At 38.7% G+C, this 115,343-nt stretch carries 109 protein-coding genes and 1 other annotated feature (1 of these 110 cut by a window edge); of the genes, 30 read left to right on the forward strand and 79 right to left on the reverse strand.

The features are described from left to right. From CEQ21_RS08500 to CEQ21_RS08530, 7 genes are all read right to left on the reverse strand, one after another. Positions 1-663: the start of an arabinosylfuranosidase ArfA gene (locus tag CEQ21_RS08500; RefSeq protein WP_185764241.1), read on the reverse strand. 846 nt of this gene lie to the left of the window's left edge; only the first 663 of its 1,509 coding nucleotides appear in the window; the start codon lies at positions 661-663; its stop codon lies beyond the left edge, outside the window. A gap of 42 nt (positions 664-705) precedes the next feature. Further along, complete coding sequence (locus tag CEQ21_RS08505) at positions 706-975, reverse strand: DUF6171 family protein (RefSeq protein WP_185764242.1); 270 nt, start codon at positions 973-975, stop codon at positions 706-708. Positions 976-984: 9 nt separating this feature from the next. Continuing rightward, positions 985-2,475 carry an alpha-N-arabinofuranosidase gene (locus CEQ21_RS08510; RefSeq protein WP_185764243.1) on the reverse strand — a complete coding sequence of 497 codons (1,491 nt, stop codon included), beginning with the start codon at positions 2,473-2,475 and terminating at the stop codon, positions 985-987. A 171-nt stretch (positions 2,476-2,646) separates the two neighbouring features. After that, a complete protein-coding gene (araA, locus tag CEQ21_RS08515) occupies positions 2,647-4,137 on the reverse strand; it encodes an L-arabinose isomerase (RefSeq protein WP_185764244.1) in 1,491 nt (496 codons plus the stop codon). Between the two features lie 21 nt (positions 4,138-4,158). Beyond that, complete coding sequence (araD, locus tag CEQ21_RS08520; RefSeq protein ID WP_185764245.1) at positions 4,159-4,884, reverse strand: L-ribulose-5-phosphate 4-epimerase; 726 nt, start codon at positions 4,882-4,884, stop codon at positions 4,159-4,161. Then, positions 4,868-6,571, reverse strand: a complete 1,704-nt coding sequence (gene araB / locus CEQ21_RS08525) for a ribulokinase (RefSeq protein WP_185764246.1) — start codon at positions 6,569-6,571, stop codon at positions 4,868-4,870. The genes araD and araB overlap by 17 nt, the downstream gene beginning before the upstream one ends. A gap of 267 nt (positions 6,572-6,838) precedes the next feature. Continuing rightward, positions 6,839-9,079, reverse strand: a complete 2,241-nt coding sequence (locus CEQ21_RS08530) for a glycoside hydrolase family 127 protein (RefSeq protein WP_185764247.1) — start codon at positions 9,077-9,079, stop codon at positions 6,839-6,841. Between the two features lie 363 nt (positions 9,080-9,442). Here CEQ21_RS08530 and CEQ21_RS08535 point away from each other — a divergent pair, with 363 nt between their 5' ends. Beyond that, positions 9,443-10,558, forward strand: a complete 1,116-nt coding sequence (locus CEQ21_RS08535; protein WP_328593469.1) for a GntR family transcriptional regulator — start codon at positions 9,443-9,445, stop codon at positions 10,556-10,558. A 43-nt stretch (positions 10,559-10,601) separates the two neighbouring features. On the opposite strand, the gene CEQ21_RS08540 is transcribed toward CEQ21_RS08535, so the two are convergent. After that, complete coding sequence (locus CEQ21_RS08540) at positions 10,602-11,879, reverse strand: glycoside hydrolase family 27 protein (RefSeq protein ID WP_185764249.1); 1,278 nt, start codon at positions 11,877-11,879, stop codon at positions 10,602-10,604. Between the two features lie 111 nt (positions 11,880-11,990). Continuing rightward, complete coding sequence (locus CEQ21_RS08545) at positions 11,991-12,872, reverse strand: helix-turn-helix domain-containing protein (protein WP_185764250.1); 882 nt, start codon at positions 12,870-12,872, stop codon at positions 11,991-11,993. A gap of 233 nt (positions 12,873-13,105) precedes the next feature. Between CEQ21_RS08545 and CEQ21_RS08550 the strand changes: the two genes are divergently transcribed. Continuing rightward, entirely contained in the window at positions 13,106-13,960 is an 855-nt protein-coding gene (locus tag CEQ21_RS08550; RefSeq protein WP_235907226.1) for an STAS domain-containing protein, read from the forward strand. Between the two features lie 54 nt (positions 13,961-14,014). On the opposite strand, the gene isdG is transcribed toward CEQ21_RS08550, so the two are convergent. The 12 genes from isdG to CEQ21_RS08610 all read right to left on the reverse strand — a co-directional run bounded on the left by isdG (position 14,015) and on the right by CEQ21_RS08610 (position 26,280). After that, positions 14,015-14,347, reverse strand: a complete 333-nt coding sequence (gene isdG / locus CEQ21_RS08555) for a heme oxygenase (RefSeq protein ID WP_144452107.1) — start codon at positions 14,345-14,347, stop codon at positions 14,015-14,017. 13 nt (positions 14,348-14,360) lie between these two features. Next, entirely contained in the window at positions 14,361-15,134 is a 774-nt protein-coding gene (locus tag CEQ21_RS08560; RefSeq protein WP_185764251.1) for an ABC transporter ATP-binding protein, read from the reverse strand. Continuing rightward, complete coding sequence (locus tag CEQ21_RS08565) at positions 15,134-16,132, reverse strand: FecCD family ABC transporter permease (protein ID WP_419181584.1); 999 nt, start codon at positions 16,130-16,132, stop codon at positions 15,134-15,136. The genes CEQ21_RS08560 and CEQ21_RS08565 overlap by 1 nt, the downstream gene beginning before the upstream one ends. Positions 16,133-16,134: 2 nt before the next feature. Continuing rightward, entirely contained in the window at positions 16,135-17,085 is a 951-nt protein-coding gene (locus CEQ21_RS08570; protein WP_235907227.1) for an ABC transporter substrate-binding protein, read from the reverse strand. An 8-nt stretch (positions 17,086-17,093) separates the two neighbouring features. Continuing rightward, positions 17,094-17,849 carry a class B sortase gene (gene srtB, locus CEQ21_RS08575; RefSeq protein WP_185764252.1) on the reverse strand — a complete coding sequence of 252 codons (756 nt, stop codon included), beginning with the start codon at positions 17,847-17,849 and terminating at the stop codon, positions 17,094-17,096. A gap of 15 nt (positions 17,850-17,864) precedes the next feature. Next, a complete protein-coding gene (locus tag CEQ21_RS08580; protein WP_185764253.1) occupies positions 17,865-18,632 on the reverse strand; it encodes an ABC transporter ATP-binding protein in 768 nt (255 codons plus the stop codon). Continuing rightward, positions 18,622-19,605: a FecCD family ABC transporter permease gene (locus tag CEQ21_RS08585; protein ID WP_185764254.1), complete on the reverse strand. Its 984-nt coding sequence runs from the start codon at positions 19,603-19,605 to the stop codon at positions 18,622-18,624. Before CEQ21_RS08585 ends, CEQ21_RS08580 begins: the two co-directional genes overlap by 11 nt. A 17-nt stretch (positions 19,606-19,622) precedes the next feature. Beyond that, entirely contained in the window at positions 19,623-20,504 is an 882-nt protein-coding gene (gene isdE, locus CEQ21_RS08590) for a heme ABC transporter substrate-binding protein IsdE (RefSeq protein WP_185764255.1), read from the reverse strand. A 104-nt stretch (positions 20,505-20,608) separates the two neighbouring features. Beyond that, a complete protein-coding gene (locus CEQ21_RS08595) occupies positions 20,609-24,184 on the reverse strand; it encodes an NEAT domain-containing protein (protein WP_185764256.1) in 3,576 nt (1,191 codons plus the stop codon). Between the two features lie 87 nt (positions 24,185-24,271). Then, the gene (locus CEQ21_RS08600) at positions 24,272-24,730 is read right to left on the reverse strand and encodes an NEAT domain-containing protein (RefSeq protein ID WP_185764257.1); all 459 of its coding nucleotides are present in this window, start codon (positions 24,728-24,730) and stop codon (positions 24,272-24,274) included. 56 nt (positions 24,731-24,786) lie between these two features. Beyond that, on the reverse strand, positions 24,787-25,443 hold the full coding sequence (gene isdC, locus CEQ21_RS08605; RefSeq protein WP_185764258.1) for a heme uptake protein IsdC: 657 nt from the start codon (positions 25,441-25,443) through the stop codon (positions 24,787-24,789). Positions 25,444-25,680: 237 nt separating this feature from the next. Beyond that, complete coding sequence (locus tag CEQ21_RS08610) at positions 25,681-26,280, reverse strand: thioredoxin fold domain-containing protein (RefSeq protein WP_185764259.1); 600 nt, start codon at positions 26,278-26,280, stop codon at positions 25,681-25,683. 177 nt (positions 26,281-26,457) lie between these two features. Here CEQ21_RS08610 and pepT point away from each other — a divergent pair, with 177 nt between their 5' ends. The 3 genes from pepT (at position 26,458) to rpe (ending at position 29,207) form a co-directional block, all read left to right on the forward strand. After that, positions 26,458-27,687 (forward strand): peptidase T, encoded by a 1,230-nt coding sequence (pepT, locus tag CEQ21_RS08615; protein ID WP_185764260.1) that lies wholly within the window; start codon positions 26,458-26,460, stop codon positions 27,685-27,687. Between the two features lie 182 nt (positions 27,688-27,869). Beyond that, positions 27,870-28,340 (forward strand): hypothetical protein, encoded by a 471-nt coding sequence (locus tag CEQ21_RS08620; RefSeq protein ID WP_185764261.1) that lies wholly within the window; start codon positions 27,870-27,872, stop codon positions 28,338-28,340. Positions 28,341-28,559: 219 nt separating this feature from the next. Beyond that, complete coding sequence (rpe, locus tag CEQ21_RS08625) at positions 28,560-29,207, forward strand: ribulose-phosphate 3-epimerase (protein WP_185764262.1); 648 nt, start codon at positions 28,560-28,562, stop codon at positions 29,205-29,207. Between the two features lie 40 nt (positions 29,208-29,247). On the opposite strand, the gene CEQ21_RS08630 is transcribed toward rpe, so the two are convergent. The 6 genes from CEQ21_RS08630 to CEQ21_RS08655 all read right to left on the reverse strand — a co-directional run bounded on the left by CEQ21_RS08630 (position 29,248) and on the right by CEQ21_RS08655 (position 34,781). Continuing rightward, positions 29,248-30,399, reverse strand: a complete 1,152-nt coding sequence (locus CEQ21_RS08630; protein WP_185764263.1) for a M20 family metallopeptidase — start codon at positions 30,397-30,399, stop codon at positions 29,248-29,250. An 885-nt stretch (positions 30,400-31,284) separates the two neighbouring features. Continuing rightward, positions 31,285-31,986 (reverse strand): GntR family transcriptional regulator, encoded by a 702-nt coding sequence (locus tag CEQ21_RS08635; RefSeq protein WP_185764264.1) that lies wholly within the window; start codon positions 31,984-31,986, stop codon positions 31,285-31,287. Between the two features lie 76 nt (positions 31,987-32,062). Further along, positions 32,063-33,472: a glycoside hydrolase family 1 protein gene (locus CEQ21_RS08640; RefSeq protein ID WP_185764265.1), complete on the reverse strand. Its 1,410-nt coding sequence runs from the start codon at positions 33,470-33,472 to the stop codon at positions 32,063-32,065. A gap of 250 nt (positions 33,473-33,722) precedes the next feature. Continuing rightward, complete coding sequence (locus tag CEQ21_RS08645) at positions 33,723-33,998, reverse strand: YqhV family protein (protein ID WP_185764266.1); 276 nt, start codon at positions 33,996-33,998, stop codon at positions 33,723-33,725. A gap of 92 nt (positions 33,999-34,090) precedes the next feature. Further along, positions 34,091-34,300 carry a heavy-metal-associated domain-containing protein gene (locus CEQ21_RS08650; protein WP_185764267.1) on the reverse strand — a complete coding sequence of 70 codons (210 nt, stop codon included), beginning with the start codon at positions 34,298-34,300 and terminating at the stop codon, positions 34,091-34,093. Between the two features lie 364 nt (positions 34,301-34,664). Beyond that, the gene (locus CEQ21_RS08655) at positions 34,665-34,781 is read right to left on the reverse strand and encodes a DUF4023 family protein (RefSeq protein ID WP_185764268.1); all 117 of its coding nucleotides are present in this window, start codon (positions 34,779-34,781) and stop codon (positions 34,665-34,667) included. A gap of 290 nt (positions 34,782-35,071) precedes the next feature. Here CEQ21_RS08655 and CEQ21_RS08660 point away from each other — a divergent pair, with 290 nt between their 5' ends. After that, positions 35,072-36,565: a peptide MFS transporter gene (locus CEQ21_RS08660; RefSeq protein ID WP_185764269.1), complete on the forward strand. Its 1,494-nt coding sequence runs from the start codon at positions 35,072-35,074 to the stop codon at positions 36,563-36,565. Between the two features lie 46 nt (positions 36,566-36,611). Here CEQ21_RS08660 and CEQ21_RS08665 read toward each other — a convergent pair whose 3' ends face one another. The 12 genes from CEQ21_RS08665 to nagA all read right to left on the reverse strand — a co-directional run bounded on the left by CEQ21_RS08665 (position 36,612) and on the right by nagA (position 49,181). Then, positions 36,612-38,321, reverse strand: coding sequence for an adenine deaminase C-terminal domain-containing protein (locus CEQ21_RS08665; protein WP_185767202.1), 1,710 nt, complete (start codon positions 38,319-38,321; stop codon positions 36,612-36,614). A 12-nt stretch (positions 38,322-38,333) separates the two neighbouring features. After that, on the reverse strand, positions 38,334-39,395 hold the full coding sequence (locus CEQ21_RS08670; protein WP_185764270.1) for an ABC transporter ATP-binding protein: 1,062 nt from the start codon (positions 39,393-39,395) through the stop codon (positions 38,334-38,336). A 16-nt stretch (positions 39,396-39,411) separates the two neighbouring features. Next, positions 39,412-40,200: an ABC transporter permease gene (locus CEQ21_RS08675; RefSeq protein WP_127735698.1), complete on the reverse strand. Its 789-nt coding sequence runs from the start codon at positions 40,198-40,200 to the stop codon at positions 39,412-39,414. A 6-nt stretch (positions 40,201-40,206) separates the two neighbouring features. Beyond that, a complete protein-coding gene (locus tag CEQ21_RS08680; protein WP_185764271.1) occupies positions 40,207-41,028 on the reverse strand; it encodes an ABC transporter permease in 822 nt (273 codons plus the stop codon). Positions 41,029-41,051: 23 nt separating this feature from the next. Further along, entirely contained in the window at positions 41,052-41,981 is a 930-nt protein-coding gene (locus CEQ21_RS08685) for a nucleoside hydrolase (RefSeq protein WP_185764272.1), read from the reverse strand. Positions 41,982-41,999: 18 nt separating this feature from the next. Continuing rightward, a complete protein-coding gene (locus CEQ21_RS08690; protein ID WP_185764273.1) occupies positions 42,000-43,043 on the reverse strand; it encodes an ABC transporter substrate-binding protein in 1,044 nt (347 codons plus the stop codon). A 221-nt stretch (positions 43,044-43,264) separates the two neighbouring features. Continuing rightward, positions 43,265-43,603, reverse strand: coding sequence for a DUF2294 domain-containing protein (locus CEQ21_RS08695; RefSeq protein ID WP_127735710.1), 339 nt, complete (start codon positions 43,601-43,603; stop codon positions 43,265-43,267). 448 nt (positions 43,604-44,051) lie between these two features. After that, positions 44,052-45,509, reverse strand: a complete 1,458-nt coding sequence (gene nagE, locus CEQ21_RS08700) for an N-acetylglucosamine-specific PTS transporter subunit IIBC (RefSeq protein WP_185764274.1) — start codon at positions 45,507-45,509, stop codon at positions 44,052-44,054. A 76-nt stretch (positions 45,510-45,585) separates the two neighbouring features. Continuing rightward, positions 45,586-46,506 (reverse strand): N-acetylmuramic acid 6-phosphate etherase, encoded by a 921-nt coding sequence (murQ, locus tag CEQ21_RS08705; RefSeq protein WP_185764275.1) that lies wholly within the window; start codon positions 46,504-46,506, stop codon positions 45,586-45,588. 4 nt (positions 46,507-46,510) lie between these two features. After that, positions 46,511-47,227 (reverse strand): GntR family transcriptional regulator, encoded by a 717-nt coding sequence (locus tag CEQ21_RS08710; RefSeq protein WP_185764276.1) that lies wholly within the window; start codon positions 47,225-47,227, stop codon positions 46,511-46,513. Continuing rightward, positions 47,224-47,976 (reverse strand): glucosamine-6-phosphate deaminase, encoded by a 753-nt coding sequence (nagB, locus tag CEQ21_RS08715; protein ID WP_185764277.1) that lies wholly within the window; start codon positions 47,974-47,976, stop codon positions 47,224-47,226. The genes CEQ21_RS08710 and nagB overlap by 4 nt, the downstream gene beginning before the upstream one ends. Next, positions 47,976-49,181 (reverse strand): N-acetylglucosamine-6-phosphate deacetylase, encoded by a 1,206-nt coding sequence (nagA, locus tag CEQ21_RS08720; RefSeq protein WP_185764278.1) that lies wholly within the window; start codon positions 49,179-49,181, stop codon positions 47,976-47,978. The genes nagB and nagA overlap by 1 nt, the downstream gene beginning before the upstream one ends. A 352-nt stretch (positions 49,182-49,533) precedes the next feature. On the opposite strand from nagA, the gene CEQ21_RS08725 reads away from it, so the two are divergent. Further along, complete coding sequence (locus CEQ21_RS08725) at positions 49,534-51,081, forward strand: glycosyltransferase family 2 protein (RefSeq protein ID WP_185764279.1); 1,548 nt, start codon at positions 49,534-49,536, stop codon at positions 51,079-51,081. Between the two features lie 376 nt (positions 51,082-51,457). On the opposite strand, the gene CEQ21_RS08730 is transcribed toward CEQ21_RS08725, so the two are convergent. The 5 genes from CEQ21_RS08730 to CEQ21_RS08750 all read right to left on the reverse strand — a co-directional run bounded on the left by CEQ21_RS08730 (position 51,458) and on the right by CEQ21_RS08750 (position 56,535). Next, on the reverse strand, positions 51,458-52,759 hold the full coding sequence (locus CEQ21_RS08730; protein ID WP_185764280.1) for an alpha-glucosidase/alpha-galactosidase: 1,302 nt from the start codon (positions 52,757-52,759) through the stop codon (positions 51,458-51,460). Positions 52,760-52,773: 14 nt separating this feature from the next. After that, positions 52,774-53,358 (reverse strand): YesL family protein, encoded by a 585-nt coding sequence (locus CEQ21_RS08735; protein ID WP_185764281.1) that lies wholly within the window; start codon positions 53,356-53,358, stop codon positions 52,774-52,776. Positions 53,359-53,420: 62 nt separating this feature from the next. Beyond that, entirely contained in the window at positions 53,421-54,308 is an 888-nt protein-coding gene (locus CEQ21_RS08740; protein WP_185764282.1) for a carbohydrate ABC transporter permease, read from the reverse strand. Beyond that, positions 54,295-55,167: a carbohydrate ABC transporter permease gene (locus CEQ21_RS08745; RefSeq protein ID WP_185764283.1), complete on the reverse strand. Its 873-nt coding sequence runs from the start codon at positions 55,165-55,167 to the stop codon at positions 54,295-54,297. The genes CEQ21_RS08740 and CEQ21_RS08745 overlap by 14 nt, the downstream gene beginning before the upstream one ends. A 63-nt stretch (positions 55,168-55,230) precedes the next feature. After that, positions 55,231-56,535, reverse strand: a complete 1,305-nt coding sequence (locus CEQ21_RS08750; RefSeq protein ID WP_185764284.1) for an ABC transporter substrate-binding protein — start codon at positions 56,533-56,535, stop codon at positions 55,231-55,233. 470 nt (positions 56,536-57,005) lie between these two features. Between CEQ21_RS08750 and gntK the strand changes: the two genes are divergently transcribed. After that, entirely contained in the window at positions 57,006-58,550 is a 1,545-nt protein-coding gene (gene gntK, locus CEQ21_RS08755) for a gluconokinase (protein ID WP_185764285.1), read from the forward strand. 38 nt (positions 58,551-58,588) lie between these two features. On the opposite strand, the gene gnd is transcribed toward gntK, so the two are convergent. After that, positions 58,589-59,485 carry a phosphogluconate dehydrogenase (NAD(+)-dependent, decarboxylating) gene (gnd, locus tag CEQ21_RS08760; RefSeq protein ID WP_185764286.1) on the reverse strand — a complete coding sequence of 299 codons (897 nt, stop codon included), beginning with the start codon at positions 59,483-59,485 and terminating at the stop codon, positions 58,589-58,591. Positions 59,486-59,635: 150 nt separating this feature from the next. On the opposite strand from gnd, the gene CEQ21_RS08765 reads away from it, so the two are divergent. Next, the gene (locus CEQ21_RS08765; protein WP_185764287.1) at positions 59,636-60,481 is read left to right on the forward strand and encodes a MurR/RpiR family transcriptional regulator; all 846 of its coding nucleotides are present in this window, start codon (positions 59,636-59,638) and stop codon (positions 60,479-60,481) included. A gap of 54 nt (positions 60,482-60,535) precedes the next feature. Here CEQ21_RS08765 and CEQ21_RS08770 read toward each other — a convergent pair whose 3' ends face one another. Continuing rightward, the gene (locus CEQ21_RS08770; RefSeq protein ID WP_185764288.1) at positions 60,536-61,867 is read right to left on the reverse strand and encodes a GntT/GntP/DsdX family permease; all 1,332 of its coding nucleotides are present in this window, start codon (positions 61,865-61,867) and stop codon (positions 60,536-60,538) included. 239 nt (positions 61,868-62,106) lie between these two features. On the opposite strand from CEQ21_RS08770, the gene CEQ21_RS08775 reads away from it, so the two are divergent. The 4 genes from CEQ21_RS08775 to CEQ21_RS08790 all read left to right on the forward strand — a co-directional run bounded on the left by CEQ21_RS08775 (position 62,107) and on the right by CEQ21_RS08790 (position 66,438). Continuing rightward, the gene (locus CEQ21_RS08775; protein ID WP_185764289.1) at positions 62,107-62,961 is read left to right on the forward strand and encodes a manganese catalase family protein; all 855 of its coding nucleotides are present in this window, start codon (positions 62,107-62,109) and stop codon (positions 62,959-62,961) included. A 517-nt stretch (positions 62,962-63,478) separates the two neighbouring features. Continuing rightward, a complete protein-coding gene (locus tag CEQ21_RS08780; protein WP_185764290.1) occupies positions 63,479-63,931 on the forward strand; it encodes a MarR family winged helix-turn-helix transcriptional regulator in 453 nt (150 codons plus the stop codon). Continuing rightward, positions 63,928-64,578 carry an HlyD family secretion protein gene (locus CEQ21_RS08785; protein WP_127735762.1) on the forward strand — a complete coding sequence of 217 codons (651 nt, stop codon included), beginning with the start codon at positions 63,928-63,930 and terminating at the stop codon, positions 64,576-64,578. The genes CEQ21_RS08780 and CEQ21_RS08785 overlap by 4 nt, the downstream gene beginning before the upstream one ends. A gap of 9 nt (positions 64,579-64,587) precedes the next feature. Further along, positions 64,588-66,438 carry a DHA2 family efflux MFS transporter permease subunit gene (locus CEQ21_RS08790; protein WP_185764291.1) on the forward strand — a complete coding sequence of 617 codons (1,851 nt, stop codon included), beginning with the start codon at positions 64,588-64,590 and terminating at the stop codon, positions 66,436-66,438. A gap of 46 nt (positions 66,439-66,484) precedes the next feature. Here CEQ21_RS08790 and fabI (CEQ21_RS08795) read toward each other — a convergent pair whose 3' ends face one another. Next, positions 66,485-67,264 carry an enoyl-ACP reductase FabI gene (gene fabI / locus CEQ21_RS08795; RefSeq protein ID WP_185764292.1) on the reverse strand — a complete coding sequence of 260 codons (780 nt, stop codon included), beginning with the start codon at positions 67,262-67,264 and terminating at the stop codon, positions 66,485-66,487. A gap of 280 nt (positions 67,265-67,544) precedes the next feature. On the opposite strand from fabI (CEQ21_RS08795), the gene CEQ21_RS08800 reads away from it, so the two are divergent. The 4 genes from CEQ21_RS08800 (at position 67,545) to CEQ21_RS08815 (ending at position 70,834) form a co-directional block, all read left to right on the forward strand. Further along, positions 67,545-67,748, forward strand: coding sequence for a hypothetical protein (locus CEQ21_RS08800; protein WP_185764293.1), 204 nt, complete (start codon positions 67,545-67,547; stop codon positions 67,746-67,748). Positions 67,749-67,769: 21 nt separating this feature from the next. Continuing rightward, positions 67,770-68,066 (forward strand): spore coat protein, encoded by a 297-nt coding sequence (locus tag CEQ21_RS08805; RefSeq protein WP_185764294.1) that lies wholly within the window; start codon positions 67,770-67,772, stop codon positions 68,064-68,066. A gap of 604 nt (positions 68,067-68,670) precedes the next feature. Then, entirely contained in the window at positions 68,671-70,119 is a 1,449-nt protein-coding gene (locus CEQ21_RS08810) for an amino acid ABC transporter substrate-binding protein/permease (protein ID WP_419181611.1), read from the forward strand. Further along, complete coding sequence (locus tag CEQ21_RS08815; protein WP_185764296.1) at positions 70,106-70,834, forward strand: amino acid ABC transporter ATP-binding protein; 729 nt, start codon at positions 70,106-70,108, stop codon at positions 70,832-70,834. Before CEQ21_RS08810 ends, CEQ21_RS08815 begins: the two co-directional genes overlap by 14 nt. 41 nt (positions 70,835-70,875) lie before the next feature. On the opposite strand, the gene CEQ21_RS08820 is transcribed toward CEQ21_RS08815, so the two are convergent. Beyond that, positions 70,876-71,634 (reverse strand): SDR family oxidoreductase, encoded by a 759-nt coding sequence (locus CEQ21_RS08820; protein ID WP_185764297.1) that lies wholly within the window; start codon positions 71,632-71,634, stop codon positions 70,876-70,878. A 189-nt stretch (positions 71,635-71,823) separates the two neighbouring features. Between CEQ21_RS08820 and CEQ21_RS08825 the strand changes: the two genes are divergently transcribed. Together CEQ21_RS08825 and CEQ21_RS08830 are read left to right on the forward strand one after the other, a co-directional pair. Then, positions 71,824-72,435 (forward strand): TetR/AcrR family transcriptional regulator, encoded by a 612-nt coding sequence (locus CEQ21_RS08825; protein ID WP_185764298.1) that lies wholly within the window; start codon positions 71,824-71,826, stop codon positions 72,433-72,435. Between the two features lie 213 nt (positions 72,436-72,648). Continuing rightward, positions 72,649-73,170, forward strand: coding sequence for a DoxX family membrane protein (locus tag CEQ21_RS08830; RefSeq protein WP_185764299.1), 522 nt, complete (start codon positions 72,649-72,651; stop codon positions 73,168-73,170). A gap of 50 nt (positions 73,171-73,220) precedes the next feature. On the opposite strand, the gene nrdG is transcribed toward CEQ21_RS08830, so the two are convergent. Beyond that, positions 73,221-73,706, reverse strand: coding sequence for an anaerobic ribonucleoside-triphosphate reductase activating protein (gene nrdG / locus CEQ21_RS08835; RefSeq protein ID WP_185764300.1), 486 nt, complete (start codon positions 73,704-73,706; stop codon positions 73,221-73,223). Next, a complete protein-coding gene (locus CEQ21_RS08840) occupies positions 73,703-75,547 on the reverse strand; it encodes an anaerobic ribonucleoside triphosphate reductase (protein ID WP_185764301.1) in 1,845 nt (614 codons plus the stop codon). Before CEQ21_RS08840 ends, nrdG begins: the two co-directional genes overlap by 4 nt. A 201-nt stretch (positions 75,548-75,748) precedes the next feature. On the opposite strand from CEQ21_RS08840, the gene CEQ21_RS08845 reads away from it, so the two are divergent. The 3 genes from CEQ21_RS08845 to CEQ21_RS08855 all read left to right on the forward strand — a co-directional run bounded on the left by CEQ21_RS08845 (position 75,749) and on the right by CEQ21_RS08855 (position 77,942). Then, positions 75,749-76,471: an alpha/beta hydrolase gene (locus CEQ21_RS08845; protein ID WP_185764302.1), complete on the forward strand. Its 723-nt coding sequence runs from the start codon at positions 75,749-75,751 to the stop codon at positions 76,469-76,471. Between the two features lie 167 nt (positions 76,472-76,638). Then, positions 76,639-77,151 carry a 2'-5' RNA ligase family protein gene (locus tag CEQ21_RS08850; RefSeq protein WP_127735800.1) on the forward strand — a complete coding sequence of 171 codons (513 nt, stop codon included), beginning with the start codon at positions 76,639-76,641 and terminating at the stop codon, positions 77,149-77,151. Between the two features lie 116 nt (positions 77,152-77,267). Then, positions 77,268-77,942 carry a DUF421 domain-containing protein gene (locus CEQ21_RS08855; RefSeq protein WP_185764303.1) on the forward strand — a complete coding sequence of 225 codons (675 nt, stop codon included), beginning with the start codon at positions 77,268-77,270 and terminating at the stop codon, positions 77,940-77,942. A gap of 2 nt (positions 77,943-77,944) precedes the next feature. On the opposite strand, the gene CEQ21_RS08860 is transcribed toward CEQ21_RS08855, so the two are convergent. Beyond that, positions 77,945-78,196 (reverse strand): hypothetical protein, encoded by a 252-nt coding sequence (locus CEQ21_RS08860; RefSeq protein WP_185764304.1) that lies wholly within the window; start codon positions 78,194-78,196, stop codon positions 77,945-77,947. Positions 78,197-78,353: 157 nt separating this feature from the next. On the opposite strand from CEQ21_RS08860, the gene CEQ21_RS08865 reads away from it, so the two are divergent. Further along, positions 78,354-80,663, forward strand: coding sequence for a UvrD-helicase domain-containing protein (locus tag CEQ21_RS08865; protein WP_185764305.1), 2,310 nt, complete (start codon positions 78,354-78,356; stop codon positions 80,661-80,663). 35 nt (positions 80,664-80,698) lie between these two features. Here CEQ21_RS08865 and CEQ21_RS08870 read toward each other — a convergent pair whose 3' ends face one another. From CEQ21_RS08870 to CEQ21_RS08900, 7 genes are all read right to left on the reverse strand, one after another. Continuing rightward, a complete protein-coding gene (locus CEQ21_RS08870; RefSeq protein WP_127736704.1) occupies positions 80,699-80,953 on the reverse strand; it encodes a sporulation-specific transcription regulator SpoVIF in 255 nt (84 codons plus the stop codon). A gap of 142 nt (positions 80,954-81,095) precedes the next feature. Continuing rightward, a complete protein-coding gene (locus CEQ21_RS08875) occupies positions 81,096-81,221 on the reverse strand; it encodes a YjcZ family sporulation protein (RefSeq protein WP_144452048.1) in 126 nt (41 codons plus the stop codon). Positions 81,222-81,348: 127 nt separating this feature from the next. Further along, complete coding sequence (spoVAE, locus tag CEQ21_RS08880) at positions 81,349-81,705, reverse strand: stage V sporulation protein AE (protein WP_185764306.1); 357 nt, start codon at positions 81,703-81,705, stop codon at positions 81,349-81,351. 17 nt (positions 81,706-81,722) lie between these two features. Beyond that, on the reverse strand, positions 81,723-82,736 hold the full coding sequence (gene spoVAD / locus CEQ21_RS08885) for a stage V sporulation protein AD (RefSeq protein ID WP_185764307.1): 1,014 nt from the start codon (positions 82,734-82,736) through the stop codon (positions 81,723-81,725). Then, positions 82,737-83,210 (reverse strand): stage V sporulation protein AC, encoded by a 474-nt coding sequence (gene spoVAC, locus CEQ21_RS08890; protein ID WP_185764308.1) that lies wholly within the window; start codon positions 83,208-83,210, stop codon positions 82,737-82,739. A 13-nt stretch (positions 83,211-83,223) separates the two neighbouring features. Next, entirely contained in the window at positions 83,224-83,700 is a 477-nt protein-coding gene (locus CEQ21_RS08895) for a sporulation protein (protein WP_185764309.1), read from the reverse strand. Positions 83,701-84,073: 373 nt separating this feature from the next. Further along, entirely contained in the window at positions 84,074-84,433 is a 360-nt protein-coding gene (locus CEQ21_RS08900; protein WP_185764310.1) for a DUF1360 domain-containing protein, read from the reverse strand. A 212-nt stretch (positions 84,434-84,645) separates the two neighbouring features. Between CEQ21_RS08900 and CEQ21_RS08905 the strand changes: the two genes are divergently transcribed. Further along, on the forward strand, positions 84,646-85,143 hold the full coding sequence (locus tag CEQ21_RS08905) for a CotY/CotZ family spore coat protein (RefSeq protein WP_185764311.1): 498 nt from the start codon (positions 84,646-84,648) through the stop codon (positions 85,141-85,143). A 268-nt stretch (positions 85,144-85,411) separates the two neighbouring features. Here CEQ21_RS08905 and CEQ21_RS08910 read toward each other — a convergent pair whose 3' ends face one another. The 4 genes from CEQ21_RS08910 to mgtE all read right to left on the reverse strand — a co-directional run bounded on the left by CEQ21_RS08910 (position 85,412) and on the right by mgtE (position 90,283). Then, the gene (locus CEQ21_RS08910) at positions 85,412-85,936 is read right to left on the reverse strand and encodes a CotO family spore coat protein (protein WP_185764312.1); all 525 of its coding nucleotides are present in this window, start codon (positions 85,934-85,936) and stop codon (positions 85,412-85,414) included. Between the two features lie 203 nt (positions 85,937-86,139). Further along, positions 86,140-86,913 carry an enoyl-ACP reductase FabI gene (gene fabI / locus CEQ21_RS08915; protein WP_185764313.1) on the reverse strand — a complete coding sequence of 258 codons (774 nt, stop codon included), beginning with the start codon at positions 86,911-86,913 and terminating at the stop codon, positions 86,140-86,142. Between the two features lie 120 nt (positions 86,914-87,033). Continuing rightward, the gene (locus tag CEQ21_RS08920) at positions 87,034-88,881 is read right to left on the reverse strand and encodes a monovalent cation:proton antiporter family protein (RefSeq protein WP_185764314.1); all 1,848 of its coding nucleotides are present in this window, start codon (positions 88,879-88,881) and stop codon (positions 87,034-87,036) included. Positions 88,882-88,924: 43 nt separating this feature from the next. Further along, complete coding sequence (gene mgtE / locus CEQ21_RS08925) at positions 88,925-90,283, reverse strand: magnesium transporter (protein WP_185767203.1); 1,359 nt, start codon at positions 90,281-90,283, stop codon at positions 88,925-88,927. A 252-nt stretch (positions 90,284-90,535) separates the two neighbouring features. On the opposite strand from mgtE, the gene prpE reads away from it, so the two are divergent. Beyond that, positions 90,536-91,273: a bis(5'-nucleosyl)-tetraphosphatase PrpE gene (prpE, locus tag CEQ21_RS08930; protein WP_185764315.1), complete on the forward strand. Its 738-nt coding sequence runs from the start codon at positions 90,536-90,538 to the stop codon at positions 91,271-91,273. 40 nt (positions 91,274-91,313) lie between these two features. On the opposite strand, the gene CEQ21_RS08935 is transcribed toward prpE, so the two are convergent. From CEQ21_RS08935 to CEQ21_RS08950, 4 genes are read right to left on the reverse strand one after another with little or no spacing between them, the layout of a single operon-like run. Further along, positions 91,314-92,171, reverse strand: a complete 858-nt coding sequence (locus CEQ21_RS08935) for an RluA family pseudouridine synthase (RefSeq protein WP_185767204.1) — start codon at positions 92,169-92,171, stop codon at positions 91,314-91,316. 51 nt (positions 92,172-92,222) lie between these two features. Then, complete coding sequence (locus CEQ21_RS08940; protein ID WP_144452039.1) at positions 92,223-93,017, reverse strand: NAD kinase; 795 nt, start codon at positions 93,015-93,017, stop codon at positions 92,223-92,225. A 32-nt stretch (positions 93,018-93,049) separates the two neighbouring features. After that, positions 93,050-93,682: a GTP diphosphokinase gene (locus tag CEQ21_RS08945; RefSeq protein WP_328593470.1), complete on the reverse strand. Its 633-nt coding sequence runs from the start codon at positions 93,680-93,682 to the stop codon at positions 93,050-93,052. A 56-nt stretch (positions 93,683-93,738) separates the two neighbouring features. Beyond that, entirely contained in the window at positions 93,739-94,107 is a 369-nt protein-coding gene (locus CEQ21_RS08950) for a UPF0738 family protein (protein WP_185764317.1), read from the reverse strand. Between the two features lie 144 nt (positions 94,108-94,251). On the opposite strand from CEQ21_RS08950, the gene CEQ21_RS08955 reads away from it, so the two are divergent. The 4 genes from CEQ21_RS08955 (at position 94,252) to CEQ21_RS08970 (ending at position 97,050) form a co-directional block, all read left to right on the forward strand. After that, entirely contained in the window at positions 94,252-94,842 is a 591-nt protein-coding gene (locus CEQ21_RS08955; protein ID WP_185764318.1) for a CYTH domain-containing protein, read from the forward strand. Between the two features lie 29 nt (positions 94,843-94,871). After that, positions 94,872-95,531: a lytic transglycosylase domain-containing protein gene (locus CEQ21_RS08960; RefSeq protein ID WP_185764319.1), complete on the forward strand. Its 660-nt coding sequence runs from the start codon at positions 94,872-94,874 to the stop codon at positions 95,529-95,531. Positions 95,532-95,771: 240 nt separating this feature from the next. After that, a complete protein-coding gene (locus CEQ21_RS08965; RefSeq protein WP_185764320.1) occupies positions 95,772-96,155 on the forward strand; it encodes a globin domain-containing protein in 384 nt (127 codons plus the stop codon). Between the two features lie 19 nt (positions 96,156-96,174). Beyond that, complete coding sequence (locus CEQ21_RS08970) at positions 96,175-97,050, forward strand: ClpXP adapter SpxH family protein (protein WP_185764321.1); 876 nt, start codon at positions 96,175-96,177, stop codon at positions 97,048-97,050. Between the two features lie 524 nt (positions 97,051-97,574). Here CEQ21_RS08970 and pepF read toward each other — a convergent pair. The 12 genes from pepF to CEQ21_RS09030 all read right to left on the reverse strand — a co-directional run bounded on the left by pepF (position 97,575) and on the right by CEQ21_RS09030 (position 111,967). After that, positions 97,575-99,392 carry an oligoendopeptidase F gene (gene pepF / locus CEQ21_RS08975; RefSeq protein WP_185764322.1) on the reverse strand — a complete coding sequence of 606 codons (1,818 nt, stop codon included), beginning with the start codon at positions 99,390-99,392 and terminating at the stop codon, positions 97,575-97,577. 156 nt (positions 99,393-99,548) lie between these two features. Further along, positions 99,549-100,718: a competence protein CoiA gene (locus CEQ21_RS08980; RefSeq protein WP_185764323.1), complete on the reverse strand. Its 1,170-nt coding sequence runs from the start codon at positions 100,716-100,718 to the stop codon at positions 99,549-99,551. Positions 100,719-100,762: 44 nt separating this feature from the next. Next, complete coding sequence (cls, locus tag CEQ21_RS08985) at positions 100,763-102,280, reverse strand: cardiolipin synthase (protein WP_185764324.1); 1,518 nt, start codon at positions 102,278-102,280, stop codon at positions 100,763-100,765. 182 nt (positions 102,281-102,462) lie between these two features. Continuing rightward, entirely contained in the window at positions 102,463-103,122 is a 660-nt protein-coding gene (mecA, locus tag CEQ21_RS08990) for an adaptor protein MecA (RefSeq protein ID WP_185764325.1), read from the reverse strand. A gap of 436 nt (positions 103,123-103,558) precedes the next feature. Next, entirely contained in the window at positions 103,559-103,954 is a 396-nt protein-coding gene (gene spxA, locus CEQ21_RS08995; RefSeq protein ID WP_127735876.1) for a transcriptional regulator SpxA, read from the reverse strand. Between the two features lie 501 nt (positions 103,955-104,455). Further along, the gene (locus CEQ21_RS09000) at positions 104,456-105,031 is read right to left on the reverse strand and encodes a GNAT family N-acetyltransferase (protein ID WP_185764326.1); all 576 of its coding nucleotides are present in this window, start codon (positions 105,029-105,031) and stop codon (positions 104,456-104,458) included. Between the two features lie 27 nt (positions 105,032-105,058). Next, on the reverse strand, positions 105,059-106,249 hold the full coding sequence (locus CEQ21_RS09005) for a putative glycoside hydrolase (protein ID WP_185767205.1): 1,191 nt from the start codon (positions 106,247-106,249) through the stop codon (positions 105,059-105,061). Positions 106,250-106,381: 132 nt separating this feature from the next. Further along, positions 106,382-107,317, reverse strand: coding sequence for an ABC transporter ATP-binding protein (locus tag CEQ21_RS09010; protein WP_185764327.1), 936 nt, complete (start codon positions 107,315-107,317; stop codon positions 106,382-106,384). Between the two features lies 1 nt (position 107,318). Beyond that, positions 107,319-108,386 carry an ABC transporter ATP-binding protein gene (locus CEQ21_RS09015; RefSeq protein WP_213087340.1) on the reverse strand — a complete coding sequence of 356 codons (1,068 nt, stop codon included), beginning with the start codon at positions 108,384-108,386 and terminating at the stop codon, positions 107,319-107,321. A gap of 12 nt (positions 108,387-108,398) precedes the next feature. Continuing rightward, a complete protein-coding gene (locus CEQ21_RS09020; protein WP_185764329.1) occupies positions 108,399-109,316 on the reverse strand; it encodes an ABC transporter permease in 918 nt (305 codons plus the stop codon). Positions 109,317-109,318: 2 nt separating this feature from the next. Next, positions 109,319-110,254: an ABC transporter permease gene (locus CEQ21_RS09025; protein WP_127735893.1), complete on the reverse strand. Its 936-nt coding sequence runs from the start codon at positions 110,252-110,254 to the stop codon at positions 109,319-109,321. Between the two features lie 96 nt (positions 110,255-110,350). Continuing rightward, positions 110,351-111,967 carry a peptide ABC transporter substrate-binding protein gene (locus CEQ21_RS09030; protein WP_185764330.1) on the reverse strand — a complete coding sequence of 539 codons (1,617 nt, stop codon included), beginning with the start codon at positions 111,965-111,967 and terminating at the stop codon, positions 110,351-110,353. A 546-nt stretch (positions 111,968-112,513) separates the two neighbouring features. Beyond that, positions 112,514-112,735, forward strand: a binding site (T-box leader). 114 nt (positions 112,736-112,849) lie between these two features. Here CEQ21_RS09030 and trpS point away from each other — a divergent pair. Further along, positions 112,850-113,839, forward strand: a complete 990-nt coding sequence (gene trpS, locus CEQ21_RS09035; RefSeq protein ID WP_185764331.1) for a tryptophan--tRNA ligase — start codon at positions 112,850-112,852, stop codon at positions 113,837-113,839. Between the two features lie 523 nt (positions 113,840-114,362). Here trpS and CEQ21_RS09040 read toward each other — a convergent pair. Further along, positions 114,363-115,112: a YjbA family protein gene (locus CEQ21_RS09040; RefSeq protein WP_185764332.1), complete on the reverse strand. Its 750-nt coding sequence runs from the start codon at positions 115,110-115,112 to the stop codon at positions 114,363-114,365. Positions 115,113-115,343: the final 231 nt, after the last annotated feature.

Below are 115,343 nucleotides of genomic sequence, written 5' to 3' on the forward strand. Positions count from 1 at the left end.
CGGCATATTGCGATGCGAGCTTCCACACGCTACCAGCTCAATCGATGGATCAACCCACTTCATCACTTTGGCAGCTTCTTGGGCAATGCGTCCATACTCTGCTGCAGTCTTATGGCCGATTTGCCAAGGTCCATCCATTTCATTTCCTAAGCACCACGTTTTAATATTGTAAGGTTCCTTTACCCCGTGCGCAGCTCGAAGATCACTGTAATAGGAGCCACCTGGATGATTGCAGTACTCAACGAGATTTCTCGCTGCATCAATTCCCCTTGTGCCAAGGTTAACTGCCATGTTTACATCTGCTCCTACCAGCTTTGCCCACTTCATGAATTCATTCGTACCTACTTCATTTGTCTCTGTCGTTCTCCAAGCCAGATCCAATCTGCGCGGGCGGCTTTCAACAGGACCGACACCATCCTCCCAGTTATAGCCGGACACAAAGTTTCCGCCTGGATAGCGGACAAGAGGTACTTGCAGTTCTCTCACTAGATTGATAACGTCCTTCCTGAAACCGTTCTCATCTGCATCCGGATGATTCGGTTCAAAAACACCTCCATATACGGCCCTTCCGAGATGCTCAATAAATGAGCCATAAATTCGATTATCGATTTCTCCTACTTTGAAGTCCTTTTCCAGAATCATCTTTGCTTTATTCGCTGTCATATGCTCTACTTCCTTTCGTCTAGAAAGATTTTATTAAGAAGTTTATACAACTTTATTCCATTTTCGATTTCCGATGTTTGGACAAGCTTTCCCTTTAAACTTGGCTCTATAGCGGATAATACAACCGCTATAGGCACATGTTGTTCCATATTGCAAGGAATCACAAGAGGAGCAAATACCAAGCCTCTCCTGATAGATGGAGTCACACACTAGCTTTTCAGGCGTTTCTGCTGCTTCTTCAAGCAGTTCCTCAATGACTTCCTCTGAAACTATCACACTTTCAACGCAGCCCTTGCATATATTTTTACCCATAGTCTCACCTTAATCTTCTGTAATTGCCAATGTGACAACAGACATTGGCGGAATGCTGACAGACAGCACACTTCCGTTAACTTCTACATCTTCAAACGCAACAGGCTTCACTGTTTCTGGTGCTTCAAAGCTGTTGTGGGCATTCATCACATCTGCTTTTATAATTGTGCCAGACACTTTAGCAGCATTGCTTAATCCACGTAAATCGAGCTCAAAAGTGTTTCCGTTAACATGGTCAATATTACAAAAACTCACATGGATGTTGCCATTTCCATCCTTCGATGCTGTTACACTAACTTGCGGAAGAGTTTCTCCATTATATTCATACGTCCCGATTTGCGTATCCACACTCAACAGCTCTGCATCCTGATGGACTTTGTACATATCAAAAACATGATATGTCGGTGTTAGAATCATGTCTTCTCCTTCCGTTAAAATCATTGCCTGCAGAACATTCACCGTTTGAGCGATATTTGTCATTTGGACACGATCACAGTGCTGATGGAAAATATTAAAATGCAATGCTGCAACAATTGCATCGCGAATTGTATTTTGCTGATACAGGAAGCCCGGATTAGTACCTGGTTCAACATCAAACCATGTGCCCCACTCATCAATGATCATGCCGACTCGTTTATCCGGATCATATCTATCCATGATGTTGCCATGCTTTGAAATCAATTCATCCATGTGAATCGCTTTCTTCATTGTGATGAACCATTCATCCTCAGGGAAGTTCAGTGCAGAACCTTTGCCAGTCCAGAAATCGCCTGGGATCGTGTAATAATGAAGGCTTAGTCCATCCATAAGATGGCCTGCATTTTCCATTAATACTTCCGTCCAATTATAATCATCAACATTAGCACCGCCAGCAATCTTGTAAATCTTGTTATCCCCATAATTTCTTACGTATGTTTGATAACGGCGATAAAGGTCTGCATAATATTCTGGTCGCATATTGCCGCCGCAGCCCCAGTTTTCATTGCCAACACCAAAATAAGTAAGCTTCCATGGTTCATCTTTGCCATTTTCACGACGCCAATTAGCCATTGGTGACTCTCCTTCAAACGTCATGTATTCTACCCATTCTGACATTTCTTGGACAGTGCCGCTCCCCACATTTCCGCAAATATACGGTTCCGTGCCTAACAGCTCACATAGCAGCATAAACTCATGTGTACCGAAATGATTATTTTCGACAACGCCGCCCCAATGTGTATTTACCATCCTTTTTCTGTCTTCTCTTGGGCCAATCCCATCCTTCCAATGATATTCGTCAGCAAAGCAGCCACCTGGCCATCTCAAGACAGGGATATTTATTTTTTTCAGTGCCGCTAATACGTCATTTCTGATTCCTTTTGTATTTGGAATTGGCGACTCCTCCCCAACCCATATTCCTTCATATATACATCTGCCTAAATGCTCAGCAAAATGTCCATATATATTTTTATTAATTTTGCCCTTTTTTACGTCAGTGTTGATGATTACCTTATTTGCCATCTACTTTTTCCTCCTTTTATTCAAAAGCTATGTATGGAATAATCGTATGCGATAAAACGGCTGAAGTCAGAGCCTCCATTGTTCTAAAAATCTAGAATTGTAATGGAAGTTCTGACTTATCATGCTGTTTAACTGATTCCAAAAAGAATCTACTAACTTTTTTATTGCTTGTTATTTCAAGCGGTAGAACATATCGTTCCATTTCAACTCATTTTGGAATGCAATAGAGTTTGTGTCATTGTTTATGACAACAAGCTCGATGTCCACCAATTCTGCAAAGTCGCGCAGCTGCTCTGTTGAAACAACATAAGAGAAGCATGTATGATGGGCTCCGCCTGCTTGAATCCAATTTTCAACCGCTTGGCTTAAGGAAGGCTGTGTTTTCCACAACACTCTTGCAACTGGCAGATTTGGCATTTCTTCTTCTGGCTGTAGTGCATCCACTTCATTAACGAGAAGACGGAAACGGTGGCCAAGGTCAATAATAGAAGCATTTAACGCCAAACCGCCTCTTCCATCAAATACGATACGTGCAGGATCCTCCTTGCCGCCAATACCAAGCGGATGAACCTCAATTTTCGGTTTTGTTGCCGAAATTGTTGGGCACACTTCAAGCATATGTGAGCCAAGAACCATTTCATTTTCCGGATCAAAATGGTACGTGTAATCCTCCATAAAGGAAGTTCCTTCATTACCAGCAACAATTTTCATTAGACGAACGAGCGCAGCTGTTTTCCAGTCTCCTTCACCTGCAAAGCCATAGCCTTGCTCCATCAGTCTTTGCACAGCTAACCCTGGAAGCTGTTTTATACCATGAAGGTCTTCAAATGTTGTTGTAAATGCAGTATAATTGCCTTCTTCAAGGAATGCCTTCATTCCTAATTCGATTTTTGCTTGTTCACGGATAGACTCTCTGATTGGCCCTTCCTCTAAACCTGCTGGGACAATATCGTACTTCTCTTCATACTCAGTCAACAACGCAGAAAGGTCCTCATCACTTACTTCATTTATCTTAGCTACAAGATCTCCGACTCCATACCCGTTCACTGTCCAGCCTAATTTAATTTGGGCTTCAATCTTGTCGCCCTCTGTAACAGCTACTTGGCGCATATTATCTCCAAATCTAGCAACCTTTAATACTTTACTTTCTGAGAATGCCGCTGCTGTTCTCATCCAGCTTCCAATCCGTCCGCGAATTTCGTCATTCTCCCAATGGCCAACGATGACCTTTCTGTTCAATTTCAATCTGCTTCCAATGAAGCCATGCTCTCTGTCACCATGTGCAGATTGGTTAAGGTTCATGAAGTCCATGTCAATTGACTCCCAAGGAATATCTCGATTGTATTGAGTCGCGAAATGCAATAAAGGTTTTTGTAATGCTGATAAGCCTGCAATCCACATTTTTGATGGAGAGAATGTGTGCATCCACGTTATAATACCTGCACATGACTCATTTGCATTTGCCTCTAACGCAAGTCTTCTTATAGAATCTGCATCCTTAACAACTGCTTTAAACCTTAGTTTATAGCTTAAAGAAGAAGATGCGTCCAACGCGTTGACCATTGTTTTTGAATGCTCCTCCACCTGCTTCAATACATCTTCTCCGTATAAAAGCTGGCTTCCAGTAACAAACCAAAATTCGTACTCTCTTGTCTTTAACATATTAATTCCTCCTGGCAATAATTAGTTTGAAGTTTCTTGTTTTGTTTCAGCTTTGTTTTGTCCGTAATATGCATTTGCACCATGTTTTCTTAAGTAATGCTTATCAAGCAAATATTGGTCGATCCACTCAACACTTGGATTTAACTGCAGCGTGTGGAGCGCCATTTTAGCAACCTCCTCAAGCACAACAGCATTATGAACGGCATTGTCCGCATCTTTTCCCCAGCAAAACGGCGCATGGCCTGTCACTAAAATTCCCGGCAGCGCTTTTGGATCAATCCCCTCGTTACGAACTGTTTCGATGATGACATTGCCAGTTTCCAGCTCATACGCTCTGTTTACTTCATCCTCTGTCAGCTTTCGCGTACATGGAACCTCACCGTAAAAATAATCTGCATGTGTTGTTCCTAATGCTGGTATTCTTCTTCCAGCCTGCGCCCAGCTTGTTGCCCACGGAGAATGCGTATGTACAATTCCTCCAATTTCGGGAAACGCCCGGTATAAGGCAAGATGTGTTGCTGTATCTGAGGAAGGATTCAAATCACCTTCTACTATATTTCCATCAAGGTCTGTCACGACAAGGTCCTCAACCTTCAACTTGTCATAAGGAACGCCGCTTGGCTTAATGACAACAAGCCTGCTTTCTCTGTCAATTCCGCTTACATTCCCCCAAGTAAAAGTGACTAGATTATGCTGTGGCAGCATCAGGTTTGCCTCTAGCACTTCCTGCTTAAGCTTCTCTAGCATAGTTATCCTCCTTACTTGATAAAACAGATTCTTTTTTAATTTGCTTAATTGTTTTCATGACATTATTTTCGCCACGTCCGAAGTAATCATAAAGACGAGCATACTCATCAAAGAGCTTTCCATAAACGCTTACATTAGTTTCGATTGGCTGATAAATATGATCTTTAATTCTGCCCATATCTTTAGCAGCTTCATTAATATGATCATATCCGCCTCTACTCTTACCTGCTGCTACAGCACCAAACATGGCACTTCCAAGTGCTGGCGTTTGTGAGGAAGCAGAAATCTTAATATCCATGTTCAGCACATCGGAATAAATTTGCATCATCAGTGCATTCTTTTCAGCAATGCCTCCTGCTGCATACACTTCATTAACAGGCACACCGCTCGCTCGGAATGTTTCAACAATCATTTTTGTGCCATAGGCAGTTGCTTCAATAAGTGCACGATAAATTTCCTCTGGTTTTGTTAAAAGGGTTGCGCCAAGCAGAACACCAGTCAAGTCAACATCAACAAGTGTTGATCTGTTTCCGTTCCACCAATCAAGTGCAAGCAGTCCGCTTTCGCCAACATTCAGCTTACTTGCTTTTTCTGTCAGCAGCTGATGAATATTTACCCCTTTATCTTTCGCTTCCTGCTGGTAGCCTTCTGGAACACAATTCTCTGTAAACCACTCAAAATGATCTCCAACACAAGACTGACCTGCTTCATATCCTAGGTATCCTGGTATTACACCATCTTCAACGACACCGCACATACCTGGCACAATTTCTTCAGTTTCACCAAGCAGGATGTGACATGTAGAAGTTCCCATAATCATAAGCAGCTTGCCTGCTTCTGTTATCCCAACTGCTGGTACGGCAACATGTGCATCGACATTAGCGACAGCAACTGCTGTGCCAGCCTTTAAGCCTGTTAGTTTTGCGGCTTTTTCCGTAATTTCTCCTGCCTTTGATCCGATTGAATAGATATCTGTGGACAGCTTTTCTTCTACTACATTTTCAAGCCTCGGATCGAGCGCTTTAAAGAATTCCTTGCTTGGATAGCCATCCTGCTTATGCCAAATTGCCTTATAGCCTGCTGTACAGCTGTTTCGAGTGATTGTTCCCGTCAATTCGGAAATAACCCAGTCTGTTGCTTCAAGCACTTGATCTGCTGCCTCGTAAATATCTGGTGCTTCATTTAAGATTTGCCATATTTTCGGTATTGCCCATTCAGAAGATATTTTGCCGCCATAACGCTGCAAAAATGCCTCTCCGCGCTGTGCAGCAATTTCATTCAAGCGGTTTGCTTCATCCTGTGCCGCATGATGCTTCCATAATTTCACGTAGCTATGCGGATTTTGCTTAAACTCTGGCAGGAAACAAAGCGGAATGCCGTTTTTGTCTATTGGCAGGACCGTACAAGCAGTAAAATCTATGCCAACTCCAATAACATCTTCGTTAGAAACATTTGCTTTCTGCAAAACTTCCGGAATCGTAAGCTGCAAAACTTCTAAATAATCTGCTGGATGCTGAAGCGCCCAGTCATGCTCCAGTTTTGTTGTCCCATCAGGCAGAAATTCGTCCATCACACCATGTGTGTATTCTTTAACAGCAGTTGCCACCTCTCTGCCTGTACCTACCTCAACAAGAACTGCTCTTCCTGATTGCGTTCCATAATCTACACCTATTGAATACTTTGCCATGTAATATACTCCCCTCTGATAAAGTATGCGTTTTCAAAAATAATAATCGGAATGTTGATTACTCTACTTCTTCATTCACATCACTTATTAGTATTTTTATACGTACAAGCATCAGCTTATTCTGTCATATACCGATTCCGAATTCATCCTTACAACCAAAATAACTTCATCAACTTGTACGTATAACCTTAATGCCATTCTAACATCTCTGGAGATTATTTCAATCTCTTTTTTTCATTTTTTTAAAATTTTATACTTGTATGTTTTTTAACCCATTACTGTCCGCAGCTCAAACACTTTAGGAACCCTTTTCTCTGCATGCGCACGGAAGGTAATACGTGTGTTACCTTCTGTTACAGCACTTTCAGGAAGCGTATATTTAATATAAACAAACTGATTCATTTCTTCCCATTCCTGTTTACCCTCCCGAAGTACCGTATCATTTGCAAGTACATCAAAGCCTTGCATACTTTCCCATTCCTTTTTCGTATAAGCTACTATTAAACTATTTTGTTGGTCTTGCAACACCTTAAGAGCAAAGCTGAAGTGTCCGTTTGGCCATGTGTCTCGATACTTTCGATTCGACACTGTCCCAATCCCGACATGTTCTCCTGTAAATTGATGATCTCTTTCCGGCTGCATTTCTCCCGGCTGAACGAAGTCAATGCTTCTTGCTTCAAGCTCCTGCTCCTTTTGAATGGCTTCCTTATAAGATTTCTCTGCTTCAGCCCACTCAGCTTTCGTAAAAACATCCCAATATACTGTCGCACTTCTATCATGAAGTAAGTAAAACGGTTTTAATTCCACATCTCTTGGATTTCCGATTCCTTCGAGCGTAAAAGCCTCTTCACTTATCTTGCTGATATGCTGCAACGGACTATTATCTGCTACTAGCACTGGTGTAAACAACAGGTCCTTCGTCTTTTGGGCATCGCTTATCTCTCCCAAATCACCAGCTAGAACAATTGGTCCGTACAAAAACGCAACCCTATTTGGATTATCAAGGATTGCTTCCTTACGAAGTGTCATCGGGATATCAATCTCCAGCACATCTCCATCTTTCCAAACCCTAGCTATTTCTATCAAACTAGCTGGTTTGGTTTCATGCTGATAATCCTCACCGTTTACCGAAATGGACATTCCTTTTTCTGCCCAGTACGGGTGCCTTAACGTCAAAGTAAAAGCCTTGTCTGCAGAGGATGATATTTCTATCCTGATACTGCCATTTTTCGGGTATGCTGTCTTTTGCTCAACAACAACTCCCATCTCCTTCCACTCAAGTCGTGAAGGAATGTATTGATTGATATAAAGCTTGCTGTCATCATGAAAATAAATGGCATTTCCATGGCTGGCATGGTTTTCCATGCCTGAGCCTACACAGCATGTAAAGCTGTCAAACTTTGAGTTGTACTTTTTATGGCCACCCATGTCGAGGGAAACGAAATAACAAACACTGCCATCACCTGGATGCTGGGATGCGAGTATGTGGTTATAAAGCGCCCTTTCATAGTAATCTCCCTCCTCAGCAGTCGGTTTCCATCTGAAAAGATGCTTTGTCAGTTTCAACATATTATACGAATTACATGTTTCACATGTATTTTCACCTAATCTTTCATTCTGCTTGCCAGCCTCACCAAAATGCTCATTAAGAGAATTTCCGCCTATCACATAGGAATGCTCATGAACAACCGTATTCCAAAAGTACTCGGATATCTCCTTATATGTTTCTTTGCCGGAAATCTCATACTGCCTTGCCGCAGCAACAACTTTCGGTATTTGTGTGTTGGCATGCTTACCTGCCAGTGCATCCTTTTTGGCTGCTAATGGATCAAGAACCTCTTTATGATAAAACCTTTCTGAAAGCGCAAAAAAGTGCCTATCACCTGTATGTACAGCTAAATCTGCAAGCACCTCAGCCATTCCCCCGAACTCACACTTCAGCAACTCATCCATTTGTTCCTCAGAAAGGTCCTTTACCATATCCTCAAGCCACAGCCCAAGCTTTGTTTCAACCGCAAGAGCCTGCTCATTACCTGTGTACAAATAAGCATCCCTTAAGCCTGCAAACACTTTATGCATTGTATATAAAGGCACCCAGCCTCCATTCAAATCGAAGCCTTGGGAATAAATTTCGCCTTCCTTTACTTCCTGAAAAATCGCCTTACCTCTTGGAATTCCTGAGATTAATCCCGTTCCGTCTGCTTCTTGACATTGCGCCAGCTCCGCGACAATATAAGCCGTCCTGTCTATGAATCTGCTGTCACCAGTTGCTGCAGCCATTTGTGAACATGCAGATAAATAGTGACCTAAAGTATGTCCGGAAATACCTTGCTCCTCCCAGCCATTATAGTTGCTCGCTTTTGGTTCTAACCCGGCATATTCTCTATATCTCGCCAATAGCTTATTTGGTTCGAGCTGAAGAAGATACTCCATGTTCAGTTCCATTGCATGCTTAAAGGGACCATCTGTGATTCTTACTTGCTTTAAATCAAAAGCTTTAACTGCCATCAGATTCACTTTCCTCTCTATACTAGTAATAAAATGAAAGTACTTATTTTGAAATTGTATGGTTGTATTTATGTAAGCGTATTCTATATTAAAAAGTCTATGATAGTTGTTCGTACATGTCAATAAATATCCTTATACAAATCTAGACATCTTTTAAGTTTCTCATAAAAGTTTTGTCAAATTTCTTATGTTTTTCAACAAGAAAACTGACTCTATTCCCTTTACAGCAACTCTTTTGTACGAACTGCTAATTCAAAAAAAATTTTATGATAGTCTTTTCCTGCTTTTTTTGGTACGATAGCTTTATATCTATTTTTGTACGTATAAGTTAAGGATATGGAAACACAAGAAAGTGGTGATAGTGTGGCACAAAAAACAAAATACAACATGGTTAAGGAACAAATTACTGAATGGATTACAACTGGCCAAGTAAAACCCGGGGAGAAAATTCATTCTGAAAATGAGCTTGTCAAAATGTTTGGAGTAAGCCGCCATACCATTCGCCAGGCAATAGGAGATTTGGTTCACGAAGGCTGGCTTTACAGGGAGCAAGGTGCCGGCACATTCTGCTCAGACAGAAAAGCGGAAACTGGGTTGGGCTCTGCTGGTCAAGCAGGCAAGCGCACAAAAAATATTGGTGTTATTACCACTTATATATCTGATTACATCTTTCCTTCCATCATTAAAGGCATAGAATCCTATTTATCAACAAAAGGCTATTCATTGACCTTCGCTTGTACAGACAATGACATTGCCAAAGAGAAACAGTGCTTACAGACAATGCTCGCTAGCAATATTGACGGGCTTATCGTCGAGCCGACAAAAAGCAGTAACTTTAATCCTAATATCAATTACTATTTAGAATTAGAGCAAAATAAAATTCCATACTTAATGATCAACCAATACTACTCACAGCTCGCTCCTCCATACATTATGGTTAATGATGAAAAGGGCGGTTATATTGCTACAGAGCATTTAATTAAGCTTGGCCATAAGCGGATTATTGGCCTTTTCAAAACAGATGATTTACAAGGTGTTAACCGCATGAAGGGCTTTATACAAGCATTCAAGGATCATGCTGTTCCCTTCTTTCAGGATATGATTATTAACTTCACAACAGAAGATCAAGACAAATCGCTAGAAGCATTGCAGGAAATTCTTCACAAAGAAGACAGACCGACTGCAATCGTCTGCTATAATGATCAGCTCGCCATAAAAGCAATAAGCATTCTACGGACGATGGGATTATCTATACCAAATGATATTTCGATCTTAGGCTTTGATGATTCCTTTTTAACAGAGGCTTCAGAAGTCAAGCTGACCTCCATCACTCATCCTAAAATGAAAATGGGTGAGGAAGCGGCGAAATGGATTGTTGCCGCAGTCGAAAAGAAAAGCAAGCCAGCTCCCTCAATTGTCTATGAACCAGAAATTGTAGTTAGAGAGTCCACTGCTTCTGTGGCTGTCACGAAGCAGTAACTAATAAAGAAAAGGCTGAACCAATGAGTGGTTCAGCTTTTTTTTATGTTATTTTATAAAGCTTGCTGCTGTGTGGAGCAAGCTTTGCTTTAACAGTATCCTTTATATGGACGGATTCCTTTTCCCATACATCGTTAGCTGTCATTATTTTTGTCAGTCCGATGTCTTGCAACTGCACTTCTACATCGCATTCAGCTTCTCCTATATTAAATAATGCTACATAGACAGCTTTATTAGGTCCTTTGGCTGTCCAAGCCACTTTATCGCCATCTCTAAATATTAGTCTGCTATCTGTGCCAGTTTGGTTTAATTCAAGGATATCTTCGTTTGTTAGTAATGATAGTGTCCAGCTGTCATTGTCCCGCAGCTCTCCGCCAAACATAAGGGGCGAGCGAAACACGGACCATAATGTCATCATTGTCACCTGTTCTTCCTTTGTGAACCTTGTCCACCGATCTGCACCGCCTCCATCAACAGAGCGAATGCCAATATGTCCTAATGGCAGCATATCACAATCAGGCCAATATCCTGGACCCGAAAGCCCACTCCATTTCTCACATCTCTCAAACATATCGTATAAAAGCTGCCACTGATCCCAATAATCGTCTGTCATTCGCCACATATTTGCATTATCCTGCAAAACATCAGCAAACTCAAGCGGTGCAGGACCTGGAGACAGACTTAACACCATGTCTCTTCCACACTTATCGATTGCCTTTCTTATCAGCTTAATTTCGTCAACATGTGTAGTATAAAGCTTTGATGCTGCAATATCATCAACCTTTATGTAGTCAACACCCCATTCGGCATACAGCTTAAATAAAGAATCATAATACGCCTCAGCACCAGATACACTTGCATCTACCCCATACATATCTGTATTCCATGGACAGATTGAATTTGCATGAGCAATGTCGCGGGCAGTATGGTCAGAGTCTAAGATGCCTGTATTTTGATGGACTGCTTGCCTCGGAATTCCCCTCATAATATGGATACCGAACTTCAATCCAAGGCTATGGACATAATCAGAAAGCGGTTTAAAACCTTTTCCTTCCGCTGAAGAAGGAAATCTGTTTACTGCAGGAATAAGCCGCGAATACTCATCCATCTCCAGTTCTACAAAAGGTCGATACTGAGAGGAATTGGCGCCAGGCTCATACCATTGGATATCCACAACAATATATTGCCATCCAAAATCCTTTAAATGCTTTGCCATATATTCAGCGTTCCCTTTGACTTCCTCTTCTGTTACTGATGCGCCATAACAATCCCAGCTATTCCATCCTAATGGAGGAGTCTGGGCAAACCGATGATGATTCATTTAACTTCACACCTTTCACGACAGATAGTCATTCTATAGGCTAATCTTAAATGAAACAAAGCATTGGCATCTACGATAACTTTTTGCTCATTTATGTAATATATTGCTGTTTTAATCCAATTTCAATTGATGTAAATAGGCATGCTCTGTCGCTAAGCGGAATTCACCAGGTGAAATTCCAATCCATTGATGGAAAACCTTGATAAAGTAACTTCCTGTCGAGTAGCCCAGTTCTTGCGCAATTGCCTCCATTGTCATATCAGAATCTCGCAACAGCCTTATTGCCTCCTCCATCCTTACCTTTGTTAAATACTCAATCGGAGTGTACCCGGTTGTTTTTTTGTATAATCTTGTAAAGTAATATTTTGAGAGATTAACTTTAGCTGCTATCTCTTCAAGACTTTGCAGTGATTGATATGTTGCCTCGATGTACGAAGCTGCTTCGGCAATGGAATCAGGCCATGAGAGTTTTTCTTTTTTTGCTGAAACATGATGCCTGAACAATTCCATAACAAACTCATAAACAATGGCAGAAGCTCTAAACCCGTCAGTTATATGATTTTTCGCTGCACTAGCAAAAACACTTTTTAATAATCGGATTGGCGAACTGTCTTCTGGCATCGCAAAGACCTGACCAAGACTAGTTACTGCATGGCGCCATTCCGCTTCAATATTTGTCGGCCGAAACATGATAAATAGAACCTCCCAATCAGTATTGCCTTCTAAAAAGTAATAACGGTGGTTGCTTGGTATCTCCACCATAAAGCCTGTTCCTTTCTCTAATTTATGAAGTGTTCCATCCACTTCTATATAACCGCAGCCTGAGAGCGTATATTGAAATAAATATAGTGGTCCATCCTTGCGAGTTAAGCCGTTCCAATGGTACGACTCCTTTGAAATGACTTGGTTCCCTACTGCAAAAAGCTGGTAGAACGATTGATTCAATGTATCTAGAAATCGAAAACCATAGACTTCTTGTTTGTTATTTGTCATATGTGCTCCTTCACAAGTTATGTAAGCGCTTAAATATTTTAGCAGCGCCGTTTCCTTTGTTAGGCTTTTTTTCTATAATCATACAACATTACCACCTCTTCGGCTACACTTTTTAAAGCGTTTACAAAAGTGATAGCAGATGAGGAACTTCGACACTTACTGCCTCTATTCTAGAGGAGTATAATAAAGAAATACTATGACGAAGAAAAAATTAAAAATTGGAGTTGATACTTTTGAAAGACGAATTAATGTATATTGGCAATAAAGTTATAAAAAGCCAGCAAATTTTGGCTGTTAATATGAATGATCTACTACAGCAATTTTTTCAAGGAGAAAATATGGAAGGCTTTGAAAGAATTGGTGAAGAAAAATTTACTCACTGGAGTGCCAAACTGTTTACTATCATGGGTGAAGCATTAAAGAATAATGAAAAGAAACAAACGAATGAGCTGGACAACTGGGCAAGAGAAGCTGGAGGCAGCTTCGTAAAAAACTATGTACCACTTTCAGCAGCATTACGGTCGCTTACTATTTATCGAAATATTATCTGGAATGTGTTCACTGTTGAGTTGGAGGAAAAATCCTTTGCAGCCATAACAATGCTTGATGTTGGAAAAATAATCGATCCTTTGCTTGATGAAATCAGTGTTATTATTGGTAAAGTTTACGAGGAAAACAGCAGCCGATTAATGAAAATTGCCTATTCTGCTTTAGAGGAATTATCTGTTCCTGTTGTACCCGTCGCAAAAGAAACGGCGATTATTCCGCTTATCGGTCAAATTGATACAGATCGCTCCCAGCTTATATTGGAAGTGGCGTTAGAGGAATCTGCCCGATTAAAGGTCGAATATTTAATATTGGATATCTCTGGTGTCCCTATCGTCGATACTATGGTAGCCGATAATTTATTCAAGGTCGTTCAAGCTCTTGACCTGATTGGTGTCAAATCGATTATATCCGGAATTCGGCCGGAAATTGCCCAAACTATTATTACGTTAGGAATCGATTTCAGCAAGGTAACAACATGTGCCAACTTACATACAGCGCTTGCCAGCATTGGATTGAGAAGAGTGTCAGAGCCCTCTTAATCAATAGAAAAGGCATCCTGAATGGATGCCTTTTCTATTACTTTCACTCTAAGATTAGCTGCCGGCAACCTCTTTAATAATCGGTTTTCTTTGCACCTTCACTTCATATTTTGTTGTTTTGTTTTCGATAATGAATTCTGGAACGCCGCCTCTGTGTGCGTGTGATTCTTTAAACTCCTCACTTCCTACCCATCCTAGAAAGCCTTCTTTATTTTCCCATCTTGTGACAATAGTTATTTCCTCATAATCTGTTGTTCCAGCAGTCAGCAATACTTCTAATCCAATAAAACCTGCTTTTTCTTCGATTTTTCCAATTCTATTAAATCTCTCAATGAATCCTTCCGCAAATCCTTCTTTAACTTTAACAGTGTTAGTTACAATATACATTTTGTTTCCTCCTCTAATTTTCATATTTTGGGATAATGATTGGATAATTGTTCTCAAACTTAATCAATGCATCAATTTCATATACTTCTTTCAGTAACTGCGCAGTCAAAATTGCTTGAGGCTTTCCTGTTTGATATATTTCGCCACGCTTCATTACAATAAGATTGTCACTGTATGCGCCTGCATATTGAAGCTCATGAAGCACCATAATGACGGTAATCTGATAGGTTTTATTGATTCTAGAAAGAATTTTCATTAGTTCTAGCTGATGTGTAATGTCTAAGAAAGTAGTTGGTTCATCAAGCAATAAAACAGTCGTTTTTTGGGCTAATGCCATAGCAATTCTTGCTCTTTGCAATTCGCCGCCTGACAAATGGCCCACCATTCGATCTGCCATATGCTCTAACCCAGTTTCTGTTATTGCCCACGCAATAATCTCTTTATCTTCTTCAGATGCAGCACCTGTAAGCCGTTGAAAAGGCACCCTTCCATAGCCGACGAGTTCCTTCACTGTAATGCTTGGCAGCACCTCTTTTGCTTGCGGAAGCATCGCTATTTTTTGGGAATACTCTTTTCTTTTATATTTATGAATAGGCTGATTGTCTAATGTCACCAAGCCATTATCAGCTTTTAACAGACGTGCAAACAATTTCAAGAGGGTAGATTTCCCCGATCCATTTGGTCCAACAATTGCGGTCATTTTCCCCTCTGGAAATTCAATGTTAATATCATCAAGCTGGAATCTTCCTTGACTGAATCGCAATTCCTCTGATTTTAACACTGCCATTACACCATCCTCCTTCTACGCAGCAGAATGATAAAGAAAGGACCACCAAGGGCTGCCAGCAAAATACCGACAGGCAATTCAATTGGATCGAATAGACTGCGTGCTGCCGTATCTGCAATGACAACGAGTGCAGCACCGCCAATAATCGAAAAAGGCAGCAAAAATCGATAATCCTCTCCGATCAGAAGACGGATGATATGCGGGACAACGAGTCCGACAAATCCAATTAAACCTGCAACACTGACTGCTATACCTGCTAAAAAAGAGGCTAGCAGTATAATCAGCATGCGAATCAGTTCAACATTTTGTCCAAGTAGCTTAGCAGAGTCATCTCCTAGTATCAGAATATTGACAGGTTTAATCGCAAGTAAGCTTAACAGCAGCATAATAATGGTATATGGCAAAATAATTTCGACATGATACCAGCTTCTTCCATTAAGTCCGCCTGACAACCAGCCAATTACGGATTGTACTCTGTCGCTGTACAGCACCATTACTCCATTCATAATGGCACCTAGCACAGCATTCATCGCAACACCTGCCAGGATGATTTTCACTGGTGATGCCCCTTTATCCCATGCGAACAAATAAATCAATACTGTTGTTAGAAATGCACCGATAAAAGCAATAAATGGCAATAAATAGCTGTATTGAGGGAAAATAACCATTGTAACGATAGCGAATAATCCTCCGCCAGAGGAGACACCGATAATACCTGGATCCGCCAAAGGATTTCTCATCACTCCCTGCAGCAAGGCTCCTGATGCAGCAAGGCATGCACCAACACAAAGTCCCACAATAACTCTTGGCAGACGAAGGTTATAGACGATTTTTTCATACGTACCCTCACCGCTAGATACAAGAGTAGCCCATATTTCTTTAAAGGAGACAGAAACAGCTCCAAATGAAATGCCTGCATATATCGCAAGAAGCAGCAATAGCAGGAGACTAACAAGGACTGTTATCCGTTTTTTCTTTCTTTCTACATATTCCAACATGCTCACTCCAAATGATTTAACAATTCAACCAAGTATTGAACAGCATCTACTGCTCTTGTACCTGGATTTGTGCCAAACAAATCGCTTGGCAAAACTTCAACTCTGTCATTTTTTACAGCATCCAATGAAGTCCAAGCTGCATTTTGCTTCATTTCTTTTAAAAAGCCTTGCTTAATTTCTTCTGCATCACCATGCGTAATTAAGAGAACGGCATCAGGATTCGCCTCTACAACTCTCTCTGTATTTATTTGCGCATATTGTGGAAATTTTTCTAATGCAGGATAATCACTTGCTACATTAACCCCTCCTGCTGCTGCTAAAAAATCACCGCTTAATGAATTGGGCAATGCTGCCATATACGTTCCAGGAGCTCCGTAAACAAGCAGAACACGTTTACCCTTATCCTCAAGCTCGGAAGCAGCAGCCTTTAACTCAGCATCCAGTTCCTCCATTAATTGGGCAGCTTTGTCTGTCTCTTGCAGCATTTCTCCGTAAAGATTAATTTGCTTTTTAATATCACTGATAGAATTTGCTTCTGTCAGAATTACCTTTGTTCCGAGTCCTTCTATTGTCGGAACATCCTCCTGATTAAAGCCAACATTTGCTATCACAACATCTGGCTGCAGCAAAGCGATTTTTTCATAATTCACTTCATGTGTTGTGCCAATTTCCTCCGCATCCTTTGCCATTTCAGCAAGCTGACCATCATCGGAAAGTGTCGGTTTTCCAACTACCTCTTTACCGAACGCATGCATTAAATCAACATCGCCGCTTCCTAATGCAGCAATGTTCTCCGGTGCTTTAGAAAATGTCACCGTACGTTCGGCAAAGTCCGTTATAGCAATAGACCCAGCAGTTGATTCTGCTGCTTCTCCTGTAGGCTTGCTGCAAGCAGCAAGCAGCAGCGCCATACTCATCAATATCATTGTTTTTCCTAAGCCTTTGTTAAACAAGATGTGCCTCAACTCCCTCTTTTTACTAGCTTCGCATGGACAACCAGCCTTCCTTCAAGTGAATCAATGGCATAATCACAGGTTGATAATGTAACAATGGAATCCTCTGGCTTAATATCCATATCTGCATCATATAAGGATTTCTCCTCTAGCAAATCAACAAAATCGAGATATTCATTATCTGAAGAAAATTCCGTTTCAATATAATAAAAATCGGTTGTTGTTTGATAAACAGAAAAAACTTCTAGCTCATAGCCTTCATATAAAGAATCTAAGTGAATTGTTTTGTGCTTTTCAAAAAATGCTTTATCTAAATATTTTTTTAAACCGCTGAACATACTACCATCCTTCATTCTATGTCCATAGATAATGGTATTTTTATTGTTTTCGAGTTTCTTATCATTTCGATAATCCAGAAAAATACTGCCGGCTCGCGTTTCTTCTTTTTTATAATTTCGGGTCAAGTAAAACTCATTATCAGAGGATTGTAGGATAGGATAATTTATTTTTGTGTCATCAACTGTTATCCAGCCGACCATATCTTGATTGATTTTCAGCAATGGATCAAAAGAGGATCGGATAGTTGTTTCCTTATTGCCGTTGTCCACGTTTTGAGTTGGCTTATAGATTTCCTGCACCGTTTCCAACACTTTTCTGTTTGTATAATAATCATACAAAGGAGGAACAAGTTTATAGGCTGAGTAAACAAAGACTATTATTGCCGTGATGGTTATTATTCTTTGAATCATTAGCTTTGCTCTCATTACTTATCTCCTTTCTTAAATGCTCAATGGAACGATGTATAAGCCTGTTTTGTCATCCTCATTAACGGCAATATGGACATCATATATTTCCTTAATTTTTTCCTGTGTAATAACTTGCTCCGGCGGTCCATAAGCCTTTATTGCTCCAGCCTTCATCACAATGACCATGTCTGAATAGCGCAGAGCCTGATTCATGTCATGGAGAACCATAACAATGGTAATGCCATGTACTTGATTTAACTCTTTAATTAAGGAAAGCAGCTCTAGTTGATGATAAATATCCAAGTACGTTGTTGGTTCATCTAAAAACAAGATTTCTGTTTTTTGGGCAAGTGCTAAAGCAATCCAGACTCGCTGTCTTTGCCCCCCTGATAATGCACTTACAGGAGTATCCTTGTAGTTTTGCAGTTTCGTACATTCTAATGCCCACTCAATGGCATCTTTATCATCATCATTTTCCTGTTTCCAGATTTTTTTGTAAGGTATTCTCCCAAATTGGATTAGCTCCACAACAGTCATATCCTCTGAGATATGGTTTGTCTGGTTTACCATGGCAATTTTTCTGGCAAAGTCCTTCTGTTTATAGGAATAAATATCCTTCCCATCAAGTGTAATCGAACCAGCGGAGTGTTTTTGACCTCTTGCCAGAAGAGATAATAATGTTGATTTGCCGCAGCCATTTGGTCCAATTATAGTTGTTATTTTATTGTGTTCTATCTTTCCTTCCAAACTTTCCATAAAAGCTTTGTCATCATAAGAGAAGGAGAGCTCTTTAAACTCCATTTAATTTATCCCCCTTTCTCAACAAAAAGATCAAAAATGGTCCGCCGATTACTGCCATTATCGTTGAAGCTGGTATTTCCAATGGTGCAATCAACAGCCTTCCGAAAGTATCGGCAGTCAAAATTAAAAAGGCGCCTGCTAATGCGGAAAAGGGTATTAAAATATGGTGATTTGTTCCGACTAGCTGTCTTGAAATATGAGGGATTATTAACCCGGCAAAGACTATAATTCCGGCAATAGATGTTGCAACAGCTGCGAGAAAAACAGCAATAACAGAAATAAGAATTCGGACTAGCTGGATATTCACTCCTAGCTGGACAACCTTCTTATCTTGTAATTTCAGCATGTTACACCATGGGCTTACTAAAAATGCCAAGATTATTCCAAGCAATCCTAATGGCACAATCAACTCAACATCCTCCCATGTTTTCATGGTTAAATTTGAGGCATTGGATGCGCCCACTGTTACATTGAAATAAGCACAAATATTAACTAAGGCTTCTCTTAATCCTGTAAACATAGCGCTCACTGCTATCCCTGTCAGGATAACTCGTAAAGGCTTCAAGCCGGATTTCCACGAAAGCATGTAAATAATACAGCAAGATACCGCTCCTCCTAAGAAGGCAAACAGCGTACTGCTGATAAACAACGAAGGTAAAAACAACAGTCCAAATAAGGTAAAAAAGCTTGCGCCAGCTGAAATACCCATGATCCCGGCATCTGCTAACGGATTTCTCATAACTGACTGAAACAGCACACCTGACACAGCCAAAATTGCACCTGTGAGGATGGAAACGATAATCCTCGGGAATCTGAGGTCGATAATGACATTTACTTCTTCACTATTACGGTGAAGTACTCCATCCACCAATGTCATCATGCTTACAGAAATACTGCCCTTTGCAGCCGAATAAACGGTCACGCCAACAAGTGCTACAATTACAACAATAAAACTAATGATTTTCTTATTCATGCATCTCTTCCTTTACGCTACTCATACATCATTTCCATAAGCTGATCTAATGCTTGGGTGATGTTTAAATTAGCAGTTGTAGCGAAAATCGGCTCTTCCAAGTCGTACACTTTTCCGTTTTTCACTGCGTTAAAATGCTTCCAAATATCATTTTCTGCAAATTCCTTATCAAATTCTTTGGCGACTTGGTCTGGCACACCATGTGATAAACGTAAAATAATATCTGGATTGGTTTGCTGCAGAAACTCTGTATTTGCTGATATGTATTCTGCCGCCTGACCCTCCACAGCATTTTTCCCACCCATTACTTCCACTAAATTGCCGACATACGAATTTTCAGTCGCAACAAGATAGCTTGCACCAGGGACACCGAGCAATATTAGAACAACTGGCTGCTCCTTGTCCTTTGTTTCATCCTTGATTTCATTAACCTTTGATTCAATGGAGTCAACCAGCGTCTTGGCATTATCAGCTCGATCATATTTTGCTCCAAGCTCATTTATAGACTGAATCATATTATCGACGCTTTCCAAATTCACAAAGGATGCTGGAATTTTCATGCTCTCAAACTTTTCGCTTAAGTCATATTCCAATGTCGTGACAGATAGTACCTCTGTCGGCTTAAGAGATTTGATGATTTCCATATCAGGGCTCATCGGATTTCCTACTTCTACCACATCTTTATATCTTTCTGGAAGTGTATACTGTGTTGTTGGCACACCTGCTAAATCCACTTCAAGCTTATCCATGATTTCAGCAACAGCTAATGTTGTTGCCACAACGGTCTGTTCTGTATCAGTTTCTGCAGGCTTACTGCTTTTCACTTCACTCTTTTGTGCAGAGCAGCTAACAAGCAAAAGACATATACTTAAAAATAACCATGCTTTTACATATTTCATTTTTCCCCTCCTGTTTTCCAGCAGGAATTTTTTTACTATATTCTCCATATACACAAAGACAGTTCTACGAGATAGAATTTCTTCCATCTCGCAGAACAGTTTTTTTATAGTGTTCGAGTCCGGTATTTTCTGATAAGAACAGCAATGGATGACAGCAATAATAGAAGATATAATCCTATTTGCGCTGTGTCTGCAGTTTTAGCATTTACTACTTTTCCGCTTGCTTCTGCAGACGAGTTTGTCTGTTCACTGTTTGTATCTCCATCCCGGTTATACTCAAGATTGTCTTCACTGTTATTGTTTGTTGTTTCATCTGGTGTAGTTGTATTCGTATCTTCAGGATTGATTTGATCAAAGTCATTTTCAATTCCTGCTACTGGAAGATCTGAAACATCAAATAAGAAACGAATTTCGTACCAGTGATCATAATTCAACTCTGGAATAACAACATGAATATTGCCAACAGTTGGACTAGCTAAATCAGCAACAGGGAATTCTACTACTTTAGAATCTCCAGATTCGCTTATTACCTTCACAGCTTTAGATCCAACAAGGAATTCAGTGATAAAGTCTGTTTTAATTGTCAGGCGGGCAACTACTTTGCCATCCTTCACGATTAATTTACCAGGCTTAACGAAATAAGAATCTGCCATTGACTTTTCATTTTTACTTGCATGTAATACAGAATAGTCAACTGTGTATTCTCCATTTTTTAAGACTGCATTTTCACCTTTATCATCTTGGTCATTTGTATCTTCATCTACATTTCCTGGAGTTTCTTCAGCTGGTTTTTCTTCCTCTTCATTTTCAGAGCCATTTTCTTCTTCGTTACCGCCGCCAGTGTTGTCATTACCTCCGGATTTTGTTGGTAGATTGCTAGTATCATAGTCAAAACGAACCGTATACCAATGATCATAGCCAATTGCCGGTACTTCAACATGAATTTCAGCAGTAGTTAAACCACTCAAATCAGCAACAGCAAATTCTACAATTGTTTTTCCAGCACTTTGGCTGACAATTTTAGCGTCTTTACCGTTAAGCTTAAATTCTGTAATATAGTCGCTAAATTCAACTTGAACAGTGGCATTGCCATTTTTCAATGTTACTTTACCAGGCTTAGTAAAGTATTGATCTGCCATAGATTTTTCGTTTTGCAATGCATGCAGAATGCTGTATTGCAGGTCATACTTACCATCCACAAATTCAGAATTTGCACCCTGTTCTTCATCTGGTGTTGTGCCTGGATTTTCTCCTTCGCCTTCACCTGGTGTTGTGCCTGGATTTTCTCCTTCGCCTTCACCTGGTGTTGTACCTGGATTTTCTCCTTCGCCTTCACCTGGTGTCGTGCCTGGATTTTCTCCTTCGCCTTCACCTGGTGTTGTACCTGGATTTTCTTCTGGTACATCAACAGCAATAGAACCTTCATCAAATACCATTCTGACGATATGGTTCATTCCATATGACATTGCTAACTGGATATTCTTTACATCATTTACGTTTTCTACTTCAAAGCGAAGCACTTTTGTATTGGCTGCAGCATCTTGTGAGATAACGTCAGCATCTACATACTGCCCATTTACCTCTGTTTTAAAGCCTGTCACAAAATTGCTGGAAGACAGGTTAAGCTGGATATAGCTTTTGCCGTTTTCAACAATAAGCTTAGCTGGCTTTGATAGGTAATTGCCCATGCTGGAAGCTTCATCTGCGTTTTCTTTCCAAACCAGATAGTCGATTGTGTATAGACCATCTGCTAGCGGCTCTTCTTCTCCTTCACCTGGAGTCGGTTCTGGAGTTTCTTCTGGCTCACTTACAGTTATAGTACTTTCATCAAAAACCATTCTGACAACATGGTTCATTCCATACGACATCGCTAACTGGATATTTGTTGTATCGTTTAAGTTTTCTACTTCAAAACGGAGCACTTTTGTTTTTGCTTCATCGTCTTGTGAAATGACTTCTGCATCCACGTATTGCCCGTTCACTTCTGTTTTAAAGCCTGTTACAAAGTTGCTGGAAGATAGGTTAAGCTGGATATAGCTTTTACCGTTTTCAACAATAAGCTTAGCTGGCTTTGATAAGTAATTGCCCATGCTGGAAGCTTCATCTGCGTTTTCTTTCCATACCTTATAGTCGATTGTGTAATGGCCATCTGCTAATGGCTCTTCTTCTCCTTCACCTGGTGTTGGCTCTGGAGTCTCTTCCTGCTCTTTAACAGCGACTGAAGCTTCATCAAATACCATTCTGACAACATGGTTCATTCCATATGACATCGCTAACTGGATATTTGTGTTATCGCTTAAGTTTTCTACTTCAAAACGGAGCACTTTTGTTTTTGCTTCATCGTCTTGTGAAATGACTTCTGCATCTACATATTGTCCGTTAATCTCTGTTTTAAAGCCTGTTACAAAGTTGCTGGAGGACAGGTTAAGCTGGATATAGCTTTTGCCGTTTTCAACAATAAGTTCAGCTGGCTTTGATAAATAATTGCCCATGCTGGAGGCTTCATCTGTTTTTTCTTTCCAAACCTGATAGTCGATTGTGTAATGGCCATCTGCTAAAGGCTCTTTTTCTTCGACAACAGGCAAGTTATCTGTGTTGAAATCAAATCTTACTGTGTACCAATGATCATAATTGATTGCTGGTATCTCAACATGTATTTGTGCTTCTGTGATGCCATTTAATGATGCTACTGAAAACTCTGCAACTGTTTTTGTACCATCATTGCTGATAATTTCTGGAGCTTTACCTTCTACAGTAAATTCCGTAATTAAGCTGCTATATTCTGTTTGAACAGTAGCAATTCCATCTTTAACTATTACTTTACTTGGTTTTGTAAAGTAGTTATCTGCTATCGATTTTTCTTCAGCAGTTCCATGCAAAACCGTATAGTCGACGTCATATTCACCGTCTTCATAAACGATTTCGTCTTGTGGTTGAGCAGGCGTTTCCTCTCCTGCTTCTTCACTTGGTGTTTCCGGTGTTGTTACAGGCTCTTCTGCCTCTTCACTTGGTGTTTCCGGTGTTGTTACAGGCTCTTCTGCCTCTTCACTTGGTGTTTCTGGTGTTGTTGCAGGTTCTTCTGCTTCTTCACCTGGTGTTTCTGGTGTTGTTGCAGGTTCTTCTGCTTCTTCACCTGGTGTTTCCGGAGTTGTTGCAGGTTCTTCTGCTTCTTCACCTGATGTTTCTGGTGTCGTTGTTGGCTCTTCTGCTTCTTCACTTGGTGTTTGAACCGGCAATGAATCAGTATCAAAGTCAAATCTTACTGTATACCAGTGATCATAACTTATAGCAGGTACTTCAACATGAATTTCAGCTTCAGTTAATCCGTCCAAATCAGCAACAGGAAATTCTGCTGTGATTTTGCCGCCAGCTTCACTTAATTTTGTTGTGGGAGTACCGTTTACCTTAAACTCAGTAATATAATTACTGTATTCAACCTGAACTTTAGCCTGCCCATCCTTAATGATTAGTTTTCCAGGCTTTGTATAGTACTGGTCTGCCATTGAGGCTTCATTATTTGTTGCATGCAAAATTGTATAGCCTACACTATATTCCCCATCTGCTACTACTGAACTGCTGTTCAACTCAGCAGCATAAGCACTGTTATTCGAAGGAATCACTGTACTTACGACGGAAAAGAGTATTACTAGAAACGCAAGAGCAATCTTTGCAGCCTTCATTCTTGTCTTTTTCTCCTTTTAAGTAGAATATATTCAAGTCCTGAGAAACCTTGTGATGATACAGATTCACATATTAATCTCTATTTACTATTTCTTAACCAATGTAGCTGTATCAAAGTCAAATCTCACTGTATACCAATGATCATAATTAATTACTGGCACTTGGACATGAATTTGAGCACCTGTCAACGCCTCAAGATTAGCAACAGAAAACTCAGCAGTAGTTTTGCCGCCACTTTCACTTATCTTTGTTGCAGTAATGCCATTTACTTTAAACTCTGTAATTAAATTGCTGTATTCAACCTGAACTTTAGCCTGTCCGTTCTGTACGATTAGTTTTGCAGGCTTTGTATAATATTGGTCTGCCATGGAAGCTTCATTATTTGTTGCATGCAAGATAGTATAGCCAATGCTATATTCACCATCTGCAATAACCGAACTGCTGCTAGACTCTGCAGCATAAGCTTTGTTATCCAAAGGAATTACTGTACTACCAACGGAAAAGATTGTTACAAGAAACGCAAGAGCAATGTTTGCTGTCTTCATAATTTATTTCTCCTTTTTTAGTAGAATATGTAGCTATTTCACTTCCATAACAGAAACTATTTAGCTAGTTTTTTTCTGTTTACAATAGAGATTACAATGATACCGACGGAAACTATCATTAAAACTGTATAGATAGTGATATCTGACATGTCAGAAGTTCTCGGATTTTCAACTTTTTCTGTTGTTGTTTCCTTTGCTGTTGAGCTTGCAGCTGTTTCTGTATCTGAGGTTGTATTCGTTGCATCTGAAGCTGTTGAGGTTGTTTGTGAAGAAAGAGCATTTGCCGTGCTTTCATCAAAGTCAAACCTAATAGTATACCAATGGTCATAATTCTGGTCTTCGACAATAACATGAATTTCTCCAGCCGTTGGACTATTTAGTGAGCTCACATTAAATTGAACCACACTAGATTCACCACTTTTACTAATTTCAGTGACATTTGCGCCACCTACTTTAAATTCTGTGATAGCAGATGTGGAAATTCCTACTTGTACTTTATGAACACCATTTTCGACAATTAATTTTGCCGGCTTTTTAAAGTATCCATCCGCCATGGAGGCTGAATCACTATCTGCACGCAAAACAGAATAGTTGATGGAATACTCGCCATCTGCAAGTGATGCAGCCAATGTTTTGTTACTGGCACCAACAGACAAAAGCGTAAAAATTGCTAATATTGCAACTATTTTTATTGCAACGTTCTGTTTAAGCAAGTATATACATCCCCTCTATATAGTTATATGGATAAAGCGTAAGTTAGCGTTTACCATTCACCTCTTCCTGTATTTGTGTTAGGCACAACCTGCCTAGGTTCATATTAAATGATAGTGATTCTCATTGTCAATGAGTTTTTTCTCAATTAGATAATATTATTCTCATTTAGTTGATAATTGGACTCATAAAAAAAAGCAATTGCCTTTATCGCAACTGCTTTTTTCACAAGAAAACTGTCATTTTCCCAGCAATTTTGCAGACTCCTGTACGCCCATACTATAGCTGGAGAGTCTTCCATTCTCGATCTTAATCATCGTTGGCGTCCCCGTTATTTCAAGTTCAGCAGCTGATTGGGGAGATTTGTTTTCAAACGGAGTCTGATGGACTGCAATCAGCTTATTATCATCTCCTGTTTGAATAGACCAAGAAACCGTCTTATCATTTATCAATTCAGTCATATCAATTTCGTCATTGATAATTTCTTGTCCGTTCTCCATTCTTCCAATCACCTTGTCCCATTTTTTGTGGTGATTTTCCCAATCATACCAGCTAGCCGCATTTTCCTTATCACTCATGTCAACAATATACAAAGGAACCTCGCCTGCCTTGTTGTATTCCAAAACCGATTTTTCTAATTGCTGACAGTAGGAGCAGCCAGCTTGCCAAAAATATACGATATATCCATTGTCCTTTTGTGAGAAGGTTTCCGTTGCTTTTATTTGTTTAATGTTATGTATCGTCTCTTCACTGGATTTGCTTAATACTGGAATAATAATTCCGCCAGCAACAATAAGGAAAACTACAGTGAAAAGCACCCATTTTACCTTGTTATTCATCTTTGTTTCTCCTTTCGTTTATTCTTATTTTAGCGGATATACAAGCCTTTCAAACAGCAGGAAGGCAAGAAAATCTGACATTATTGTGACAATTCGTTACTTCTGTTTTGCAAAATTCAGACGGGCGAAATATTATATGGTAAAATCATATTAGATTTCTAAGAAGGAGATGGCAAAATGAAAAGCGCTATTATTGATCGATTTATTTCTTATGCTGTTATTGATACACAATCGAACGAGGAAAATACCGCATGCCCTTCCACACCAGGACAGCTGACACTAGCAAACCAGCTTGTGGAGGAATTAAAGGAAATTGGCATGGAAGAAGTAACAATAGACGAAAATGGCTATGTTATGGCAACACTTCCGGCTAATACGGACAAGAAAGTGCCAACAATCGGCTTTTTAGCTCATTTGGACACTGCTACTGATTTCACAGGAAAAAATGTCCATCCTCAAGTTGTGGACCATTATGATGGCGGAGACATTGTCCTTAATCAAGACTTACATATCGTATTATCACCGGCAGATTTTCCAGAGCTGACAAAATACAACAGTCATACGTTAATAACTACAGATGGAACGACTCTACTAGGTGCTGACAATAAAGCAGGGATTACAGAAATTATGACTGCCCTTATTGCCTTAAAAAAATCAGACATAAAGCATGGCAAAATCAGAGTCGCATTTACACCAGATGAAGAAATTGGAAGAGGGCCCCATAAGTTTGATGTAAAGGCATTCCAAGCTGACTTTGCTTATACAGTCGATGGCGGTCCTCTTGGTGAGCTGCAATACGAAAGCTTTCATGCTGCAGGAGCGAAAATTACAGTTAATGGTACAAATGTCCATCCTGGTACCGCAAAAGGAAAAATGGTTAATTCCATGAAAATAGCAATGGAGCTGCAAAACAAGCTGCCATCTGAAGAGGCGCCTGAAAAAACTTCAGGCTATGAAGGCTTTTATCACCTGCTTTCATTTGAAGGCGATGTGGAGCAAACAAAACTAGCCTATATCATTCGCGATTTTGACAGAGAGTTATTTGAACAGAAAAAAGCAAACTTGACTGCCATTGTTGCTGATTTGAACGAAAAATACGGAGAAAACACAGTCGTTCTTCATTTAAGCGATCAATACTACAATATGCGTGAGAAAATAGAACCTGTTAAGGAAATTGTTGATATTGCCTATCAAGCAATGGAAAACCTTGGAATTAAGCCGATTGTTGAGCCTATCCGAGGTGGAACAGACGGCTCCCAATTATCTTATATGGGACTACCAACACCGAATATATTCACTGGCGGAGAAAACTTCCACGGTAAATTTGAATATATCTCGGTTGACAACATGATAAAAGCGACTGATACTATCGTCGAGATTGTCAGATTGTTCGAGGAAAAAGCATAAGCTAAAAGGAGGCGCTATTTAACGGTAGCGCCTCTTTTTTTCACTTTGTCACCTGCTTTTTATTTCGTTACCCTAAACATATTTTGTACTTTTCTTAGATTAGTATATAATAGTACAAGTGCTCAAATTATTGTTCGTATATGATAGACAAATAGATAGAAGCGAAAAAAAGGAGTTAAGCAATGAATTCGATTTACAAAACACATGAAGATTTAGCTGAAAATACTGAACTGCAGCAACATATTTTGCAGACTTTTGGATTGCAGTCCAAAAAGAAGCGCGTTAAGAAAAAACTTTTAAAGCAGCTTGTGTCCCAAGAGAGCTTGATTAATAAAGTTGTTCAAGAATTCCAATTTGATGGACAAACACCAGCGGCTGCTGAAAAAGTTCAGGTAGCGGAGAAAAAAGTTCAACCAACTACGGAAGAAAAAGTAGTTGCAGACACAAGCACTCCATCCTTTACAACTCTACCAGTCACTGCTTTACTAAAAATCGGCAAAGCGTTCTTTAAAGAAGAGGAAGCTGTCCGTTATTATTATAATAAAAACAAGCCTGAACAATACAAAAACAAAGAGCTTCTTGTTCAATGTATTTCAGATGGCTACTTGAATTCAACAGAGGAAATTCAAAAATCAATCGAACAATCAATCTAATTAATTAAAAAGACCCAATCTTTGTGCTGCAGTTAAAAGATTGGGTCTTTTCTCATATCTTTAACTCGGCACCGCATTCGGTATACTTCAATTTTCTTGGATGCTCTGTTATAATTTTTTTAGGAAAAGATTTGAAGCTTTTATTGCCATTTTCTTTATGGATGTGACATAACTGGAAAGCTTGCTGTATTACACTACATATGTTGGAGGCAATTATTTATGGTTAAAATAGCACCATCCATTCTTTCAGCTGATTTTGCAAAACTGGGAGAAGAAATAAAAGATGTAGAGCGAGGCGGAGCCGATTATATCCATGTGGATGTGATGGACGGCCATTTTGTTCCAAATATCACTATTGGACCATTAATTGTGAGTGCAATTAGACCGATTACAACACTTCCTTTGGATGTCCATCTCATGATTGAAAACCCTGACCAATACATTCCAGCATTTGCTAAAGCTGGTGCAGATATTATTACCGTTCATGCAGAGGCATGTCCGCATCTTCACCGTACACTTCAGCTTATAAAAGAGCATGGTGTTAAGCCAGGTGTTGTCCTTAATCCAAGCACACCTGTGGAAATGATTAAGCATGTAATTGAAGATGTCGAAATGGTCCTGCTTATGACTGTTAACCCTGGCTTTGGCGGACAAGCATTCATTCCAAGTGTATTGCCAAAAATTACAGAGGTACGCAAACTGGCTGATCAGTTCAATCCAGGCTTGGAAATTGAAGTCGATGGTGGCGTTAATGAGCAAACTGCCATGCTTTGCAAAGAGGCTGGAGCTAATGTTCTTGTTGCCGGTTCCTTTATTTATGACAGTGAAGATAGAGCGAAGGCAATCAAGGCTGTTCGTGGAGAATAAGCAAAAAAAGCGAATCAATTATGATTCGCTTTTTACTCTTTTATGCTGTCATTTTTACTTTTGCCGTTAATTTTGTTAAGACGGTTGCTAGCAGCAATGTTCGTTCAACAAATGTATTTAGTTCTAAATATTCTTCTTCACTATGGGCATTTCCACCTACAGGTCCCATTCCATCTATCGTCGGAATTCCCATTGAGCTTGTAAATGCGCCGTCAGATCCTCCGCCTGTAAATGTATCCTTCACTTCAATGCCAAGCTCTTTCCCAGCTTCCTTGATAATCTTTAATAGTTGAATAGATTGACTGTTTTTTTCCATTGGCGGTCTGCTGATGCTTCCTTTCACTTCGATTTCTGTTCCTTCCACATCAGAGACAGCACATATTTCTCTAATTTGCTTATCAATTATTGGTGCTTGATCCATTTTTACGAGACGAACATCAACACCAGCTACGGCAGAGGATGCAACTGTATTAATAGAGGTTCCACCCTCTATCATTCCAACGTTTACTGTTATGCCTTCTTGATATTTTGTTAATTTTTGAAGTTTAATTGTTTTGTATGCAAGCTCTTCAATTGCACTTCGGCCTTTTTCATGCTCCACTCCTGCATGGGCAGAGGTCCCCTTCACCTTAATCGTGTAACGTCCGCCGCCTTTTCTGGCAGACACAATCGACCCATCCTTTCTTCCTGGTTCTACAATTAAAGCATAATCCTTGTTTCGTGCTGTTTGTTCAATAAGCTTCCTTGAGTTAGATGACCCAATTTCTTCATCACTATTTAGGACAATTTCCACATTTCTGATTGCGGAAGCATTAACCAGTGCTAAGGCTTTTATCGCATACAGGACAGACACAAGACTGCCCTTCATGTCTACAACACCAGGTCCATATGCTCTGTTTCCTTCTATGCGGAAGGGGCGTTTTTCTACCGTTCCTTCTGGAAAAACAGTATCCATATGCGCAACAATAATAATCTTAGGATCTTTTGCATCCTGATGGCGCAGCACAACATTATTCCCCGTTTTCTTTTCCTTTTTTATTGTCGACACAAATCCAGCCTCTGTAAACTTACCCTCGAGGATTGCTGCTATTTGGTCTACCCCTTTTTTTACATAGCTGCCACTGTCAATATTAACTAGTTCCTCGAGCAGCTCAATCATTTCCTTTTCCCTTTCTCTTAAATAGTCCTCCATTTCGGTGTTCCCCCCTGAATTATCTAACAGCTTATTCTATAAAGTCCCTTGCAGATGATACAAAGAATTTAACTGTGTTTTTATGCAATAATATTGGTTGTTCTACTTTTAGGTTGTTTTTATTACGATACTCAACAGCTTGTTTCCTGTTTTTTATAGCGCAGACAGCAGTTAACAATTACCTTGATCAAGATTTTGTAACAACAGGTAATCGTTGATTCTTCTGTTTGTATGATGAAGTATGCATTGAAACTCCTTGTCATTAATAGTATATGCAAGCTTGATTCCGTTTGGAGACAGGGCTATTTCCTCTATATGCCATTTTATTGTTCATTATTATCTTTACATTAGAAGGGTTTATAAGGAATAGGATTGAAGCAAAATTATGGGGATGACAATCTCCATCAAGTAAGAATACCTCGCTTGTTTCCCTGCATTTAATATGAAAGTATCCTGCTGACGGTGAGTGCAAAACATAGTTTTAATAGCATCCATCTGGAGAAAATATGTTTGGCTCTGACTCCTAGTTATTTTCCTTTGCAAAAAACTTTTGATTCCCATCTTCATTGCAGTTTATACCAACAACTGTGCTACTCCCATCTGGTGATTGTATACACTTTGATACCTGTTATCGCTATGTATAAAAAGCATTTATTTATTCCATTATGTGTTCAAACTTCTGCCGTACATTGATCAGCATAAATTAACAGTTAAATTGCAATATCCTTAACTTGATGCTGCCACATAACCCACTGCAAATTTACAGATTATTTAGAAAAATTAACACTAATAACATTTAGTATAGGGACCCGAAATATTCTTGTCAATAACAGGCACCGCATTAAAATAAAATTCCTAATAAAAAAGACCGCATAATAAAGCAGTCTAGAAGGTCAGTGCCAGCAATTTTGCTGACGAATAATTATACTTCTCTAATGATACATTAAAAACAACGCCTGTGTTTAAAAATACCGTATTTTCAATAATTAACGCAGGGTCACCTTCTGCCAATTTCAAATGATCTCCATCTTCTTTTGAGAGTTTGTCACAGTAAATAAGCTTATCAGCAAACCCCACCTTTAGCTTTAAATCGTCTGTTATATAACGATAGATCGACGTTTCGGCTATTTCTGCATTTAGGTAGGGCACTACCGTTTTATTATAGTAAGCTTCTTCCAGAACAAGGGGCTCACCATTAACGAAGCGAAGTCTTTTTATGAAGTAGAGGGAATCACCTGGTGCACATTTCATCTTTTTAGCCAAATCTTCATCCGCCTTTATTAAAGACATGTCAATAATTTGGCTGTTCATTTCATGTCCTGCCAATTCTTTTGTAAGTCCCTGCATTTTGCGGATCGTTATACAGCCAGGCCGGGAAAATTCCCTCAGGAAAAGTCCGCTCCCTTGAACTTGATAGACATAGCCTTGATCTGCCAATATATTTAACGCTCGTCTTATCGTGTTCCTGCTCACCTGAAATGTCCGCATTAATTCCTCCTCAGTCGGAAGCTTCTCATTTGCTTGGAATCTCCCTTGGAGAATATCATGCTCCAAAACACTTGCGACCATCTGATATTTAACTGTCACTCAAATTCCCTCCCTTTCAAATAAAGAGGGGTATACCTCTAACATTCTTGAAGTATACCCGCTTTTCCTTATACTCTTAAAGCTCTTCTCCTCTTGTTTCAATAATTTGCTTGTACCAGTGGAAGGACAGCTTTTTCTTTCTTGCCAGATTATTATGATGATCAACATAAATAAAGCCATATTGCTTTTTATAACCATTCAACCAGCTTAGTAAATCGATAACAGACCAGGCATAATAGCCTTTTAGGTTAATGCCTTCGCCGATTGCTGTTTTTACGGCTTTTAAATGCTCCTCAATATATTTTATCCTTGGAACATCCATTATTTCATCCTCAATGACAGGATCCTCGTCACCAAGTCCATTCTCCGTGATGTACAGCTTTACATCACCATATCTTTCCTTGATCATGCGCAGTCCTTCAAGGAATCCTTCTGCAGAGATTTCCCAGCCCCATTTTGTATATACTTTATCCTCCATCATCACCGTCCGGTATACACCGTCAAAGGATGGGTTCCCCGGTCTGCCTGTTGAGTTATCACGACTGATCTCAATGGCTTCTGTGCCTCCTTGAATCCTTTCAACACGAGCCGGTTGATAATAGTTAAGCCCAATGAAATCATTCATCCCAGCAGTTTCCTGTAAAAGCTGAAGCTCCTCATCAGTCCAATCTGGTGTTAAGCCTTTTTCATTTAATGCTGCTAATACGTATTTCGGATATTCCCCTTTAAGGATAGGATCGTAATACCAATATGTTTGGTAGTAGTTGGCATGCTTGGCAGCAAACAGGTTGTCCTCGTTTCCGTCGACACTGAATGCAGGATTAAAAACATGCGTAATCCCGATTTCTCCGTATTGTTTGAGCTCTTTATACTTCTTCACAGCCATGGCATGTGCAAGGAACACATTGTGTGTTGCTTGGAAATATTCTTTATGTGCGTTTATTAAACCTGGCGGATGAGCGCCATTTAAATACCCTAATGTACAAAAGACAATGGTTTCATTAAATGTAATCCAATGTTTGACTCTGTCCCCAAATGCTTTATAGCAAACTTCAGCATACTTAGCAAACGCTTTTGACGTGCGTTTGTTTGTCCAGCTGCCATCCTCCTCTAACGGCAATGGCAGATCCCAATGGTAGAGTGTCACAAATGGAACAATGCCGTACTTTAAGCATTCATCTATTAAATTATTATAAAATTGAATTCCTTTTTCATTGATTTCGCCATCTCCATCTGGAATGATGCGAGCCCAAGATATAGAAAAGCGATAAGATTCTAAGCCCATCTCAGCCATTAATCGTACATCCTCTTTATAGCGATGGTAATGATCTACAGCAACATCGCCATTTGTTCCTTCAAATGTTTTTCCCGGCATCTTCGAGAAAACATCCCAGTTAGTCACACCTTTGCCATCTTCATTCCATGCACCTTCCACTTGGTAAGATGCAGATGCTGCGCCGAATAAAAAATCTTTAGGGAATTTCATATATGGAACCTCCATTATCAATGTTAGCAAGTATCACTTATTTGTTAGAACTTCTTTGATTTATTGGTACAACTATATAGTAAACGCTTTCTATTGTTTTGTAAACGCTTTATTTTTCTGCGAAAACTGTCATTAAAAATATTATCACTGCAAGGCAGTTGTAAAAACTATTCTTAAAGTGAACAAAAGCTTTTATCGTTTAGGCAATAAAAAAAGCGAGCCCTGAAATTAATTAGGGTCGCTCTTCCTTTTAACTGCTTCTTACTCCGTACAGAATAAAGCCAACTCCTGTCAGCACAAATAGCATTTTTCCAAAGGATATTTTATCGGCGATGCTAAACAGACCGATCGTTGTTGTTGCAATAAGTATCAGCGGTCCCACGATTGCAAGGGAACTGTTGATAATAAGGGCTTTTTCTATTTGATTGGCTTTCAGCATTAACATTGCTGCCGTTATTTCTATACAGCCTGACAGCAGTCTAAGCGAAGCCATCCCTAACACTGCCTTTTCAAATAAAGAAAACATACTCTCCTCCTGTAAGTCTAGCAAATTTACTATAAGTATATGCACTTTCAAGATTTATAGGACATGTTTTCTTCTATTGGCAGATAAGGATATCAATTAACGGAGTGAAAACCTTGCTCTTTTATTTTCTCCAAAACAGATTCCTTCGTAATCTGTTCCTCATGGTACATAATTTTCACTTCACCGTCTGACACATCAACAAGCGCTCTCTCTATTCCATTCGTATTTAACAATGCTGATTCCAATGTTTCAATTGGTTGCGCATTTGTCGTCTCCTGTAAATAAACAGTCATTTCCTTCATTTTGTAGTACTCCCTTCCATATATTCTTTGTATAGTAAGTAGAGTACCCGTTATGACTTACAAACATGCCTTCTTTTTTGTTGAAGATATACGGCTTTTGCCATGTTGAATAACCTTGATGCAATTCGCACAACAGCCTAATTCCTCAGAAAATACATACCACTTTTGACAGTTCAGACATTTTTTATGTAGCTCCTCGTTTATGAGCAAATCATATCCATAATATGTTACTACTCGCTCAATCTTCATCTAATTCCTCCCTTAACAACCCTCATTACATTATGCAAATAGGGTTAGGTGGTGCTTATCCGAAAATAATCGAATAAAAAAAGGTGCCCATTTGAATAAAATGGACACCCTTTAATTAATGCTGTTTGTTAGGAAGGCTGCTCTCTGGATGGCCTTTTCCTTTATGTTTGTTTTTCTCTTGCTTTTTGGTGTTTTCCTTTAAATTTGCTACAAATTCACTTGTATCCTTCATGCTTTACACCTCCTCTAGAATATAAACATTTGTTAATTTTTCCGAATGTGATAAATTAAATTCTATTTCTTCACATTTCCGTTTATACCAATTTATCCCTAAAAAACTTATATAGGTATAACAAAATAACAAATTACTACGATAAACTACAGAAAACTATCACGAAATAAAAATTGGTAAAACATGTTTAATCCTTTATCGCACAATATTGTTCGATATATTAAAAATCTTTTTGACAAAACATCTGTTTTTTCAGTATTATATTAGAATACTAGAGGAGGTTCATAATAATGCTAGACTTAAATAAACAGAAAATTGTGGACAGTGTTCCACAAAAGGGTTTTTTTGGTCATCCAAAGGGACTTTTCACTCTGTTTTTCACAGAGTTCTGGGAGAGATTCTCCTATTACGGGATGAAGGCTATCCTTGTTTACTACATGTACTATGAAGTAACAAAGGGCGGACTTGGCATTCCGGAAACTACTGCATTTGCCATTACTTCCATTTACGGATCGCTTGTATATATGTCAGGGATCATCGGTGGTTGGTTGGCTGACAGAATTTTTGGTACTTCTAAAGCAGTATTTTATGGCGGAATTTTCATCATGCTTGGTCATATTGTTTTAGCAGTACCAGGAAGCATCAGCATGTTCTTTGTATCAATGGTGCTTATCGTAATTGGTACAGGCTTACTTAAGCCAAACGTATCAAGTATTGTCGGAGATATTTATTCACAGCAGGACAATCGTCGCGATGCTGGCTTCAGTATTTTCTACATGGGTATTAACCTTGGCGGATTCCTTTCACCTCTAATTGTCGGTGAAATCGGCATGAACACAAGCTTCCATTTAGGCTTTGGTCTTGCTGCAATCGGGATGTTTATCGGACTATTAGTATTCATGTTCACAAAGAAAAAAAATCTTGGTTTAGCAGGGACAATTGTTGCCAATCCGTTATCTGCTACTGAAAAGAAAAAGGTTTATACAATCATAGGGATTGGCATTGTTATTATTGCCATCATTTTAGCAATTACTATTCCTGCTGGCATTCTTACATTTGACACATTCGCTATTGTGGTAGGAATTCTTGGCTTCTTGATTCCAGCTATCTACATTACGGTAATGTATCGCAGTCCGAAAACGACATCTGACGAACGCTCCCGTTTGATTGCATATATTCCGTTATTCTTAGCATCTGTTATGTTCTGGGCAATTCAGGAGCAAGGTTCAACAATTCTTGCAGGATATGCGGACAAGCGGACACAGCTTGATTTTGCTGGCATGCACTTGTCACCAACATTATTCCAATCACTGAACCCATTATTTATCATCGTGTTTGCACCAATTATCGGATGGCTATGGGTTAAGCTTGGCAATCGTCAACCGTCCATACCTAAGAAGTTCTCAATCGGATTGCTGTTTGCAGGTCTTTCCTTCCTAGTAATCCTGCTTCCTGCTTATTTCGGCGGAGCTGGCTCACTAGTTAATCCTTTATGGCTTGTACTAAGCTATTTCATCGTTGTTATCGGGGAGCTTTGTTTATCTCCTGTAGGTTTATCTGCAACGACTAAATTAGCACCGGCTGCATTCTCTGCACAAACAATGAGCCTATGGTTCTTGTCAAATGCTGCAGCTCAAGGGTTAAATGCACAGATTGTTAAATTCTACTCTGAAAAAACAGAAATGATGTACTTCGGTATTATTGGTGGCTGTTCGATCGTATTAGCCATTGTATTGTTCCTTCTAGCACCAGCGATTCAAAACAAGATGAAGGGCATTAAATAATAGCCGTAAAAAAAGAACTAGATCAATGATCTAGTTCTTTTTTTTGCTACTTAACCACCAAAGGAACAACCATTCCTTTATTCACATCAATCAATCCGTGATCAGTAATTTTTAATGCTGGGCTGACTGGTAGTGATAATGTGCTTAATGACATAATCGCATTATAATGTTCATAGCCAAGCGTGTGCATTGTTGCTGTTAAATGTTCTACTTGTTTGGAAATAATCGCTAATGGTTCTTCTGAAAGAATACCGCCAACAGGCAGTGGTACATTTGCAAGGATTTCGCCATCAAGGACACAGCAAATACCGCCTTGCTGCTGGATTACTGCATTTGCAGCTATCACCATATCCTCCTTATTTTGACCGAGCACAAGGAGATTATGATTATCATGGGAATAGGTTGTTGCTACAGCACCTTTTTTGAGAATATCGCCGCCGATTAAGCCTCTTGCACTGTTGCCGTTTTTTCCATATCGTTCAAATGTTGCAAGAAGTCCGTATGCACTTGTTTCCCATTGCAGCTTTCCTGCTACAACAAGTAAGCTGTCATGCTTTTCTTCTGTAAAGGTAGAGCCGTTTTTCACGTTCATCGTGCGGCAAGTTACATTGCCGTCTTGTTGCGGAAGATTAACATCAAAATCTGCCTCTTCCAGTTTGCCCATACTAACACTCTCATAGAAGTTATCAGGGAATTGGCGGCTGCTTGCTTCCTGTACATAGGAAATTGTCTCATCGTATACTTTTTTACCTTTTTTATACACCTTTTGAATGTGGAAGCTGTCTAGCTCTGAAACTAACAGAAAATCTGCGAGCTTACCTGGTGCAATTGCTCCTCTGTCATACATTCTCATTCTAGCAGCTGGTGTATAGGTACAAGCATAAATCGCTTTTTCTGGGGACATTCCCATTGCGATGGCTTTTTTGAGGAGAACATTTAAATGACCTCTGTTTTGCAAGGAATCTGCCATCACATCATCAGTCACAAAACAAAAATGCTCATCCACTTGATGCTCCAGCAAGTAATTCATCACTTCATTTGTCATAGATTTTTCCTGAATTTCAAGGAACATGCCAATAGCAATACGCTCCTTCATTCCTTCAACAGTCTGATGCGTATGATCTGAAGTTACGCCTGCAAAGGAAAGCATCTGCAACTCAAGATCAAGCAGCTTCGGAACATGGCCTTCAATTATCAGCTCTGGATAGTTCTTTGTTATATATGCTAATATTTGATTTGTTTTTCCGCCTGGCTTGGAAATAACATCATAATAATTCATGATTTCTCCAAGACATTTTATATCCTCTGTTTGCAGCAGTTCCTCAATATCTTCTATTTCTATCGCACCACCAGTTGTTTCCATGCTAGTTGCAGGAACCGAGCTTGGAATAGCATAGAACATGTCCAAAGGATAGTTCTTGCTTGCTTTAATCATCTCTTTCACACCTGCTATTCCAAACACGTTTGCCATTTCATGAGGCTCTGGTACAATCGTTGTTACACCATTCTTCAGCAATCCATAAGAAAAGGTTGCTGGTGTTACCATTGTGCTTTCTATATGAAGATGGATATCAATCAAGCCTGGTACTAAATACATGCCATTTGCATCTATTGTTTCTTCTGCCTCAAAGGTTTCATTACCTTTTAATCCAATATAAAAGAACTTGCCATCCTTAACAGCTGCATTTCCCTTTGTGAATTGCTTGAAATAGCTGTTGTAAACCATTGCCTCTCTTATTAGCAAATCGACTTTCATCATTGATCCCTCCTATTCTACAAGCACCATTTGATCCTTTGGAATAATTAAGACCACATCTTGTCCAGCCTGATACGGTGCTATCATTTCCTTATTGACAGTGAAATCACCGATTGGTGTGCTGACAACATATTGGTAGCTTCTGCCGAGGAATGTTGTTATTTTTATTTTGCCTGGTATTCCGTTCGATGGAAGAACTTGTGTTTCATTCCATTCCGCAAGAATGAAGTCATCTGGACGGATAGCTCCTACCTTTTTATTCGGACTCATATGTTCATGCAGATCAAGTGTAAATACACGGCCATTTTTTTGAAGCTCGACTAGCTCCCCTTTATCTTCTCTGCTCTCAAACTCGATGAAGTTTTTGAAGCCAATGAAATCTGCCACAAATTTTGTTGCAGGATATTTATAGATTGTCGCGGGATTACTTAATTGTTCAATGACACCTTTATTCATAATCGCAACTTGATCAGAAATAGAGAAGCATTCTTCTTGGTCATGTGAAACATACACTGTTGTTATGCCAAGCTCTTGTTGAATTCTTCTTATTTCCACACGCATATTGACACGTAAATTAGCATCCAAATTACTCAGTGGTTCATCGAACAACAGAATATCTGGCTCAATTACTAGTGCTCTTGCGATTGCTACCCGCTGTCTTTGCCCACCTGAAAGCTCTCCAGGAAATCTTTTTCCAAATCCTTCTAGATTAACGATTTCTAACATTCGTGCGACGCGCTTTTCTATCTCTGCCTTTGAAACTTTACGCAAACGAAGACCGAACGCAATATTATCAGCAACAGTTAAATGTGGAAACAAAGCATAATTCTGAAACACAAATCCGAAGTTCCGCTTATTGACCGGAACCTTTGTATAATCCTTATCTCTAAACAAAAACTTGCCATTTGTTGATTGCAGGAAGCCGGCAATCAAACGAAGTGTTGTTGTTTTACCGCAACCACTTGGACCAAGCAAGGATACAAGCTGCCCCTTTTCTATCTCAAGATTAAAATCCTTAAGGATTTCTTTTTTGTTATATGCTACAGATATGTCTTGTAATGTAAACAAAGCCATCCTTATTCATTCCCTTCTATCTTTTTGTAAAGTAGGATAATCCCATCAATCGCTCTACGATAAACATAAACAATGCGGTGATAATCATAAGCAATACAGATATTGCCGCGACTGTTGGATCAAAGTAATTCTCAACATACAACAGCATCTGAATTGGGAATGTGCTCACACCCGGTCCTGTCATGTACACAGAGATATCAACGTTATTGAATGATTCCAAAAAGGCAATCATAACTGCCGCAATGATACCTGACTTAATATTCGGGATAACAATTGAAAAAAATGTACCGATTCTGCTTGCTCCCAAACTAAGTGCTGCTTCCTCAATAGAGAAGTCAAAATTAGTTAAGCTGGACGAAATGACGCGAATGATAAATGGGAGCATAATGACCGTATGGCCGATAAAAAGGGATGTATAAATCGGCAATTCATATGCTACAACAATGTATCTTAAAAACGAAAAACCAAGCACAATTCCTGGGATAAGAATTGGTGAAACAAAGATTCCATTAATAATTCCCTTACCTGCAAAATCAAATCTGCTTAATGCATATGCCGCCGGAACACCAAGCAACAATGCAAGAATATTCCCTGCGATTGAAACGATGATAGATGTCTTGAAAGTACTCAAGAACATTTCTACTTTAAAAATATTTTCATACCATTTAAATGAATACTCTTCTGGAGGGAACTTTAAAATGCTTCCGCCCTCAAAAGAAGTTATTGAAATTATTAGCAATGGCCCAAGTAAAAAAACAAAAACAAGGAATGTAAACAGGGCCAATCCTCTATTCTTTTCCTGCATACACCTCTACCCCTTCGGATTAAGTTTTTTTGCTGCTCCATTCATAATGGAAATGATTATAAAGGTCACAACTATCATGATTGTTGCCACAATAGATGCAAGCTTCCAATCATTTAATGTAATCGCATTTTGATATAAGAACGTGGAAATAACTCTCTGCTTCCCGCCTAATAATGCTGGTGTCGTGTAGGCTGTAAAGCTGCCGACAAACACTAGAATGCTGCCAATTACAAGCCCAGGTACACATAATGGTACGACAATCTTTAAAAAGACACCGAGCTTGGATGCACCAAGACTCTCTGCAGCCTGCAGCAAATCCATTTCGATATTCTCCATTACTCCAACAAGCGTGACGATAACTAAAGGAAGAAACAAATGCACCAGACCGATAATGATAGCAGTTGGTGTATAAAGAATCTCAAGCGGCTCGTTGATAAGCCCTGCTCCTAAAAGCAGCTTATTGAGAACCCCGTTTTTCCCGATAATGATCATCCAGCTAAAAGAGCGCACAACAGGGCTTGTTAACAGCGGAAAAATCGTTAACAGCAGGAATACTGCTTTTTTTCGGGCTTGAAGCTTAGAAATGTAATAAGAAACCGGAAATCCGATCAGTATACAAATGATCGTCGTCAACAGACTGACACGCAATGTCGTTAATAAAATTTTGATGAAATAATCATCTTTAAAGAAATCAACATACCCTTTTATACTAAGTGTTCCATTATCATGAAAGGTTGTCCCAATCATGGATAAGATTGGAATAACCATAAACACAGTCAAAAACAGCAATCCTGGCAGAAGCAACAGGTATAGATATCTTTTCTTCATCTCATCACTCCCTGTTTTTTAATTTAAGAATTTAAGATTTTAATAAACATTGCAAAAAAAGCTTCTGCATCGACTTCAAGACATACTTCCAAATTAGGCTGCTTGTTTAAACGATTTTGAAAATCACAAACGAGCTGGCCATCACATAACTCACTTTTCGTTTCTACATCAACATAATGCTTTTCTGTCACAGCAATTGTATTGTTTAAAGCAATCCCAACCGCTAACGGGTCGTGCATGGCACATGCATGCACGCCGTAGCGAGAATAATATTTCTCTTGATAGTCTTTTGTGCTTTCTTCTATATAACTTGCAAGCTTTTTATTTGTCAGCTTGCTGATATGCTCCTTAGTCAGTAACGCCTTTCTTGTGACATCTAATCCAACCTGGACAATGGCCGGAAAACCAGCTTGAAGGACAATTTTTGCCGCTTCCGGGTCCACATATGCATTAAATTCAGCTGTAGGTGTTATATTGCCGACGCCCTTAACTACACCGCCCATGAAAATTACTTTCTTGACATGCTTCGTTATTTGAGGACATTTCTTAACCGCTAAAGCTAAATTTGTAAGAGGTCCAGTACAAACAAGTGTGACCTCTCCGGAAAAACTTAAGATAGAGTTAATGATGAAGTCTGGCGCAAAGCCATCACTAACCCTATTGCTTGCAGGAATATCTCTTAACGCGCCTCCAAGCCCATCCTCTCCATGAATGCGGTGTTCGAAAAACGGTTCTCGGAAAAGTGGCGTTTCCGCCCCCTTAATAACGGGTATTTCTGTTTCTTCAAGCAAATCAAGAATTTTACATGTATTAACGGTCGCTGCATCTAAAGAAACATTTCCGTTTACTGTCGTTATTCCTAACAGGTCGAATTTTCTGCTTTTAACGGCAAGAAGGATGCCGATTGCGTCATCTATTCCTGTATCCACATCAAGTATTAGCTTTTCAGGCATGCTAGATTCCTCCTACTCTTATTGGATTAGCTCTCTGTTCCAGCGATCTATCCAACCTTTAAGATTATCGTTAACAAATTTCATATCCATCGTATGAAGGCTGTTGATTAAGTCTTCTCCGTATGTTAGTCCTTCTGCTTCTTCATCTGACAATTGAACTTCAACATTAACTGGGGAATCAACTTTATTTTTTGCTGATTTCTCTTGAGCCTCTTTACCAAGAATATAGTTTATGAATTTTTCAGACAGTTCCTTTTGATCAGTACCTTTTACAACGTTCATTGTGTTCATAACTGCATAACCGCCTTCATCAGGTGTGACAAATTCTGCATTTGGAACAGCTTCTTTCAAGTCAGCAAAATACATTTCCATAATCGGACCAGCTGCTATTTCACCTTGCGCGAACATGTTAACATATTCTGAAGTTTGTCCATATTCCTTCACAACACTTGGCATAATTTCCTTCAAGGAAGTGAATGCTGCATTCTCATTAAATGTTTCTTCACCTTTTACCATCGACGCTATATCTACCATCATTGGTCCTGTTGTTGAAGTGATGCTTGGGATTGTGATTTTGCCTTTCAAATCAGCGCTCCATAAATCCTTCCAAGAAGTGATTTCTATAGGAGACTCATCTGGATTATAGGCAATTCCGAACTGGGCAATAGTATAAGCAGGTCCATATTCTTCTCCTAGTGGAGCTTTAGCGACATCATAGATTTTATCTACGTTAGGAATATTTTCACGATCAATCGTATCGAATAGGCCATCTTGAATGCCTTGCTGTGCATAATAGTCTGAAAGGAAAATAACATCTACATCTGAGTTGCCTTGTTTAATTTTGTTAAGGCGGTCTGCATTATTACCTGTGTCTAACACGATTTCTACGTTGTTTTCCTCTTCAAATGGCTTATATATTTCTTTACGGAAGAAGTCCTCATTGAATCCCCATGTGGAAACAACCAGTTTTTCCTTTCCTTCACTTTCAGAACCTTCGTTTGAACCACATGCTGCTAATAATAGTAAAGATGATGCTGCAACTGCTTGAATAATTTTCTTCATTACGAGCCCCTCCAATTTTTTATTGTTTATTTTTTTATATAATTGCGGCTTATATTCCCCTTTTTATCCTGCTGGTAAAAGCAGAACAAAAAAAGACAATCTTAAATAGAATCATTCTTCTACTTAAGATTGTCTTTTCTTTGATAAACAAAGGGAAAACTATCTTTAGTCTTTATATTTCGGCGTTTCACTCAGATAAATCCAAGCAAAAATCCAATATTTTATTTCAAGACAATATTTGTAAAGGCAAATTGAGTGAATGAATCGTAATCTCTTAATATAGCTTCTATATTCCAACCGGTTTGTTCCTCGACCTGAGTTCTAAACTTTTTCTTGAACAACAGAGACAGATGAAAGTCCACTTCAAGCTTTAAGCTTGGTACTTCACCTTCTAATGCAGCAGATCTTGAAGCTCTCGGATGCTTAGCTTGCAAGGTTATTATGTTTTGGTCGATTGTTACCTTCAGCAAAGTGGTGCCAGCACCAAATAAATCTTTTGATACTTTATTATAGATTTGAGAAAGCAATCTCTTCATTTCATTCGAATCTATGATAATCACCTGCCAACCAATTTATATCTGTATTATACATACCTTTTTATCTACTTACAATAGAATGTGCGTTTTTTAATTAAAAAAATATAAAAAAACAGATTCAAACATTGTTTTTTAAGTCAAAATACGAACTATACAAACTAAAACTTCATTATTATACACATAGAAATTAAAGAAAAAAGCACTCTTAGTCGTATATTTTATCCTGTATCATGCAAAAATTCGAGGTACTTGTCAGAATATCTGACCTTGATTTCCTTCACCTAGTCCATTTTAATATTGTTACATCATATCATTATTAAATTATTTAGAAAATTACTTTTTTCAAAAAAAAGCAGGATTCTTGGGAATCCTGCTCATTCGACAGTATGAACTACTTAAAGGAGCTTCACCTAACTGCATCAATCGAGACATTTATAACAATATATCTCCAATCTTTTAATGCAACTAAGGCTTATTTTTCTTCCTGTCTAATCTTCTCAATTTCGTCTGCTACGAATTGCACTTGTGTACCGACGATTACTTGAATGCTTGTCGGCCCGACAATATTGATTCCCGGCACGCCTGTAGCTTTAATTTTGTTTTGATTAACTGTATTCATATCCTTCACTTCTATTCTTAATCTTGTTACACAGTTATCAACAGATGCGACATTTGCATCGCCGCCCAAGCCGTCGTAAATTTCTGTCGCCATAACAGCAAACTTATTGTCGTTATTTATTGGTGCTGTAACAAGCGCTTCTTCTGCTGTTTCTTCTTCTTCACGTCCTGGTGTGGTCAAATTAAACTTCGTGATAAGAAAACGGAACAGTGTGTAATAGATACAAGCGAATATTAAGCCTTGAACAATCAGCATGTACGGTTTGTTCGCAAGTGGCAGTCTTGAGCTTAAGATAAAGTCAATTAAACCTCCACTGAAGGAAAAACCTGCTGTCCAATGGAAGGCAGCCGCAATTGCCAAGGAGAAGCCAGTAAGCACTGCATGAACTAAATAAAGTCCTGGTGCTGCGAACATAAAGGCAAACTCAATTGGTTCTGTCACACCTGTTACGAATGCCGCAATACCTGCTGCTAGCATAAGGGATGCAACTTGCTTCTTTCGTTTCGTTTTTGCTGTATGGTACATTGCTAAAGCTGCTGCTGGCAAACCGAACATCATCACAGGGAAGAAGCCTGCTTGATACATGCCAGTCACACCTTTTTCTCCCTTGCTATTCCAGAAGTTCCCTATATCATTAATTCCAGCTAAATCAAACCAAAATACAGCATTTAAGGCATGATGGAGACCTGTCGGAATAAGCAGCCTGTTGAAGAAGCCATACAAGCCAGCTCCAATTGCTCCCAGTTTACTGATTTGTGTTCCAAATGTTACTAAGCCACTGTAAATTGCCGGCCATAAGAACAATAGAATAACTGCAACTACTAGCATGCTAACAGCACTTAAAATCGGCACAAGTCTTTTTCCACTGAAAAACGCAAATGCAGCGGGAAGCTGTGTTTTACTGAACTTATTATACATAACGGATGCAACAATACCGGAAAGCATCCCAATAAAGGCATTTTCAATTTTGGTAAAAGCAACATTCACATCTTCCGGATTAATGCCTTGAAGCATTGCGACGGAATCTGTGGATAATAATGTTTTAATAACGAGAAAAGCAACTAAACCACTTAATGCAGCAGAACCGTCCTTGTCCTTCGATAGCCCTAACGCTACTCCTACTGCAAACAAATATGGAATATTATCAAGAATGGAAGAACCAGCCTTAACTAGAAAAGCGGCTGTTGGACTGTCTGCTCCCCATCCAGAAGGGTCGATTGCATAACCTATCCCCATAAGTATCGCTGCCGCTGGCAATACAGCTACAGGCAGCATTAAAGCTCGACCAAGTTTTTGCAAATAAGCTTTCATGATTTTTTTCCCCTTTAGTTTCTTAAATAAAAATACTCTCTCTAAATACTGTCAGTATGAAACCTTTACTTTATATTTAAGGTTTTTTGTCCTTCACATCATGAAAGTACTGTTGAATTGCTTTTTTTAAATGACCACCTGTGGCTTCTAAAAAAGTCTTTGCCTCCGTTGATGTGCCGCCTGTCAATAGAATAAAAGCAGCTGATTTTAGATCATGGTTTGTGTCCTCAAGAGCTGCTCGCGCCGCTTCCTCTGTTGCAGCTGTCATGTTGATTAGCATCTGCACAGCTCTGTTTACAAGCTTCCTGTTAATCAGCTTCATATCTATCATTTCATTTTGATACGTTTTGCCAAGCTTTGTCATCGTTGCAGTTGACAGCATATTTAAAATCATCTTTTGGGCAGTTCCCGCCTTAAGCCTTGTTGAACCCCGTATAGCCTCTGGTCCTGTCGGCGCCTCAATCCCAATATCACAGGTTGCTGTTAATGCAGTACGCTCGTTATTGCTTATCCCCACTGTAAGTGCGCCAAGGTCAGCTGCGTATTCAGCCGCAGCAAGGACGAAAGGCGTTGAGCCACTCGCAGTTACTCCGATAACAACATCTGCCTGCGTTAAGGAATGGTTTTTCAGGGCAGTAATAATCCAGCTATCATCATCTTCTGTTTCCTCAAGAGAATTCCACATCGCCTCATATCCGCCTGCAAGGAGGGGAATCCACCTATTTTGCGCAATGGAAAACGTCGGGACTAGTTCGACTGCATCAACCACAGCTAATCTCCCGCTCGTTCCTGCGCCGATAACAAAGCATCTACCTCCGAGCTGCCATCTTTCAACAATTGCATCAACAGCATGACTTATATGGGTAAGGGCCCCGCGGACTGCCTTTGCAACTCCTTTATCCTCATTGTTCATGAATTGCACAATCTCAAACGAAGACCATTCATCCAACCCAATACTGTGAGGGTTTTGTTGCTCGGTTCCTGTTAATTTGTTCATAGTTTCACCTCTTCATATCGATGACAAATTTATAACGATCTCCTCTGTAAATCGATTTAACATATTCAAATGCTTCACCGTTTTGCAAATAGCTGAACCTCTCGATAAGTAAAACAGGGTCGCCTTCTTCAATTTGCAGAATAGAGCATTCGCTTTTTTGAGCAAGTGATGACTCCAGTGTTTGTGTTGCATGACTGATGTTTAGCCCCAGCTCATTTTCAATATATTCGTAAAGAGATGCATGAACAGTTTCTTCTGTTAAATCAGTGATGATATTTGCCGGTAAATAAGATATTTCAAGTGCCATTGGACTTTCGTCTGCAAGCCTCAGCCGGCTCACTTCATATACCGGCACACCTTCTGTTATCTTCAGCTTTGCGGCAATATTCTTGTCCGAACTTATTTGCTGGAAGGAAAGAATTTTCGTTAACGGCTTTAATCCTCTTGATCGCATATCCTCTGAAAAGCTCGTCAATCCGGAAAGGGGCTGCTCAACCTTTTGTTCTGCGACAAATGTTCCCTTGCCCCGCTTTCTAACTAAAATGCCTTCATTAACAAGATTATTGATTGCTTGGCGGACAGTCATTCTGCTTATATCATATTTCTCTGAGAATTCTCGTTCAGAGCTGATTGGATCACCTGGATTAAGTCCTTTCACAAGCTCCTTGATTTCCATCTCCAGCTGAAAATAGATTGGAATATGGGAATCCTTAATAATCAACGGTTAACACTTCCTTCTTTTTCCTTCAATAATGCCAATGCTTCACTGTCTGCAATTATAGTTACATCAGGATGCTCCTTCAAAATAGAGGCAGGAATATCCTCTGTCACCTCTGTTTTAAAGAGGTTGTACAATATTGGTGCTTTCTTTGCCCCTGATGCCAGTAAAATAATTTTTCTGCTTTTCATAATGGTCGATATCCCCATTGAAATAGCATGTGTCGGCACATCATCCTTATTCTCAAAATACCTTGCATTGGCATCTCTTGTCGATGGATCCAATTCAACTACACCAGTCTTTGAGGAGAAGGGCGTTCCAGGTTCATTAAACCCTATATGGCCATTCTCGCCAATCCCAAGGACTTGAAGATCCACTCCGCCTAAATCTTTAATCAGTTGCTCATAATCCTTTGCATCTTGCTCATATGGCGGTGTTTCTGCCTTTGGAAGATGAATATTTTTTCGTTTCAGGTTGATATGATCGAACAGATGCTTATCCATATAATAGGTGTAGCTTTGATCACTGTTCTTTTCTAACCCGACATATTCATCTAGGTTCACTGTTTTAATGTTTTCATAAGATGTTGTATTTTGCTTATAATCCTCTACAAGACGTTTATAGGTTCCTGCAGGTGTTCCTCCAGTTGCCAATCCAATTACAGCTTCTGGCTTTTCCTTCACCAGATTAATAACAACCTCTGCTGCTTGCTCACTCATTTGTTCATAGTTATCTACTTCAATCCATCTCATTACAATGCACCTCCAGATTTTGTTGCGATTATTCCTTTACATATAGTCAAGACAACTTCATTGTTTGCATTTAATACAACCAAGTCCGCGTCCTTCCCTGCTTTTATACTTCCTTTTTTATCCAAAACACCAATCTGTCTTGCAGGATTATAGGATCCCATTACGATGACATCCTCTAAGGAACAGCCTGTAAATGCCATCATATTAGTAAGAGCATCGTTCATTTTTAACGTGCTTCCAGCAAGGGCTCCACTTTCTAACAGAGCTTTACCATCTTTAACAATCACCTTTTGGCCGCCGAGTGAGGAAATTCCATCTTCAAGCCATTTTGCTCTCATGCTGTCAGTGATTAAGATAATATTATCCTTGCCTTTTTGCTTAAACGTCAGTTTGACTATTTCCGGATGAATATGAACTCCATCGACAATCATCTCTGCTGTCAGCTCATCATGAAGGAGTGCACCACCTGCCGTTCCAGGATCTCTGTGATGGAAGCCTCTCATCCCATTATATAAATGGGTAACATGATTCACTCCCGCTTTAATCGCATCGACGACCTCTTCATATACAGCATCAGTATGCCCCATTGAAGCAACAATGCCATTTTCTTTTAAATAAGCTGCCAACTCTAGCCCATTTTCTTTTTCAGGCGCTAATGTTACAAGGCGGATATGGTCACAAGCCAGTGCATTCCATTTCTTAAAAAGCTCAATATCTGCCAGCTTAATAGCATTTAGCGGCTGTGCACCTGCTCTCTTTTCATTAATAAAGGGGCCTTCGAGATGAACTCCAAGCATTTCTGCTTTACCTGAACCATTGGCCGTTTTCATATAGGCAGCAATGCTTTCTAAAGCAGCTTCAATCTCTTCTTGCCCTTGTGTCATAGTTGTTGCCAAGAAGCTAGTTGTTCCTTCATATGGCAAAATACTTGCGATTGTCGCAAGACCATCCTTTGTCCCATCCATCGCATCAGCATCGTTTGCTCCGTGAATATGAATATCAATCATCCCGGGAATTAGTTTGCTCCCCTTTGGAAAAGATATTGTCTGTACATCCGCTTTCTCGTCTTTCCAATCAGCAGTTTTCCCATAAGACTGGATGCTTCCTTGTTCGATAAGCAAGAAGCCATCGGAAATAACTTCATCTTCTGTATAAATGATTAAGTCCTTAAGAAGTAAAGACTCGCCAGTACTCTTGATTGACATAACAAAATCCCTTCTTACTTTAATTTATTTAAAAACTATATAACTAGATGTCTATACCAGTTATCTTAACATGTATTAATTCTAGCAAATATCTGCAATATTGCTAGAATTTTCTTAGATTATCTTTCAAAACAGCCACTTTATCAGAAACCGCTTACAGACAAATTATAAATGAAGGCTATTTACTTTGTCAATACAACTTATAGTCTTTACCACCTTTTGGATTTTATTACTAAAACAAGCATAATTTTTCGTGAAATGTATAGTTTTATAGTAAATATTTAATAATGATACTACCCATTTTAAACTTTTAGAAACATCAATTAACTATACAGAAAGGCTTGAATGATAGATGAACCTTCTCTCTTTTGCATTGAAAAACAAAAATGTAAGTGACTACGACATTATTCAGCACCAAAGTAAAACAATGGATCCGGTTATAACAGTAGTCACCCCTGTTTTCAATAATGCTGCTACCATTAAGAAAACAATCGATTCTGTTTTAAATCAAACATTAAGCGATCAAATTGAATATATTCTGGTAGACGATGGTTCAACAGACAAGACACGGTCCATTCTTCGTGATTACAGCAGTAACCATCCAAATATAAAGCTTGCACTGCTAAAAAGGAATACTGGCACACCTGCTTTTCCAAGAAATTTAGGAATCGAACTTGCTAGTGCGCCGTATATTTCTTTCCTTGATGCCGATGATTGGTTCGAATTATCTGGATTAGAGAAGCTTTATCGCGTGCTTAAGGAGACAGGCGATGATTATGTAGTCGGAAAAACGGTCAAAATACGGACGGATGGAGCCTCTATCGTTGGCGAACACGAATCCAGCACAGAGCGGAGAAATGTTCCCCCAGCTTCTATCCCTCATATTTTCCATCACTTAGGGCCAAGGGCAAGAATGATGAAAACAAGGATAATTAAAGAGAATAATATCCAATTCCCTGCAATGAAGTTTGCAGAGGACAAGCAGTTCTTTATGGATGTATTGGCCTGCTGCAAAACCATCTCAACAACGAAAGATGTCATCTACTATTTGAACAGACAAAATGAAAATAAAGGCTCGTTAACTTCACGGACAAATGTGCTTGAAAAGATGAAATGCAATCAAAAGGTGATACGTTATTTTAAAGAAAAAGAGCTTGATTCTGACATAAAAAAAATGATATTAAACAGATTATTCGAATTTGACTGCTTTACAGGCTTCATCAATCGCTATCATACGCTTAGAACTAATAGTCCGTCATACAAACAAAAAGCCAATGACTATATGAAAAGAAAAGCCTATGCTTGGACAATGAAAAAAACATTAAAAGCAGCAAATGATTTGGATTATGACATTAGTGACCATTTCTTTAAACCAATTAACAAGGTATGCTATGAGCTTTTCAGGAACGGAAAATATAGCGAGATTGAAGAGCTGTTTCGCTGGAATGCAAATGAAAAAATCAAGAACTATCATTTTGTTGAAAATAAAGCCTTCTATATAACACCATTGCAGGAACCGTATAAATATATCACTGTTCCAATATATGCAGAGCTCACTGACTGCATTGTCGTTAATGATCATATCCAACTTCATATTAAAGCAGTTGGTGACAATTCTGCTTCCATAAATGAGCTTTTGCTTCGCGACAGACAATCGCAAGCATCTGAATTTAGCATACAAGCCACTGTTCAAAATAATGGTGAAGGTATCTTATCCCTACCAATAGATTGGATAAATTCTCTGCCGAAAGCTGTTTATAATATTTACTTGCGCTACAATGACTATCAAAAGGTCCAATTGCATATTCCAAGCCTAATGGACGGCTTAAAAAGTTCGCAGCACAAAAACTGCCACTTTTATTCGACCATTAATCAGAATTTAGCATTGAAAGTTAAATAATTGTTTCAAGAAAATGAGGAAGAGTCAATACAACCTTTACCATCTCTAATTACGAATATTAAATAATTTATTCTAGCTGTGAACTTGATTGGAGCTTATGATGTCTGACTTTAAAATTAGTTCTTTTCTGCGCTACACACACTCGCTTTCTGCGGGGAAAGCTTCAGCCTCCTCAGCTTCGTCTGTGGGGTCTAAGCCTTTCCTCTATTTTCCCTTAGTAGTCGATTGTCTTCTGCTACATTCCAATAAGATTTTTAATCTTGTAATTATGCAGTAAACAATGTAAAAACCGAACAATTCTATTAATATAATGCTTCAATAGAATAGTTCGGTTTATGATTAGACTTAAATACTTATGTCCAAGCCTATCAGGTTATCATTCAAATTTCGGCAGCCAATGTCCGTGTGCTTCTATTAAATCGTCACACATAGCGACAATATCATCCATTGACAGTTCTGCAGCTGTATGTGGATCAAGTAAGGCTGCTTGGTATATATGTTCCTTTTTTCTTGTGACAGCAGCTTCAATAGTTAGAAGTTGTGTGTTTATATTCGTTCTGTTTAATGCGGCCAGCTGTTCTGGCAGCTCCCCAATATAGCAAGGCAATATTCCGTTTCTATCGACAAGACATGGTACCTCAACACATGCTTTTTCAGGGAGATTGCTGATAAGCCCGCCCGTATTCAGTACGTTTCCGCCAAATTTAAAAGGGATATTTGTTTCAATTGCTTCAATGATTCGTGACCCATATTCATGTGAGCGCACATGTGTTAGATTGCTGTTATGTACAAGCTCCTCCCGCATTTTTTTCCAGTTTTCGATTTGCTGGACACAGCGACGCGGATATTCATCTAACGGAATCTGAAATCGGTCGATCAGTTCAGGATAACGACCCTTTATAAAGTATGGATGGTATTCGGCATTATGCTCAGATGATTCTGTTACATAGTATCCGAATTTATCCATTAATTCGAATCGCACCATGTCTGTGTGCTTTTCGAGCTGCTTTTCCTTCGCACGTCGCTTTATTTCCGGATAAAGGTCTTTTCCATCTGCCTTTACCTCCAATAGCCAAGCCATATGGTTAATACCGGCAATTTTCTCCTCCACGTTTTTTGCTTTTATCCCGAGTGACTTTAAGAGATGTGATGTACAAACCTGTACACTGTGACAAAGCCCGACTGTTTTAACATTTGTGTAGCGCAGCATCGCTCCAGTAAGCGCTGCCATCGGATTCGTATAATTGAGAAACAATGCATCTGGACAAACCTCTTCCATGTCCGCTGCAAACTCAAGCATAACAGGAATTGTTCGTAAGCTCCGAAAAATACCACCTATTCCAACAGTATCTGCGATTGTCTGGCGTAGTCCGTATTTCTTTGGAATCTCAAAGTCTATGACCGTACTTGGCTTATAGCCGCCAACTTGAATAGCATTGATGACATACTTTGCTCCTCTTAACGCTTCCTTTCGATCTGTGTACGCCTTAACAGTAACATGGCAATTATAATTATTCTTTAGATTGTTGAGCATATTTTCCGAATCCGTAAGCCGCACCTCATCAATATCAAACAGAGCGAATTCAAATCCCTCAAGGGCAGGGACCATCATACAATCTCCCAGAACATTTTTTGCAAACACAGTGCTTCCTGCACCAATAAATGTGATTCTCGCCATACATCTTCTCCCCTTTAATCGTTTATCATTCTGTTATTTTTTTGTTTACTCATTATGTTTCGATGTGCATGTTTGACATTCCAAGTCAGCCACAATGCTACTGTGCTTCCGAAGAAACATATGAAGAATCCGGCAAGCTGGCTGTATGCAGCAAAAATCGTGATGCAGCCAATCGCCATAACGGCGCTCTGTACAATCCGAGTGATGCTCATAAACAGCATATCTCTTAACACTTCTTTTATTGTCCGTTTTTTTTCTACTAATAAAGGAAATAAATACGGAAGCATGATGAGATATACAAAGGTAATAGTCAGTAGAGTATATCTGAAAATAGCAAAAATAGTACTCTCAGCTTGGAAAAAAAACTGTAAATCGACGTACAGCAAAATTCCTGCAAATAGAATAATTGCTCCAAGCAAGTTCGCCTGTTTGAAATACGCTTTAAACCTAGCTGCAAACATCGGAAATATTGGACCGTCGTCTGCCCCATCCATCCATTGTCTAATTAAATAAAACATTGCTGCAGCAGCTGGAAAGAAGCCAAACAGAATAAGTCCGCCAAGCGTGAAGAGCATCCATAGTGCATTAACATAAAGCAAACGGTACACCCATGTGCAAGCTTTCATCAGTTTGTTGTTAATAAGATCACCCCATTAATGAATCAACCTTTTGAGCCAGTTAAAGCGATGCCTTCAATAATTTGTTTTTGCGCGAAAATGTACACAATGATAACTGGAATAATGGAGATTGTTGTACCAGCCATCATCAATGACCAATCAGTAAAATACAAGCCTTTAAACGTATTAAGGAGCAGTGGCACAGTGAATTTTTCAGGTGTCGTCAAATATATCAACGGCTCTAAAAAGCTGTTCCAAATTCCCATAAAAGCAAAAATTCCAAACGCAGCAAGCGCTGGCTTTATCAATGGCAGAATGATGCTGCGGTATATCCTTGCAGGGTTTGCTCCATCAAGAACCGCCGCTTCAATCTGTTCATTCGGTATGCCTCTAATAAACTGGCGCAGTAAAAATACACCAAAGGCATTGAATAATCCAGCCGGAATGATTAAGGATAAATGCGTATCAATCCACCCAAATGCATCCATAATCAGGTAAAGCGGAACCATCGTCACTTGCTTTGGAATCATCATTGTCGCCAAAAACAGGATGAACAGCAGATTAGAGCCGCGAAATCGCATTTTCGCAAATGCAAAGGCAGCCATCGAACAGGTCAGCAAGTTTAATAGGACAACGATTGCCGTTATATAGAAGCTATTAAAATATGCTTTTGCAAATGGCATTGCTGTTAAGGAATTCGGGTAGTTTTGGAAATTAACAGGATTCGGGAACCATTTTGGCGGCACAAGGAAAATTTGAGACATATCTTTCAGAGAACTGCTTATTGTCCAAAGGAAGGGAGCCACCATTAAAAATGCCCCAGCAATCAACACAAGATGGAGCAGGATGCGCAGTAATGAAATCTTTTTCTTTTTACGCAATGGAACAGCTGCCTGAGGGACTGGATTCACTGATACGTCATTGATCTTCATAATGCACCCACCTTTTCGACATTTTAAATTGAATGAGCGTAAATACTAGAATAATGACAAACAACACCATTGCCGCTGCAGAGCTTATACCCATTTTGAAATCGACAAAGGCTGCTTCGTATATATGGTAAACAAAGGTGTAGCTCGATTTAGCAGGTCCGCCGCTTGTCATGACATAAGCCTGATCGAAAACCTGGAAGGAGGAAATAACAGCCATAATGGCAATAAAGAAAGTCGTCGGTGATAATAGCGGCAATGTAATATGGCGAAGCTTCTGCCATTTTGTCGCCCCGTCTATCTCTGCTGCCTCATAGTAGGATTTAGAAATCCCTTGAAGTCCTGCTAGGAAAATAACCATATTATGCCCTAAGCCCCACCATATGCTCAATATCGCAATGGATGGCATTACCCAATTTGTATCAGTCAGCCACATTGGCCCATTTATCCCAAAGTTAGCGAGAATTTGATTTAATATGCCGAAATCTCCATTTAAAATCCACATCCAGATAACTCCGATAGAAACAGAGCTTGTCACAACTGGCATAAAATAAAAAAGCCGGTAGAAATTTTTGCCCTTGATTTTGTTAAGGGCAACCGCAACTGATAAGGACAAAGCGATGCTGGCGGGAATTACTAAGATTGTATAATAGACCGTATTTCCTAAGGCTTTCCAAAAATCCGGATCTTGAAATTGATCGATATAATTGGCTAAACCTATAAATTCCTTTGCCCCAAATCCGTCCCATTTCATAAAGCTTAATGTCAATGTGAAGATAACTGGTATTAATGAAAATAAAATTAACCCTATTAATTGTGGAGCTAAAAACGCATAGCCCCAAAGGTTTTGTCGGCCTTTCATCGCGTTCACCCACCTTTTTTAAGATAGAAGGTGAAGAATAAACTCCTTCACCTTCGTTTTATGTCATTCAGATTTATGCTCTGCTATCATCTCTTTTGCTTTTTTCGTTATTTTTTCTACTGTAGTCTGGGCATCATCCTTACCAAGATACATAAGATCCATGATGTCATTGACTTCTTTATCCAAGCCTGGGATAGTGGATTGGATTGCATTTGCAAAGCCTTTTTCCCTTGCTTCAATAATGTAGTTTACATGCTCTGGAACATTGGAGCTAGTTATGGCTTCATCAATTCCGTTAATAGATGGAATCGCATTTCCAATACCGTTTAAGCGCTGCTCTTGCCCTACTTTAGATGTATAATAAGAAACAAATTTCATCGCTGCTTCTTTATTTTTAGAATCTTTGTTTGCTGCTAGGTAAGCTGTCGGAATTGCCACTGGCTCTTGTTTGTTTTCTGTGTTGGATGGCCATGAAATATAATCCCATTCTAATGATTTGTTTTCATGGAATAGTGGTGTGAACCATCTGCCTGCAGTAACCATGCCAACTTGACCAGACATAAACATCGCTTCAGAACCTTGCCCTTTAGGAAGAGATCCGGAATAAGTAAAGTTCTTACCTTTAACCATTTGCTCTAAGAAAGACATTGCGCCAATGCCCTTTTCATTTTGATCTAAAATAAATTCGCCAGTTTCTTTATTGTAAATTTCTCCGCCGTTTGCCCAAATCCAGCTGAAAAGTGTGTTCCAGGAATTATCTACAATCAAACCGTATTTGCCGCCGTCCCGCAGCTTATCTGTCACTTCCTTCATAGCATCAAAGTTCCAGTTTCCTTCATCATAAAATTCTTGTGGAGACTTAATACCTAAATCTGAAAACAGCTTTTTATTGTAATAAATAAGCATCGGATTACAATCTACTGTGATGCCATATATTTCATTATCTTTTTTAGCAGCTCCCCATAACCCTTCTGCGAATTCTTCCGGCTTAGCATAGCTTTCTGAGCCGTTCATGAATTCACCTAATGGTGCGAGTTTGCCAGTTTCAATGATTTTTGAAATGTCACCATCTCCAACATAAAACACATCTGGTGCCTGGCTGCCCTGCAGCTGTGTTTGCAGCTTTTGGATATAGCCGTCACTTGGAATTGGCACAAGCTTCACTTTAATGTCCGGGTTCTCCTTCATGAATCCATCCACTGCTTTTTGGTAAACCTTAATTTCTGCAGGATTTCCCCATGCTGAAAAGGTCAGTTGAATTGTTTCATCGGAGCCGGAGGTGCCTGAATTAGAACTGCACCCTTGAAGTATTGGCACCAGCAGCAAAATAAGAACGATAAACAAGGCAATAATTTTACTCTTTTTCATTGTTCTTCCCCTCACTCTCTGTGTCTTGTTCGCTAAATTATACAGGGACAACTCCCTATGTAACTCAGCAGGTGTTACAGTTACGAGACAAACTTGCAACCGCTTTCAAATTACTGTAAAAATTTTTGTATAACTATGATGTCAATAAGGTAAATTGTATTAGCGTTTAATGAAAACGCTACCAATCACAAGTATTAGTCTACTTGCCCACATTTGCTTATTCAAGAATTTCCCATCCAAAAATTCCGCTATAATTCGAGTTACGAAGTGCTTTTTTGTCGTCGTTAAGTTTGATTTCTCGAGCTGTTTCTTTTATTCTTTTAATGAAAACAGTTCCAAAAATAAATAATTTGCTTTAAAATAAAAGGAGAAGAAAAAATTTTTCTAAATATTTTCCTGTTTCAAGAAATTTTTTTTGTTACCTTTTACCCTTATTTAATACAGGATTTTATTATAAAGGAGATTTAGTAATGTTTAAGGATTCCTTCTATTTAGGCGTTGATATTGGAACAACTAGCACAAAAGCTGTTTTGTTTGGAGAAGCAGGCAAAGTAATCAGCATGCATCATGTTGAGTACCCTTTATACAGCCCAGCTCCTGCCATTGCCGAACAAGACCCTGATGAAATACTTTCTGCTGCGAAAGAAGCAATTAAAACAGCACTGTCAAAAGGCAAGGTAGAGCTAAAGAAATTAAAGCTTGTTTCCTTTAGTGCAGCAATGCATAGCCTTATTGCTATTGATGACAAAAACAAACCACTGACAAAATGTATCACTTGGGCTGACAGCCGTTCAGCAGCATGGGCTGACAAAATTAAAAACGAGTTGAATGGACTGGAAATATACAAGCGTACAGGCACACCAATTCATCCAATGTCTCCCCTTGCGAAAATTGCTTGGCTCCGGACTGATCACCCAGAAATATTTGCTAAAACAGCCAAATTCATTGGGATTAAGGAATATATCTTCCATCATTTCTTTGGTGAATACATTGTCGATTATTCCATTGCCTCTGCTACAGGTCTATTTAATCTTGAACAGCTTGATTGGGACAAGGAAGCGCTTGAAATAGCTGGAATAACGCCAGAACAGCTGCCTGAGCCTGTACCGACAACTCATTCCATCACTGGTTTAAAGGAAGAGCTTTGTGCGGAGCTTGGCCTTGCTGCAGATATACCGTTCATCGTTGGCGCAAATGATGGTGTTCTTTCCAATCTTGGTGTTAATGCGATTGATCCCGGTGTTGTAGCTGTTACAATCGGTACAAGCGGCGCAATCCGCACCGTTACAGATAAGCCTGTAACAGATCCTAAAGGGCGGACTTTCTGCTACTGCCTCACAGAAAATCATTGGGTAGTCGGCGGTCCTGTCAACAATGGTGGAATGACGTTCAGATGGGTGCGGGATGAGCTTGCTTCCTCAGAAGTGGAAACAGCTAAGCGGTTAGGAATTGACCCTTATGAGGTGTTGACGAAGATTGCTTCACGGGTTCTTCCAGGAGCTGACGGACTTCTGTTTCACCCATATTTAGCTGGTGAAAGAGCACCACTTTGGAATTCAAATGCTCGTGGCTCCTTCTTCGGGCTTGGACTGCACCATAAGAAAGAGCATATGGTCAGAGCCGTGCTAGAAGGCGTTATCTTGAATCTATATACGGTAATGCTTGCATTGCAGGAAGTAATTGGCGAACCGAAGCAAATCCAAGCTACTGGCGGTTTTGCCCGCTCAGAGCTTTGGAGACAAATGATGGCTGACATTTTCAACCAAGAGGTGACAGTTCCAGAAAGCTTTGAAAGCTCCTGCCTTGGCGCTGTTGTCCTCGGTATGTATGGACTAGGAGAAATAAACGATTTCAGCATTATGAAGGAGCTTGTTGGCAGCACACATGCTCATAAACCAATTCAAGAAAATGTGGAAATTTATGAGGATTTAACACCAATCTTCATTCGCATCTCCAGATTGCTTGATAATGAGTACGAATACATCGCTGATTTCCAGCGCAAATGGGTTAAATAATAAGCGAGGCTGCAGTCCATATGCTGCAGCCTTGTTTGTTATTTCTTCTCAACACCATGGCCACCAAATTCATTGCGCAGTGAGGCAACTACTTTACCTGTGAAGGTATCCTCCTCCAATGAACGATAACGCATCATAAGTGACAAGGCAGTAACAGGCATTGCTACTTGAAGATCCAAGGCTGTCTCAAGCGTCCACTTACCCTCACCAGATGAATGCATTACTCCTTTTATACCCTCTAATTTCGGGTCTTTTGCAAAGGCATTTTGTGTTAGCTCCATCAGCCAAGAACGAATAACAGAGCCATTATTCCAAACCTTCGCAACATGCTCATGGTCATAATCGAATTCACTCTTCTCCAGCAATTCAAACCCTTCTGCTATAGACTGCATCATGCCATATTCAATGCCATTATGGACCATCTTCAAAAAATGTCCGCTGCCTGCTTCCCCTGTATACAAGTAGCCATTCTCCACACATAAATCCTTGAAAAGGCTCTCGACTTGCAAGAAGATGTCCTTATCTCCACCAATCATCATACAAGCTCCATTTCTAGCACCGCTTGTACCTCCGCTCGTTCCTACATCAAGATAATGGACGCCTTGCTTCTTAAGCTGTGCTGCTCTGCGCACGGTGTCTTGATAGTGTGAATTTCCGCCTTCGATAATCGTATCACCCTCACCTAATGTACCACTTAGCTCTGCTATTACATCCTCTGTTATTTTCCCTGATGGAACCATTACCCACACAATTTTAGGACTACTTAAACTAGCTGTTAACTCAGTTATAGTTTTGACTCCGTCAGCACCTGCATTCGAAATTTTTGTAACAGCGCTTTCATTTACATCAAAAGCTGTTACACTATAATTATGATCCAATAGATTCTCTGCTAAGTTAAAGCCCATTTTTCCAAGACCAATTATTCCAATGTTCATTTCTAAAACGCTCCTCTTATGAAAAAAAATTTCTTCCTACTTATTATTATACGAAATTTTTTTCATTAATGAAAGCGTATTAAAAAATATTTTTTCTTATGTTGATTATGCTATACTATACATAAATTATGTCGAAAGGAATCAGACGATATGGCACAAAATTGCTTAGGTAAAATCCGCTCCTATTATGCTAGACTTAGTGAAAAAGAAAAAAAGATTGCCGATTATATATTAGAAAACCCTGAAAAAATAATTCATAGTACTATTAATGAGCTAGCAGAGGATTTAAATGTGGCAGATGCAACCGTTTTTCGTTTTTGCAAACGTATTGGATTTAAAGGCTATCAAGCAATGAAAATTGCCCTCGCCTCCGAAATAATTGAACCTATACAGCACATTCATGAAGAAATTAATGAACAGGATAATGTGGCAACCGTGACAGAAAAGGTTTTTATGTCGAATATCCGCACACTAGAAAATACTTTACAGTTAGTCAATGGAACGTCCATCCAAAAAGCCGCAGATTTTTTGCTTGCAGCACAACGGGTAGAATTTTATGGAACTGGTGGATCGGCAGTCATCGCAATGGACGCTTTTCATAAATTCGTGCGAACAGGAATAAAAGCGTTTACATTCATTGACTCCCATTTTCAGCTTATGTCCGCATCTCAGCTGTCCGATCGCGATGTTGCCGTCATAATTTCCCACTCTGGGACGAATAAAGATACTATCAATATATTGAAAACCGCAAGAACAAATGGTGCTAAAACTATAAGCATTACTGGCTATCCTAAATCACCGATAGCTCAGCACGCAGATGTTGCACTGTTCACAAGCTCAGAAGAAACGGAATTTCGGTCTGAGGCACTTTCCTCCCGTATTGCGCAGTTAAGCTTAATTGACGCCCTTTATGTGAATATGATGATATTAAATAAAGACACTGCCAATAAGTCGCTTAAAAAAATCAGAAATGCTATTTCAGACACAAGAATGTAATAAAAAAAGATGCCCGCCAAGACTTAAGTCTTGGCGGGCACCTTTTTTGTTTTCTTATACAAACAAGTCTAAAATCAATACTCCTGCAAATGCAACGAATGATAATACTGTCTCAAGGACTGTCCAGGTTTTAAATGTTTCCTCTACTGACAAACCTAAGTATTCTTTTACCATCCAGAAGCCTGCATCATTAACATGAGAAAACATTAAGGAACCAGCACCTGTTGCTAATACAAGCAGCTCCACGTTCACTCCAGACATTCCAGCAATAATTGGGGAAACAATTCCTGCTGCTGTCGTTAAAGCGACTGTTGCAGATCCTGTTGCAATCCGGATAAGTCCAGCAATCATAAATGCTAAAACTAATGGTGATAGAGATAAGCTTTCAGACATATTTCCGATTGTTGTTCCAACACCACTGTCAATCAATACTTGTTTAAAGGCACCACCAGCACCGATAATCAACACAATCGAACCAACTGGCAGAATACAATCTTCTGTGAATTTTTTCAGTTTTTCCTTGCCGATACCTTGTTTGAATCCAAGGAAATAAAATGCAAAGAATACAGCTAGCAGCAATGATACTAATGGACTACCAATGAATGCCAATGCCTTCATAACCTCAGCAGGTAAAAACTTCATATATGGCGCAGCAGTTCCGATAATCATCAGCAGGACAGGCAGCAAAATCGCGAAGAAAGAAATACCAACACTTGGCAGTGACTTTTCGTCCTTTTCCTCCACTTTAACTAATTCTGGTTCGCCTTTCGGAAGAACACGTTTATGAATATATTTTGCAAACAGCGGTCCACCGACAATACCGGCAGGCAGAGCAATAATTAATGAATACAGTAATACTTTTCCTAAATTTGCATCAAAGATTCCTATTGCGGCAATCGCACCTGGATGTGGAGGTACTAATCCATGCACAATGGATAAGCCTGCAATCCCTGGTAAGGCAATTAACAATATATTTTTCTTTGTCGCTTGTTGGATGGAAATAACAAGTGGCAGCAGTATTAATATACCGACTTCAAAGAAAACTGGTATTCCGATGATAAATCCTGAAAGGAACATTGCCCATGGCAGTTTCTTTTCTCCAAAAATCCTTACAAAGAAGTTAGCAATTTGTAATCCTGCCCCAGATTCAGACAGCATTTTTCCTAGTATTGTACCAAGCGCTAAAATTCCGACTAAGTGACCTAATACGCCACCAACCCCTGTCTCATAAGCGCTTACAATTTTATCCCACGATAAACCTGAAAAAATGGCTAAAAATAAACTTGCTACTGTCAAGCTAATAAAAGCATGCCATTTAAACAAGGAAACTCCTAATATAACAAGGACGATTGAAACTAGAGTAATTATTAATAAGTATGCATCCATTTGATGTACCCCCTAATAAGAGTTTTTTTGTAAGTGTTTTCATTTCTATGTTCTTATTATACGAAAAAAAATTTCTTTCATCAACTATTATTTATGAAAAAAATATTTTAACAATTTGCATTCTTTCATCTTTTTTAATATATCCCTTTATTCCCTTTTAAATAATGGGATAAAAAAAGAAAAATTAATAAACAATAACCTAAGAAATCAACAAAAATTAACCCATTGGAGGTATCATCTTGTATTTCTATAAAGAAGATCTAATTAACGTAATCGTTCCTGATAAGCCAGATCCAGCTGCCGCTAAAGTGCTTCAAGAAGCATTAGGAGGCCGATTTGGGGAAATGAGAACGATGATGCAGTTCTCCTTCCAAAGCGCTAACTTCCGTGGAAAAGCAAAGCAATACCGTGACTTAATCCGCGGCGTTTTTCTTGAAGAGCTTAGCCATGTTGAACTTGTTCAAACAACCATTAATCAACTGCTAAATGGTTCTGGCGATATTGGTGTAGGCTCTGTCGGCGAAAGTGATGCACCACTTCATATCGCAACCGAAAATGTGAATCCCCATCATTATATTATGGGTGCACAAGCCTCACTTCCAGTTGACGCGGCTGGAAACCCTTGGACAGGTGCTTATGTATACAGCCATGGCAACTTAGTTGCAGATCTTCTTGATAACTTAGTTCTTGAATCAACAGGTGTTCTACAAAAATCACGCTTATATGAAATGAGTTCTAATAAAACATTCCGTGAAACGTTGGCTTTTTTAATTGTTCGTGACAATGCCCATCAAAATGCATTTGCAAAAGCACTCGAAACATTAGGTGTAAACTGGGCAAAGCTATTCCCTGTTCCAAACTATGATATTAATAAATATCCAGAATGCCGTAAATATGTCGATTTAGGCTTCCATAATGCCCAATTCAACTTCCGTCTTGATCCAACAAGAATTGGTGAAATATACCAAGGTGAATCTCCAAGCAGAAATAAAGGCGAGCTTAAAGTAATTGACCCGCCGCAAGGCTATCCAGTACCTGAGCTTCCTGACATGCCGAATGAGCACAGCCCTGGTTTGTATGATCTAAATAACTGATTTATTAAGAGACTGGGACATAAGTATATGAATCAACATAAAAACCGAACTATCTATTCAAACGTCGATTAGATAGTTCGGTTTTTTATTTTTCGTTTCAATACAATAATTAGAAATCTTAGTGGAATGGAGAGAAGGCTCATCTTCCTCCCCGCGGAAAGCGAGTAGACGAGAGCGCAATGAAACGAACTAATTTTAACTCCAGATTCTATTTAGTCACAAGCTTCATTTTTCAAAAATTGATGTAATTTATTATTCTTGTTTAGAAAGGTTGTCTTTTGTTTTGTCTGTCTTTTGGTAAAATAATCCGTTTTCCTTCTATATTAAATAGGTCTTTGTATCGTTTATTATTTTCTCATCATTTTTTTAACTTCTTTTAATGTTAATCCCTATAAATTATGCGAAGATAGCTCATGCGATATAGTTCGCATACGAACTATTTTTGACAAGCTATTAATTCCAGCATTTTTTATGTCTGAATGGGTATTTTATTTCATATGGGAACAGGGGGCATAATGTGAAAGACGCTTTAAATAATGAGCTGATTCGATCCTACGCAAAAATAAATAAGGCTTACTATCAGCTTCTCAAAGAAGATGCAGATCAAATGGGTTTGACTGCCGTTCAACTTAAAGCATTATATCGGGTTTCTTTTCAACCGAACATAAGCTTAGGAGAGCTTGCTGAAAAATTGCGTTTGACGAAAAGCACAGTCAGCGGTGTTATCGACCGCCTTGTCAAGCAAGATATGATCGAACGGACAACTCAAGCTAATGATCGAAGAGCGGTTAATTTACATCTTACAAAGCTTGGGAAGATCAAATTAGAAGCACTGATGCAAACGGACTCTGTTGTTGCCCAGAAAATTAAAGAAATAATGCAATTCCCTGAAGAGGACATTCAAAAACTGCTAGAATTAAACAACAAAATTTTAACGATACTCAATTCTAAGGAGGACTTACAAGAATGAACGCAAGACGCATGATACTTATTAACATCATCCTACTTATTGTTTTAGTAGGCGGCGGTTTCACAGGTTATTATTTCTATGATAAATCTGTTTCTTACATCTCAACAGATAATGCCCAAATTACGGGTCAACAAGTGAGCATTGCTTCACCTGCAACAGGTAAATTAACAGCATGGAGCGGTGATGTCGGCGAGAAATTTGGCAAAAATGAAAAAATCGGTACAGTGGAAGTAACAACTGAAACTGGAACATCAAAAATTAATGTTAATGTTCCTGCCAACAGCACTGTTGTTCAATCATCAGCAGTAGAAAATTCTTTTGTTGCAGCAGGTACTTCTTTAGCTAAAGCATATGACATGAATAATCTATGGGTTACAGCAAACGTTGATGAAACAGACTTAAATGACGTAAAGGTTGGCCAAGATGTTGATCTTTATGTAGATGCATACCCAGATACAACTTTAACTGGTAAAGTAGAATCTTTAGGTTTAGCAACATCAAGCACATTCTCATTGCTTCCTAGCAGCAATTCATCAGGCGACTACACTAAAGAAACGCAAGTCATTCCTGTTAAAGTCTCAATTGATAACTATGGTGGTTTAGATTTAGTTCCTGGTATGAACGTAACTGTGCGAATCCATAAGTAGGTGATGACGATGACGATATATATCGCAAGCTATGCAGTTATCAGCATTATATTGCTCCTCACCATAAACTACCTGATTAGGAAACAAAGTAGAAAACCAAAACAGGAAAAAGCAAGCAATATAAATAAGGATGAACCTATCCAAGAAAATGAAATTTCCCGTAGCTCCATCATGCAAGAAGAAAGTCCGATGGAGGAAGCAATAAATGAAACATTAAGCAAGTCTGCAATTACAGAACCTGCGTTAGAGTATGTCAGTGATCCAGATAATGCTGAAAAACATAACGAAGAAGAAATACCTGTAAAAGAAAAAGACATTAAACAACAAGCAAGAGTTGATTTTGAAGGCAGTAAAGGAAAAATTATCGCTGCCGTTATGCTAGGTGCATTCGTAGCAATTCTTAACCAAACATTATTGAATGTGGCTATCCCGCATATTATGAACGATTTGAATGTTTCAACAAGTACCGTTCAGTGGTTAACAACTGGCTATATGCTGACAAATGGTGTGTTTATTCCGATCACTCCGTTCTTAATCAGCAAGCTTGGAACGAGAAAGCTACTCATACTCGCTATGACTGCTTTCACCATAGGCTCATTAGTATGTTCTGTCTCAACAGGCTTCAGCATGCTTATGATTGGACGTGTCATCCAGGCAGCTGGTGCTGGTGTTATTATGCCCCTGCTTATGACAACATTCTTGACTATCTTCCCACCTGAAAAACGCGGTACAGCAATGGGGATTATGGGGGTTGCGATGATTTTTGCTCCTGCTATCGGTCCTACACTTTCAGGATGGCTTATTGGTCATTATTCATGGAGAGTACTATTTGATCTTGTTATTCCTTTTGGAATCATTGATTTAATCATTGCTACTATCTGGATGAAGGATGTTACACCACGTACAAATCCAAAATTCGATTTATGGGGCTTTGTCACTTCTACTATCGGATTAGGCTTCTTGCTTTATGGCTTCAGTGAAGCTGGTAATGATGGCTGGGACAGTGGTGTAGTTATTGGTTCTCTTACAACAGGTGTTGTATTCTTAGCTCTGTTCGTTTGGCGTGAATTTACTACCGAAACTCCTATGCTTGATCTAAGGGTTTTCAAGTACGATATTTATGCATTAACTACAGTAGTAAGCATGGTTGTTAACATGGCAATGTTTGCTGGTATGATTCTACTTCCAGTTTACCTGCAAAATATTCGCGGCTTTACTGCCTTGGATTCTGGTTTATTGATGCTTCCAGGAGCTATCGTAATGGGGATTATGTCTCCGATTGCCGGTAAGCTGTTCGACAGGTTCGGTGCAAGACCACTTGCAATCATTGGGTTGGTTATAACTGTATTGACAACATGGGGCTTTACACAATTGACAATGCAAACAACCTACGGACATATCATGATGCTGTATATCTTCCGTATGTTCGGAATGTCCTTCATTATGATGACCGTTATGACAGAGGGTATGAATCAGCTGCCAATGCATTTAACAAGCCATGGTACAGCAGCCTCTAATACGGCTAGAACCGTTGCCGGAAGTATCGGAACAGCATTCCTTGTTACTGTTATGACAAACAGGTCTACATTCCACACTGCTAATTACAGCAATATTATTACTAGCGACAATCCGTTTATTACTGAAAAACTAGGTCAGCTTGGGCAAGGATTCGCAGCATTAGCTGGTATCCCTTCAAGCTCTGGGCAAGCACTCGCTGTTTCCACTATTTATGGAAAAGCAGTTGTGCAGGCAACAATTGACGGAATAAATGATGCCTTTATCGTCGCAACAGGCATCTCAGCACTTGCACTTCTCTTGGCATTCTTCATAAGAAGATCAACACCAAGAAAAGTTAAGTAATACAAAAGAGGCTATGAATTTTCATAGCCTCTTTACTTATTCATTATTAGCCAAGAATGTTATAGCCTGAATCTACATAAATGATTTCGCCTGTAACTCCTCTTGATAGTTCACTGATCATCGCCAATGTCATATCGCCGACCTCATCCTGAGTTACGTTTCGTTTTAATGGAGATGTTTCTTCTATTTTATGAAGAATTGCATTAAACGAACCGACACCCTTTGCAGCAAGCGTGCGAATTGCACCAGCAGAAATAGCATTAACACGGATATTATCTTTACCCATTTCTAATGCCAAATACTTCACAGATGATTCAAGTGCAGCTTTAGCAACACCCATTACGTTATATCCGCTCACAGCACGTTCAGCGCCAAGATAGCTCATTGTTGTAACAGTTCCACCTTCTGTCATGTAAGGCTTCGCTTCTCTTGCTACAGCAATTAAAGAATACGCACTCGTATCCTGTGCAAATGCATAACCTTCTCTTGAAGTATTAATAAAATCTCCTTTTAAGTCCTCCGCATGAGCAAATGCCACAGAATGAACCACCCCATGAATCACGCCTACTTTTGCACCAATTTCTTGGAATGCATCTTTAATGCTGTCATCGCTGTTTACATCACATTGAACAATTAACTTCGCATCATAACTATTATCTGACAATAATTTAGTTAATTTACTAAGTGAGCGATCAAGTCGGTATGTAAATATTAAATTTGCACCAGCCTTAAACAAGGATTTAGCAACACCCCAAGCAAGACTTCGCTCATTTGCAACACCCATGATGACGATGTTTTTGCCTTTTATCTTTAATAAATCTTCCATATTGTCCTCCTAATTTGACAAGTCACTTTCACAATCTTACACCTAGTTTTAGTACTTGGTTCTAATACTATTATATCATAAACTCACATTAAATAAGCCACTCGTCTTGTTAAATTGCCATTTCACTTTTCCTCCCTCCTTATTATGGCTAAGTAGATGTTATAAAAACTAACTGTCTTTCATTATGTGTTGCTCAGTTCTCTCTTTAGTATTCCATAAAGGATAAAACAGCAGCACCGAAAGAATACTAAGCATATGAAAGTTTTGGGAGGTGAACAGCTTGACCGAACTTACAATAAAGGAACTGGCATTTATTGAGGATGAAATTCGCGCCGAGACAATTACTGCGAAAACATTGAACTGGTGTGCAGCACAATGTCATGATGAAACACTAAAAAGCACACTCGAAGCTATGGCAGAAAAACATCAGCTAAAAATTGCTGATCTGTCTAAATATTTTAACAGAACGTCAAATATTCAATAAACTGCGTAAAGGATGGGTGTAATGCCAAACAATATCGAAGGACGTGGCCTGACAGACAGGGAAATGCTCCAGCTTTGTTTAGAGCTTGAGAAAGGACGCTGTCACAGTATTAGCACTGTCATGCTAGAAACAGCACACGAGGGGCTCCGTGACATTTATGAGCAGGCCTTTGCAAATGCAAGCTCAAATCAGTACGAGCTTTTTACTATTATGCATGAAAAAGGCTGGTACAAAACAGAAAAAGCTTCTATAGAACAAATCAGTAACGTGCAGGAGCTGATGCAAAATAATTTGCATCCTGATGATACATTTAAATAAATCTTATGGGATGGAATAATTCATTATTTACCATCCCTAAGACAAAATAATAAAAATCCACTTTAATCCATTGCCCTTATGTTCATACATAATGTCAAATTATAAAACTAGTCCGTTCCATTGTGCATGTGCCCCCCGCTCCATACCACTAAGGAGTATAAAGGGCATAATTACTTATATCTCAGTCCTATTTTATGGTTTTTCTACAAGCTTCAAAAACCTCTTAAAGCGTTTTATTCATATGCTCATGTAATCTCTTCATCCCAAATTATTAGAAATATGACGAATTTAAGCATTAGAAAGGGCATTATAAGAAAAAATAAGATGATTAAAAAAAATCATTTCTTTCCATTGTTAGTTCATTGCAAACTCTTTCATTTTTGAGAAATCAAAGTTTGTCTGAACTTACTCCCACTTCGAGTTGAAGGTAAAAATATTTAATCTTAAAATCATATCTGTACAATTTTACATTTATTTAGTATGATTTTAATTATGTTTTATGTCAGATAATCTTACATACAAACAAATGTTTATCAAAAAGGATTTATTTATCCTAGTTTTCCAACATAGAAAAAGTACAAAAGGAGCTATATGAATGAAGATAATAACAAGATTTCCAAAGTTAATTTTGTTCTTTGTAGTTTTACTGACTACGTTAAGTATGCTTTCTCCACTAACAAATGTGAAGGCTGCAGAGAAAACATATCAGATTGCTACAGATATTACTTTTGCTCCATTTGAATTCCAAGATACGAGTGGTGAGTTCGTTGGAATTGATATGGACCTTGTTGCAGCAATTGCTAAAGATCAAGGATTTAAATATGAAATTAAACCACTTGGCTTTAATGCTGCAGTTCAAGCACTTGAATCAAAACAAGTAGATGCAGTTATTGCGGGAATGAGCATAACTGCTGAAAGAAAAATAAAATTTAACTTCTCTGACCCATATTTCGACTCAGGAATAATTATGGCTGTTAGTGAGAGTAATGATGATGTTTCATCTTACAATGATTTAAAAGGCAAAAAAGTTGCGGTAAAAACTGGAACAGAAGGTGCCAGCTTCGCAGAAAGTATTAAAGATAAATATGGTTTTTCTATTGTTACATTTGATGACTCTGCAAACATGTACGAAGATGTAAAAACAGGAAACTCTGTTGCCGTTTTTGACGATTATCCTGTATTGGCATACGGAATTAAGCAAGGAAATGGTTTAAAAAGCGTTACAGATAAAGAAGCTGGTGCTTCTTATGGCTTCGCCGTTTCAAAAGGTGAAAACTCGGAGCTTCTAGAAATGTTCAACACAGGGCTTGCTAACTTAAAAGCAAGTGGAGAATACCAGAAGATAATGGACAAATATTTAGAAACTGGCTCTAACACTGCTGCTACAAAAGACACTGGCTTTTTCGGTCTATTGAAAGAAAGCATGCCTAGCTTGATGACAGGTTTAAAAATGACATTAATCCTAACTGTTGTTTCCTTAATTATTGCTACAATAGTTGGTATTGTTTTCGGATTAATGCGTATTGCAAAAAGTAAATTATTACGCACTATTGCTATGATTTATATTGATATATTCCGCGGTACACCATTGATTGTCCAAGCATTCTTTATTTACTTTGGTATTCCAGCAGCATTTGATTTCCGCATTACTGCATTTGCCGCTGGTCTAATCACATTAAGCTTAAATGCTGGTGCTTATATGGCAGAAATCGTCCGCGGGGGTATTCAATCCGTTGATAAGGGGCAAATGGAGGCTGCACGAAGCTTAGGTCTTCCTTACGGTAAGGCGATGTTGAAGGTAGTACTGCCACAAGCTATTCAATTAATGATCCCGGCATTTATTAACCAGTTCGTCATCACATTAAAGGACACGTCTATCCTGTCCATTATTGGCATAAACGAGTTGACGCAAAGCGGTAAGATTATTATTGCAAGAAATCTAGAATCATTCCAAATGTGGATTATCGTCGGCATTATGTACTTTATTGTTATCATGATTCTAACGAAAGTATCGAATGTTCTTGAGAGGAGGATAAAAAATGGCAAAGCTTAATGTCACTAATTTGAAAAAATCATATGGCAGCCTTGAAGTGTTAAAATCAATTGATTTGCAGGTCCAAGAAGGAGAAGTTGTTTGTTTGATCGGCCCTTCTGGTTCTGGAAAAAGTACATTGCTGCGCTGCTTGAATATGCTTGAGGAAGTAACAAGCGGAGAAGTTGTTGTTAATGCTCAAAAACTGACAGATAAAAGCACTGATATCAACAAAGTCAGAGAAGATATCGGCATGGTATTTCAGCATTTTAACCTCTTCCCAAACTTGAATGTCTTAGGGAATATTACACTTGCTCCTGTTGAATTGAAAAAGGCATCGAAGGAACAAGCTAAAGAAAAAGCACTTCAGCTTTTAGAGCGTGTTGGATTAAAGGATAAAGCTTTAGAAAACCCAGCTAGATTATCTGGTGGACAAAAGCAACGTGTCGCTATTGCACGCGCGCTTGCAATGAATCCTGATATTATGCTGTTTGATGAACCGACAAGTGCGCTTGACCCTGAAATGGTCGGAGAAGTGCTAAACGTTATTAAACAATTGGCACAAGAAGGCATGACAATGGTTATTGTTACACATGAAATGGGCTTTGCACGCGAAGTGGCAGACAGAGTCATTTTTATGGATGGTGGTTATATTGTCGAAGAAGGCACTCCACAAGAGATTTTCGGCAATCCGCAAAACGAACGTACACAAGACTTTTTAAACAAAGTACTTTAAAAAAAAAGAGGCGTACCTTTAAAAAGGTACGCCTCCTTCTTTTAAAACGCCGTCCAGCCTGCATCTGCAGTTATCACTGTACCATTAACGAAGCTTGACTCATCAGATGCAAGGAATAGCGCAACATTCGCCACTTCCTCTGGCTTGCCGATGCGTGGGTTTACCCCAAGCCCTGGCTGCACTCTTCCCATTCCAAATGGATTAACATTTGTCATCGAGGCACCGATGTTTGTTTCGACTCCTCCTGGTGCAATCGCATTACAGCGAATCCCTTTTTGTGCATACATGTATCCAGTGTTTTTAGTGAATCCAACAACTGCATGCTTAGAAGCAGTATAAGCAGCACCTGCCCTTGCACCTTGTATTCCGCCTGCAGATGCTACATTAATGATAACTCCCCTCTCCTTTTCCAAGAAAATCGGAAGAGCCTTTCTTGTTGCACGCATCACACTTGTTGTATTAATAGCAAATATTCTGTCCCAATTATCATCTTGAATATCACCTGCAGGTTCAAAATTATCCATAATTCCTGCGTTATTAACTAAAATATCAAGTGTGCCATATGTTTGGATTGTCACATCAATTAAATTTTGGATATCCTCTTCCTTAGCAACATTTGCCAAAACTGCAATTGCATTGCCGCCACTAGACTTAATTTCTTCTACAGTTGCATTTGCTGCATCCACGTTAATATCTGAAACAGTAACCTTTGCCCCTTCTTTCGCATAAAGAAGGGCAATTTGTTTTCCCATCCCTGATCCTGCTCCTGTTATAACTGCAACTTTGTCTTGAAGTCTCATATTTATACCTCCATATAGTGGCGAATAAATAGTATCCGCTTTCATTATTTGTAGTTTCCCCTGCTAGTTATAGTATAATGACAGTAAGAATCAAGGACAATCAGCAAACAAGACGGCTTTTGTCTATTATCCAACAGACCATCCGCAAAAGCTGTACAAGTCCTTTTTAATGAACATTTGAGGTGACATATGTCTAGTAAAAATGATTATCTTGATAAAAGAATACTCAAATCGAAAAAGGCATTAAAAGCAGCGTCCCTTTTACTGATGCAGGAAAAGAACTTTAAGGATATAACAATCACAGATATTGTCCAAACAGCTGATTTAAATCGAGGCACCTTTTATAAGCATTATTCTTATAAAGAAGATCTATTGAATGAAATTATGGACGATGTAATGACAGACTTTATTGCTTCATACCGCGAGCCTTATAAAAATTCTGAAACCTTTGAAGTGAGTAAATTAACTTCTAACGCAATAAAAGTGTTCGATCATGTTCTAAAGCATGCGAGCTTTTATAAGCTGATCATACACGCTGAAATATTTTCTAGGTTTCCATATAAGCTTTGTAATGTACTTAAAGAATTATCGATTCAAGATTTACATGTACATGAAAATGACGCTCATATTGACAGAGAATTAGCTGCAAGTTATTCTGCCTATGCCATCTATGGCATGATTATTGAATGGATCGAAGCTGGTTTTAAATACAGCTCGAGCTATATGGCCGAACAATTACTGCTCATCATCAACAGAAATACAACAGGTGGTGTATTTAAACCGAGCATTGAAAATACTTAAGTGAAGCTCCCTCCTTTATAAAATAAGGAGAAGCTTCTATTTTCATAAAAATCATATTTTGGTGATTTTCGACACACCTTTTAGGAAAAATTCATTTTTCAGACACAATCTCTTGGCTTATTTGTGAACTAATTCACAAATTATATTTTTCCTTCCTTCTATTTGCTATATTTAACTTGTAAGAAATAATAAAATTAAGGAAGGATGAACACTATGTTTAATGCTTTTTTAAGAGAAAATAAAGTTGCTTCCGTCATTTTAACTGTTATTCGTTTATTTCTTGGTTATTCTTGGTTTAAATCTGGTTTTGGAAAATTGACAGGTGATGGATTCGATGCAAGCGGATTTTTGACAAATGCCATTGAAAACCCTGTTACAGGTCCTGATGGTGCCGTTTACGGCTGGTATACAAGTTTCATAGAAGGATTTGCGATGCCGAATGTTGGATTATTTAACGTATTAATACCAATAGGAGAATTGCTTGTCGGACTTGGGCTGATTCTCGGTTGCTTAACAACTGCAGCTGCCCTCTTTGGAGTAGTAATGAACTTCTCTTTCCTCCTTGCAGGAACAATTTCTCATAACCCTACAGATATACTAATGGGCTTAATCATTATGTTTGCCGGTGTAAATGCAGGATACTATGGACTGGACAGATGGGTGCTGCCATTTTTACGAAAAACTATTCTTAAAGACAATAAGGAAAAACCGTTATCACCTAATTTAAGAACATAATTTATAAATATCCAAAAGGCATGTGCTGCTGCACATGCTTTTTTTTTTCGCTATATAACATAAAGCACAGTTTTAGCCTCTGATAAACTGCGTGAGCAGTCTATCAGTCTTTGATTTCTACTACCCATAAATGTAAGGGTCAAGTCGCGTTTCTCAACAACAAAGGGACCGTCTACGATGACATCAATCAGCTTACATATCGCTTTACTGCTTTGGCGACTGATAAGCTCGTCCCAGGTGTATCCTGTATAACACCAAATATTTTTCCCTTTTTCCTTCAGTGCTGAGGCAAGTGTTAGTAATTCATCATGACATTGGTAAAAAGGCTCTCCTCCGCTAAACGTAATATCATTGAGCGTATTTTTCATCAGAAGTTCAAATATTTCCATAGTCTTCATCTCCGTGCCACCACCCACATTCCAGCTTTGCGGGTTGTGACAGCCTTTGCATCTATGAGGACAGCCAGCAAAGAAAATAGTGCTTCTTAACCCTGGACCATCGACAATACTGTCTTGAATGATATTTAAAACCCTCATAAATGCTTCACACGATCCTGCTCTTCCGACCGTTTTGCTGTATTCCACTTATCCAGTGAGCCAACAAGATATCCAGTTATTCTGCGGATCCGTTCAAAGTTTTTCTCACCGACAGCACTGCAGCTTGGACAGGTGTTATCAATAATTCCTTTATAACCGCAAGAAAGACAGCGATCAACAGGATGATTGATACTTCCATACCCGATGCCAGCTTCCTTCATCGCCCGCACAATTTGTTCCATCGCCGTATGATTTTTGCTTGCATCTCCATTCAGTTCTAAATAAGTTATATGTCCTCCATTTGTCAGCCGGTGAAAGGGAGCTTCTTTATTGATTTTATCAAAGGCGCTGATTTTGTAATAAACTGGTATATGAAAGCTGTTTGTAAAGTAAGGACGATCTGTCACTCCCTTTATAACACCGAATTTCCTTCTTGCTTCCCTTTGTGCCTTGCCAGCAAGAGATTCTGCTGGTGTTGCTAAAAGCGAGTAGTTTAACTTCCTGTCTATTGTCGCTTCATCTGTCCTTTTTCGCATATGATTGACGATTTGTAATCCGAGCTTATAGGCATCCTCCTGTTCACCATGATGAAAACCTGTTAAAGCTACAAGCGCTTCAGCAAGACCAACAAAGCCAAGCGACAATGTTCCCTGCTTCCAAACTTCCTCAAGTGTATCTTCAGGGCTAAGTGACTCACCATTTGTCCATACACCTTGTGTAAACAGAAATTTAAAGCTTGCCGCCCTTTTCATGCCTTGAAATTGAAACCGCTCATATAATTGCACAATAGCAATATGTATATACGTGTCTAAACGCTGAAAAAAATCCTCCGTTGAGTCAGATTCCAATGCAATAAGGGGAAGATTGAGGCTTGTGAAGGAAAGGTTTCCCCTGCCAATACAACTGGAATCTCCATGGATATTTCCCAGCACTCTTGTTCTGCAGCCCATCGTTGCTGCTTCTGACTCTTTAGTGCCATTATAATGCTCTTTGTTAAAAGGAGCATCGAGAAAGAGAAAGTTAGGAAACAGCCTAGTACTTGTCGTTTCAATAGCAAGCTGGAAAAGGTCATAGCTAACATCTTCCTTGTTGTAATTGATACCATCCTTCACTTTAAAAACAATAATCGGAAATATAGGCGTCTCCCCTTTCCCTAAACCCGCCTTAACAGCAAGCAGCAGGCTTTTGGTGAGGAGTCTGCCTTCAACAGTTATATCTGTGCCCAAATTTATTGATACAAAGGGTGTCTGTCCTCCGCCTCTTGAATGCATGCTGTTGCATTCATGAACAAATGCTTCACACGCTTGGTATGTTTCTTCCTCCGTCCATTGCCAAGCCAAGTCTTTAGCTTCTTCATCGCTTGCATGAAGTCCAGCTAATTTGCTTCTGTTACGAATAAACGACTTTTGAATATATGGTGCCAAATCATAGTCAAAAAGCGGGATTGCTTGTCCTCCATGCTGCTGGTTTTGATTTGCCTGCAGAATAATGGATGTGAGTGCTAAAGCACTCGTTATGCTCTTTGGTTCGCGCATATAACCATGTCCTGTATTAAAGCCCCCCTCTAATATCTTTCCTAATGGGATTTGACAACAGGTTGCAGTCCCAGACGAATAGAAATCAAGATCATGAATATGAATATGCCCGCTTAAGTACGCACTCTTTGCTTGTGCAGACAGCAGCCTTTCTATCGTAAAATGCTTTGTGGAGGCAGAAGCAAAATGCATCATATGACTCATTGGCGCCATTCCATCCATATTGGCATTCTCCTGAATCAGGTCAACACTATCTCCATTTGTTATAACAGCAAACTCCTTCATTAACTCTTCATATGTGCCCATTATTCCCTCTCCCTTTTAGTGAATTCTTTTCCCATTATAAATGAATTTTTCCGAAAAATATCAATATGTGGTATACATTTCACAAAACGTACACAATATCTAGTTATTAGGTTTATACAGAAAATCATCAGGTCTCCTCAAAAACCGCATGTTTATGCTAAACTAAACCAGAACGAATAAAATAATAAGGAGCATGCCTTTATGTCGAAAGGGACAATTAAAGAAATTTTATTCAACAGCAACGAATTACAAGAAGAGATAAAACTACTTGTTTATTTGCCTCCAGACTATTCTGCTTTATATAAGTATCATCTATTAATCGCTCAGGATGGAAAGGATTATTTTCAGCTGGGGCGGATTGGCAGGATTGCAGATGAACTGCATTCAAATCATCATATTCAAGGAACGATAATTGTCGGAATACCTTATAAAGACATCGCTGACAGAAGGGCTAAATACCATCCGGACGGAGAACAAACGCAAAGCTATATCCGTTTCCTTGCACATGAGCTTGTGCCATTTTTGGACAATGAATTTCCGACATATCAAATGGGGCTTGGACGTGGACTTATCGGTGATTCATTAGGAGCAACAGTATCCCTTATGACTGCATTAAAGTACCCGCATACATTCGGCAAGATAATGCTGCAGTCTCCATATGTAAATAAGGAAGTACTGACAGCTGTTGATGATTTTCAGTCCTTTCATCTGCTTGAAATATTTCATATAATCGGCAACCAAGAAACCGCTGTCAAAACTTCAAGCAATACAATTGAAGACTTCCTTGAACCTAATCGGAATTTGGCTAACCTGCTCCGTAAATCGAATGCTGATTACTATTACGAGGAATTCGATGGAAATCATACATGGAAATTCTGGCAGCCGTACTTAAAGAATATTTTAATGCAAATGTATCCAAGCTAAATTAACAACATTTTATATATGAAAATAATGAAAAAACAGATATTTTTGAACATCATTTTATAAATTTGTTATAATATCTTACAGATACTGCAAAAACTGCAAGTGGGGCTAAAAATGCCTGCCTTAAGAAGAACATTACTTGAAAAGATGAAATGGGGGTTTCAACCATGAAATATGGCATCGCTATTTTTCCAGGAAAAGAGCTGCAAGATTTAGCTAATTCTTACCGTAAGCGTTATGATCCCAAATACGCTCTAATACCGCCACATATAACATTAGTTGGCGAATTTAATGCAGATAATGATGAGATTAAAGCAATCAGCGACAAATTGCAGAAAGTGGCGAGCCATTACCATTCTATTGCCATTAAAGTTTTGAAAATCAGCACATTTCAGCCTGTCAATAATGTCATTTATCTTAAAATTGAACAAAACTCAAATTTAGAAGACCTACATACGGAAATTATTAATACAATTGGTGTTACACATGAGCATCCGTTTATTCCGCATGTCACACTTGGTCAGCAGCTTTCTAATGACGAACATTTAGATTTATACAGCAGCTTAAGAATGCGGACGTTCAGCCATGAAGAAACAGCTGATCGGTTTCATCTTTTGTATGAACTGGAAAATGGATCATGGACTGTATTTGAAACATTTCGTCTTGGTAAAGACGAATAAGTGGTTTAAGCAAGCACATACAGCTCGAAAAGGAGGATGTCCCTACGGACATCCTCCTTTGTTTATTTCCCTATTTTATTGTCTAGAATAACGAATGAGAAAGGATGATATTACATATGGATTTTTTCCACATCGGATCTGAGCTCGTTTTTGGATTTATCGCACTTCTTCTTTTCACTAAAATATTGGGAAAAACCGTTATCACCCAAGTAACAACCTTTGATTTTGTTTGTGTGCTCGTCATTGGAGAATTAGTAGGAAATGCGATGTATGATCAAGATACAGGTATTAAGGAAATATTATATGCAGTAATTATTTGGGGTACGCTGATTTTTCTGACAGAATTTTTAACACAGAAATTTCGCCGCTCTCGCAGTTTGCTTGAAGGAAAACCATCCATTATTATTCAAAAAGGGAAAATTGATTATGAACAGCTGAAGAAAAATCACCTTGATCTTAATCAGCTTCAGCATCTGCTGCGGACAAAAGACATCTTTTCCATAAAAGAGTGTCATTATGCGATATTGGAAACAGATGGGACAATCAATACGATAAAAAAACAGGCATATACAGCCCCTGCTCGCAACGAGCTTCAACTCCCAAGCGAAGACAGCACAATGCCTATCAGTCTTATATTAGATGGCGAAATTATTGATGAAAACTTGACTGCAGTCGGCTGGGATAAGAAAAAGCTCCTCTTAGAATTATCTGAATTAGGAATTCATTCTCACAAAACAGTTTTGTATGCAGAATGGCATGAAAATGACCCTTTATATGTACAAAACTTTTAAAATTAGACAAGCTCGTTGAAGTTCTGTCCCTTTCCTGTCAATGCGGCAAAGAGCTTGTCTGCCCCTTCCCTCTCTCGCTTAGAAAATTCCTGCTTGTTACTTGCGGCTAAAAACTGTCTTTCATTCTCATATGTAGTGGAAACAGCGGCAGGAGCATTTATTTTCTCACTTTTGAATGATTTTTCTTTTTGTGAGAGATCTTGTCTTACATACTGCTCATATTGGTAGTTTGTTAATGGAAGAATATAGCCCATATCGTTTGCCTCCTCAATGATTTTTATTAACCATACCCCTATTTCATTTATGGTAATCTTTTTTCTTCCCTTTAATATGGTCTTTTATTTTGCTATGATAATAAGTACGTTAAAAATTTATATACAAATGAAGTATTGTACGAAATTGAGGTTAACTATGGAAACAGCCTACTATTATGATAGATTAATACATTTATATACTGAGACCCGAAGCGACTGGCAAAAATGGCATGAAGCAGGAAAAAAAGGACTCCTTGCTTGCGCTGTTTGCGGTGAGGCCGTAAAGCTTTATTTAGGGATAAAAGCTAAGCCGCATTTTTACCATGCTTCTAATTTAGAGGCTTGTGTTATTAAAGCTACTCCTGCTGTCAAGGAGACTGCTGCTACTGCAGAGTCCGAAGAAACAAACGGCTTCCGATTGCCTAAGTCACGTTCCATTTCAACAACATCCTCTGTTCCCGAATTAAGCTTCAAAGAACCAAAAATAATTAAAACTACCTGTGACTCTGTGACTCTGCATCATACTGACTTACAAAGTACAGATTCTTATTTACATGCACTCTCACGTAGTGGTGTGCGGCTTGATGATTTCCAAAGCAAAGCAGTTACTACAAATGATAGGGCGGTTTTAGTCGTCGCCGGAGCAGGCAGTGGAAAAACACGTGTGTTAACTGCAAGGACTGCCTACCTTATTCATGAGAAAGAAGTAGATCCTGCTTCCATTATGCTTGTTACCTTTACAAGCAAAGCAGCACTGGAAATGAAGGAACGCCTTATGAAATATCCTGACATGTCAAAAGCCATCATCAGCCGGATTGTTTCTGGGACCTTTCACAGCATACTCTATCAAATCCTGCTTTTTCATGAGCCTGACAAATGGAAAAGGACGAATCTTTTGGCAAGCAACTGGCAAAAGGAACTGGTATTAAAAGAAATTGGCACAGAGCTTGGCATTGATATGAAGGATTTCCCAATTGATGCAGCCCTGCAATTAATAGGAGCATGGAAGAATTCCCTCCAGTTTCCGAATGAAATTAAGCCTGCTTCTGACTGGGAAGAAAAAGTCTTACCACTATACAAAAAGTATGAAGAAAGAAAACATATAAAAGGACTCTATGATTTTGACGACATGCTTGTTGGTGGGTATTACTTTTTCCTTGAAAATCCTACGATACTTGAAACATACCAGAACAGGTTCTCCCATTTTCTGCTGGACGAATTTCAGGATATAAATAAAGTTCAATATGAATGGATTAAATTGATGTCCCAAAAGGCTGAAAGTGTTTATGCTGTTGGTGATGATGATCAGGCTATTTATGCATTTCGAGGCAGTGACCCGAAATACCTGCTTGATTATGAAAAGGATTTTACAAATGCAAAGGTTATTTATTTGCAGAATAACTATCGTTCGACAAATGAAATTGTAGCTGCTGCAAATGAAGTTATAAAAATAAACAAAAATAGGCGTCCTAAAAAAATGGCAGCGACATATTCTGGAGGTAACCCTCTTCTTTTTTACCCTTATGATGAAGAAGAAGAAGCAACAATGATTGTGACAGATATAATCGAAAAAATCCAAGCTGGAGCAGAGCCAAAGGATTTTGCGATTTTATTTAGAACAAATACAAATAGCAGGGCAATGTTTGAACGACTTTCTTCCTCCAGTCTGCCATTTAGACTAGAGCAGGACTCTGGTTCCTTTTACAGCCGCTTTATCGTCAGGAGTATGCTCGCCTATTTAAAGCTTGCTGTCGATCCAGATGATCAGCATGCAGTCAGCAATTTATTGCCAACATTATTCCTGAAAAAAAGCGTGCTTCAGGATTTGAAGGCTTTAAGCATTTTAGAGGACTGCACGTTGGCTGATGGCTTTGCCAAAATTAAAACAGGCTTTGCCTTCCAGGAATCCAAATTAAAAAAGATGCCAGCTGCTTTCCAAAAATTAAAATCAGCTTCACCACTTGAGGCGATTGCCTATATTGAAAAAGAACTCGGCTTTAACGATTTCATAAAAAAACGGGGTAATGAAGGCAATCAATGGGATAAAGGCTCTGACGATCTCCGTGACTTGAAGGTTGTCGCAAAAAAATTCGGCACGATTGCTGAATTTGTTGCCTATACAGACCATATGATTGCCATGAATACAGAACTAAAAAAGCAATACCAAGATACAAAAAATGCGATTACCTTAACAACCATTCATCGTGCCAAAGGACTAGAATATAAAACTGTCTACATTTTGGGAACGGTCGACGGCTCTATCCCACATGAATACGCCTTGGAGGCATACCGCAACAGTGATACCCTGCCAATGGAAGAGGAAAGGCGTTTATTGTATGTTTCCATGACAAGATCAATGGAGAAGCTGTATGTATCTATTCCAATGCATTTGCGTGGGCGAAAAGCAAAAACCTCCCGTTTCTTAAATGCTGTAAAGCTTGCAGATTTGCCAAAAGGTGAAATATAAGGGTAACACTCAAGTTCAAGAGGTTACCCGCCAGCTTACTTTTTATTTATCATTTTAGACAGTGTGTTGAAATCAAGCTGCTTTCCATCCTTAACAATAGATTGAACAATTTTGTCTTCTGTTTCTTTGGGAACTGGTTTTCCAGCAATTTGCGATACTCGACGAATGACGCCTCTTACCGTCTGTTCATCTTTAAAGTTTGCATTTTGCAAAGAATTAGCCAAATCAAAAATGTCCTTCATGTTCACACCTGTTTTTGATTCTATATTCTTAAAGAAGTTATTATTCATACTCATATTTCCTCCCTCTTGAGCTATTTTACATATTATGTAGGTTCAATCAAAAGGTGAAAATATCGTGCGATTAAATAAAAAAAAATGAAAGGATAGGCTTTCCACTGGAAAACCTACCCTTTCGTTCATTTACTAATTATTAAGCATAGAAGCTAGCGCCAACAATAATCAATAGAATGAAAAGTACAACGATTAAAGCAAATGAAGAACCATAACCGCCGCCGCCGCTATAGCCGCCACCATATCCATATCCGCCGAAACACATACACCTTCACCTCACTTCTCCTTTATTCTTTAATAGCATATGGATTAAAGGATAATGTGTATAGGCAAGCTCCCAGCGTTTGGCGAATTGTACGATTGACTAACTAAGTGTTAAAAAAAATCGTCTTTTAACCCTTTGGTTTAAATATTAGTGCCCCAATGAAGCCAAAAACGATGGCTGCAGAAATACCTGAGCTTGTCACCTCAAACATACCTGTTAATACACCAATTAACCCATGAGTCTCTGCCTCCTGCATAGCACCATGCACTAAGGCATTTCCGAAGCTTGTTATTGGAATCGTTGCACCAGCTCCAGCAAAATCTGCAAACGGTTCATATAAGCCTAAACCATCTAATATGGCTCCTGCTACTACTAAAGAAGTCAATGTATGAGCTGGTGTCAGCCTGGCCACATCAAACATCAGCTGACCAATTACACAAATTAAACCTCCAATTACAAATGCCCAAAAAAACATTGGTAACATTATTCCGCCTCCTTCCTCTATATCTCAATTGATACGGCATGCGCAATACATGGGATTGATTCGCCTTGCTGAACCGTCAGTGGAGACAATAACGCTCCTGTTGCGACAACTAATATTCTTTTATAAGTTCCTTTTTTCATCTCATTCAGCAAATGCCCATATAAAACTGTTGCAGAGCAACCAGCCCCACTTCCTCCTGATTGCACTGGCTGATCACTTTTATATACAAGCAATCCGCAGTCCTTAAATTTATTTTCATCCGTATAAATTCCCTTTTCCTTCAGCAGAGCCATCACTGAGTCTCTGCCGATTTTGCCTAAATCACCTGTAACGATTAAATCATAATGAGTTGCATCAACACCTAAATCATTAAAATGAGCTTGGATTGTATCAGCTGCTGCTGGCGCCATTGCACCGCCCATATTAAATGGATCGATCAAGCCCATATCCATTACCTTGCCTATTGTTGCCGCAGTTGTATATGGTGTGTTTTGATAAGATCCGTCGTTTTGTGTCAATAATGCAACTCCAGCTCCCGTGACTGTCCATTGCGCTGTCGGCGGCTTTTGTCCGCCATACTCAGTTGGATAACGAAATTGCTTCTCCACTGCCGCGTTATGGCTGGATGCCCCTGTTAAAATATTTTTAGCTCCATTATAGTTAACGATAAAAGACGATAATGCCAAACCTTCCATTGAAGTGGAACAGGCCCCGAACAAACCAAAATATGGTATCTTCAAATCACGGGCAGCAAAGCTAGAAGGAGTTATTTGGTTAATAAGATCGCCTGCAAGCAGGAATTGAATATCTTCAGCTGCCCGTCCGCTTTTTTGAAGAGCAGTTTGTGCAGCCTCTTCCAAAAGAACTCTATGGGCCTGCTCATAAGATGTTTTGCCCATCCATAAGTCTTCATGTAGAACATCAAAGTCCTTCGCCAAATTCCCATTTCCTTCAAATGGTCCACCTGAAACACCTGTAGACTGGATAACAGGCTTGTTTTCAAAAATCCATGATTGCTTCCCTTTTAACAATTACATAACCCCCCTTGCCATTAAAACAATGGTTTTAATCAATGCAACAACAAAAGCAGCAAAAACACCAAATAGGATGACAGAACCTGCCAATTTAAAAATATTTCCACCAACCCCTAACACAAACCCCTCAGTACGATGCTCTATCGCCGCAGAAATAATGCTGTTTCCGAAGCCTGAGACTGGCACTGCACTCCCTGCTCCAGCAAATTGACCGAGGCGGTCATAAATACCAAAACCAGTCAGCAGCATGGACAGAAATATGATTGTCGCACTTGTCGGATTTCCCGATGTTTGCTCTGTGAAGTGGAAAAAATAAATATATAAAAAAGAAAACAGTTGTCCAAGGGCACAAATAATACCGCCAACAAAAAAAGCTTTTATGCAATTTTTTACTACTGGCCTTTTTGTTTCAAATTGCTTTTCTAGCTGCTCGTACTGTTTTTGCTGTGGTGTCTTTTTTTTCTTCGCCATTATTACCTTCTCCTTATGTTAATTCATTGGTGAGATTGATTATTTCCTCAAGTCGCTTGTCAGCCTGCTTTTCACTATAATCCTTATCCTTCATCTTATCTCCAAGCCTGATGGATTCTAAAAATATCTTATAATCGCTCGATACAGTGAATGTATGGTCAGGAAACTTATCACTTAATATCTTGTTTAAATCGCTCTCAATGGCCTTCATCCTAAATCTGGACATGTGCTTGACCTTGTAAGCAACAAGAATATCCTTCGAGCCTTTAATAACTGCCACATCATAAATTGACTTTATGGAGCTCGCTTCATCTTTTACTTGCTCTACTAATATTTGCTCAAGCTGATCTGGATTTTTTGTAATCGTTAATGGAGCAGGATTCACCTTTGTGAATAGAGCTTTCCCGCTTGACGGAGATGACTCCTCACACCCAGTCAACATTAAGAGCATGATAATAAATAAACCAAAAAACCGTTTTTTATATGTCATATTCGTCCCTTCCTATGTAAAAGATGTATGGTTTCGCTTTGTTTTATTTTCTTCGTTTCTTTTGTTTTTTATGAAAAAAAATTTAGAAATGTAAGTACCCAACTTTTGTAAATAAAAAAGAACGGCTTCGTCCGTTCTTTTCTAGAATATTATTATCCTTTTGATGTAAATACTTTTTTCCCACAGCCACAGCCAGATTTTTTCACCTTTTTTTTACGGGGTGTAGCAGTTGCGGCTTCTTCTTTTTTTGTCGTTTTTTTCATCATTCCAAGACCTCCCGTTTGAATGTAGACATCAGAATATGTCTACCACATTGTATGTCAAGGAAATTTGTGTGTGTAAACAACTAGCCTAACAAATCAATCACTGTAAATTAATGGTTATAGGCAACTTTTTGTACAGCTGCTTCTATAAGAGATGCAGCACCAGCAATCGCCAATATAAGTACAAGCGGTGAACAAATAGCCGGTAGAAAATAATATAAAAGGACAAGAAAGGCTGCACACCATATTCCTGTACACCAGTAACAGCTGATTAATTCTCCAAAAAATCCTCTAACCTTCCCCGACTTCGGAACATAATATATCTCATCAGTTCCCGCTTCACTTTCTTCAATTATTTCATCTAGTACAATCCGCCGAAGGAATTCTGTTATGCGGTCAAACACTAATAATCTTGTCAGGCGAAATGTGGCTAAAACAAGCAGCAGCAGCTCCATCCATTCAATATTCAATTTAAGTCCTCCTTAAATTTAATTCTTCTTATACCTTAATATGAAGAAATGGATCTTTAAGTGCCTATTAGCTGCAGCAGACAGTTTCATTTCTTAGGCATATGCCTAAATTTCAAGAAAAAAGGCGTTTGTCCGTAACCCATAAGGGCCTTCGGCAATATGTTAGTAGTGTAGTATCACAAAGAAAGAAACAAACAAGGAGGAAATCAATTATGGGTTGTGGAAAAAAAGATGATGTTTTAGGTACTTCTAGCTGTGTTTGCGAAGTGGTTCGTGCCATTAAAGATATTCAAGATAGTGCAGAAGATAACTGCGAATGTGAAACAAATTGCTTTTCTGAGCCACTAGGTTCACTTGTTTCGCCAACAAAACGCAGTAAAGCAGATACGCGCGTATTTGTATTAAAAACAGCTGACGGCTCGCCTTTCCATGCTTTCTTTAGAGGAGATGACTGTGCATGTGTGTCTATCTTCTTCCGCGTAGAAGAAGTTTTTGACAACTGCTGTGCAGTATTGAGAGTGCTTGCACCAGTTACTAACACTCACTCTGGCAGAGAAACACTTGATATCACAGGACCAAAAGGTGTTGACCTTGGCAAGATCTGTGAAGTGGATGGATTCCGTCGCACAAGCGATTGCATCACAGTCGACTTGAAATGCTTCTGTGCAGTACAATGTATTGCTGATGTTGATTTAGACATCTGTGAATAATATAGGTGAAATCTTTACCTTCAACCAGTCATTTTATATGGCTGGTTGTTTATTTTTATTAAGAACCTAGCTTTGTCAGCTGAAAGGTTATTTAACATTTTCCACAAAACATCCCGCACCATCCTTGTTGCACTTTTAGCATGTTCGTTTTTTATTGGTGATAAGAGCTCATATAATTTCTGTTACACCTAACCAACAAACTTCCTAACACGAAATATACATAAAAAAAAACGCACTTTTTACAGTGCGTTTTTACTTGAGCCGATGTTTACATACCGACCATCTTAACCTCAATAATTTTCTTTGTGAAAAGGGAGATTTCCTCGCCATCCATTAACTTCACTGTGACTGTCTTGTCAGCTTTTCCTATAATAAATCCTCTGAATTGCTGACCATCTGCTACCGTCACAATACACGCAACTGGAGGCAGCTGTTTCGGAAAGTTAAAAAGATAATTCAGCTTCTCTTCTACATCCATATCCCTGAAGCTTTTAAGCTTGCGGAATGCTGGTTGTCGTACCGGCATTTCTTGTTGTTCTGCCTGTTCGACATGATACTCATGTATTTGATCTCGAACAGCTGCTGGAGTTTCAATCATACCGATTGCACGATCATTTTCGGATATCTTTTCTTTATTACTTTCAAGCATTGCTGTTCTTTCCATTTCCTCTCGTTGCTTTTGCTTTACTCTTTGTGCTTTTTTAGCTGAGAATGTAGTTTGCATATTTTCTTTAACGACAGGTGTGTGCTGAAACAAGAGAGGTGATTCTTTTCTTGCTGTTTTCTTCCTCATACTGTCACCTCCTACTACATATAGGAATGCAAGAGTCATAAAGATACCACTTGCCTACTTCACCCTAATGTATGCTGGGGCATGCTTTAATGTTAATCACATTGCTTTTGTTTATCGTCACTCCTTTAAAGATATTCTAATAGCTGGTATAGTATTCAAACAGAAATAAAGCACTGACCTGTGCGGCCAGTGCTTTTGGGTTATTATGAAATAATATGGAATCCAGAATCAACGTGGATGTTTTCGCCTGTTATTCCTCTTGCCATATCGCTGAATAAGAATACCGCAGTATCTCCGACTTCTTCAGGAGTTGTCGTTCTTCTTAGCGGTGAACGGTCTTCAATCTCCTTCAGGATGGAGTTAAAGTCACTGATTCCTTTTGCAGACAGGGTACGAATCGGTCCTGCTGAAATGGAATTGACACGAATTCCGTCTTTTCCTAAATCAGATGCTAAGTAACGAACACTTGCATCAAGAGAAGCCTTTGCCACACCCATTACATTGTAATTTCTGATAGCACGTTCGCCGCCCAAATACGTTAGAGTTACAATGCTTCCGCCTTCTGTCATTAACCCTTTCGCTTCTTTAGCAACAGCAGTCAATGAATATGAGCTGATGTTATGGGCAAGCAAGAATCCTTCTCTTGTCGTATTCATGTAGTCCCCTTGAAGCTCTTCCTTGTTGGCAAAAGCAATGCAGTGAGCAATTCCATGAATTGTACCAACATCGTTCTTAATTGTTTGAAAGCATTTTGCAATGTCTTCGTCATTTGTTACATCACATGGCAAAACGATGCTATCCGATGTATCAAGTGTAGCCACAAGGTCACGTACACTTTTCTCCAATCTTTCCCCTGCATATGTGAACACTAAACGTGCACCTGCTTTATGAAGGGATGTCGCAATGCCCCATGCAATGCTTCGTTTGTTCGCTACACCCATAACGACATAGGTTTTTCCTGTTAATGAAAAGCTCATATTTTATCCTCCTAATATATATTACAAGTTATTAGTACCTAGTACTAATTTTACTATACTATCACCAAAAAGAAAAGTACTGTACAGTAGTCATTTGGTTTATTTTCCAATGAAGTATTATTATATTCGTTCTAAATTCCTCTTCAGTTCCCTTACATATTCTTCTGATCCCGTTACAATTAAGTGGTCATGTAGCTGAAGCTCCGTATCTCCATGCGGTATAACTGAATCTGCTCCCCTGAAAATACGTACAAAAATAACGTCTCCTGTAAAAGGGAATTTTCTCAATGTCATTCCTTCAAATCCTTTATTTTTAATCGTAATTTCATGTAAGGAAGTCTCGTTATTCCCTAACAAAGCAAGAATACTTGGTGATTGTATCATTGCCTTAAGCAGAGCCTTTGTTGATGTAAATGATGAAAATACTTCAATCCCTTCACTTTGCAGATAGGCTTCCCTTTCAATGTCTTCCATTCTGCATATAACCCTATCAATCCCAGCCTGCTTTAATAGAAGGCTCATTCTTTCATTTTCACTGCTGTCTCCAGTAGAAACAACTACAATATCTGATGCCACTATATTCGTATTCATGATTACTTCTTCGGTATAATTATCCAGCTCTGTTATTTCAAATAATGAATCAGCAATTTGTAAATTAAGCTTTTCTTGTTTTTTATGATAAAATTTCACCTTGTAATAAGGTGCCTTTAATTCTTGATATAGCTGCATTGTTATCTGATTTACACCAATGATTGAAATATTTACTGCCTTTTCCCCTGCTGTTTCCTTTGGGAAAAGCTTTTTGAAAACGATTGGTGTAATAATACATGAGATTATTGCAACAAGAATAAATATCCCGCTCATTTGGGAGGTAATAATATTCATTCTTTCTCCTATTGTTGCTGCTGCAATTACTAAAGACAATGTCGAAGTCAATAAAAATCCTGATGACACTACAGTGCTGTTGTCATACCACTTCCTTAAATACAAGGAAGGCACCATCTTGCTTGCTAATAATGCCAGCAATAAGAGCGGTATAAATAAAAGCAGCATTGGATCCGTAAAAAGTGACCACAAATCCATCTTTACACCGATCATAACGAAAAATATGGGGATTAAAAATCCATAGCCAAACGAATCAAGTTGATGCACAAGCTCTTCATTCGGTGATAACAGCGATACAAGCACTCCTGCCAAAAATGCCCCAAGAATATTTTCTGCACCGACTGTTTCAGACAATGCTACTAAGAAAATAATTAATGCAAATACAGCCCTTGTGCCGATCTGAACTGTTCCTTTTGACATAGAATCTGCCGTATTTTTGTTTTTAAAGCGTCTGCCTGCAAAGTATAAAAGCACTCCTGCTGCAAAGAGAATTAGTAACAGCCACGTGTTACCGCCGCTTTCATGAATGGAGGCAAATACTGCGAGCAGAATCATTGTTGCAAGATCTGCGATAACCGCAACAAGCAGGATTATTTGCCCTATTGCCGTTTTCATGATATTTGCTTCTTTTAAAGTTGGTACGACCACCCCAAGAGAAATAGTAGAGATGATAATAGTCATTAAGAAAATACTATCCACAAAGCCTGCGAGCACAAATAAATAGCTCAGAATAAGGGATAAAACAAAGATAGCGACAAAGATGATCATAGACGTTGAAAATGGCTTTGGCTCAAGCTTGCCATTCGACAACGTCTCTCTTTTTTTCTTGCTTGAAAAAGATTTAAAGTCTATCTCCAGTCCACTTAAAAACATGAGAAAAATAAATCCTAAAGTAGATAATGTCTCGAGCCAAGTATCCTGCTCTACAAGATTAAACCCGCTCTTTCCAATAATTAATCCCATTATTATTTCTGCAACCACGACAGGAATAACATTTAACTTAAGGCGGTGCAAAATAATCGGTGTCAGCAATGCCACAATAATGACAATCATTAAGGACATTACGGATGCGCCGTGTTCCATTCCTTTTCCTCCCCTGAAAATAATGTTCATTATCATGTAAAACTTAACTAGTCAAAAAACCCATAAACATTGTTGCCATTCCAAAATAAATCAAAATACTAATAATATCATTTAATGTTGTAATAAACGGACCTGAGGCAACAGCAGGATCAATTTTTAGTTTATTCATTACGATCGGGATTATAGAACCAGCAATCGTAGCAACGATGAGTGTCCCTAAAATTGATGCCCCTACTAATAATCCTAAGTAAATATTGCCTTTCCAAAAATAAATGACAAAGGTTACGAGAATCCCGCAGACTCCCCCTGTAATCAACCCTGTACCGGCTTCACGAATTATCAGCTTGAGCTTGCTCTCCTTCTCCAAGTCACCCGTCGCAATACCTCGTACAGCAACGGCTAAAGCCTGTGTCCCTGTGTTACCGGCCATTCCTGCAATAAGCGGGATGAAAACTGCGAGGATCGAAACATTACTCAATATTTCCTCAAATCTGCCAATCAAGCTTGCTGTGAACATTCCTAAGAATAATAAAATAATCAGCCACGGCAATCTTTTTTTGGCAGCAGAAATAGGATGCTGGTCGACATAGTCCATATTAGATACTGCTGCAAGCTTAGAATAATCATCTGAAGCCTCTTCCTCGAGTACATCCACAATATCATCTATCGTAATGATACCAAGCAGTCTCCTTTGAAAGTCCACTACTGGCAATGCGAGAAAATCATAGTCCCGCATTTTCCTTGCAGCTTCCTCCCTTGTTTGACTAACAGAAACAGAATAGACACTGTCATTCATGATGTCAGCAATAAGTGTATTATCGTCACTGATAATAAGATTCCTTAATGAAACGACCCCAACAAGAGCTTTCAGCTCATCAACCACATAAATATAATAAATCGTTTCGGCATTAGGAGCTTCCATCTTCAGCAAACTCATTGCTGCTGATACCGTCATATGGGAATACAAGCTAACATACTCTAATGTCATAATACTCCCAGCAGTGTCTTCCTCATAATCCATCAATGCCTTCACATTGCTTGCCGCTTCAACCGACATAAGTGCAATATAGCTGATTGCCTGTTCTTTTTGAAGAGCATTTAAGATATCAGCTGCATCATCTGCCGACATGTTTGTAAAAATGTCGGCCACATAGGAAGGCAAAAGTCTGGCAAACAGCTCCTGATAATCACGATCCTCCATTTCTAAATGCTCAAACAGCTCCGCAATTTCTTCCGGTGCCAAAAAATGAAAGACAAGCTCCTGTTCTTCCTTCTCCAATTCCTTAAAAAATGAAGCTTGATCATACGGATGCAGATCTATAAACGCTTCTCTGAACTTCGTTAAGTTTGCATTTTGTAAAGAATGGAGCAATACTTTTTGTTTTTCTTCATAGATGCTCATAATCTCTTTCAATCATATCCTCCTTTCAAAAGATTCCTTTATACTAACAAACCAAGTAAGATTTGTCGTCCATCTCACTAATTTCACACAGAAATTTATTATTTGTTTACAAAATAATGACTGTAAATAAGAGAGGCTATTATATATTCCCCTTTTTTCAGTAAGTAAAACTTTCATGTTACCTCATAATATTCTGTTTCCTACAAAAGCTAATGGATACGACAAGTAGGACTTAATAGTTGGAGGAAAGATATGAAACTGGATATTATTGGAGACGTTCATGGTTGCTTTGAAGAACTTCAAGCTTTAACAACAAAGCTTGGATATAGTTGGGATTCAGGTTATCCCGTTCATCCAGAGGAAAGGAAGCTTGCTTTTGTCGGTGATCTAACAGACCGCGGCCCTTTTTCCCTTCGTGTTATCGAGGTTGTTTGCACACTGATTGAAAAAAAATTAGGTTATTATGTGCCTGGAAATCACTGCAACAAATTATATCGCTATTTTTTAGGAAGGAAGGTCCAAATTAAGCATGGCTTGGAAACAACAGTAGAAGAGCTAACACAATTGAAGCACAAGGATAGAGAGCTTATTAAAACTAGATTTATGAAGCTATATGATAATTCCCCTTTATACCAAGTCCTTGATAACGGGAAGCTTATCATTGCCCATGCAGGGATTAAAGAAGAGTTTATCGGCAAGCATTCAGACAAGGTGAAAACATTTGTCCTATATGGAGATATAACAGGCGAAACACATCCTGACGGTTCACCTGTCCGCATGGATTGGGCAAAGTCTTATTCAGGAAATGCAGTGATTGTGTATGGGCATACACCTGTAAAAGAGGTTCGTAAAGTTAATAATACCTTTAATATTGATACAGGGGCAGTATTCGGAGGACAGCTTTCTGCGTTAAGCTATCCAGAATGGACAATACAATCTGTGCCTTCTTCCATGCCTTTTGTTGCAGAGAAATTTCGTTCGTTTGAATAATAAAAAAAGAGTCCAAGGCCTAAAACCTTGGTCTCCTTTTTCACTCAATAAGCTTTTTCATATCTTCAGGAAGGTCAATGGAAAACTCGATATCACGGCCAGAGATCGGATGGATAAATGCTAGTTTCGAACAATGGAGTGCTTGCCTCCCCATTGTGTTTCGTGCCCCGCCATATAAATCATCGCCGACAAGCGGATGTCCGATATATGAAAGATGAACACGGATTTGATGTGTTCTGCCCGTTTCCAAGGAGAGCCCGACAGCAGCAAATGCCTTATGTTGACTTAAAACATGATAGTGCGTTATTGCCGTCTGTTCGCCCTCTCTCACTTCCCTTTTAATGATACTGTCTCCACATCTGCCTATTGGAGCATTGATTGTACCGTGCATTTCAGTAAAAACACCTTCAGCAAAGGCTGTATAATTTCGTTGGACTAAACCGCCCTTTTGCTGTTCACTTAAAAGGTGGTGGATATGACGATGCTTTGCAATAAGGACAACGCCTGATGTATCTCTGTCCAGCCTTGTCACAATATGTGTCGTTGCAGCTATTTTTCGTTTCGTATAATAACCGAAAATTGCATTTGCAAGGCTGCCTGAAGGATGCTCTCTTGAAGGAATTGTGTTCATGCCGCTCGGCTTAACCACAATTAGCAGAAAATCATCCTCATAGATAATTTCAAGCGGTATTTCTTCTGGAACCAAGCCGGCACTTGGCTTTTCGACAGGGAAAGCTACGGAAATTTGATCGCCCTTTTTTACTCTATAGCGGACATTCTGCTCTAAATTATTGACGGTTATCTTACCGCCTTTGAATTTAATATCGGTGAGCGCTGATTTTGAAATTGATTTCTCTTTTAGAAAATCCTTCAGCAGCACTTCCCTGTCCTCTTCCATGATCCAGTCTAACTTAAATGTCACACACCTTGCACTCCTATTTCCTTTTTATCATTCCGAAATGAAAGAATCATGAACCCTTTTCCAAAATGGAAATGATCTGTATCTTGCAAATCGTATTTTCTCTTCGGCAACCCGATAATGAATTGATTTTACTTTCTTATGAAGCAGTGTCAAATGATCGATGGAAATACGGAAATCAGGCTCATTAACAGGACGCAGCACGCATGTATGATGCTCAGGGATTATAAGCGGAGAGCCTACTGTTCGAAAGACACGATTATTTATTGAGGCCATTTCTGCCAATTGTATCGCTCTAATAGATGGATGAAGCAGTGCTCCTCCTAAGGCTTTATTATAAGCTGTGCTTCCTGACGGTGTTGAAACACATAATCCGTCTCCTCTAAAGCGCTCAAAATGTTCACCTCTTATTTCTACATCCATCACAAACGTGCCGTCAATACTTTTAACAGTTGATTCATTGAGAGCAAGATATCTCGTTTCCTTTTCCTCATCCTGATATTGAACTGTCACTTCAAGCAGCGGATATTCGACAACACTGTAAGGCGTCTTTGCTATTGCTATAACTAGCTTTTCAATTTCATCTGGCGTCCAGTCGGCATAAAAGCCAAGATGACCTGTGTGAACTCCAACAAAAGCAGTTTTGTCTAAGCGGCTGCTGTAACGGTGAAACGCATATAATAAAGTTCCATCCCCACCGACTGAAATGACGATATCCGGCTCTTCTTCCTCATACTCCATCTCAAAATCAAGCAAGTATTGCTTTAATAGCTGTACCAAGTTATCCGATTTTGAATCACCTTTTGAGGTTACGGCAAATTTCATTTTTTATAGCTCCTCTTTGAAATGATGAAAAATCATTTTTTCCTGTCCTTCTTCTCTTTTTTTCGATTGAAAAAAGCTTGTGCTTCCTGGATTTCTCCGCGAATAAGTGACATTTCCTTATCGAGGCGGAAGGCAGCTTCAGCTGCTCCCTGCAATCTCATTTGGATATCCTTTGGAAATTGCCCTTTATATTTATAGTTAAGTGAATGTTCAATCGTTGCCCAGAAGTTCATAGCTAGCGTACGAATCTGTATTTCCATTAACAGCTTCTTCTCACCGTTGATCGTTTGAACGGGATAACTAATTACAACATGATAAGAGCGATAGCCGCTCTCTTTTCTGTGAAGGATATAGTCTCTTTCCTCGACAATTTCAAAATCATTACGCTGTCTTAGTAATTCTACTACTCTTATAATATCGTCAACAAACGGACACATCATACGCAGACCAGCTATATCCTGCATCTCTGTTCCTAACTTGTCTAAAGGTATCCCCTTTTCATTTGCCTTATCAAGAATGCTTGCTATCGGCTTCACTCTTCCTGTGACAAATTCAATCGGTGAATGCTCATCCTCGTGCTCAAACTGGCGTCTCATGCCCTTTAGCTTCACTTTTAATTCATCTACCGCTTGTTTATAAGGGGCTAAAAATTGATCCCACTGCATGTATAACACCCCATTTTCATAGGTTTCCTTCTTTGTATGTAAGTATATTTCTACTATTAAGAAAATACGGACGTAACAGCCTGCTCCATTTCTTCCCCGTAATTGCCGTTACCCTCAATATTATCAATTAAGTATTCCATTTCTTCTTTCCAATCAATCAACTCAAGGTTGTCTTGGCCATTTGACAAATATAGTTTAAGATTTGCTGCTAAGCCTTCCTTAATGCTCGGCCAAATATCCTTATGAAGGACAATATAAACATACTCGTCTTCTTTTTCTGCTATATATATAAATGCGAAAGAATCAGAATCAACCAGAATTTGTCCCTTAGGTGTCAGCTGGCTAACTGGGTAACTTTCGTCTACTTTCAAGCTGATCTTTGTATCTGCTATTTCTGCCTTTAGTACTTGTAGTTTTTCTGTCATTTCTCCACCCTCCAACTATGCACTATTTTACCACATTGCTTAAATTTATCCTAAACATTGCGGTTAGAAACAAACAAAGAGATAATAAATACAAGAAGATAATTAATTAAGTACGGGAAAAATGCCGTGAAAGGATATTAGATAATGGAGAAAAACATCGAAATTGAATTTAAAAACATGCTTACAAAAACGGAATACAATAAGTTACTTAACCATTTCCAAGTGAAGGAAACTGAATTGTTCAAGCAGGAGAACCATTATTTTGATACAAAGAACTTTGAACTTAAAGAGCGCAGTTCTGCTCTTCGCATCCGTAAAAAGCAATCAGGCTATGAACTGACATTAAAGCAGCCTTGTGATGATGGCTTGCTCGAAACAAATAAGCAGCTCACTGTCGAAGCTGGTGAGGAAATGATTCAAACTGGTAAAATAAATGACGAACAGTTTGCATCCATTTTAGAAGAAATGGGAATTTCTCCTGAGAGTATTGTCTATTTCGGTTCACTAAGCACAATACGCGCAGAAAAGGAAACTGGAAATGGTTTACTAGTTTTTGACCACAGTTTTTATTTAAATATCGAAGATTATGAGTTAGAATATGAAGTAAGCGACAGAAAAGAAGGACAAGCCCATTTCCAAGAGCTTCTCGATTCTTTTCAGATTCCAATAAGAGAGACGAAAAATAAAGTAAGAAGATTTTATGAACAAAAATATACGAACGATATAAATTCATAACAAAGTTTACCAGTATATGGAGGAACTACATGAAAATAGATCAATTAAAAGCTTTGTTTGAGCTTCAGGCAATGCAAAGTATGACAACTGGAACATCTAACAGTTCCTCTTCTTCAACAAATCTATTTCAAGAGCTTCTCGGCAGTTTCACATCAAGCGGGACAGGAATTGCAGACAGTATCATTCAAAATACGCTCGGAAGCAATTCTGGAGTTAGTACAATTAATAGTGCAAACTTTTTGCAATCAAGTACAAACAGCTCCTTGCTGCCAATTAGTTTGACTAAATTGGCGAAAACTGACTCGAGCTCCACAAGTGACTTCGATGATATTATTAAACAAGCTGCTGCTAAATACGGAGTCCCGGAAAAGCTGATTAGCTCTGTCATCAAGGTAGAATCGAATTTCAATCCAAACGCAACAAGCTATGTTGGTGCATCAGGTCTTATGCAATTGATGCCTTCTACCGCAAGAGGCTTAGGAGTAGATAATGTTTTTGACCCAGAACAAAATATTATGGGCGGTACGAAATATTTAAAGCAAATGCTCACGAAGTATGACGGTAACGTTAGCCTCGCACTGGCTGCCTATAATGCAGGTCCTGGCAATGTTAACAAATACGGAGGAATACCTCCTTTTAAAGAAACACAAAACTATGTTGCGAAAGTAACACAGCACTATACGGCATAATATTACTCGGCAGGTCCTGCAATACAGGCCTGCTTTCCTTGGCTCTATATCCGGTGTTTTTAACAGTGGGTATTTTTTATTGAAAAAATTCACACAAAATAAATTAAGGCATAAACAATGACAGATGATAATAAAGTTTTACAAGCTATTTATTTGTACAATGAAAAAACCATTGGTAAAATAGCAATAGAATGATTTTTATATTAAATTTTTTTATCATCCAAAAAAGGAGTTTTAATTATGGTCAATAAAATGCCTACTCCATATGATGTTATTGGGGAAAAAACGCTTAGCCATCTTGTTGATGCTTTTTATGAGCGTGTTGGCAATCACCCCGAATTAGCTCCTATATTTCCAGATGACTTAACTGAAACTGCAAGAAAGCAAAAACAGTTTCTTACACAATATTTAGGAGGGCCATCTATATATACAGAGGAGCATGGCCATCCAATGCTTAGGGCAAGGCATCTGCCTTTTCCTATTACAGAAAAGCGTGCAAAAGCATGGCTTTCCTGCATGAGTGAAGCCATGGATGAAGTTGAGCTAGATGACTCCATTCGTGAAGGACTTTTTTCAAGACTTGCTTTGACCGCAAAACACATGATCAATTCGGAGGAAAACTGAGAATAAAAGGTGATTAAACATGACTGAAAAAGATTTGTCTACATCCAACCCGAAAACAGCCGAAGACAATTGCCCTGATAGCAAACCCCTTGAAATATACATGTTTGTCGATCCCTTATGTCCTGAGTGTTGGGCTTTAGAACCAATCATTAAAAAGCTCCAGATCGAATATGGCCAGTATTTTTCCTTAAAGCATGTTTTAAGCGGCAGATTAGCAACATTAAATATGAATAAAAAAACGAAATACGAAAATATTGCCGAGCTTTGGGAAAAAACGGCATGCAGAACTGGCATGTCATGTGATGGATCTCTTTGGTATGAAAACCCAATTGTTTCACCGTATCTAGCTTCCATTGCTTTAAAGGCAGCAGAATTACAGGGACGTAAATGCGGCATACGTTTTTTAAGAAAACTGCAAGAAATGCTTTTTCTCGAGAAACAGAATATTGCTACATTTGATGTGTTAAAAGCCTGTGCTGCAAGTGTCGGTCTTGATGTTGTCGAGTTCGTCGCCGATATTCATTCAGCAAGTGCAGCTAAAGCCTTTCAATGTGATATGAAGATTACTTCCGAAATGGAAGTTTCAGAAATTCCTACATTGGTTTTCTTTAATGAAAATATAGAAGAAGAAGGAATTAAAGTTACCGGCTACTATCCTTATGAGGTATACGTTCAAATTATTGAAGAAATGCTGCAAATTGTTCCAGAAAAGGCAGATCCACCTCCATTGGAGTCTTTCTTAAAGTGCTTTAACCTTGTGGCATCAAAAGAACTTTCCGTCGTTTATAATAAGTCCATTCAAGAGATGGAAAGGGAAATGAAGAAGCTGCAGCTTAAACAGCTGGTTGAACAAATTCCTGCAAAGTACGGTATGTTTTGGAAGTATATTGGCTAAGCTTCGAAGTATAAAAAAATGACATAAAAAAAGGGCTTGCTGTCTCAAGGCAAGGCCTTTTTTTATAAACAAAGGGGATGGGAGAAATTTTTCACGGTCAAACAAAGGGGTATAAGTTTGTTTGTGATTAATTTCACAACACAATAATAACATATAATTAATATCACTATCAAGAAGTTTGTACATAAGTTCACAAAATAGACAAACTTTCATAACTTACTGTTCGCGCACATACATTATGGACAGGAACTCTTTTACAGAAAGGAGATAAATAACATGAAGGCAATTATCCCTATCTCACTGCTTCTTTGTATTCTGTTTGCTTTCTTTTTGAATATTCTTGGGCTTATGCGGATTTTCCCTATATATATAAGCTCTCCACTTCTTTTCCTTGCCCTATTTTTCTTTTTATCTTTTTTGAACAACCGAAAGAAGTTCAAAGGCTTCCATTAATAAAATCACAAATAAAAAACCCGTAAATGTTAGAATGGTGTCTAACATTTACGGGGCAGCTCATATTTCCATTAGGAAAGCAAGCTTTCCATTTCATTCAGCTTTTCTTCAAATACTTTGCAGGCTTCTCTAATTGGATCCTTGCTTGTCATGTCTACTCCAGCTTTTTTCAATACTTCTATTGGATAGTCAGAGCTTCCTGCTTTCAGGAAGTCCAAATAGCGGTCAACAGCAGGCTTTCCTTCTTCAAGAATCTGGCTGCTTAAAGCTGTCGCTGCACTAAAGCCTGTTGCGTATTGATACACATAATAATCATAATAAAAATGAGGGATTCTCGACCACTCTAACCCTATTTCTTCATCAATAATGATGTCTTCCTCTCCGAAATACTTTTGGTTTAGCTTATAGTATTCAGATGTAAATAGATCAGCAGTCAGCGCTTCATTATTTTGTGCCTTTTTATGAATAAGATGTTCGAATTCCGCGAACATTGTTTGGCGGAAAACAGTGCCTCTGAACCCCTCTAAGTAATGGTTCAGTAAATATAGACGCTTCTGTTCATCTGTAATGCTTTTTAACATATAGTCATTCAGCAATGCCTCATTACATGTTGAGGCTACCTCTGCAACAAATATTGAATAATCCCCATAAGCGTATGGCTGAGATTTTCGTGTGTAATAACTGTGTACAGAATGCCCAAACTCATGTGCTAACGTAAACAAATTATTAACATTATCCTGCCAGTTCATTAAGATATATGGATTTGTTCCATATGCTCCAGATGAATATGCACCGCTTCGTTTTCCTTTATTCTCGTGAACATCCACCCAGCGGTTTTCAAAGCCTTCCTTCAAAATGGACGAATACTCTTCTCCTAATGGAGCAAGCCCTTTAAGAATTAAGTCCTTCGCCTCTTCATAACTGATTTCCATCTTAACATCCTTAACAAGAGGAGTATATAAATCGTACATATGAAGCTTTTCAAGGCCAAGCACTTTTTTACGCAGCTTTACATAGCGATGCAGCAATGGTAAATACTCGTTGACTGTTTCCACGAGGTTTTCATAGACCTGCTCTGGAATATTATTTGCTGCAAGGGCAGCATGGCGTGCTGATTTATAGTTACGCACATTTGCATTAAAAGTATGGTTCTTAACTGTACCAGATAATGTAGAAGAGAACGTGTTCTTAAATTTCCCATAGGTATCATACACTGCTTTAAACGCATCATGACGTACTCGTTGGTCAGCACTTTCTAAAAAGCGGGTATAGCGACCATGCGTTACCTCCACTTCCTCCCCATTTTCATCTTTAATGCTTGGGAATTCAATATCTGCATTATTAAGCATGCCAAATGTATTGCTTGAAGCATTTAATACTTCTGAAGCCTGCGCAAGAAGCGCTTCTTGATCTGCAGTAAGTACATGCGGACGTTGCAGGTTAATTTCTTCTAATGTTTGCTCATATAATTTCAGCTCTTCCTTCTCATTAAGAAAGCCTTGAATTATTGCTTCATCAATGGAAAGAAGCTCTGGAACGATATATGCCAGCGCACTTCCAGCTTGTGCATATAGATTTTTAATGCGACCATCAAGCCCTTGATAAAAGCCATTTGTCGTATCTTGATCATAGCGCATATGTGCATATGTATATAATTTCCCTAGACGGCTTAAAAGGCTATCCTGGTACTGAAGTGCTTCGTATAAAACATCTGCACTTTCAGATAGCTTTCCTTGATAGTCAGCAGCCTTCTCTGACAGTGTCTTAACCTCTTCATACTCTTTATTCCAATCATCATCTGACGGGAAGATGTCTTCAAGCCTCCATGTGTCTTCCACTTGAACCTCATTACGCAAAGGCAGTTTTTTTACAGCTGATTCATTTGACATATAAATCCTCCAATCTTTCATTCGGATTTCGAAAATAATTCCTATCCGATATTTTCTATCTATTATAACTAAATTCCTGCTCTTAATTAAACTTTTGTGCTTTGCTAAGCTTAGCATATGTATCTTTTACCGATTTCATTATTGTATTTTTCCTTCCTAACATGAAAGCCAACCGCCTTTTTGCATCCTTTTATAAAACATATCCTCCTCTGTCACAATATTGTTATTGGATATGCAAGTATCCTCAGCCTTTTTATAAAAATGCGGGCGAACTTCTTCAATTTCCTTACATTTTAGAAGTACATTTATATAGTTGTTAACCGCAGCCCGATAATCGCCTTTAAGGCTTGGAAGGCTTCTAACTTGAACTTCCCCCCTTTGTATTCTAGCAAGGAAGGCTCTGTGAATTTTGTGCAAGGAAATAATCTTCCCTTGCAATAAAAAGCTGTCCATGTACAAATAAGACTGCCAAATTAACGGGGATGTTATTAATCGTATTCCTTCAGTTAGAGGGATTCCGATGGTCGGTGGAAGAAAATGTGGATGCAAACCATGTTGATACAGTTCTCGTAAAAAGCGATCATTCTCCTTTGTAGGGTAATGAAGCTGGTGGTTCTTTTGATTGCGGATGAAGTTTTTCCAAATATTGCAAGAGAAATCATTGAAATAGCTATACCTGTTTCCTTCGAGTGTTAACGTATCCAATGGAAGTTTTAAACTTGAGGAGAAGGCTTTTACTTTTGATATGGGGAAAAGGGTATGAAGAAGGTGGAAGGCTTGTTGCTTTGGGCAATAGGTTGGCAACATATAAATATCTTGATATTTAGTTAGAAAGGATGCTTGAAAATCAGATAGACGGCATAATCCATTCTCCATCTTTATATGTTTATGACCGAGGATCCATATTGGCTGGTAGTTAGCTTTTTTATATTGCTGTGTGCGTTTGATTATCGAGGAAATTGGAATGGAGGAGCATTGAAATTCAAGGACAATATATGTGTTTTTCCATATGAAGCCTATGTCGCCTCTTTGCTTAATAGCAGGAAAGTACGGCTCCAGCTCTGGATTCATTCCTAGTTCCTTAAGTCGCTCAAAAAGCTGCAGCTTGCCTTGTAAATGATAGCTAGATTCTGATTCACTGCTGCTTTCACAAGTATTGTCCTTTTGGTGAGCGAAATGGGGCAGTCGCTTTTCACCTCGTTTTAATATCACGCTATTGCCACACGCTGGACAATAGCATTTGGATTGCCTTTCAGCCAGCACAAGACTCATGTTAAAGTCTGCTGCATACACCATTATTCCTTTTTCATTTAGTGCTGTAAACAATGTTAAATCACTCCTCTTTGAAATACTTCTCAAGGCTTCCTTCCTTATAAAAGCGGAGAAAGCAGCCTTGAGGTAGATTCTAAAATTCGGTAACCAACATGCCTTTTATTAAAAGTTTCTATATCAAGCTCTACAGCATCTTTCAAGTCCTTTAAAAAAATTCTTGACAGCTTTTTCGTGCTTTTTGTTTTGTATAAAAAGGCACTTACTTCAAAGTTTAAATGGAAGCTGCGCATATCCATGTTGCATGTCCCTATTGAAGCAATTTCGCTGTCCACAATTAATAGCTTGCTGTGCATAAAGCCTTTTTCATATTCATATATACGAACTCCTGCATCCATTAATTCTGGAAAATACGATCTGGACGCATGAAACACAATTCTTTTATCTGGTTTATTTGGGACGAGAATCCGAACATCTATGCCGCTTAAGGACGCAATTCTGATTGCTGACAAAATATCCTCATCGGGAATGAAATAAGGGCTGGCAATCCAGATGGATTTAGTAGCAGATGTCATCATCGAGAAGAAAATGCTTTTTATTACACTCCATTCATTATCAGGACCACCTGCAATTAACTGCACCCCACCATGACTGTTATCCTCTGCAATAGGAGTAAGATAATCTGCCGTTAAAAAACTGCTGTTTGTCATATAGTACCAGTCCTGTAAAAATATCAACTGCAGTGAGCGAACAGCTTCACCCTTTACCATAAGATGAGTATCCCGCCAAAAGCCAATCGACGGATTTTTCCCCAAATATTCATCTCCGATATTAAGTCCCCCAACAAACCCAATATTTCCATCAATCACAATAATCTTCCGATGATTCCGGAAATTAAATTTGCTGTTTAAAACAGGGACTCTCACTGGTCCAAATGCGACAATTTCAATGCCTGCCTGCCTCATTTCATGAATGTATCGCTTGGAAAGCTGCCATGATCCAACAGCATCATATAAAAACCTTATTTTCACACCTTGTTGAGCCTTTTCAATCAGCACATCCTTTATTTGCTGGCCAATATCATCATGTCTGACTATGTAATATTCAAAATGGATATGATGCTTTGCTTTTTTTAGCTCTGTTAAAATACAAGAAAATGTCTCATTTCCATTTGTCAGAATTGTGGAGGATGTACCAAATGAAATCGGGCTGTTCCCAATTTTTTCTGCCAAGCGGAATAAATTCTGCTGATGTACGTCCATTTCCTGTAATCGTTCTTCTGTTCCCACACCGATTTCTCTTTCAATCCGCAAGAATGCCTGTTTATCAAGAAAGTACTTCTTTCGGTATATTCTTTCTTTTCGATAGTTGCGTCCAAATAATAAATAAAAGATAAAACCAACCACGGGAAAGCTTCCAAGAACAACTAACCATGTCAATGTTTGCGTAGGATGTCTGTTTTCGAAAAAAATGACAAATCCTATAAAAATGACACAGAGACTGATAATTAAACTAAGCTGTCCAAAGATTCCGCCTTTTATCGTGATGAAAAAATTAAAAACATACACAAATAGTCCTGCTGCTCCTAAAAAAACACCAAGTCTTGCTGTATGGTTCATGGTAACACCTGCCATCATTGCAAAAGTAGTCTCATCATATGCTTAAACTAAAAAAATAAAGAGCCTGTTCCCTGTAAGGTGAAATCCACCATTACAACTTCTACTATATAGATGCTATCCATGAACTATATATAGACTTTATAATGTAAATTTCTTGCCCTACATTTGAACAAGCTCTTATTTTATTTAAAGTATTTTCGTAACTCCATAAATACTTCATCTTCTATAATTACTTTACCGTATTCTTCAATAACGTGTATCGTTGTTTGAGTTTCTTGTCCATACTCAAGGAGAATACTTAACGCGTTGTCGATTTCATCTTCATCTATCTCTTCATCAAGGAACTGTACATACAAGAAGTATTGATTTTTGTAATTGTAAAGCTTCGTATCAATTCCTTCCAGTCCATGAAGTTTGCTTAATGATATTAAGTCTTCAAAGTCTTTAAATCCAATTAGAAACTCAAGATTTTCTCCGAAATCATCTTCTCCATCTTTCACTGTAAAGTGCTGATCCATTAAATCCTCGAATCTTTCATCTAAAGGCAAATCCTTCAGCTTGTCTTCCGGAATAGATATTTCGAATTTCTGGCCATCCTTTGAAAGCTGGGCTCTTGTAACAAGAATTTCAAGACCTTTATCCAATGCTTGAACTTGAATCCATAATGGACCATCTAGGATAAAATCTTCTTCTTGATGAACTTCATCCATCATTTCCCAAAAAAGCTCTTCGCTTCTTTCTCGGTTATACCAGATTTCCTCTCGCTTAAAGCCGCGTTCCTCTATATCAATATACGAAATATAAAACTTAACTGTATGATCATTAATACGTTCAATTTCCATTCTGCAACACTCCCTTCAAGCTATAATGGAAGGGACTAAACCCCCATACAGATATTCGTTTTATTCCAATTTTCATTTTAGAATAGAAGGCCAAATGCTATTGTACCTTGTACTTTATATTTTATGACAAAACCTCTTTAAATGGAATTAAAATATCCTGAAATCAGCAAAAACCAATATATGCCTAAGTTTTCGGTTTATTTGCTCGAAGATTATGGAGTTTCTTTTTATTAGCGTATTCACTTTAAGCTATATTTAGTAGTATTACCTCAGGAAATTATTTTCAAACCATTTTCCATCTGAAAGGCTTGTCTTTTAAACAAATCATTTGATCTTCACAATATAGGAAAAAAGGTCTGACTATACTGCCCAGCAGAATGCAGGGCAGCTCTTTAGCCAGACCTATATATTATTTATCATTTTCATTTAAAGTAAGTTAATTTACTAAACGCTGTGCTTCACGCAATTGGAATGTTCTAACTTTCCTTGGAAGGAAGCGGCGTATTTCATCTTCATTATAACCAACCTGAAGCCTTTTTTCGTCCAGTATAATCGGACGACGCAATAATCCAGGATTATCCTTAATTAACTCGAATAAGTTTTGTAAAGGCATTGTTTCAAGATTAACATTCAGCTTTTGGAATGTTTTGCTTCTTGTAGAAATAATCTCATCTGTACCGTCTTCTGTCATACGAAGAATTTCTTTGATTTCATCGATGGACAACGGTTCTGAGAATATATTTCTTTCTTTGTATGCAATTTCATGTTCCTCTAACCATGCTTTTGCTTTTCTGCAGGATGTACAACTTGGTGAAGTGTATAATGTTACCATTTTACAAATTCACACTCCCTTTATTTAGACATGTATTTAGACTACTAGTTAATTCAAAAATAAATACTTGAGTATGTTATATTCTTAAATTGTAATTAATTTAATCAAGTAATTTATATTAATTATTATACACCAATTACAAGTAATTTGGTATAGTTTTTTTTAATATGATTTGCTGAGCTTTTTTAAGAATTGCTTATATTTACTCGTACGCCGCCATAACGGTGTTTGCGCCTGTTAACCACCTGCCCTTTTCCTTTATTTCTTAGAAAACACTTAAGAAATTCAGGCTAATTAAATTGCTTACTATTATAGACGATTGAGATGCAAAAAGGTTTCATTTTTTTATGGCGCTTTTTGATTTCCTTGTTTAATCTTATTAGTATCACTTATACCCGTTTGTCCCACATTCTTAAACCTATTATCTATTCTCAATTAAGAATCATTTATTGAAAATAGGATAGAAACATACATACGGTTTCCATAAGTTTTCAAATATAGTCAAATTTCGTCAAATATATCTTTTCGGTTTTGCGCTTCATCAAATTGGACTGCCTGTTCAACTGGTTCATAGGACTTTCCATAAAAATGTTTGTCCTTATACGTATGAATTTTTTCATATGTCCGAACCAGTGCTTCATATACCAGCTCTTCCGAATCATTACTTGGAGACCAAAATAGTATTTCCATTACATTAACCTCATTTGTGGCTAATGATCTCCTTTTGTAGCCGATGGTTTTCGCGTGCTGAAAGCCCTCCCGCTGATAAAATTTCAAACGTTTTTTTGTATCTGTATCTGCATAATTGACCGGCTCGACTTCAAGTATAATCGGCTTCCCTTTTTGCTTAAGCTGTTCTAAAAGCTTATGTCCAAGTCCTTGCCCTCTTGATTCGCCTGAAACAAACAGATAATCAATAAAAATAAAATCGTCTGCTTCTGCATACATAAGAACATGATGCTTGCCTTCATTCTTATGGTATATCTCAGGGAAATCCTCTAATAATGCTTCCATATGCTCCTGAGATTTCATCTCTTCGATTGGAAAATACTCATTTAGCTTTTCATACCAATGCATATTGATCTCTCCTATCATCGTTGTTCATTACTTTATTTTGTAATTAACTTTGTCCGTGTAGTTACAGCCTGCATTCCAGAGCAAAAACTCTCTAACTCCATTTGCATATAAAGCTTTGATTTGTGCTTCAACCTGCATCTTTCCGTAGTGCTGATAGTTTCCTTTTCCTAAATAAGCTGCAGTAAAATCTTGAATCCACGGTCTTGATATTGGCGGATTTTCTAACGTTGCTAACTTCTGTTGCTCTAATCTCATATATGCATTCACAAGACGATATGGCTCTAAATCAGGCTTATTTATCCCAAAATAGCTGCCCCAGTGACTTGGATAAATCATGCTTGAGATTACATCAACATTTTTACTTATTTCGGTGAAATTCTGACCAATGCCAGGAGCTTCCTTAAGCGTAGCTGTATAGCCGAAAATATCAACAGATACCTTCACATCATATGGCTCCAGCTTATCCTTAGCATATTTTACAAAGTCAGATACTGCTTGCACTCTTTTTTGTCCTTCACTTATTTTTAGTTTCCCATAATCACCTTTAGAATAACTTAAATTAGCGCTCTTTTTTTCAAAGCCTTCGGGAAAACGAACATAATCAAATTGAATCTCTTGAAACCCAAGCTTCGCTGCCTCAATCGCTGCTGCTATATTATAGTCCCATACTTCTTTAACGAATGGATTAATAAAGGCTTCTTGCCTGTCATTCCTCCAAGCCTTTCCTTTATTTCTAAAGGTCCATTCTGGCCTTTTATAAGCCAAATGACTATCCTTAAAGACGACAATCCTTGCGATCGGATAAATCTGTTCCTTTTCAAGCTTTTTCAGCATTACCGGAATACTTTTTATTTTATCTGAACCTGCTGCTGCGAGTGGAGAGCCTTTTGCTGGCTTATAGACAAGCTTGCCGCTGTCTTCTTTAAAATCAATTACCATTGTATTTAAATCATTTTGTTTGAGGAATTTAATTAGGTCATAAAACCTATTGCTGCCTGCAGCACTGCCGCTGACATAAATGCCTCTGACTGCATCAGGATATGGAAAAGTCATTTGACTGGCTGTGTTCGTAACTGCTTCTGGAAAATCCTTTAGAAGCAACTCCGCTCTTCTTTTCGGCTGGTCATCTACTTTTTCAGCGCTTGCTGTTTCTGATATATTTAGTACTAACATAAAAGCACATAACATTATAAAAACGAATGAATTGACAAATTTCATCATTAATACCTCCACAAGGCTTTTTTTTATTATGTGCCTCATTGCGATGATTCATGGTTAGATGATATTGCCATTCTATACACAATTTTACGCAAAAAAAATAACGATCTCTTATCGAGAGATCGTTATGAGTTAACTTTTGTATTGCAGTTTATATTGATTATATTCTGCCTCCGAACAATACACAAAATGTCCTGGCTTAATCTCACGCATTTTAAGCTCTTCGCCCTCTTTATACTGATGAACCGCTGGATCATAACCTGTTCTTACGCGAGTTCGCTCTGTATCAGGATCTGGAAGTGGAATAGCAGACAGCAAGGATTGTGTATAAGGATGAATTGGTGAATTGTACAGCTCATCAGCTGGTGCTAATTCTACCAGTTTACCAAAATACATAACGCCAATACGGTCACTAATATATTTAACCATTGATAGGTCATGGGCAATAAACAAGTATGTTAAGCCTTTTTCTTTCTGCAGCTTTTTCATCAAGTTTACTACTTGTGCTTGAATAGACACATCCAACGCAGAAATCGGCTCATCGGCAATGATGAAATCAGGGTCTACTGCAAGTGCTCTTGCAATCCCGATACGCTGTCTTTGTCCACCGGAAAATTCATGCGGATAGCGGTTTGCGTGCTCTTTATTTAGACCAACTGTATTAAGAAGCTCGTATACTTTCTCCATACGCTCTTTTTTTGTTTTTGCCAATCCATGAATATCGATTCCCTCTGCAATGATATCAGCTACTGTCATACGCGGGTTTAATGATGCATATGGATCTTGGAAAATCATTTGCATTTTACGGTTGAATTTCTTCAAGTCTGCAGTTGATTTCTTACCATGCACATCTTCTCCATTAAATAGAACCTGTCCGTCTGTTGCTTCATAAAGACGAATAATCGATCTGCCTGTCGTACTCTTACCACAGCCAGATTCACCAACTAGACCTAATGTTTCTCCTTTGAAGATGTCAAAGGAAATACCATCTACAGCTTTTACTAAATTCGGTCTGCCGATATTGAAATGCTGCTTCAAGCCTTTTATTTCTAGTAATTTCTCAGCCATTTCATAAATCCCCCTTCACTAGTACTGGTTTATCAAAGTTAGTGGATAAAGGACGGATTTTCTCCTTCACAGATGCAGGTGGCTCAACAGCTGGAGCATCTGGATGAAGCAGCCAAGATTTCACGAAATGTGTTTCTGAAACCTGATATACAGGTGGTTCTTGCTCATAATCAATCGCAAGGGCATTCGGATTTCTCGGTGCAAACGCATCACCTACAGGAGGGTTTGTCAAATCAGGCGGTGTACCTGGAATGGCAGCCAATTCCGTTTCCCCATCATTATCCAAGCTTGGCATAGAAGCAAGTAAGCCCCAAGTATATGGGTGTCTTGGGTCATAGAAAATTTCATCAACCGTACCCATTTCTACTATTTCACCAGCATACATAACTGCAACACGGTCAGCAACATTTGCAACAACGCCGAGATCATGTGTGATAAAGATAATACTTGTATCCAATTTACTTTGTAATTCCTTCATCAAATCAAGGATTTGTGCTTGGATTGTTACGTCAAGTGCAGTTGTCGGCTCATCGGCAATCAGCAAGGAAGGCCTTGCAGCAAGTGCGATTGCGATCATTGCACGCTGTCTCATCCCACCAGAAAATTCATGAGGATATTGGTTAACTCTTTTTTCCGGCATTGGAATTCCAACTAGCTTCAATAGCTCGATTGCTCTTTCTTTTGCCTTTTCTTTCGTAATTTCTTGGTGCTTGATAATAACTTCCATGATTTGTGTTCCAATTCTCATTGTTGGATTCAACGATGTCATTGGATCTTGGAATATCATACTGATATCTTTACCACGGATAGCTTGCATTTCTTTTTCTGTTTTCGGAACAATATCTTGTCCCTTGAAAAGAATTTGTCCGCCTTTAATTTCACCAGGAGGCATTGGAATAAGCTTCATCAATGTTTGGGATGTTACGCTTTTTCCTGATCCTGATTCGCCGACGATTGCTAATGTTTCTCCTTTATATAAATCAAAAGAAACACCACGTACTGCTTGAACTTCTCCTCCATACGTATGGAATGAGACTTTTAAATCTTTTACTTCTAACAACTTTTCCATATTGCTCACTCCTTACTTACGTAGTCTTGGATCTAGTGCATCACGTATTCCGTCGCCGATTACATTAAATGCAAAGATTGTTAAACAGATAAACATTGCTGGGAAGAATACACGCCATGGATAATAGCTCATCGCTGCAATTCCGTCATTGGCCATTGTTCCCCAGCTTGCCAATGGAGGTGTTAAACCTAATCCTAAGTAGCTCAAGAATGCTTCTGTAAAGATAGCATTTGGAATAGTCAATGTTAATGTTACAAGAATAGGTCCCATAGCATTCGGAATTAAGTGTTTACCCATAATTCTTGATAGACCCGCACCTAATGTTCTTGAAGCTAAAATATACTCTTGATTTTTCAATGAAAGTACTTGTCCACGAGTGATACGAGCCATGTTAATCCAGCCTGTGATACTCATTGCAAGGATCATTGTTCCTAATCCTTGACCAAGTACAACCATCAGAAGGATAACTAGTAGCAAGTATGGAATTCCGTAAAGTACGTCCGCAATCCTCATCATTACTTCATCCACACGGCCGCCTTTATAACCTGAGATGCCTCCCCAGATTACACCGATTACCAAGTCAATGATAGCAGCTGCAATCCCGATGAATAGAGAGATTTTCGCCCCATACCAAATACGTGCGAACATATCACGACCAAGGTCATCTGTACCAAAGTAATGCTCAGCACTTGGAGGCTGATTAGCTTTCATTAAATCATTTTGACGATAGTCATACTGTGTTAGGAATGGACCAACAAAGGCCATAAAAATTAATATAATTAACAGTACAAGTCCGAACATAGCAAGCTTGTTCTTTTTGAAACGCATAAACACGTCCTTCCAGAATGACAGACTCGGTCTGGAAATTGTTTCTGCTTCAGCACTGCTGTTTCCGACAACTTTGAATTTATCTTTTGAGATTTGTTGCATGCTTATTCTCCTTTCTTCCCGCCGGTTAATTTAATGCGAGGATCGATTAGTCCATATAATATGTCGACAAGAAGAACAGATACTAATAGGATAATACTATAGAAAACTGTTACACCCATAATTACAGTGTAATCACGGTTACTGATACTCTTGACGAAATGGGAGCCAAGTCCTGGAATACCGAAAATTTTCTCGATAACAAAGCTTCCTGTTACAATCCCTGCAGAAAGTGGTCCCATGTAGGATACAACTGGAAGAATAGCATTGCGGATAGCATGTTTAACTGTAATCGTAAATTGGCTTAAGCCTTTCGCTTTTGCTGTCTTAATATAATCATTGCTCAACACTTCAAGCATGGATGATCTTGTAAGTCTGGCAATAAACGCTGTTGGACCTGCTGCCAATGCGATGGCAGGCAACACGCTTTGTGAGAATGTTCCCCATCTAGCAACTGGGAACCAGCCTAATTTCATCGCGAAAATGTATTGTAAAAATGCGGCCATAATAAAGGAAGGAACGGATATTCCGAAAACTGCCACAATCATTGCTGTATAGTCCTGCCATTTGTTATGCTTCAGTGCAGCAATTATACCCAGTAATACACCGACTGCCAATGCGATAAAGATTGCTTCCAAGCCCAAAACTAATGAAACGGGGAAACCTTCATTTATTAAGTCATTGACTGTTTGGCTCTTATATTTGAATGATGGGCCGAAATCCCATTGTACAATGCGTAGTAAATACTCCCCATATTGAGCATACCATGGGTCGTTTAATCCATAATGTTCATTTAAATTAGCTTCAATTGCTGGCGGCAGTTGTTTTTCTGATGTGAAAGGATTACCTGGTGCCAACCTCATGAAGAAAAACGTTGCTGTTACGATTAGCAGTAAAGAAAGTAACATAAACAGCAAACGTCTTGTCAAGTACTTTATCATGATTTAAACCTCCAATATTTTCTAATCACCTCTAATTAGAAAGGAAGGTATATGAAGCAAAAGCTTCATATACCTTTTTACTTACAGCTTATTGTATTATTCGAAATAAGCCCATTTCAATTGAGCATCTCCAAGACCAGAAACAACTACATCTTTCAGGTTGTCTTTTTGAACCCAAACGTTTGTATAGAAGTAAATCGGTGCGATTGGAAGCTCATCCATTAGAATTGCTTCAGCATCTTTAAGCATTTGTTGACGTTTAGCTGTATCAGTCTCTTTTTGAGAGTCATTCAACAATTGTTTAAATTCTGCATTTTCCCAATTTGTATCGTTGTTACCGCCATCTTTATCGCGGTAAAGCTCTAGGAAGTTGATCGCATCATTGAAGTCACCTAACCAGCCCATACGTCCGATTTGGTAATCGCCAGAATGAAGTTTATCAATGTAAACAGCCCACTCTTCGTTTCCTAATGTTACGTCAATTCCAAGGTTTTTCTTCCACATATCTTGAATTGCTTGTGCAATTTTAGCATGTGCTTCATCTGTGTTGTAAGATAAAGTGATTGTTGGAAGTTCAGATATATCTTTGTAGCCTAACTCTTCAAGACCTTTTTGTAGTTCTGCTTTTGCAGTTTCTACATCATTGTCTTTGAAGTAGCCTTTTTCATTTTCAGAGAACATTGTTGGAGGAACAGCTGCCATTGCTGGAATTTGTCCACCTTGTGTAATTTGGTCAACAATTGATTGACGATCAATTGCATATGTTAGAGCCTTACGGATATGCTCGTTGTTCAATGGTTTAACTTCTGTATTAAACTTGTACCAGTAAGTACCAGCAGTTGCTTGAGTTTTCAATTCGCCGCTGTCTTTAAGTGCTTTAATAGCATCTGTTGAAACTGTATCGAATGGAAGACCATTCCAGTCTAACTCGTCATTTTCGTACATGCTGCGAGCAGTTCCAGCATCATCGATCATAGAGTATTCAACTGTAGCAAGTTTAACAGAGTCAGCATCCCAATAAGTATCGTTTTTCTCTAATTTAATGGATTCGCTGTGGTTCCATTCAGTCATTTTGAATGGTCCGTTTGATACATAATCGTCACCAGAATCTTTATACCAATCTGGATTTTCTTGAGCAATTGTGCTGTTTACAGGGAAGTAAGTGTAAAAAGCAGTTAGTTGAGTGAAGTATGGAGTTGGGTTAACTAGAGTAACTTCAAGAGTTTTTTCATCAACAGCTTTAACTCCTACATCATCAAGCTTGCCTTCGCCAGTGTTAGCAGCTTCCGCACCTTTTACATAGTAAAGTTGGTACGCATATTGTGATTGGTTATTTGGGTCAAGAGCCCATTTCCAAGCATACACAAAATCTTCTGCAGTTACAGGGTCACCGTTTGACCAGTTAGCATCATCACGGATTTTAAAAGTGTAAGTCAATTGATCTTCAGAAACTTTAATGTCTTCAGCCATCGCGTTTTCAGGCTCACCGTCTTTATCAATACGAGTTAACCCTTCGAATGTTTGAAGCAATACGTTACTTGATGTAGAATCATTCGCCAAACCTGGGTTTAGGGAGAATGGTTCTGATCTGATGTTAAGACGTAAATCTTGTGAAACCTCATCTTTGCTGCCGCTGTCGCCGTTGCCACAAGCTGCAAGGAATGCACTAAGTGCAAGTACTAATGAAAGAAGTACAAGCATTCTCTTTTTCATTGTTTTACCCCCTTATATATTTTGTCCACAAGTGGAGTTTCCAAAAATTATCTTTCCCATAAAAAACGTATGAATACACAAACTCATATTTCCTAAATAGTCTGTCAATTCAAGTCTACTTATTCGCTATTTAGAAATAGTAAACCTTCCTTTATGTAAACTTCTTCATTATTAAACAATTAGACTAGTATAATAATGAATAGGACTTATGATTTAGTATATCCAATTGTTTCAAATAGTCTGAAATATCACTTTTAATTTCCACTCGTAAAATCAATTATATATATCGACCTATTAGAATGCAAGAATTTTGTAGAATTTTGTAGAATTAAGAATAATCTAAATAAATTAAATTTATAGATTTTTCTGTAAACCATATTCTAATATACTATATAACTAAAAAATAAAAAAACCTCGATATTTTCCTGAAAAAGTTATCCTATCCTTTTCCCCTCATCAACTGAATATTCTTTCAACTTTTATTTTCTCCCCTCCCTTCCCTTGCTTTTTCCCGTCACATAGTATAATTTATATGTATATAGTTAAATAAATGCTTTGATAAAGAGTAGTACTTATATGATGGTTTAAAAGAGAGTTTGTGTCTGGTGAAAACAAACAGCCGATTATAAGGAATGGACTTTTGAGCACTGAAATAGAACCGCAATTCGTTTTATGGCATATTACATTTCAGCGACTTCCTTTCGTTAACAAGGATAAAGTGGCTTTTTTAAGCAATTAGGGTGGCACCGCGGACCATTCGTCCCTATGTTTCATATAGGGACGTGTGGTCTTTTTGTCGTTCTTTTTTCTTTTTCGGTTTCTAAAAGACTTATCTATTCCTATTTCTTATATAGTACTAACTAAAAAATGGAGGAAAAACAAATGAAAACAATCTTTTCCGGCATTCAGCCGAGCGGAACAATCACTTTAGGAAATTATATTGGCGCACTGAACCAATTTGTAGAACTGCAGGATGATTATAACTGCTATTTCTGTATCGTTGATCAGCATGCTATTACAGTTCCGCAAGACCGTCTTGTTTTAAGAAACAACATCCGCAGCCTTGCAGCTTTATATATTGCAGTCGGCATCAATCCTGAGAAGGCTACATTATTTATTCAATCAGAGGTTCCCGCACATGCTCAAGGTGCTTGGATGATGCAATGTATTTCTTATATCGGCGAATTAGAGCGTATGACACAATTTAAAGATAAATCCGCTGGTAAAGACGGAGTATCTGCAGCACTTCTCACATACCCGCCATTAATGGCAACAGATATTTTACTGTATGGCACAGACCTAGTGCCAGTTGGTGAAGATCAAAAGCAGCACTTGGAGCTGACTCGAGATCTTGCAGAAAGATTTAATAAGAAGTATAACGACATTTTGACAATTCCAGAGGTGCGCATTCCAAAAGTTGGCGCAAGGATTATGTCCCTGCAAGAGCCAACAAAAAAAATGAGCAAATCTGATCCTAACAAAAAAGCAACAATCACCTTATTGGATGAACCAAATGTAATTATCAAAAAGATTAAGAGTGCTGTCACTGATTCAGAAGGTATCGTTAAATTCGATACAGAAAATAAACCAGGAGTATCCAACCTATTATCGATATACTCCATCCTATCCGGCAAATCAATTGCCACACTAGAAGAAATGTACGAAGGTAAAGGCTATGGCGACTTCAAGTCAGATCTTGCCGAAGTAGTTGTCGAAGCAATCCGACCAATTCAAGAAAAATACAACGAGCTGATGAACTCACCTGAGCTTGATGAAATATTAGACTTAGGAGCAGAAAAAGCAAATAAAGTAGCAAGCAAAATGCTTAAGAAAATGGAAAATGCAATGGGCTTAGGCCGTAAGCGCAGATAAATCGAAGAGGCTGATAGTGTTACTATCAGCCTCTTTGCTTTTTCTGCGCTTACTATGTTGATTTCCCTGCCAGTGGTCACCCAGTATTACTCAGCATCTTTTCTCTTGTAGACACTTTTATCACGCAGACAAACAGATGTTTATATTTTTGTCCAATCCTTTACCTAAAACAAAAGACTCTCGATTTCTCCTTAAGAAGCTCCTAATCTTAAGATACTACCATAGTACTTAAAGCTCCATAGTGTCTCGACTGGTCTCTTTACTGCTGTAGAAGTCTTACTCTCCATTATCATAATCCCCCAGATACGGTAAACCTTTGTTTGTTGGTAACTATATCTCAGGAAAACAACCTAAACTGCTGTATTTACATTCCCCATAGCAAAGGCAGAAGTTAGCATCCTTTACACAGAAAGAAGCAATAAAAAAGACTGTAGATACTCCTCATACGAGAGATTATCTACAGCCTGTCTGCTAATCAAGCGAATCAGCAGCCTGATTTTGCTTTATTAATAGAAGGAAGTTTTTAATTAACCTTCGGACCGTGTTCTAATTCCCACAGCTTTTCAAAAAAGGGCTGCCCTTTGATGATGTTCTCACAAAACGTCTCATGCTTTAGTGACCATCCAAACTTGGTGCAATCGAACAGCTCGCTCCAAGCATCCTCAAATTCTAGGTTTTGAATGTCAAAATACTTCTCAGGACTCCATTCTGTATACCAGTACCTTACCTCTGCGACATTCTCAGATGAATGCAGCTGATCAAGGGCCATGAACAGTAATTGCTTTAACTGACGCTCTTTTCTTGTCAGCCCATACATCATTTGCGGCTCTGGCGACAATATATGAAATTCTTTATTCTCTTCATTTTCACCTTGGAAGTTGTAGTTTATAATCTCTTGATTTTCAAGCAATTCATATGCAAGCTGTTCTTGCCTTGGTATCATTCTACTTTTTCTGATTGGAATAGAATACCCTAAAGTATCAACAACCAATATTCCTGTTCCGTCTGATACAACAAAGCAATAATCTAGTTGAATTCTTTCATGGTTTTTACGAAGATAAGCTTTTTGATAAATTTCTTCAAGCAGCTGTCTCGGAAGCTCTGCCAAATCGTTTTCCATGTAACTAAACAATACCGAATCAATCTTAATAAGCGGTACTTGATCAAGCAGCTCCACTCCATCTTCTTTTCTCCATTCATGGAAGTGGCAAACATTATAACCGTTTTCTTCTCCTTCAAACCAATTAACCCAAACATCATGAAGATATTGCATATTTTATCCCTCGCTTCAACAACTGTTTGTCAATCAGTATGGGCATCGTGCAGTAAATTTATTCCTGTTTTGTCATTGTTCTTTCAAGTTTCTTTTCTAGAAAGCATGTAATCTTTACATTCGCCCATTAATAGTATGTTTATTATTATGATGTTTTTGTCTGATATATGTACAAACTCTCTATAGATTTATCATGCAAAAAAGCCTTTCTATGTGAGAAAGACTTTTTGC

This window comes from Niallia circulans (assembly GCF_007273535.1).
GTDB classification, from domain to species: Bacteria; Bacillota; Bacilli; order Bacillales; family Cytobacillaceae; genus Niallia; species Niallia circulans_B.

Bases quoted from the DNA above. Each gene is read 5' to 3' on its own strand.
- CEQ21_RS08505 (WP_185764242.1), bottom strand. From the start codon at position 975: ATGGGTAAAAATATATGCAAGGGCTGCGTTGAAAGTGTGATAGTTTCA.
- CEQ21_RS08510 (WP_185764243.1), bottom strand. From the start codon at position 2,475: ATGGCAAATAAGGTAATCATCAACACTGACGTAAAAAAGGGCAAAATT.
- araA (WP_185764244.1), bottom strand. From the start codon at position 4,137: ATGTTAAAGACAAGAGAGTACGAATTTTGGTTTGTTACTGGAAGCCAG.
- araD (WP_185764245.1), bottom strand. From the start codon at position 4,884: ATGCTAGAGAAGCTTAAGCAGGAAGTGCTAGAGGCAAACCTGATGCTG.
- araB (WP_185764246.1), bottom strand. From the start codon at position 6,571: ATGGCAAAGTATTCAATAGGTGTAGATTATGGAACGCAATCAGGAAGA.
- CEQ21_RS08530 (WP_185764247.1), bottom strand. From the start codon at position 9,079: ATGGCAGTTAAAGCTTTTGATTTAAAGCAAGTAAGAATCACAGATGGT.
- CEQ21_RS08540 (WP_185764249.1), bottom strand. From the start codon at position 11,879: ATGAATCATCATCGGTTTGCCCAGACTCCTCCATTAGGATGGAATAGC.
- CEQ21_RS08545 (WP_185764250.1), bottom strand. From the start codon at position 12,872: ATGACAAATAACAAACAAGAAGTCTATGGTTTTCGATTTCTAGATACA.
- isdG (WP_144452107.1), bottom strand. From the start codon at position 14,347: ATGTATATTGTAACTAACACTGTTAAAGTTAAAGAAGGATTTGCGGAA.
- CEQ21_RS08560 (WP_185764251.1), bottom strand. From the start codon at position 15,134: ATGGCAGTGTTAAAATCAGAGGAATTGCGATTCAGTCAAGGAAGATTC.
- CEQ21_RS08565 (WP_419181584.1), bottom strand. From the start codon at position 16,132: ATGTTGGAATATGTAGAAAGAAAGAAAAAACGGATAACAGTCCTTGTT.
- srtB (WP_185764252.1), bottom strand. From the start codon at position 17,849: ATGAGAGCAAAGCTAATGATTCAAAGAATAATAACCATCACGGCAATA.
- CEQ21_RS08580 (WP_185764253.1), bottom strand. From the start codon at position 18,632: ATGGAGTTTAAAGAGCTCTCCTTCTCTTATGATGACAAAGCTTTTATG.
- CEQ21_RS08585 (WP_185764254.1), bottom strand. From the start codon at position 19,605: ATGAATAAGAAAATCATTAGTTTTATTGTTGTAATTGTAGCACTTGTT.
- isdE (WP_185764255.1), bottom strand. From the start codon at position 20,504: ATGAAATATGTAAAAGCATGGTTATTTTTAAGTATATGTCTTTTGCTT.
- CEQ21_RS08595 (WP_185764256.1), bottom strand. From the start codon at position 24,184: ATGAAGGCTGCAAAGATTGCTCTTGCGTTTCTAGTAATACTCTTTTCC.
- CEQ21_RS08600 (WP_185764257.1), bottom strand. From the start codon at position 24,730: ATGAAGACAGCAAACATTGCTCTTGCGTTTCTTGTAACAATCTTTTCC.
- CEQ21_RS08610 (WP_185764259.1), bottom strand. From the start codon at position 26,280: ATGAATAACAAGGTAAAATGGGTGCTTTTCACTGTAGTTTTCCTTATT.
- pepT (WP_185764260.1), top strand. From the start codon at position 26,458: ATGAAAAGCGCTATTATTGATCGATTTATTTCTTATGCTGTTATTGAT.
- CEQ21_RS08620 (WP_185764261.1), top strand. From the start codon at position 27,870: ATGAATTCGATTTACAAAACACATGAAGATTTAGCTGAAAATACTGAA.
- rpe (WP_185764262.1), top strand. From the start codon at position 28,560: ATGGTTAAAATAGCACCATCCATTCTTTCAGCTGATTTTGCAAAACTG.
- CEQ21_RS08630 (WP_185764263.1), bottom strand. From the start codon at position 30,399: ATGGAGGACTATTTAAGAGAAAGGGAAAAGGAAATGATTGAGCTGCTC.
- CEQ21_RS08640 (WP_185764265.1), bottom strand. From the start codon at position 33,472: ATGAAATTCCCTAAAGATTTTTTATTCGGCGCAGCATCTGCATCTTAC.
- CEQ21_RS08645 (WP_185764266.1), bottom strand. From the start codon at position 33,998: ATGTTTTCTTTATTTGAAAAGGCAGTGTTAGGGATGGCTTCGCTTAGA.
- CEQ21_RS08650 (WP_185764267.1), bottom strand. From the start codon at position 34,300: ATGAAGGAAATGACTGTTTATTTACAGGAGACGACAAATGCGCAACCA.
- CEQ21_RS08655 (WP_185764268.1), bottom strand. From the start codon at position 34,781: ATGAAGGATACAAGTGAATTTGTAGCAAATTTAAAGGAAAACACCAAA.
- CEQ21_RS08660 (WP_185764269.1), top strand. From the start codon at position 35,072: ATGCTAGACTTAAATAAACAGAAAATTGTGGACAGTGTTCCACAAAAG.
- CEQ21_RS08665 (WP_185767202.1), bottom strand. From the start codon at position 38,321: ATGAAAGTCGATTTGCTAATAAGAGAGGCAATGGTTTACAACAGCTAT.
- CEQ21_RS08670 (WP_185764270.1), bottom strand. From the start codon at position 39,395: ATGGCTTTGTTTACATTACAAGACATATCTGTAGCATATAACAAAAAA.
- CEQ21_RS08675 (WP_127735698.1), bottom strand. From the start codon at position 40,200: ATGCAGGAAAAGAATAGAGGATTGGCCCTGTTTACATTCCTTGTTTTT.
- CEQ21_RS08680 (WP_185764271.1), bottom strand. From the start codon at position 41,028: ATGAAGAAAAGATATCTATACCTGTTGCTTCTGCCAGGATTGCTGTTT.
- CEQ21_RS08685 (WP_185764272.1), bottom strand. From the start codon at position 41,981: ATGCCTGAAAAGCTAATACTTGATGTGGATACAGGAATAGATGACGCA.
- CEQ21_RS08690 (WP_185764273.1), bottom strand. From the start codon at position 43,043: ATGAAGAAAATTATTCAAGCAGTTGCAGCATCATCTTTACTATTATTA.
- nagE (WP_185764274.1), bottom strand. From the start codon at position 45,509: ATGAAAGCTTATTTGCAAAAACTTGGTCGAGCTTTAATGCTGCCTGTA.
- murQ (WP_185764275.1), bottom strand. From the start codon at position 46,506: ATGAACAAATTAACAGGAACCGAGCAACAAAACCCTCACAGTATTGGG.
- nagB (WP_185764277.1), bottom strand. From the start codon at position 47,976: ATGAGATGGATTGAAGTAGATAACTATGAACAAATGAGTGAGCAAGCA.
- nagA (WP_185764278.1), bottom strand. From the start codon at position 49,181: ATGTCAATCAAGAGTACTGGCGAGTCTTTACTTCTTAAGGACTTAATC.
- CEQ21_RS08725 (WP_185764279.1), top strand. From the start codon at position 49,534: ATGAACCTTCTCTCTTTTGCATTGAAAAACAAAAATGTAAGTGACTAC.
- CEQ21_RS08730 (WP_185764280.1), bottom strand. From the start codon at position 52,759: ATGGCGAGAATCACATTTATTGGTGCAGGAAGCACTGTGTTTGCAAAA.
- CEQ21_RS08740 (WP_185764282.1), bottom strand. From the start codon at position 54,308: ATGAAGATCAATGACGTATCAGTGAATCCAGTCCCTCAGGCAGCTGTT.
- CEQ21_RS08745 (WP_185764283.1), bottom strand. From the start codon at position 55,167: ATGAAAGGCCGACAAAACCTTTGGGGCTATGCGTTTTTAGCTCCACAA.
- CEQ21_RS08750 (WP_185764284.1), bottom strand. From the start codon at position 56,535: ATGAAAAAGAGTAAAATTATTGCCTTGTTTATCGTTCTTATTTTGCTG.
- gntK (WP_185764285.1), top strand. From the start codon at position 57,006: ATGTTTAAGGATTCCTTCTATTTAGGCGTTGATATTGGAACAACTAGC.
- gnd (WP_185764286.1), bottom strand. From the start codon at position 59,485: ATGAACATTGGAATAATTGGTCTTGGAAAAATGGGCTTTAACTTAGCA.
- CEQ21_RS08765 (WP_185764287.1), top strand. From the start codon at position 59,636: ATGGCACAAAATTGCTTAGGTAAAATCCGCTCCTATTATGCTAGACTT.
- CEQ21_RS08770 (WP_185764288.1), bottom strand. From the start codon at position 61,867: ATGGATGCATACTTATTAATAATTACTCTAGTTTCAATCGTCCTTGTT.
- CEQ21_RS08785 (WP_127735762.1), top strand. From the start codon at position 63,928: ATGAACGCAAGACGCATGATACTTATTAACATCATCCTACTTATTGTT.
- CEQ21_RS08790 (WP_185764291.1), top strand. From the start codon at position 64,588: ATGACGATATATATCGCAAGCTATGCAGTTATCAGCATTATATTGCTC.
- fabI (WP_185764292.1), bottom strand. From the start codon at position 67,264: ATGGAAGATTTATTAAAGATAAAAGGCAAAAACATCGTCATCATGGGT.
- CEQ21_RS08805 (WP_185764294.1), top strand. From the start codon at position 67,770: ATGCCAAACAATATCGAAGGACGTGGCCTGACAGACAGGGAAATGCTC.
- CEQ21_RS08815 (WP_185764296.1), top strand. From the start codon at position 70,106: ATGGCAAAGCTTAATGTCACTAATTTGAAAAAATCATATGGCAGCCTT.
- CEQ21_RS08820 (WP_185764297.1), bottom strand. From the start codon at position 71,634: ATGAGACTTCAAGACAAAGTTGCAGTTATAACAGGAGCAGGATCAGGG.
- CEQ21_RS08825 (WP_185764298.1), top strand. From the start codon at position 71,824: ATGTCTAGTAAAAATGATTATCTTGATAAAAGAATACTCAAATCGAAA.
- CEQ21_RS08830 (WP_185764299.1), top strand. From the start codon at position 72,649: ATGTTTAATGCTTTTTTAAGAGAAAATAAAGTTGCTTCCGTCATTTTA.
- nrdG (WP_185764300.1), bottom strand. From the start codon at position 73,706: ATGAGGGTTTTAAATATCATTCAAGACAGTATTGTCGATGGTCCAGGG.
- CEQ21_RS08840 (WP_185764301.1), bottom strand. From the start codon at position 75,547: ATGGGCACATATGAAGAGTTAATGAAGGAGTTTGCTGTTATAACAAAT.
- CEQ21_RS08845 (WP_185764302.1), top strand. From the start codon at position 75,749: ATGTCGAAAGGGACAATTAAAGAAATTTTATTCAACAGCAACGAATTA.
- CEQ21_RS08850 (WP_127735800.1), top strand. From the start codon at position 76,639: ATGAAATATGGCATCGCTATTTTTCCAGGAAAAGAGCTGCAAGATTTA.
- CEQ21_RS08855 (WP_185764303.1), top strand. From the start codon at position 77,268: ATGGATTTTTTCCACATCGGATCTGAGCTCGTTTTTGGATTTATCGCA.
- CEQ21_RS08860 (WP_185764304.1), bottom strand. From the start codon at position 78,196: ATGGGCTATATTCTTCCATTAACAAACTACCAATATGAGCAGTATGTA.
- CEQ21_RS08865 (WP_185764305.1), top strand. From the start codon at position 78,354: ATGGAAACAGCCTACTATTATGATAGATTAATACATTTATATACTGAG.
- CEQ21_RS08870 (WP_127736704.1), bottom strand. From the start codon at position 80,953: ATGAATAATAACTTCTTTAAGAATATAGAATCAAAAACAGGTGTGAAC.
- CEQ21_RS08875 (WP_144452048.1), bottom strand. From the start codon at position 81,221: ATGTGTTTCGGCGGATATGGATATGGTGGCGGCTATAGCGGCGGCGGC.
- spoVAE (WP_185764306.1), bottom strand. From the start codon at position 81,705: ATGTTACCAATGTTTTTTTGGGCATTTGTAATTGGAGGTTTAATTTGT.
- spoVAC (WP_185764308.1), bottom strand. From the start codon at position 83,210: ATGGCGAAGAAAAAAAAGACACCACAGCAAAAACAGTACGAGCAGCTA.
- CEQ21_RS08895 (WP_185764309.1), bottom strand. From the start codon at position 83,700: ATGACATATAAAAAACGGTTTTTTGGTTTATTTATTATCATGCTCTTA.
- CEQ21_RS08905 (WP_185764311.1), top strand. From the start codon at position 84,646: ATGGGTTGTGGAAAAAAAGATGATGTTTTAGGTACTTCTAGCTGTGTT.
- CEQ21_RS08910 (WP_185764312.1), bottom strand. From the start codon at position 85,936: ATGAGGAAGAAAACAGCAAGAAAAGAATCACCTCTCTTGTTTCAGCAC.
- fabI (WP_185764313.1), bottom strand. From the start codon at position 86,913: ATGAGCTTTTCATTAACAGGAAAAACCTATGTCGTTATGGGTGTAGCG.
- CEQ21_RS08920 (WP_185764314.1), bottom strand. From the start codon at position 88,881: ATGGAACACGGCGCATCCGTAATGTCCTTAATGATTGTCATTATTGTG.
- mgtE (WP_185767203.1), bottom strand. From the start codon at position 90,283: ATGAGCATCTATGAAGAAAAACAAAAAGTATTGCTCCATTCTTTACAA.
- prpE (WP_185764315.1), top strand. From the start codon at position 90,536: ATGAAACTGGATATTATTGGAGACGTTCATGGTTGCTTTGAAGAACTT.
- CEQ21_RS08935 (WP_185767204.1), bottom strand. From the start codon at position 92,171: ATGGAAGAGGACAGGGAAGTGCTGCTGAAGGATTTTCTAAAAGAGAAA.
- CEQ21_RS08940 (WP_144452039.1), bottom strand. From the start codon at position 93,017: ATGAAATTTGCCGTAACCTCAAAAGGTGATTCAAAATCGGATAACTTG.
- CEQ21_RS08945 (WP_328593470.1), bottom strand. From the start codon at position 93,682: ATGCAGTGGGATCAATTTTTAGCCCCTTATAAACAAGCGGTAGATGAA.
- CEQ21_RS08950 (WP_185764317.1), bottom strand. From the start codon at position 94,107: ATGACAGAAAAACTACAAGTACTAAAGGCAGAAATAGCAGATACAAAG.
- CEQ21_RS08955 (WP_185764318.1), top strand. From the start codon at position 94,252: ATGGAGAAAAACATCGAAATTGAATTTAAAAACATGCTTACAAAAACG.
- CEQ21_RS08960 (WP_185764319.1), top strand. From the start codon at position 94,872: ATGAAAATAGATCAATTAAAAGCTTTGTTTGAGCTTCAGGCAATGCAA.
- CEQ21_RS08965 (WP_185764320.1), top strand. From the start codon at position 95,772: ATGGTCAATAAAATGCCTACTCCATATGATGTTATTGGGGAAAAAACG.
- CEQ21_RS08970 (WP_185764321.1), top strand. From the start codon at position 96,175: ATGACTGAAAAAGATTTGTCTACATCCAACCCGAAAACAGCCGAAGAC.
- pepF (WP_185764322.1), bottom strand. From the start codon at position 99,392: ATGTCAAATGAATCAGCTGTAAAAAAACTGCCTTTGCGTAATGAGGTT.
- cls (WP_185764324.1), bottom strand. From the start codon at position 102,280: ATGAACCATACAGCAAGACTTGGTGTTTTTTTAGGAGCAGCAGGACTA.
- mecA (WP_185764325.1), bottom strand. From the start codon at position 103,122: ATGGAAATTGAACGTATTAATGATCATACAGTTAAGTTTTATATTTCG.
- spxA (WP_127735876.1), bottom strand. From the start codon at position 103,954: ATGGTAACATTATACACTTCACCAAGTTGTACATCCTGCAGAAAAGCA.
- CEQ21_RS09000 (WP_185764326.1), bottom strand. From the start codon at position 105,031: ATGCATTGGTATGAAAAGCTAAATGAGTATTTTCCAATCGAAGAGATG.
- CEQ21_RS09005 (WP_185767205.1), bottom strand. From the start codon at position 106,249: ATGAAATTTGTCAATTCATTCGTTTTTATAATGTTATGTGCTTTTATG.
- CEQ21_RS09010 (WP_185764327.1), bottom strand. From the start codon at position 107,317: ATGGCTGAGAAATTACTAGAAATAAAAGGCTTGAAGCAGCATTTCAAT.
- CEQ21_RS09015 (WP_213087340.1), bottom strand. From the start codon at position 108,386: ATGGAAAAGTTGTTAGAAGTAAAAGATTTAAAAGTCTCATTCCATACG.
- CEQ21_RS09020 (WP_185764329.1), bottom strand. From the start codon at position 109,316: ATGCAACAAATCTCAAAAGATAAATTCAAAGTTGTCGGAAACAGCAGT.
- CEQ21_RS09025 (WP_127735893.1), bottom strand. From the start codon at position 110,254: ATGATAAAGTACTTGACAAGACGTTTGCTGTTTATGTTACTTTCTTTA.
- CEQ21_RS09030 (WP_185764330.1), bottom strand. From the start codon at position 111,967: ATGAAAAAGAGAATGCTTGTACTTCTTTCATTAGTACTTGCACTTAGT.
- trpS (WP_185764331.1), top strand. From the start codon at position 112,850: ATGAAAACAATCTTTTCCGGCATTCAGCCGAGCGGAACAATCACTTTA.
- CEQ21_RS09040 (WP_185764332.1), bottom strand. From the start codon at position 115,112: ATGCAATATCTTCATGATGTTTGGGTTAATTGGTTTGAAGGAGAAGAA.